At 67.4% G+C, this 110,103-nt stretch carries 121 protein-coding genes and 1 tRNA gene (2 of these 122 running past the window's edge); 72 read left to right on the top strand and 50 right to left on the bottom strand.

The features are described 5' to 3' along the window. A protein-coding gene (locus tag LHU95_RS15135) for a DsbA family oxidoreductase (RefSeq protein WP_248707791.1) crosses the window boundary here: on the bottom strand, positions 1-259 show its start. Its footprint begins 401 nt before the window's first position; the window shows 259 of its 660 coding nt (coding positions 1-259); it begins with the start codon at positions 257-259; the stop codon falls past the left edge of the window. A 43-nt stretch (positions 260-302) separates the two neighbouring features. Here LHU95_RS15135 and LHU95_RS15130 point away from each other — a divergent pair, with 43 nt between their 5' ends. The 9 genes from LHU95_RS15130 to LHU95_RS15090 all read left to right on the top strand — a co-directional run bounded on the left by LHU95_RS15130 (position 303) and on the right by LHU95_RS15090 (position 9,508). Then, entirely contained in the window at positions 303-1,382 is a 1,080-nt protein-coding gene (locus LHU95_RS15130; RefSeq protein ID WP_248707790.1) for an AI-2E family transporter, read from the top strand. Between the two features lie 44 nt (positions 1,383-1,426). After that, complete coding sequence (locus tag LHU95_RS15125; RefSeq protein ID WP_248707789.1) at positions 1,427-3,007, top strand: ABC transporter substrate-binding protein; 1,581 nt, start codon at positions 1,427-1,429, stop codon at positions 3,005-3,007. Positions 3,008-3,040: 33 nt separating this feature from the next. Continuing rightward, complete coding sequence (locus LHU95_RS15120) at positions 3,041-4,021, top strand: ABC transporter permease (RefSeq protein WP_248707788.1); 981 nt, start codon at positions 3,041-3,043, stop codon at positions 4,019-4,021. A 1-nt stretch (position 4,022) separates the two neighbouring features. After that, on the top strand, positions 4,023-4,925 hold the full coding sequence (locus tag LHU95_RS15115; protein WP_248707787.1) for an ABC transporter permease: 903 nt from the start codon (positions 4,023-4,025) through the stop codon (positions 4,923-4,925). Positions 4,926-4,981: 56 nt separating this feature from the next. Then, positions 4,982-5,953 carry an ABC transporter ATP-binding protein gene (locus tag LHU95_RS15110; protein ID WP_248707786.1) on the top strand — a complete coding sequence of 324 codons (972 nt, stop codon included), beginning with the start codon at positions 4,982-4,984 and terminating at the stop codon, positions 5,951-5,953. After that, complete coding sequence (locus tag LHU95_RS15105) at positions 5,950-7,014, top strand: oligopeptide/dipeptide ABC transporter ATP-binding protein (RefSeq protein WP_248707785.1); 1,065 nt, start codon at positions 5,950-5,952, stop codon at positions 7,012-7,014. Before LHU95_RS15110 ends, LHU95_RS15105 begins: the two co-directional genes overlap by 4 nt. Positions 7,015-7,068: 54 nt before the next feature. After that, positions 7,069-8,040, top strand: a complete 972-nt coding sequence (locus LHU95_RS15100; RefSeq protein WP_248707784.1) for a tripartite tricarboxylate transporter substrate-binding protein — start codon at positions 7,069-7,071, stop codon at positions 8,038-8,040. A 100-nt stretch (positions 8,041-8,140) separates the two neighbouring features. After that, the gene (locus LHU95_RS15095) at positions 8,141-8,635 is read left to right on the top strand and encodes a VOC family protein (protein WP_248707783.1); all 495 of its coding nucleotides are present in this window, start codon (positions 8,141-8,143) and stop codon (positions 8,633-8,635) included. Positions 8,636-8,644: 9 nt separating this feature from the next. Continuing rightward, a complete protein-coding gene (locus tag LHU95_RS15090) occupies positions 8,645-9,508 on the top strand; it encodes an SDR family oxidoreductase (protein WP_248707782.1) in 864 nt (287 codons plus the stop codon). Here LHU95_RS15090 and LHU95_RS15085 read toward each other — a convergent pair. Further along, a complete protein-coding gene (locus LHU95_RS15085) occupies positions 9,449-10,204 on the bottom strand; it encodes an alpha/beta hydrolase (protein ID WP_248707781.1) in 756 nt (251 codons plus the stop codon). The two genes, LHU95_RS15090 and LHU95_RS15085, sit on opposite strands and share 60 nt — an antisense overlap. Positions 10,205-10,263: 59 nt before the next feature. Between LHU95_RS15085 and LHU95_RS15080 the strand changes: the two genes are divergently transcribed. Both LHU95_RS15080 and LHU95_RS15075 read left to right on the top strand, forming a co-directional pair. Next, positions 10,264-11,373, top strand: a complete 1,110-nt coding sequence (locus LHU95_RS15080; RefSeq protein ID WP_248707780.1) for a glycosyltransferase family 4 protein — start codon at positions 10,264-10,266, stop codon at positions 11,371-11,373. Continuing rightward, the gene (locus LHU95_RS15075) at positions 11,370-12,281 is read left to right on the top strand and encodes a glycosyltransferase family 9 protein (protein ID WP_248707779.1); all 912 of its coding nucleotides are present in this window, start codon (positions 11,370-11,372) and stop codon (positions 12,279-12,281) included. Before LHU95_RS15080 ends, LHU95_RS15075 begins: the two co-directional genes overlap by 4 nt. Here the strand turns inward: LHU95_RS15075 and LHU95_RS15070 are convergent. After that, positions 12,251-13,075, bottom strand: a complete 825-nt coding sequence (locus LHU95_RS15070; RefSeq protein ID WP_248707778.1) for an NYN domain-containing protein — start codon at positions 13,073-13,075, stop codon at positions 12,251-12,253. The two genes, LHU95_RS15075 and LHU95_RS15070, sit on opposite strands and share 31 nt — an antisense overlap. Before the next feature lie 106 nt (positions 13,076-13,181). Here LHU95_RS15070 and thrS point away from each other — a divergent pair, with 106 nt between their 5' ends. From thrS to LHU95_RS15015, 11 genes are all read left to right on the top strand, one after another. Beyond that, the gene (gene thrS, locus LHU95_RS15065; protein ID WP_248707777.1) at positions 13,182-15,140 is read left to right on the top strand and encodes a threonine--tRNA ligase; all 1,959 of its coding nucleotides are present in this window, start codon (positions 13,182-13,184) and stop codon (positions 15,138-15,140) included. Positions 15,141-15,213: 73 nt separating this feature from the next. Next, a complete protein-coding gene (gene infC / locus LHU95_RS15060; protein WP_248707776.1) occupies positions 15,214-15,738 on the top strand; it encodes a translation initiation factor IF-3 in 525 nt (174 codons plus the stop codon). A gap of 274 nt (positions 15,739-16,012) precedes the next feature. Beyond that, complete coding sequence (gene ffh / locus LHU95_RS15055) at positions 16,013-17,386, top strand: signal recognition particle protein (protein ID WP_248707775.1); 1,374 nt, start codon at positions 16,013-16,015, stop codon at positions 17,384-17,386. Positions 17,387-17,416: 30 nt separating this feature from the next. Beyond that, on the top strand, positions 17,417-17,752 hold the full coding sequence (gene rpsP, locus LHU95_RS15050; RefSeq protein WP_248707774.1) for a 30S ribosomal protein S16: 336 nt from the start codon (positions 17,417-17,419) through the stop codon (positions 17,750-17,752). Positions 17,753-17,759: 7 nt separating this feature from the next. Further along, the gene (gene rimM / locus LHU95_RS15045) at positions 17,760-18,287 is read left to right on the top strand and encodes a ribosome maturation factor RimM (RefSeq protein ID WP_248707773.1); all 528 of its coding nucleotides are present in this window, start codon (positions 17,760-17,762) and stop codon (positions 18,285-18,287) included. Continuing rightward, the gene (gene trmD / locus LHU95_RS15040) at positions 18,284-19,009 is read left to right on the top strand and encodes a tRNA (guanosine(37)-N1)-methyltransferase TrmD (RefSeq protein WP_248707772.1); all 726 of its coding nucleotides are present in this window, start codon (positions 18,284-18,286) and stop codon (positions 19,007-19,009) included. The genes rimM and trmD overlap by 4 nt, the downstream gene beginning before the upstream one ends. A gap of 25 nt (positions 19,010-19,034) precedes the next feature. Next, complete coding sequence (gene rplS, locus LHU95_RS15035) at positions 19,035-19,451, top strand: 50S ribosomal protein L19 (protein WP_248707771.1); 417 nt, start codon at positions 19,035-19,037, stop codon at positions 19,449-19,451. Positions 19,452-19,518: 67 nt separating this feature from the next. Continuing rightward, on the top strand, positions 19,519-20,949 hold the full coding sequence (gene leuC / locus LHU95_RS15030; RefSeq protein ID WP_248707770.1) for a 3-isopropylmalate dehydratase large subunit: 1,431 nt from the start codon (positions 19,519-19,521) through the stop codon (positions 20,947-20,949). 1 nt (position 20,950) lies between these two features. Beyond that, positions 20,951-21,565, top strand: a complete 615-nt coding sequence (gene leuD, locus LHU95_RS15025; RefSeq protein WP_248707769.1) for a 3-isopropylmalate dehydratase small subunit — start codon at positions 20,951-20,953, stop codon at positions 21,563-21,565. 54 nt (positions 21,566-21,619) lie between these two features. Further along, positions 21,620-22,732, top strand: coding sequence for a 3-isopropylmalate dehydrogenase (leuB, locus tag LHU95_RS15020; protein ID WP_248707768.1), 1,113 nt, complete (start codon positions 21,620-21,622; stop codon positions 22,730-22,732). Between the two features lie 139 nt (positions 22,733-22,871). After that, positions 22,872-22,947, top strand: a tRNA-Arg gene (locus LHU95_RS15015). A gap of 25 nt (positions 22,948-22,972) precedes the next feature. Here LHU95_RS15015 and LHU95_RS15010 read toward each other — a convergent pair. From LHU95_RS15010 to LHU95_RS15000, 3 genes are read right to left on the bottom strand one after another with little or no spacing between them, the layout of a single operon-like run. After that, entirely contained in the window at positions 22,973-24,031 is a 1,059-nt protein-coding gene (locus LHU95_RS15010) for a tyrosine-type recombinase/integrase (RefSeq protein WP_248707767.1), read from the bottom strand. Further along, positions 24,028-24,261 (bottom strand): hypothetical protein, encoded by a 234-nt coding sequence (locus LHU95_RS15005; protein WP_248707766.1) that lies wholly within the window; start codon positions 24,259-24,261, stop codon positions 24,028-24,030. The genes LHU95_RS15010 and LHU95_RS15005 overlap by 4 nt, the downstream gene beginning before the upstream one ends. Beyond that, a complete protein-coding gene (locus tag LHU95_RS15000; protein ID WP_248707765.1) occupies positions 24,254-24,571 on the bottom strand; it encodes a DUF4326 domain-containing protein in 318 nt (105 codons plus the stop codon). Before LHU95_RS15000 ends, LHU95_RS15005 begins: the two co-directional genes overlap by 8 nt. Positions 24,572-24,664: 93 nt before the next feature. Between LHU95_RS15000 and LHU95_RS14995 the strand changes: the two genes are divergently transcribed. Then, positions 24,665-24,952 (top strand): hypothetical protein, encoded by a 288-nt coding sequence (locus LHU95_RS14995; protein ID WP_248707764.1) that lies wholly within the window; start codon positions 24,665-24,667, stop codon positions 24,950-24,952. Between the two features lie 13 nt (positions 24,953-24,965). Here the strand turns inward: LHU95_RS14995 and LHU95_RS14990 are convergent, their stop codons facing one another. From LHU95_RS14990 to LHU95_RS14920, 15 genes are all read right to left on the bottom strand, one after another. Continuing rightward, positions 24,966-25,406 (bottom strand): hypothetical protein, encoded by a 441-nt coding sequence (locus LHU95_RS14990; protein WP_248707763.1) that lies wholly within the window; start codon positions 25,404-25,406, stop codon positions 24,966-24,968. Then, a complete protein-coding gene (locus tag LHU95_RS14985) occupies positions 25,399-25,623 on the bottom strand; it encodes a hypothetical protein (protein WP_248707762.1) in 225 nt (74 codons plus the stop codon). The genes LHU95_RS14990 and LHU95_RS14985 overlap by 8 nt, the downstream gene beginning before the upstream one ends. Continuing rightward, positions 25,620-26,480, bottom strand: coding sequence for a phage Gp37/Gp68 family protein (locus tag LHU95_RS14980; RefSeq protein ID WP_248707761.1), 861 nt, complete (start codon positions 26,478-26,480; stop codon positions 25,620-25,622). The genes LHU95_RS14985 and LHU95_RS14980 overlap by 4 nt, the downstream gene beginning before the upstream one ends. Positions 26,481-26,541: 61 nt before the next feature. Continuing rightward, positions 26,542-27,483 carry a DUF2303 family protein gene (locus LHU95_RS14975; RefSeq protein WP_248707760.1) on the bottom strand — a complete coding sequence of 314 codons (942 nt, stop codon included), beginning with the start codon at positions 27,481-27,483 and terminating at the stop codon, positions 26,542-26,544. 18 nt (positions 27,484-27,501) lie between these two features. Next, positions 27,502-27,858: a hypothetical protein gene (locus tag LHU95_RS14970; RefSeq protein ID WP_248707759.1), complete on the bottom strand. Its 357-nt coding sequence runs from the start codon at positions 27,856-27,858 to the stop codon at positions 27,502-27,504. 49 nt (positions 27,859-27,907) lie between these two features. Beyond that, positions 27,908-28,117: a TraR/DksA C4-type zinc finger protein gene (locus LHU95_RS14965; protein ID WP_248707758.1), complete on the bottom strand. Its 210-nt coding sequence runs from the start codon at positions 28,115-28,117 to the stop codon at positions 27,908-27,910. After that, the gene (locus LHU95_RS14960; RefSeq protein WP_248707757.1) at positions 28,117-28,329 is read right to left on the bottom strand and encodes a hypothetical protein; all 213 of its coding nucleotides are present in this window, start codon (positions 28,327-28,329) and stop codon (positions 28,117-28,119) included. Before LHU95_RS14960 ends, LHU95_RS14965 begins: the two co-directional genes overlap by 1 nt. Further along, on the bottom strand, positions 28,326-29,537 hold the full coding sequence (locus LHU95_RS14955) for a hypothetical protein (RefSeq protein ID WP_248707756.1): 1,212 nt from the start codon (positions 29,535-29,537) through the stop codon (positions 28,326-28,328). The genes LHU95_RS14960 and LHU95_RS14955 overlap by 4 nt, the downstream gene beginning before the upstream one ends. After that, complete coding sequence (locus LHU95_RS14950) at positions 29,534-29,704, bottom strand: hypothetical protein (RefSeq protein WP_248707755.1); 171 nt, start codon at positions 29,702-29,704, stop codon at positions 29,534-29,536. Before LHU95_RS14950 ends, LHU95_RS14955 begins: the two co-directional genes overlap by 4 nt. Continuing rightward, positions 29,701-30,144 carry a hypothetical protein gene (locus LHU95_RS14945; RefSeq protein ID WP_248707754.1) on the bottom strand — a complete coding sequence of 148 codons (444 nt, stop codon included), beginning with the start codon at positions 30,142-30,144 and terminating at the stop codon, positions 29,701-29,703. Before LHU95_RS14945 ends, LHU95_RS14950 begins: the two co-directional genes overlap by 4 nt. Then, entirely contained in the window at positions 30,144-30,329 is a 186-nt protein-coding gene (locus LHU95_RS14940; protein ID WP_248707753.1) for a hypothetical protein, read from the bottom strand. Before LHU95_RS14940 ends, LHU95_RS14945 begins: the two co-directional genes overlap by 1 nt. A gap of 809 nt (positions 30,330-31,138) precedes the next feature. Beyond that, positions 31,139-31,627 carry a hypothetical protein gene (locus LHU95_RS14935; RefSeq protein WP_248707752.1) on the bottom strand — a complete coding sequence of 163 codons (489 nt, stop codon included), beginning with the start codon at positions 31,625-31,627 and terminating at the stop codon, positions 31,139-31,141. Continuing rightward, positions 31,603-32,037, bottom strand: coding sequence for a hypothetical protein (locus tag LHU95_RS14930; RefSeq protein WP_248707751.1), 435 nt, complete (start codon positions 32,035-32,037; stop codon positions 31,603-31,605). Before LHU95_RS14930 ends, LHU95_RS14935 begins: the two co-directional genes overlap by 25 nt. A 3-nt stretch (positions 32,038-32,040) precedes the next feature. Beyond that, positions 32,041-32,241: a hypothetical protein gene (locus tag LHU95_RS14925; protein ID WP_248707750.1), complete on the bottom strand. Its 201-nt coding sequence runs from the start codon at positions 32,239-32,241 to the stop codon at positions 32,041-32,043. After that, positions 32,238-32,915 carry a LexA family transcriptional regulator gene (locus tag LHU95_RS14920; protein WP_248707749.1) on the bottom strand — a complete coding sequence of 226 codons (678 nt, stop codon included), beginning with the start codon at positions 32,913-32,915 and terminating at the stop codon, positions 32,238-32,240. Before LHU95_RS14920 ends, LHU95_RS14925 begins: the two co-directional genes overlap by 4 nt. 144 nt (positions 32,916-33,059) lie before the next feature. On the opposite strand from LHU95_RS14920, the gene LHU95_RS14915 reads away from it, so the two are divergent. Then, positions 33,060-33,245 (top strand): hypothetical protein, encoded by a 186-nt coding sequence (locus tag LHU95_RS14915; protein WP_248707748.1) that lies wholly within the window; start codon positions 33,060-33,062, stop codon positions 33,243-33,245. After that, positions 33,245-33,409: a hypothetical protein gene (locus LHU95_RS14910; protein WP_248707747.1), complete on the top strand. Its 165-nt coding sequence runs from the start codon at positions 33,245-33,247 to the stop codon at positions 33,407-33,409. The genes LHU95_RS14915 and LHU95_RS14910 overlap by 1 nt, the downstream gene beginning before the upstream one ends. On the opposite strand, the gene LHU95_RS14905 is transcribed toward LHU95_RS14910, so the two are convergent. Next, positions 33,397-33,699, bottom strand: a complete 303-nt coding sequence (locus LHU95_RS14905; protein WP_248707746.1) for a hypothetical protein — start codon at positions 33,697-33,699, stop codon at positions 33,397-33,399. The two genes, LHU95_RS14910 and LHU95_RS14905, sit on opposite strands and share 13 nt — an antisense overlap. A 273-nt stretch (positions 33,700-33,972) precedes the next feature. Here LHU95_RS14905 and LHU95_RS14900 point away from each other — a divergent pair, with 273 nt between their 5' ends. The 29 genes from LHU95_RS14900 to LHU95_RS14765 all read left to right on the top strand — a co-directional run bounded on the left by LHU95_RS14900 (position 33,973) and on the right by LHU95_RS14765 (position 55,374). Further along, complete coding sequence (locus LHU95_RS14900; RefSeq protein WP_248707745.1) at positions 33,973-34,353, top strand: hypothetical protein; 381 nt, start codon at positions 33,973-33,975, stop codon at positions 34,351-34,353. 107 nt (positions 34,354-34,460) lie between these two features. Next, entirely contained in the window at positions 34,461-34,589 is a 129-nt protein-coding gene (locus LHU95_RS23395) for a hypothetical protein (RefSeq protein ID WP_283094263.1), read from the top strand. Then, complete coding sequence (locus LHU95_RS14895) at positions 34,586-34,756, top strand: hypothetical protein (RefSeq protein WP_248707744.1); 171 nt, start codon at positions 34,586-34,588, stop codon at positions 34,754-34,756. Before LHU95_RS23395 ends, LHU95_RS14895 begins: the two co-directional genes overlap by 4 nt. Beyond that, on the top strand, positions 34,753-34,896 hold the full coding sequence (locus LHU95_RS14890) for a hypothetical protein (protein WP_248707743.1): 144 nt from the start codon (positions 34,753-34,755) through the stop codon (positions 34,894-34,896). Before LHU95_RS14895 ends, LHU95_RS14890 begins: the two co-directional genes overlap by 4 nt. Further along, complete coding sequence (locus LHU95_RS14885) at positions 34,893-35,069, top strand: hypothetical protein (protein WP_248707742.1); 177 nt, start codon at positions 34,893-34,895, stop codon at positions 35,067-35,069. Before LHU95_RS14890 ends, LHU95_RS14885 begins: the two co-directional genes overlap by 4 nt. Continuing rightward, positions 35,066-36,121, top strand: coding sequence for a CHC2 zinc finger domain-containing protein (locus LHU95_RS14880; RefSeq protein WP_248707741.1), 1,056 nt, complete (start codon positions 35,066-35,068; stop codon positions 36,119-36,121). Before LHU95_RS14885 ends, LHU95_RS14880 begins: the two co-directional genes overlap by 4 nt. A gap of 8 nt (positions 36,122-36,129) precedes the next feature. Further along, positions 36,130-37,467: a hypothetical protein gene (locus LHU95_RS14875; RefSeq protein WP_248707740.1), complete on the top strand. Its 1,338-nt coding sequence runs from the start codon at positions 36,130-36,132 to the stop codon at positions 37,465-37,467. Next, a complete protein-coding gene (locus LHU95_RS14870) occupies positions 37,457-37,708 on the top strand; it encodes a hypothetical protein (protein WP_248707739.1) in 252 nt (83 codons plus the stop codon). The genes LHU95_RS14875 and LHU95_RS14870 overlap by 11 nt, the downstream gene beginning before the upstream one ends. After that, complete coding sequence (locus LHU95_RS14865) at positions 37,708-38,859, top strand: hypothetical protein (RefSeq protein ID WP_248707738.1); 1,152 nt, start codon at positions 37,708-37,710, stop codon at positions 38,857-38,859. Before LHU95_RS14870 ends, LHU95_RS14865 begins: the two co-directional genes overlap by 1 nt. 10 nt (positions 38,860-38,869) lie before the next feature. Further along, positions 38,870-39,394 (top strand): hypothetical protein, encoded by a 525-nt coding sequence (locus LHU95_RS14860; protein ID WP_248707737.1) that lies wholly within the window; start codon positions 38,870-38,872, stop codon positions 39,392-39,394. Beyond that, complete coding sequence (locus tag LHU95_RS14855; RefSeq protein ID WP_248707736.1) at positions 39,391-40,020, top strand: hypothetical protein; 630 nt, start codon at positions 39,391-39,393, stop codon at positions 40,018-40,020. The genes LHU95_RS14860 and LHU95_RS14855 overlap by 4 nt, the downstream gene beginning before the upstream one ends. Further along, positions 40,017-40,349 carry a hypothetical protein gene (locus LHU95_RS14850; RefSeq protein WP_248707735.1) on the top strand — a complete coding sequence of 111 codons (333 nt, stop codon included), beginning with the start codon at positions 40,017-40,019 and terminating at the stop codon, positions 40,347-40,349. The genes LHU95_RS14855 and LHU95_RS14850 overlap by 4 nt, the downstream gene beginning before the upstream one ends. Next, positions 40,346-40,765 carry a phage tail terminator-like protein gene (locus LHU95_RS14845; RefSeq protein ID WP_248707734.1) on the top strand — a complete coding sequence of 140 codons (420 nt, stop codon included), beginning with the start codon at positions 40,346-40,348 and terminating at the stop codon, positions 40,763-40,765. Before LHU95_RS14850 ends, LHU95_RS14845 begins: the two co-directional genes overlap by 4 nt. A gap of 5 nt (positions 40,766-40,770) precedes the next feature. Next, complete coding sequence (locus LHU95_RS14840; protein ID WP_248707733.1) at positions 40,771-40,986, top strand: hypothetical protein; 216 nt, start codon at positions 40,771-40,773, stop codon at positions 40,984-40,986. A 97-nt stretch (positions 40,987-41,083) separates the two neighbouring features. Further along, positions 41,084-42,547, top strand: a complete 1,464-nt coding sequence (locus tag LHU95_RS14835) for a phage tail tube protein (protein ID WP_248707732.1) — start codon at positions 41,084-41,086, stop codon at positions 42,545-42,547. Between the two features lie 138 nt (positions 42,548-42,685). Then, entirely contained in the window at positions 42,686-43,126 is a 441-nt protein-coding gene (locus LHU95_RS14830) for a hypothetical protein (protein ID WP_248707731.1), read from the top strand. A 179-nt stretch (positions 43,127-43,305) separates the two neighbouring features. Then, positions 43,306-43,482, top strand: a complete 177-nt coding sequence (locus tag LHU95_RS14825; protein ID WP_248707730.1) for a hypothetical protein — start codon at positions 43,306-43,308, stop codon at positions 43,480-43,482. Next, the gene (locus LHU95_RS14820; RefSeq protein ID WP_248707729.1) at positions 43,479-44,120 is read left to right on the top strand and encodes a hypothetical protein; all 642 of its coding nucleotides are present in this window, start codon (positions 43,479-43,481) and stop codon (positions 44,118-44,120) included. The genes LHU95_RS14825 and LHU95_RS14820 overlap by 4 nt, the downstream gene beginning before the upstream one ends. Then, positions 44,120-48,580, top strand: a complete 4,461-nt coding sequence (locus LHU95_RS14815; RefSeq protein ID WP_248707728.1) for a phage tail length tape measure family protein — start codon at positions 44,120-44,122, stop codon at positions 48,578-48,580. The genes LHU95_RS14820 and LHU95_RS14815 overlap by 1 nt, the downstream gene beginning before the upstream one ends. Beyond that, a complete protein-coding gene (locus tag LHU95_RS14810; protein ID WP_248707727.1) occupies positions 48,577-50,301 on the top strand; it encodes a hypothetical protein in 1,725 nt (574 codons plus the stop codon). Before LHU95_RS14815 ends, LHU95_RS14810 begins: the two co-directional genes overlap by 4 nt. 7 nt (positions 50,302-50,308) lie before the next feature. Next, positions 50,309-51,073, top strand: a complete 765-nt coding sequence (locus LHU95_RS14805; protein WP_248707726.1) for a hypothetical protein — start codon at positions 50,309-50,311, stop codon at positions 51,071-51,073. A 3-nt stretch (positions 51,074-51,076) separates the two neighbouring features. Then, complete coding sequence (locus LHU95_RS14800) at positions 51,077-52,162, top strand: hypothetical protein (protein ID WP_248707725.1); 1,086 nt, start codon at positions 51,077-51,079, stop codon at positions 52,160-52,162. Between the two features lie 3 nt (positions 52,163-52,165). Beyond that, on the top strand, positions 52,166-52,339 hold the full coding sequence (locus tag LHU95_RS14795) for a hypothetical protein (RefSeq protein ID WP_248707724.1): 174 nt from the start codon (positions 52,166-52,168) through the stop codon (positions 52,337-52,339). After that, the gene (locus LHU95_RS14790; RefSeq protein WP_248707723.1) at positions 52,339-52,641 is read left to right on the top strand and encodes a phage holin family protein; all 303 of its coding nucleotides are present in this window, start codon (positions 52,339-52,341) and stop codon (positions 52,639-52,641) included. The genes LHU95_RS14795 and LHU95_RS14790 overlap by 1 nt, the downstream gene beginning before the upstream one ends. A 72-nt stretch (positions 52,642-52,713) precedes the next feature. Continuing rightward, a complete protein-coding gene (locus LHU95_RS14785; protein ID WP_248707722.1) occupies positions 52,714-53,010 on the top strand; it encodes a hypothetical protein in 297 nt (98 codons plus the stop codon). Then, positions 53,007-54,023, top strand: coding sequence for a peptidoglycan-binding protein (locus LHU95_RS14780; protein WP_248707721.1), 1,017 nt, complete (start codon positions 53,007-53,009; stop codon positions 54,021-54,023). Before LHU95_RS14785 ends, LHU95_RS14780 begins: the two co-directional genes overlap by 4 nt. 294 nt (positions 54,024-54,317) lie before the next feature. After that, entirely contained in the window at positions 54,318-54,914 is a 597-nt protein-coding gene (locus LHU95_RS14775) for a recombinase family protein (RefSeq protein WP_248707720.1), read from the top strand. After that, complete coding sequence (locus LHU95_RS14770; protein WP_248707719.1) at positions 54,911-55,141, top strand: hypothetical protein; 231 nt, start codon at positions 54,911-54,913, stop codon at positions 55,139-55,141. Before LHU95_RS14775 ends, LHU95_RS14770 begins: the two co-directional genes overlap by 4 nt. Further along, a complete protein-coding gene (locus tag LHU95_RS14765; RefSeq protein ID WP_248707718.1) occupies positions 55,138-55,374 on the top strand; it encodes a hypothetical protein in 237 nt (78 codons plus the stop codon). Before LHU95_RS14770 ends, LHU95_RS14765 begins: the two co-directional genes overlap by 4 nt. Before the next feature lie 423 nt (positions 55,375-55,797). Here LHU95_RS14765 and metC read toward each other — a convergent pair whose 3' ends face one another. The 4 genes from metC to LHU95_RS14745 are packed head-to-tail and all read right to left on the bottom strand — an operon-like array spanning position 55,798 to position 59,205. Next, positions 55,798-56,988 carry a cystathionine beta-lyase gene (gene metC / locus LHU95_RS14760; protein WP_248707717.1) on the bottom strand — a complete coding sequence of 397 codons (1,191 nt, stop codon included), beginning with the start codon at positions 56,986-56,988 and terminating at the stop codon, positions 55,798-55,800. After that, positions 56,988-57,833, bottom strand: coding sequence for a rhodanese-like domain-containing protein (locus LHU95_RS14755; protein ID WP_349292623.1), 846 nt, complete (start codon positions 57,831-57,833; stop codon positions 56,988-56,990). Before LHU95_RS14755 ends, metC begins: the two co-directional genes overlap by 1 nt. Beyond that, positions 57,830-58,549 (bottom strand): alanyl-tRNA editing protein, encoded by a 720-nt coding sequence (locus LHU95_RS14750; protein WP_248707715.1) that lies wholly within the window; start codon positions 58,547-58,549, stop codon positions 57,830-57,832. Before LHU95_RS14750 ends, LHU95_RS14755 begins: the two co-directional genes overlap by 4 nt. Beyond that, the gene (locus LHU95_RS14745; RefSeq protein ID WP_248707714.1) at positions 58,546-59,205 is read right to left on the bottom strand and encodes an NUDIX domain-containing protein; all 660 of its coding nucleotides are present in this window, start codon (positions 59,203-59,205) and stop codon (positions 58,546-58,548) included. The genes LHU95_RS14750 and LHU95_RS14745 overlap by 4 nt, the downstream gene beginning before the upstream one ends. Before the next feature lie 49 nt (positions 59,206-59,254). Here LHU95_RS14745 and LHU95_RS14740 point away from each other — a divergent pair, with 49 nt between their 5' ends. From LHU95_RS14740 to LHU95_RS14730, 3 genes are read left to right on the top strand one after another with little or no spacing between them, the layout of a single operon-like run. After that, entirely contained in the window at positions 59,255-60,166 is a 912-nt protein-coding gene (locus LHU95_RS14740; protein WP_248707713.1) for a DMT family transporter, read from the top strand. Positions 60,167-60,214: 48 nt separating this feature from the next. Beyond that, entirely contained in the window at positions 60,215-61,711 is a 1,497-nt protein-coding gene (locus LHU95_RS14735) for a glycosyltransferase family 39 protein (protein WP_248707712.1), read from the top strand. Next, on the top strand, positions 61,708-62,505 hold the full coding sequence (locus LHU95_RS14730) for a YdcF family protein (RefSeq protein WP_248707711.1): 798 nt from the start codon (positions 61,708-61,710) through the stop codon (positions 62,503-62,505). Before LHU95_RS14735 ends, LHU95_RS14730 begins: the two co-directional genes overlap by 4 nt. 6 nt (positions 62,506-62,511) lie before the next feature. Here the strand turns inward: LHU95_RS14730 and LHU95_RS14725 are convergent, their stop codons facing one another. From LHU95_RS14725 to LHU95_RS14695, 7 genes are read right to left on the bottom strand one after another with little or no spacing between them, the layout of a single operon-like run. Next, positions 62,512-62,982: a GNAT family N-acetyltransferase gene (locus tag LHU95_RS14725; protein ID WP_248707710.1), complete on the bottom strand. Its 471-nt coding sequence runs from the start codon at positions 62,980-62,982 to the stop codon at positions 62,512-62,514. After that, positions 62,979-63,851: a glycosyltransferase gene (locus LHU95_RS14720; protein WP_248707709.1), complete on the bottom strand. Its 873-nt coding sequence runs from the start codon at positions 63,849-63,851 to the stop codon at positions 62,979-62,981. Before LHU95_RS14720 ends, LHU95_RS14725 begins: the two co-directional genes overlap by 4 nt. Next, a complete protein-coding gene (locus LHU95_RS14715; protein WP_248707708.1) occupies positions 63,848-64,720 on the bottom strand; it encodes a glycosyltransferase family A protein in 873 nt (290 codons plus the stop codon). Before LHU95_RS14715 ends, LHU95_RS14720 begins: the two co-directional genes overlap by 4 nt. Further along, positions 64,717-65,841, bottom strand: coding sequence for a glycosyltransferase (locus LHU95_RS14710; protein ID WP_248707707.1), 1,125 nt, complete (start codon positions 65,839-65,841; stop codon positions 64,717-64,719). The genes LHU95_RS14715 and LHU95_RS14710 overlap by 4 nt, the downstream gene beginning before the upstream one ends. Next, positions 65,838-66,902 (bottom strand): glycosyltransferase family 1 protein, encoded by a 1,065-nt coding sequence (locus LHU95_RS14705; protein ID WP_248707706.1) that lies wholly within the window; start codon positions 66,900-66,902, stop codon positions 65,838-65,840. Before LHU95_RS14705 ends, LHU95_RS14710 begins: the two co-directional genes overlap by 4 nt. Continuing rightward, complete coding sequence (locus LHU95_RS14700) at positions 66,899-68,425, bottom strand: flippase (RefSeq protein ID WP_248707705.1); 1,527 nt, start codon at positions 68,423-68,425, stop codon at positions 66,899-66,901. The genes LHU95_RS14705 and LHU95_RS14700 overlap by 4 nt, the downstream gene beginning before the upstream one ends. Before the next feature lie 38 nt (positions 68,426-68,463). Next, positions 68,464-69,192 carry a sugar transferase gene (locus tag LHU95_RS14695; protein WP_248707704.1) on the bottom strand — a complete coding sequence of 243 codons (729 nt, stop codon included), beginning with the start codon at positions 69,190-69,192 and terminating at the stop codon, positions 68,464-68,466. Between the two features lie 270 nt (positions 69,193-69,462). On the opposite strand from LHU95_RS14695, the gene LHU95_RS14690 reads away from it, so the two are divergent. Beyond that, positions 69,463-70,935: a DUF6311 domain-containing protein gene (locus tag LHU95_RS14690; RefSeq protein ID WP_248707703.1), complete on the top strand. Its 1,473-nt coding sequence runs from the start codon at positions 69,463-69,465 to the stop codon at positions 70,933-70,935. Here LHU95_RS14690 and LHU95_RS14685 read toward each other — a convergent pair. Further along, entirely contained in the window at positions 70,894-71,865 is a 972-nt protein-coding gene (locus tag LHU95_RS14685) for a glycosyltransferase family 2 protein (protein WP_248707702.1), read from the bottom strand. The two genes, LHU95_RS14690 and LHU95_RS14685, sit on opposite strands and share 42 nt — an antisense overlap. A gap of 20 nt (positions 71,866-71,885) precedes the next feature. Further along, positions 71,886-72,821: a polysaccharide deacetylase family protein gene (locus LHU95_RS14680; protein ID WP_248707701.1), complete on the bottom strand. Its 936-nt coding sequence runs from the start codon at positions 72,819-72,821 to the stop codon at positions 71,886-71,888. Between the two features lie 64 nt (positions 72,822-72,885). Here LHU95_RS14680 and LHU95_RS14675 point away from each other — a divergent pair, with 64 nt between their 5' ends. The 5 genes from LHU95_RS14675 (at position 72,886) to LHU95_RS14655 (ending at position 77,338) form a co-directional block, all read left to right on the top strand. Continuing rightward, positions 72,886-73,818 (top strand): dihydrodipicolinate synthase family protein, encoded by a 933-nt coding sequence (locus tag LHU95_RS14675; RefSeq protein ID WP_248707700.1) that lies wholly within the window; start codon positions 72,886-72,888, stop codon positions 73,816-73,818. A gap of 136 nt (positions 73,819-73,954) precedes the next feature. After that, on the top strand, positions 73,955-74,689 hold the full coding sequence (locus LHU95_RS14670) for an SDR family oxidoreductase (protein WP_248707699.1): 735 nt from the start codon (positions 73,955-73,957) through the stop codon (positions 74,687-74,689). Beyond that, on the top strand, positions 74,686-75,243 hold the full coding sequence (greB, locus tag LHU95_RS14665; RefSeq protein ID WP_248707698.1) for a transcription elongation factor GreB: 558 nt from the start codon (positions 74,686-74,688) through the stop codon (positions 75,241-75,243). The genes LHU95_RS14670 and greB overlap by 4 nt, the downstream gene beginning before the upstream one ends. After that, a complete protein-coding gene (locus tag LHU95_RS14660) occupies positions 75,240-76,166 on the top strand; it encodes a 3-hydroxyacyl-CoA dehydrogenase NAD-binding domain-containing protein (protein WP_248707697.1) in 927 nt (308 codons plus the stop codon). The genes greB and LHU95_RS14660 overlap by 4 nt, the downstream gene beginning before the upstream one ends. Then, positions 76,163-77,338: an MFS transporter gene (locus LHU95_RS14655; RefSeq protein ID WP_248707696.1), complete on the top strand. Its 1,176-nt coding sequence runs from the start codon at positions 76,163-76,165 to the stop codon at positions 77,336-77,338. Before LHU95_RS14660 ends, LHU95_RS14655 begins: the two co-directional genes overlap by 4 nt. Here the strand turns inward: LHU95_RS14655 and LHU95_RS14650 are convergent. Together LHU95_RS14650 and LHU95_RS14645 are read right to left on the bottom strand one after the other, a co-directional pair. Then, the gene (locus LHU95_RS14650; protein ID WP_248707695.1) at positions 77,295-78,125 is read right to left on the bottom strand and encodes an alpha/beta fold hydrolase; all 831 of its coding nucleotides are present in this window, start codon (positions 78,123-78,125) and stop codon (positions 77,295-77,297) included. The two genes, LHU95_RS14655 and LHU95_RS14650, sit on opposite strands and share 44 nt — an antisense overlap. After that, complete coding sequence (locus LHU95_RS14645) at positions 78,125-79,006, bottom strand: DMT family transporter (RefSeq protein ID WP_248707694.1); 882 nt, start codon at positions 79,004-79,006, stop codon at positions 78,125-78,127. Before LHU95_RS14645 ends, LHU95_RS14650 begins: the two co-directional genes overlap by 1 nt. A gap of 80 nt (positions 79,007-79,086) precedes the next feature. Here LHU95_RS14645 and LHU95_RS14640 point away from each other — a divergent pair, with 80 nt between their 5' ends. After that, positions 79,087-81,423 carry a xanthine dehydrogenase family protein molybdopterin-binding subunit gene (locus tag LHU95_RS14640; protein WP_248707693.1) on the top strand — a complete coding sequence of 779 codons (2,337 nt, stop codon included), beginning with the start codon at positions 79,087-79,089 and terminating at the stop codon, positions 81,421-81,423. A gap of 44 nt (positions 81,424-81,467) precedes the next feature. On the opposite strand, the gene LHU95_RS14635 is transcribed toward LHU95_RS14640, so the two are convergent. The 8 genes from LHU95_RS14635 to LHU95_RS14600 form a co-directional block, all read right to left on the bottom strand. Then, complete coding sequence (locus tag LHU95_RS14635) at positions 81,468-82,634, bottom strand: Bcr/CflA family multidrug efflux MFS transporter (RefSeq protein WP_248707692.1); 1,167 nt, start codon at positions 82,632-82,634, stop codon at positions 81,468-81,470. A gap of 9 nt (positions 82,635-82,643) precedes the next feature. After that, a complete protein-coding gene (locus LHU95_RS14630; protein WP_248707691.1) occupies positions 82,644-83,084 on the bottom strand; it encodes a cupin domain-containing protein in 441 nt (146 codons plus the stop codon). 141 nt (positions 83,085-83,225) lie between these two features. Further along, complete coding sequence (locus tag LHU95_RS14625; protein WP_248707690.1) at positions 83,226-83,927, bottom strand: ABC transporter ATP-binding protein; 702 nt, start codon at positions 83,925-83,927, stop codon at positions 83,226-83,228. Between the two features lie 115 nt (positions 83,928-84,042). After that, a complete protein-coding gene (locus LHU95_RS14620) occupies positions 84,043-84,795 on the bottom strand; it encodes an ABC transporter ATP-binding protein (protein ID WP_248707689.1) in 753 nt (250 codons plus the stop codon). A gap of 40 nt (positions 84,796-84,835) precedes the next feature. Then, a complete protein-coding gene (locus LHU95_RS14615) occupies positions 84,836-85,759 on the bottom strand; it encodes a branched-chain amino acid ABC transporter permease (protein WP_248707688.1) in 924 nt (307 codons plus the stop codon). A gap of 7 nt (positions 85,760-85,766) precedes the next feature. Continuing rightward, the gene (locus LHU95_RS14610) at positions 85,767-86,687 is read right to left on the bottom strand and encodes a branched-chain amino acid ABC transporter permease (RefSeq protein ID WP_248707687.1); all 921 of its coding nucleotides are present in this window, start codon (positions 86,685-86,687) and stop codon (positions 85,767-85,769) included. A 4-nt stretch (positions 86,688-86,691) separates the two neighbouring features. Continuing rightward, the gene (locus tag LHU95_RS14605; protein ID WP_248707686.1) at positions 86,692-87,888 is read right to left on the bottom strand and encodes an ABC transporter substrate-binding protein; all 1,197 of its coding nucleotides are present in this window, start codon (positions 87,886-87,888) and stop codon (positions 86,692-86,694) included. Between the two features lie 26 nt (positions 87,889-87,914). Beyond that, positions 87,915-88,706, bottom strand: coding sequence for an alpha/beta hydrolase (locus LHU95_RS14600; protein WP_248707685.1), 792 nt, complete (start codon positions 88,704-88,706; stop codon positions 87,915-87,917). 45 nt (positions 88,707-88,751) lie between these two features. On the opposite strand from LHU95_RS14600, the gene LHU95_RS14595 reads away from it, so the two are divergent. The 3 genes from LHU95_RS14595 (at position 88,752) to opgC (ending at position 90,970) form a co-directional block, all read left to right on the top strand. Continuing rightward, entirely contained in the window at positions 88,752-89,297 is a 546-nt protein-coding gene (locus LHU95_RS14595; RefSeq protein ID WP_248707684.1) for a nucleoside 2-deoxyribosyltransferase, read from the top strand. 101 nt (positions 89,298-89,398) lie between these two features. Further along, complete coding sequence (locus tag LHU95_RS14590) at positions 89,399-89,842, top strand: hypothetical protein (RefSeq protein WP_248707683.1); 444 nt, start codon at positions 89,399-89,401, stop codon at positions 89,840-89,842. Between the two features lie 3 nt (positions 89,843-89,845). Beyond that, positions 89,846-90,970, top strand: coding sequence for an OpgC domain-containing protein (gene opgC, locus LHU95_RS14585; RefSeq protein WP_248707682.1), 1,125 nt, complete (start codon positions 89,846-89,848; stop codon positions 90,968-90,970). 31 nt (positions 90,971-91,001) lie between these two features. Here opgC and LHU95_RS14580 read toward each other — a convergent pair whose 3' ends face one another. Further along, positions 91,002-91,691: a DUF1194 domain-containing protein gene (locus LHU95_RS14580; protein WP_248707681.1), complete on the bottom strand. Its 690-nt coding sequence runs from the start codon at positions 91,689-91,691 to the stop codon at positions 91,002-91,004. 75 nt (positions 91,692-91,766) lie between these two features. Continuing rightward, positions 91,767-92,117: a DUF393 domain-containing protein gene (locus tag LHU95_RS14575; protein ID WP_248707680.1), complete on the bottom strand. Its 351-nt coding sequence runs from the start codon at positions 92,115-92,117 to the stop codon at positions 91,767-91,769. A gap of 53 nt (positions 92,118-92,170) precedes the next feature. Between LHU95_RS14575 and LHU95_RS14570 the strand changes: the two genes are divergently transcribed. The 3 genes from LHU95_RS14570 to LHU95_RS14560 all read left to right on the top strand — a co-directional run bounded on the left by LHU95_RS14570 (position 92,171) and on the right by LHU95_RS14560 (position 94,790). Beyond that, positions 92,171-92,692 (top strand): demethoxyubiquinone hydroxylase family protein, encoded by a 522-nt coding sequence (locus LHU95_RS14570; RefSeq protein WP_248707679.1) that lies wholly within the window; start codon positions 92,171-92,173, stop codon positions 92,690-92,692. A 98-nt stretch (positions 92,693-92,790) separates the two neighbouring features. Further along, positions 92,791-93,228 (top strand): YqaA family protein, encoded by a 438-nt coding sequence (locus tag LHU95_RS14565; protein ID WP_248707678.1) that lies wholly within the window; start codon positions 92,791-92,793, stop codon positions 93,226-93,228. Positions 93,229-93,269: 41 nt separating this feature from the next. Then, positions 93,270-94,790 carry a phytoene desaturase gene (locus LHU95_RS14560; RefSeq protein WP_248707677.1) on the top strand — a complete coding sequence of 507 codons (1,521 nt, stop codon included), beginning with the start codon at positions 93,270-93,272 and terminating at the stop codon, positions 94,788-94,790. A 2-nt stretch (positions 94,791-94,792) separates the two neighbouring features. Here the strand turns inward: LHU95_RS14560 and LHU95_RS14555 are convergent, their stop codons facing one another. Continuing rightward, positions 94,793-95,542: an SDR family oxidoreductase gene (locus LHU95_RS14555; RefSeq protein WP_248707676.1), complete on the bottom strand. Its 750-nt coding sequence runs from the start codon at positions 95,540-95,542 to the stop codon at positions 94,793-94,795. A 65-nt stretch (positions 95,543-95,607) separates the two neighbouring features. Between LHU95_RS14555 and LHU95_RS14550 the strand changes: the two genes are divergently transcribed. Then, positions 95,608-96,474 (top strand): amidohydrolase family protein, encoded by an 867-nt coding sequence (locus LHU95_RS14550; RefSeq protein ID WP_248707675.1) that lies wholly within the window; start codon positions 95,608-95,610, stop codon positions 96,472-96,474. A gap of 24 nt (positions 96,475-96,498) precedes the next feature. Here the strand turns inward: LHU95_RS14550 and LHU95_RS14545 are convergent, their stop codons facing one another. Beyond that, a complete protein-coding gene (locus LHU95_RS14545; RefSeq protein WP_248707674.1) occupies positions 96,499-108,030 on the bottom strand; it encodes a Calx-beta domain-containing protein in 11,532 nt (3,843 codons plus the stop codon). A gap of 381 nt (positions 108,031-108,411) precedes the next feature. Then, positions 108,412-109,155, bottom strand: a complete 744-nt coding sequence (locus tag LHU95_RS14540) for a hypothetical protein (protein WP_248707673.1) — start codon at positions 109,153-109,155, stop codon at positions 108,412-108,414. Positions 109,156-109,255: 100 nt separating this feature from the next. Here LHU95_RS14540 and LHU95_RS14535 point away from each other — a divergent pair, with 100 nt between their 5' ends. Next, positions 109,256-110,103, top strand: the 5' portion of a protein-coding gene (locus LHU95_RS14535) for a cytochrome P450 (RefSeq protein WP_248707672.1). It continues 520 nt past the right edge of the window; 848 of the gene's 1,368 nt are visible here — the first part of the coding sequence; its start codon is at positions 109,256-109,258; its stop codon lies beyond the right edge, outside the window.

The raw sequence follows: 110,103 nt of genomic DNA, 5'->3' as shown, positions 1-110,103 counted from the left end.
GATCGGTGATGGTGCCATGCAGCCGCCGCGCCCGATCCTCTCCGCCGAACTTGCGCGCAAGCCAATCCTGCCGCGGGATTCCGCCGGGTGCGATTTCGGGGTTCAGCAGGAAGGGGCGCCAATGCAGGTCGGGCTGGAGGTCGTGCCGCTCGGTCAGCACGCGCATCAGCCGCCGGATGCCCAGATAGCACCAAGGGCAGACGAGATCGAAGACGATCTCGACGGAAAGCCGCGGCTGGGGTGGTGCAAGGATATTCACCTGACCATGCTACAGTCTTCCTGCGGATCTGGGCAAAGGGTGGATGATGGAGACGAAGGAACAACTGGCGCGGCTGGTCGGCCTGCTGGCGGCGTTCGCCCTGGCGGCGGGGTGTTTCCTGGTACTGAGGCCCTTCATCTCGGCCTTGCTCTGGGCGGTGATCCTGGTCTTCTGCACCTGGCCGGCTTATCGCGCCCTGACGGACCGGATGAAGCTTGGCCGCAGTTCGGCGGCGGGCGTCATGGTCACCGCCGAATTCCTGCTGATCGGCCTGCCGCTGATCTTCGCGACGCCGGTGCAGCGCGAGGATATTGATGGCATCCGCAACTGGATCGAGCGGATTTTCAGCGAGGGCCTGCCCGATCTCTCGGCCACGTTCCTGCTAATTCCGGTGGTTGGCAGCTATCTGAATGAATGGTGGCAGGCCTTCGCCGGCGATACCTCGCATCTGATCCAGGCGCTGCGGCCCTATGCAGGTACCATCGCGCAATTGGGGCTTTCGGTTCTGCTGGCGCTGCTCTCGGGCATTGCGGAGATGCTGGTCGCGATCCTGCTTGCCTTCTTTATCTACAAGGACGGCCCGGCGCTGGCACGCCACACCTACGCCCTGCTGGAGCGGCTGGCGGGCGCGCGCGCGGCGCATCTGTGGGAACTGACAGGCAATGTGACGCGCGGCGTCGTCTATGGCCTGCTCGGCACGGCGGTGGTGCAGGGCTTCATGACGGCTTTTGGCCTCTGGATCGCGGGCGTTCCGCAGCCAGCGTTGCTCGGCGTCATCGCGGGGGTGATTTCCATCCTCCCGGTCGGTGCGCCCCTTGTCTGGCTGCCAGCGGCGATCTGGCTGTTTGCCACGGGCAGCCTGGGCTGGGGCGTCTTCATGCTGGCCTATGGGGCGCTGGGCATTTCGTCGGTGGATAATTTCATCCGGCCCTGGCTGATTTCCCGTGGCGCCGACCTGCCACTGCTGCTGACCATCCTGGGTGCGCTGGGCGGCGTCCTCGCCTTCGGCTTCCTCGGACTTTTCCTGGGGCCGGTGATGCTGGCGCTGGGCTATACCCTCATGAAGGAATGGGCCACCGGCACCGCAGAAGAGGCTTCCCCCGAGGCGCATCCGCCCGTATAGCGGGCGCTTCGGGCCGAACAGGCCGGGGGTTCGGGAGACATCAAATGATCGCTTTGTGGCGGGCCGCGACCATTGTCGCGGCGCTGATTATGGGTGTTGCCGAGGCACGGACCGTGCGCTGGGCCGCGAGTGGCGATCCGAACACGATGGACCCGCACAGCCAGAATGTCGGCACCGTCACCATGGTGCTGCAACAGATCTATGACAGCCTGATCAGCCGCAACGCGCAGCTTGGCCTCGAACCCGGGCTCGCCACCGCCTGGACGCTGGAGGAGCCGACGCGCTGGCGCTTCACGCTCCGCCCCAATGTCCGCTTCCATGAGGGCGAGGCCTTCACCAGCGATGACGTGGTGTTCAGCATCACCCGCGCCCTGGCGCCCACCAGCAATTTCGGCATCTTCGTGGATACGATCGAGCGCGCCGTCGCGGTGGATGCGCTGACGGTGGACATCATCACCAAGGCACCGGACCCGATCCTGCCCAACAAGCTCGCTTCCGTCTTCATGATGTCCCGCTCCTGGAGCGAGCGGAACAATGCCGCCCGTCCGCAGAACACCCGCCAGCGTGAGGAGATGCACACCACCCGCAACACCAACGGCACGGGCGCTTTCCGGCTCGCCTCGCGCGAGCCCGATGTGCGGACCGTCCTGGCGCGCAACGCCGATTGGTGGGGCTGGCAGGTGCCGGCCAATGCCGGCAACGTGACCGAGATCGTCTTCCGCCCCATCGCGAGCGATGCGACGCGCGTTGCGGCGCTGCTGTCGAACGAAATTGACTTCGTGATGGACCCGCCGCTGCAGGATCTGGCGCGGCTGCGCAATTCGCAGGGATTGCGCGTGCTCGAAGGCCCGGAAGTGCGCACCATCTTCCTCGCCATGGATGTGGCGCGGGATGAGCTGCTCTATTCCGACGTGCGCGGCCGCAATCCGCTGCGCGATGTCCGCGTGCGGCGGGCGCTCTATCACGCGATTGATATCCAGGCGATCCATCGCACCACCATGCGCAACCAGAGCGTCGTCACCGGCACGCTCTTTCCCGAGCAGGTGAATGGCTTTGCACGTGAGGAGGATGTGCGCCTGCCCTTCGATGCGGCGCGCGCCCGCGCCTTGCTGGCCGAGGCCGGCTATCCGAACGGCTTTGAGATCACGCTCGACTGCTCCAACAACCGCTACATCAATGACGAGCAGATCTGCCAGGCCATCGTGGCGATGTGGGCGCGGGTCGGCGTGCGGGCACGGTTGAATTCCATGCCGCTTGCTCCCTTTTTCGCGAAAATCCAGCGCGACGACACCAGCATCTACATGCTGGGCTGGGGCGTGCCGACGCTGGATGCGCTGTATTCCTTCCAGTCGCTGCTGGCCACGCGCAATGGCGCCCAGGGCGATGGCATCTGGAATTACGGCCGCTATTCCAACCCGGCCATGGATGCGCTGATCCAGCGCATGAAGGTCGAAACGGGCGAGGCCCGCCAGGCCACGATCCGCGAGGCGCTGCGGCTGTACCGGGAGGATGTCCCGCATATCCCGCTGCACCACCAGATGATCCCCTGGGCGATGCGCAGCACGCTCACCATCCCGCACATGGCCAATAACCAGCCCTATTTCCGCTGGGCTGTGGTGAATTGAGGCGCATGGCGGTCAGGGCCAGGGGATAGCCACATGTTTTCCTTCATCATCTCCCGCATTCTCCAGGCCCTGCCGGTGATGTTCGTCGTCTCGCTCATCAGCTTCGCCATGTTCGCCTATGTGGGCGATCCCGTGGCGATCATGCTCGGGCAGGACTTCACCGAGGCGCAGCGAGATGCGCTGGTCCGTGACCTTGGGCTCGACAAGCCCTTCTTCGTCCAGTTCGCCACCTTTGTCGGCAATGCGGTGCAGGGCGAATTCGGGCTGTCCTACCGCCTCTCCCGCCCCGTTGCGGAACTCATCGCCGAGCGTGCGCCGGCCACCCTGGAACTGGCGCTGAGTGCTGCGATCCTGGCCTTGCTGATCGGCGTGCCGATGGGCGTCTATACCGGCCTTTATCGCAATTCCTGGCTGAGCCGCTTTTTCCTGACCTTCAGCCTGGTCGGCGTTTCACTGCCGACCTTCCTCATCGGGATTCTGCTGATCCTGACGTTTTCCGTCTGGCTCGGCTGGCTGCCCAGTTTCGGGCGTGGCGATGTGACGCGCTTCGGCTGGTGGTCCTCGGGCTTTTTCACCTGGTCCGGGCTGAAGGCCTTGATCCTGCCGGCTATCACACTCGGGCTATTCCAGCTCACCCTCATCATGCGCTTGGTGCGCAGCGAGATGATGGAGGTGCTGCGGACCGACTACATCAAATTCGCGCGCGCCCGCGGCCTGCCCAACCGGGCCGTGAATTTCGGCCATGCGCTGAAGAATACGCTGGTGCCCGTCATCACCATTGCCGGGCTGCAATTGGGTGGCATCATCGCCTTCGCCATCGTGACCGAGACGGTGTTCCAGTGGCCCGGCATGGGGCTGCTGTTCATCCAGAGCGTAGGGGCTGCCGACATTCCCGTGATGGCGGCCTATCTCATGCTGATCGCGCTGGTCTTCGTGACCATCAACCTCATTGTGGACCTGCTCTATTACGCGGTGGACCCCAGGTTGCGCGTGGGCCGGGGGAAGGGACACTGAGATGAAAGCCTTCTTCGACTCAGACATCTGGTGGAGCTTCACGCGCTCTCCCATCACGGTGATCTCGGCCATCGTGGCCTTCATCTGCATCGCGGGCGCGGTGCTGGCGCCACTCCTGGCGCCACACAACCCCTTTGATCTTGCTTCGCTGCAACTCATGGACGCCTTCAAGCCACCGGCCTGGCAGTCGGAAGGCGAACGCAGCTATCCCCTCGGCACCGATGACCAGGGGCGGGACATGCTCTCCGCCATCATGTATGGCGCCCGCGTCTCGCTGCTGGTGGGCTTCGCCGCGGTGATCTTCTCGACGCTGGTGGGCGTCACGGTCGGGCTGTTGGCCGGCTATCTGGGCGGCAAGGTGGATGCGCTGCTGATGCGCATTGCCGATATCCAGCTGACCTTTCCCTCCATCCTGGTCGCGCTGCTGATTGATGGCGTTGTGCGCGCCGTCCTCCCGCGCGAGACGCATAGCGAGGTCGCGCTGTTCGTCGTGATCTTCGCCATCGGCATTTCCAACTGGCCGCAATTCGCCCGCACCGTGCGCGGCTCGACGCTGGTGGAGCGCAACAAGGAATATGTGCAGGCGGCGCGCGTCATCGGGCTCTCGCCCTTGCGCATCATGCGCAGCCATGTGCTGCCCAATGTGATGTCCCCCGTGCTGGTCATCGCCACGCTGAACCTGGGCTTTGCCATCCTGGCAGAGGCCACACTGAGCTTCCTGGGCGTCGGCGTGCCACCGACCCAGCCCTCGCTCGGCACGCTCATCCGCATCGGCAATGACTTCCTGTTTTCTGGCGAATGGTGGATCACGATCTTCCCCGGCATCGCCCTGATCGTGATGGTCCTCTCAGTGAATCTCCTGGGCGACTGGCTGCGCGACGCATTGAACCCGAGGCTGCGATAGATGGTGTCGATCAACTTGCCCCTGTTCGTCGCTTCGCTCCCGCATGGGGATGTGCGATGACGCCGCTTCTTCAGGTCAAAAATCTCCGCGTCGAATTCCCGACGCGGCGCGGGACGTTGGTCGCCCTCGATGACGTTTCCTTCGACATCGCCCCTGGCGAGGTGCTGGGCGTGGTCGGCGAATCGGGGGCCGGCAAATCCATGACGGGGGCCGCCATCATCGGCCTGCTGGAGCCACCGGGGCGCATCGCCTCGGGCCAGATTCTCCTGGAAGGCCGGCGCATTGATAACCTGCCCTATGAACAGATGCGCCAGATCCGCGGCCGCCAGATCGGCGCCATCTTCCAGGACCCGCTGACCACGCTGAACCCGCTGTACACCATCGGCCGCCAGCTGGTGGAGACGATGACGACGCATCTGCCCATCGGCCCGGGCGAGGCGCGGGAGAAGGCGATCGGCTGGCTCGAACTCGTTGGAATCCCCGCCGCGCGGGAGCGCATTGACAGCTACCCGCACGAATTTTCCGGCGGCATGCGGCAGCGCGTGGTGATCGCACTCGCCCTCTGCGCCGAGCCCAAGCTGATCGTGGCGGATGAGCCCACCACCGCGCTCGATGTCTCGATCCAGGCGCAGGTCATCGCCATGCTGAAGACCCTGGCGCGCGAGAAGGGGACGGCGATGATGCTCGTCACGCATGATATGGGCGTGATCGCCGAAACCGCGGACCGCGTGGCCGTCATGTATGCTGGCCGCATCGGTGAAATCGGGCCCGTGCGGGAGGTGGTGCGCCACGCGCGCCACCCCTATTCGCAGGGGCTGATGGGCAGCATTCCGCCGTTGGATCGCCGCGTCGAACGCTTGCAGCAGATTGACGGCGCCATGCCGCGTCTGACCGCCATCCCGAAGGGCTGCGCCTACAACCCACGCTGCCCGCAGGTCTTTGACCGCTGCCGTGAGGAGCGGCCCGAGTTGCTGGATGCGGGCACCACCCGCGCCGCCTGCTGGCTCTACGGGGAGGGCGCCCGATGAGCAGCGCGTCTGATCACTCGGGCGGCCACGCCTCTGGAACGCCGATGCTCGCCGCGCAGGATGTGGCGCGGTATTTCGATGTCTCGAAGCCGCTGCTCCAGCGCCTGATCGCGCGTGAGGGCAAGCGCACCTTGCGCGCGGTGGATGGGCTTTCGTTTGATATTCCGAAGGGCACGACGCTGTCGCTCGTCGGCGAAAGCGGCTGCGGCAAATCAACCGTCGCGCGTCTGGTGGTGGGGCTGTATCCGACCACGCGCGGCCGCGTGATGTTCGATGGGCAGGATCTCTCTCTGGCGCGTGCCGATTCCAAGCAGCGCAGCCGCATGCAGATGATCTTCCAGGACCCCTATGCCTCGCTCAATCCGCGCTGGCGGGTGGTGGATATTGTGGCCGAGCCGATTCGCGCCTTTGGCCTGATGCAGGACAAGCAGGCCATCCTGGCCCGTGTGGGCGAATTGCTGACGCAGGTCGGGCTCTCTCCCCTGGATGGGCAGAAATACCCGCATGAGTTCTCCGGCGGGCAGCGCCAGCGCATTTCCATTGCGCGCGCTCTTTCCTCCAACCCGGAATTCCTGGTCTGCGATGAGCCGACCTCCGCACTCGATGTCAGCGTGCAGGCGCAAATCCTGAACCTGATGAAGGAACTGCAGACGCGGCTTGGGCTGACCTATCTCTTCATCAGCCACAACCTCGCGGTCGTGCGCCAGGTGAGTGACCGCATCGGCGTGATGTATCTGGGCAAGCTGGTGGAGCTTTCGCCGGCGGAGACGCTCTTCGAGGCGCCGCGCCACCCCTATACGCGGGCCTTGATGGAAGCGATCCCCGATCTGGAGATGACCGGGCGGCAGCGCATTCCCGTGGGGGGTGAGGTGCCTTCGCCGATTTCGCCACCTTCGGGCTGCACCTTCCATCCGCGCTGCGCGCTGGCGAATGCGCGATGCAAGGCGGAAGTGCCGGTGATGAAGCCGGTGGTGACATCGCCCCGGGCTGGGTCTGCGCTGCCGCTGGGTGACGCGATGGTCGCCTGCCATGCCGTCGAGGAGGGCCGCGCCACGGCCTGATGGGCCTGGCGTGGATTTTGCAGGTTTCCGGCGTCATATTCGCCAGGAGACGAGATGCGCCTGCCCCTGATCCTTGCCTGCATGGCCTTGCTCGGCCTGCCGGCCCAGGCTGATCCGGCCTATCCGTCACGCCCCGTCACGCTGATCGTCGCCTTCGCACCTGGCGGGCCGTCCGATACCACGGGCCGCCTCGTCGCCGAGGCGCTCTCCGCCCGGCTTGGGCAGCGGTTCCTCGTGGAAAATGTCTCGGGCGCGGGCAGCACCATCGGCTCGGCCCGCGTGGCGCGCAGCGCGCCGGATGGCTACACGCTGCTGCTCAATCATTTGGCATTGCCGGGCGGTGCGGCGCTCTACGCCTCTTTGCCCTATGACACGGCGACGGCCTTCGCGCCCATCGGCTTGATCAATTATGGCCCCCTGGTGCTGATCGGGCGGCGGGACCTGCCGGTGGGCGATACGGCCGGGTTGCTGGCCTGGATGCGCAGCCAGGGCGAGCGCCTGAACATGGGTCATTCGGGCATCGGCTCGGCGGTGCATCTCTGCAGCCTGATGATCCAGCATCGGCTGGGCGTGAAGTTCAACGATATCGGCTATCGCGGCAGTGCCCCGGCCCTGCAGGACATGCTGGCGGGCCGGGTGGACACGATCTGCGATCTTTCCACCACCGCGCTGGCGCAGGTCCAGGGGGGCACCGCGCGGCCCTTCGCCGTCACCACGCGCGGACGGCTGGCCGCCCTGCCTGAGACGCCCGCCTTTGCCGAGGTCGGGTTCGCGGGCTTTGAATTGCTGCTCTGGAACGCCATTTATGCGCCCGCCGCGACACCACGCCTGATCATCGAGCGGTTGAACGGCGCGCTGCGGGACGCCCTGGCCGAGCCTGCCCTGCGCACCCGCTTCGCCAGCTTCGGCACCGAGGTTTTCCCGCCCGCGGAGCAAACGCCCGAGGCGGCCCAGGCGCGGCTTCAGGCTGAGATCATCGCCATTCGCGATACGGTCCGCGCCATGGGCGTCGAACCCGAGCGCTGACGCGCAGGGGGCGAGCAGGCGTGGGACGAAAGCCCCAATGATGCCCCTCATTCACGATGATGATTGGCGCGCCACCCGCGCCAGGTGCCACCATGCCTCCATGGAACACACATCCCCCGCCTTCACGGCCCACCCGGAAACCCGCATCGGTCATGTCCATCTGAAGGTGGCCGATATCCCCCGCGCGCTGACCTTCTGGCGTGATGCCCTGGGCCTGACGCTCATGCTGGAACGGCCGGGCGCCGCCTTCCTCTCCGCGGGCGGCTACCACCACCACATCGCGCTCAACACCTGGGAGAGTGCGGGGGGCACGGCGCCACCCGCGCATCATACCGGCCTCTATCACGTGGCGCTGCTCTATCCGGACCGCGTGGCCCTGGCGACGGTCCTCAAGCGGATCCTGGCGGCCGGGGTGCAGTTGGACGGCGCCTCGGATCACGGCGTCAGTGAGGCTCTGTATCTGCGCGACCCGGATGGCAATGGCGTGGAATTGTACCGTGACCGCCCGCGCGAGGAATGGCCCAAGGATGCGGAGGGTGCCATGACGATGTTCACCCGCCGCCTGGATGTGGCGGCCTTGCTGGCGGAGGCGTAGGCTCCGCCCATGCGGAAAAACCTCCTGATCATCGGCAATGGCTATACGGGTGAGGCGATCCTGGACCTCGCTCGACGCTCGGGATGGGCGGCGCGGATCACCTCCCGCAACCCGGGGGGGGCTCCTGGTGTCATCTCCTTCGATGACCCGGCATTGCTGGCGGGCGCCACTCACCTGGTGGTCACGGCCCCCCCGGGCCCCGCCGGTGATCCGGTCTGGGCGCGGCATGCGGCGGCGCTGCGGGCCGCGCCGCTGCGCTGGGTGGGATATCTCTCCACCACGGGCGTCTATGGCGATCGTCAGGGCGCCTGGGTGGAGGAGGATACGCCGCCCTCGCCCGGGCAGGAGCGCAGCCGCCGACGCCTCGCGGCGGAGGATCAATGGCGCGATCTTGCGTCGGGCGTCGCGGTGGATCTGTTTCGCACGGGCGGCATCTACGGCCCTGGCCGGTCGCCGCTCGATGATGTCCGTGCCGGCACCGCACGATGCGTGGTCAAGCCGGGCCACAGCTTCAGCCGGATCCATCGTGATGATATCGCCCGCGCCGTGCTGGCCGCGGCAAGCCGCCCCCCGGCCCCCGGGGCGCGGGTGCTGCATCTCGTGGATGACGAGCCGAGCACCCAGGCCGATGTCACGCTCGAAGCCTGCCGCCTGCTCGGCGTGGCCCCGCCACCGCCCACGCCCTTCGCCGAGGCCTATGCGCGGATGAGCGAGATGGGGCGCAGCTTCTGGGATGAAAGCCGGCGCGTTGCCAGCCGCCGCACGCAGCAGGCGCTCGGGATCGCCTGGGCCTTCCCGAGCTATCGCGAGGGGCTAGCCGGGATTTTCGCGGCCGAGCGGGGGGAGCAGGGCGCCCAGCGTCCGGCCCAGTAGCGCCAGCTCATCCGGCTTGGACAGGCGGTGATCGCCCTGCTTGACCAGCGTCACCTCCACATCGCCGCCGGTGATCATCTCCGCGATGCGCAGGCTGAGGGCCCAGGGCACATCGGCATCCTGCTGGCCATGCAGCAGCCGCACCGGCGCCGTGATGGGCAAGGGCGCGCGCAGCACGAGATGGCGCCGCCCATCCTCGATCAGCGTGCGGGTGATGGGATAGGGCGCGCCATATTCGGAGGGGCGCAACCAGAAACCCTCACGCTCGATCTGGACGCGGACCGCCGGGGGAAACTGCGCCCACATCAGATCCTCGGTGAAATCCGGTGCGGCGGCGATGCCGACCAGCCCGGCAAGCCTCTCCGGGTGGCGCTGCGCCAGCAGGAGAGCGATCCAGCCCCCCATGGAGGAGCCGACCAGGATTTGCGGGCCCTGCGTCAGTTCCAGCAGAACGCGCTCCGCATCGCTGGCCCAGAGGCCGATGCTGCCCTCCTCGAAACGCCCGCCCGAGGTGCCGTGGCCGCTATAGTCGAAGCGCAGGAAAGCCTGGCCGCGGGCGGCGCACCAGGCGGCCAGGTATTCCGCCTTGCTGCCCGTCATGTCGCTGTTGAAGCCGCCCAGGAAGACGATGCCGGGCCCGCGGCCCGCAAGGCGCCGATAGGCCAGATGTCCGAGCGTTCCGTGTTCTTCCGTCATGGATGCGGCATGGCACGCATGGTTGCGGCCGTCCATGCGGAAGGTTAGCAGGGGAGGGCATGTCATCCCCTCCCGCCATCCTGCAGGTGCTGCCCCGGCTTGATGCCGGGGGTGTCGAGCGCGGTACGCTGGAAATCGCCGAGGCGATCCAGGCGGCCGGTTACCGCGCCCTGGTCGCCTCGGCGGGGGGGCGGCTGGTGCCGGCGCTGGAGGCACTGGGCGCGCGGCACATCTCCTTGCCGCTGGCCACCAAATCGCCGCTCGGGATCTGGCGCAATGCGGGCGCTTTGGCAGGGCTTGTTCGGGCGGAGGGCATCGCCATCCTGCATGCGCGCTCCCGTGCGCCGGCCTGGTCCGCCTGGCTTGCCGCGCGGCGGACGGGCGCGGATTTCGTGACCACCTATCACGGCACCTATGGCGAGGGATTTCCCGGCAAGCGGCTCTACAATTCCGTGATGGCGCGGGGGGATCGCGTCATCGCGATCAGCCGGCATATCGCGGCGCATATCCAAGGCACGCATGGCGTGACGCCGCGGCTCATCCCGCGCGGGGTGGATTTGCGCCAGTTTGATCCGGCAGCGGTGGACCCCGCCCGGATTGCCAAGCTGCGTGCGGCCTGGGGGCTGCCGGCCGGCGCGCCCGTCATCCTGCTGCCCGCGCGGCTGACGCGCTGGAAAGGGCAGGGGGTGCTGGTGCAGGCTCTGGCGGAGATCCCGGGGGCCGTCGCGGTCCTGGCCGGCGATGCCCAGGGCCGTGATGCCTATGTGCGGGAATTGCAGGAACTGGCCGCCGCGTGCGGCGTGGCAGGGCGCATCCGCCTGCCTGGTCACATTGCGGACATGCCGGCGGCACTGCTGGCGGCCGATCTCGTCATTCATGCCAGCATCGAGCCCGAGGCGTTTGGCCGCACGGTGATCGAGGCCCAGGCCATGGCCCGCCTGGTCATCGCGGCCGATCTCGGTGGCCCGCGCGAGACGGTGGAGGATGGCGTCACCGGCTGGCTCACTCCGCCCGGCGATGTGCCGGCGCTGGCCGCCCGGATACGCGCGGCATTGGCCCTGCCTGCCAGCACGCGCGCCGCGATGGGCGAGGCCGCAAGGCTGCGCGTGCCCAGCATGGAGGCGATGCAGTCCGCCACCATCGCCCTGTACCGGGAATTGCTCGATTGAGCCGCATCCTGGTCATCAAGCTCGCCGCGCTGGGCGATTTCGTGCAGGCCTTCGGCCCCTTCGCGGCCATCCGCGCGCATCACCCGCAGGCGCGGATCACCCTGCTCACCACCAAGCCCTTCGCCGCCCTGGCGGAGGCCTCGCCCTGGTTTGATGAGGTCTGGAGCGATGGGCGGCCCGATTGGCTTGATCTGCGCGCGGTGCTGCGGCTGGCGCTGCGGCTGCGCCAGGCTGGCTTTGCGCGGGTCTATGACTTGCAGACCTCCAGCCGCTCCTCGCGCTACCGGCTTTTTGTGGGTGGTGGCGCGGATTGGTCCGGCATCGCGCGCGGCGCCTCGCACCCTGATGCGGATCCCGGGCGCGACTCTCTGCATACGGCGGAGCGGCAGCGCGGCCAGTTGCGCGCCGCCGGGATCACGGATTTTCCAGCACCCGCCCTCGACTGGCTCGCCACCGACATTTCGGGCCTGGACCTGCCGGAGCGCTTTGCGCTGATGCTGCCCGGCGCCTCGCCCGCGCGGCCGGGCAAGCGCTGGCCCGCGGCGCATTTCGCGCAGCTCGCGGCCCGGCTGGGCCGGCCCGTGGTGCTGTGCGGCGGCGCGGCCGAAATCCCCCTCGCGCGTGAGATCATGGCCATGACGCCGGGCCTGCTGGACCTGACCGGCCGGACCGATCTGCGCCAACTCGCGGCCGTGGCGCGGCGGGCTTCGCTGGCCATCGGCAATGACAGCGGCCCGACGCATCTGGCCGCCGCCGCGGGCTGCCCGACGCTCGCTCTGTTCGGCGGCGAGAGCGATCCCGCCCTATGCGCCCCGCGCGGCAATGTTGTGGTCCTGCGCCGCCTGCCACTGGCGGGCTTGAGCGTGGAGGAGGTGCTTCAGGCTGCTTCGGGGCTTTCCGGCACCTGATCCGCCCATTCGGGCCGCAAGACATGGCCTCCACCTGGCCCGTCACGCCGGATGAAGCCGCCGGCGGCCTCCAGCATGGCATCCAGCGAGCCCTGGCCGGCGAAATCGCTGCCGCGCAGCGTGGCGCCGGTGCGGCCACGCAGCATTTGGCCGAGGTGCGGGACATGCACGGGCCCCTCGGCCTCCTGCATGATATCCCGCACCACGCCCAGAAGATCGGCCGCATTCTCCACGCCGAAGGCCGGCCCCGGCTCGCGCGAGGGCTGCCAGCCGAGCCAGGAGGCCAGCAGATCGAGCCCGATCACCTCATCCGCTGCGGCGCGCACCACGCGGCCCACATCGGGGTGCGCCACGAGCCGGGTGCGCCTGTCCGCCGCCCGCAGCCGCTGCAGCAGAGGAACGAAATCGGAATCGGTGGAGAGCAGAATGAACTCGTCATAATGCACCTGGGGGGACAGCATCGCCTCCATCGCATCCAGCGCGATGCGCACATCGGCGGCGTTCTTGAGGCGGGTCAGCTTGGGGCAGTCCATCACCTCGAAACCGGCCGCCATGAAGGCCCAGCGGAATTCGGCATAGCGCACGCGGGAGCCGGCGCCGTCCTCCAGCGTCCCGGCGGGGTTCATGTAGCAGCGGCGCAGCAGGGCGCGGCGCGGCCGGTCGGCCAGCAGGCGCTCCAGCCAGGCTTCCGGCTGATCGGCGAAGCGCAGCGCGTATTCCGGGCCGGCGCCATCCCGCAGGCCGGAAATCAGATTGTCGAAATCGAGAAAGATGGCGCTGCGCAATTCGGTCATGGCCAAGCTTCGCCCGCGCCGGGCCGCCACGCAATCGCCTGCAACCCTTGACCCCGGCCGGCACCCTGCCCATGGTCCGCCTCCGTTTCAGCAGCAAGAGAATGCAATGCCCGCGATCACCCTTCCCGACGGCTCCCTTCGCCAGTTTGACGGCGCAGTGACCGGCACGGCGGTGGCCGCTTCCATCGGGCCCGGCCTCGCCAAGGCCGCCCTCGCCATGGTGGTGAATGGCGAGATGATGGACCTCGGCCGCGAAATCACGGCCGATGCGGCGCTGCGCTTCATCACCCGCAGGGATGCCGAGGCGCTGGAACTTATCCGGCACGACGCCGCCCATGTGCTGGCGGAGGCCGTGCAGGAGCTGTTCCCCGGCACGCAGGTCACCATCGGCCCGGCGATCGAGAACGGCTTCTATTACGACTTCGCCCGCAACGAGCCCTTCACGCCCGAGGATTTCCCGCGGATCGAAGCCAAGATGCGCGAGATCATCGCGCGCAACGCGGCCTTCACCCGCGAAGTCTGGCCGCGCGAACAGGCCATCGAATTCTTCGAGAAGAAGGGTGAGCGCTACAAAGCCGAACTCATCCGCGACCTGCCGGTGGATGTTCCCATCTCGATCTACCGCCAGGGCGATTGGCTGGACCTGTGCCGTGGCCCGCATATGCCGACCACGGGCGGCGTGGGCAGCGCCTTCAAGCTGATGAAGGTGGCCGGCGCCTATTGGCGGGGCGACCACCGCAACGCCATGCTCAGCCGCATCTACGCCACCGCCTGGCGCGACCAGAAGGAACTGGACGCGCATCTCCATATGCTGGAGGAGGCCGAGCGCCGGGACCACCGCCGCATCGGCCGCGAGATGCACCTGTTCCACATGCAGGAGGAGGCCCAGGGCTCCGTCTTCTGGCATCCGAACGGCTGGAAGCTCTATCGCGTCGTGGAGGATTACATGCGCCGCCGCCTGGATGCCGCCGGCTACCAGGAGGTGAAGACGCCCCAACTGGTAGACCGCAAGCTCTGGGAAGCTTCGGGGCATTGGGAGAAATTCCGCGCGGGGATGTTCCTGGCGACCGTCGAGGACCAGGACGAAGCCCACAAGATCAACGCGCTGAAGCCGATGAACTGCCCCTGCCATGTGCAGATCTTCAACCAAGGCATCCGCAGCTATCGGGACCTGCCACTGCGCATGGCCGAATTTGGCGCCTGCCACCGCTACGAGCCCTCGGGCGCGCTGCACGGCATCATGCGCGTGCGCGGCTTCACGCAGGATGACGCGCATATCTTCTGCGAGGAAAGCCAGATCGCCGCCGAGACGGTGAAGTTCGTGGCCCTGCTGTCCGACATCTACCGCGACATGGGCTTCCCCGAATTCCGCGTGAAATTCTCTGACCGTCCGGAAACCCGCGCGGGCGACGACGCCACCTGGGACCGTGCCGAGGGCGCCCTGCGCGAGGCCTGCGAGATCGCCGGCGTGGCCTATGAACTCAACCCGGGCGAGGGCGCCTTCTACGGCCCCAAGCTCGAATTCGTGCTGCGGGATGCCATCGGCCGGGATTGGCAATGCGGCACGCTGCAGGTGGATTTCGTACTGCCCGAGCGGCTGGATGCGCTCTATACGGCGGAGGACGGCACTCGCCGCCGCCCCGTCATGCTGCACCGGGCCATCCTGGGCAGCTTCGAGCGCTTCCTGGGCATGCTGATCGAGCAATATGCCGGCCGATTCCCGCTCTGGATGGCGCCGCGCCAGGTGGTGGTGGCGACCATCGTGGACGATGCGGCGCCCTATGCGGCCGAAGTCGTCGCCGCGCTGAAGGCCGCCGGCATTCGTGCCGAAGCGGATCTGCGCAACGAGAAGATCAACCGCAAGGTGGTGGATCACATCGAGACGCGGGTGCCGATTCTGGCCGTCGTCGGCCGGCGCGAGGCGGAGGAAGGCATGCTCGTCCTGCGCCGCCTGCCAGGCCGGGAGCAGGAGAGCCTGCCGCTGAAGGACGCGGTGGCGCTGCTTGCAAAAGAGGCAACCCCTCCCGACCTGAGGGCAAATTCGTCGCAGACGGTTGCGGCCTGACGCGCGCCGCCCCATAAGTCGCTTTGAAGCCGTATCGTAACTGAGACAGGAGACGACCATAGCACGAGGCCCCATGCCCCCTTCGCCCCCCTCCCGGGAGGGGCCCCGCGTGAACGAGGAAATCCGCGTTCCACAGGTTCGTCTGATTGACGAGAATGGCGAAATGCTTGGCGTATTGAGCATCCGCGACGCCCTTTACAAGGCGTTCCAGGCGGGTCTCGATCTTCTGGAAATCAGCCCGAACGCGGTGCCGCCGGTCTGCAAGATCACCGATTACGGCAAGTTCAAATACGAGCAGCAGAAAAAGGCCAACGAGGCCCGCAAGAAGCAGAAGGTCGTTGAAATCAAGGAGATCAAGGTTCGCCCGAACATTGATGACCATGATTATGACGTGAAGATGCGCCAGGCGAAGGGCTTCCTCGGCGAGGGTGACAAGGTGAAGGTCACCTTGCGCTTCCGTGGCCGCGAAATGGCCCACCAGGAGCTTGGCGTGAAGCTGCTGGAACGCATCCGCACCGAGCTGGTCGAGCTGGTGAAGGTCGAGCAGATGCCGCGGCTGGAAAACCGGCAGATGATCATGGTGCTGGCGCCCAAATAGGGAGGTTGAGGGGCTGAACCCCTCAAGCACCTCGGGCAGGGCAGCAGCTTTCCTGCTGGTCAGTTTCCTCGTCTGAAAGTTTGAGAGGGCAGCGCCCTCTCACCCCCCCTTCTTCATTGACTTCCCCTGACATGCGTCTTAGACGACGCCGGTCAGGAAATCCTGACATGGGTCCCGCGATCTGTGGGATCTCCGCCGCTCCGCGAGTTTCGCGCAGCGGCGCGTTTTTCGTTGGCCCCGCGCGCAAGCGCGGATTTTGAATTGGGATGGATTGGTGTTCGAGACGTTGGGCAACAGGTTGCAGGGAGTGTTCGACCGCCTGCGCGGCCGTGGCGCCCTGTCCGAAGCCGACGTCAATGACGCACTGCGCGAAGTCCGCGTGGCCCTGCTGGAAGCTGATGTCGCCCTCTCGGTCGTGAAGGATATCACGGCCCGCGTGCGCGAACGGGCTGTGGGCCAGGAGGTGATCCGCTCGATCCAGCCCGGCCAGCAGGTCGTGAAGATCGTCAATGACGCGCTGGTTGAAGCGCTGGGCGGCAATGATCCCGGGCCGCGCGGCATCAGCCTGGAAGCCGCCGCCCCCGTCGCCATCCTGATGGTCGGCCTGCAAGGCTCGGGCAAGACGACGACCTCGGGCAAGATCGCGCTGCGCCTGAAGGGGCGGGAGCGCAAGAAAGTGCTGCTGGCCAGCCTCGACGTGCACCGCCCCGCCGCCCAGCTCCAGCTGGCGCAGCTGGCCGAGCGGGCGGAAGTCACCAGCCTGCCGATCATCGCCGGTCAGACGCCCTTGCAGATCGCCGAGCGCGCCATGGATCTGGGCCGGCGCGAACTTTATGATGTCGTGATCCTCGATACCGCCGGCCGCCTCTCGATCGACGATGCGCTGATGGATGAGGTGGCCGCCGTGAAGGCCGCCGTCACGCCGCATGAGACGCTGCTCGTCGTAGATGCGATGACCGGCCAGGATGCCGTCAATACCGCGCGCATCTTCAATGAACGGCTGGGGATCTCCGGCATCGTGATGACGCGCGTGGATGGCGATGCGCGCGGTGGCGCGGCCCTCTCCATGCGGGCCGTCACCGGTGCGCCCATCAAGCTGCTGGGTGCGGGCGAAAAGCTCGACGCGCTCGAGGATTTCCACCCCGACCGCATCGCCAACCGCATCCTGGGCATGGGCGACATCGTCTCCCTCGTCGAGCGGGCGGTGGAGAATATTGACCAGGCCGAGGCGGAGAAGCTCGCGGCCAGGATGCAGAAGGGGCAGTTCAGCCTCGAAGACTATGCCAGCCAGTTGAAGCAGATCGGCAAGATGGGCGGGATGAGCGGCCTGATGGGCATGCTGCCGGGCATCGCCAAGGTGAAGGCGCAGCTTCAGGACGCCAATCTGGACACCGGCATGCTGCGCAGGCAGGCCGCCATCATCGGCAGCATGACGGTGGGTGAGCGCCGCAAGCCCGAGATCATCAAGGCGTCGCGCAAGCGGCGCATCGCGGCCGGTTCGGGCGCCTCCGTGCAGGAGGTGAACCGCCTGCTCAAACAATTCGAGGACATGCGCGACATGATGAAGCGCATGAACAAGATGGGCCAGAAAGGGATGATGCGCGGCGGGCTCGCCGCGCTCATGCCTCAGGGCCGCCGACCTTTTTAGCAGTCAGACTTTACCGAAGGAGAAGACCCCATGGGCCTGAAGATTCGCCTTGCCCGCGCCGGCGCCAAGAAGCGCCCCTATTATCACATCGTGGTGGCCGATAGCCGCTCGCCGCGCGATGGTCGCTTCATCGAGAAGCTGGGCAGCTACAACCCCATGCTGCCGGCCGAGCATGCCGACCGCCTGCGCCTGCAGGAGGAGCGCATCAAGGAATGGCTCGCCCAGGGCGCCCTGGCGACCGACCGCGTGGCGAAGTTCCTGGGCCGCGCCGGCCTGATGGAGATGCCCGCCATCCCGACGCAGCCGATCCAGTCGGCGCCGAAGAAGAAGGCGCAGGAACGCGCCGCAGCGAACGCCGCGCGCTGAGTCCAACATGGCAACGGCGATGATCCTGCTGGGCGAAATCGGGAGGCCGCACGGTGTGCGGGGCCTGGTGCGCGTCCGCAGCTTCACCGCCGAGCCGGAGGACCTGACCGCCTACGGCCCGCTGACGGATGAGGCGGGCTCTCGCCGCTTCGTGCTGGAGTTGCTCTCGGCTGATCTCGCGCGCATCGAGGGTGTGACGGACCGCGACCAGGCGGCCAGGCTGACCGGGACACGCCTCTATGTGCCCCGCGACGCTCTGCCGCCGCCCGAGGACCCGGAGGAATACTACCTCTCCGACCTCGAGGGCATGGCGGCCGTGACACCGGAAGGCCAGGCGCTCGGCCGCGTTCGCGCGGTCGAGGATCACGGGGCGGGGGCCTTCCTGGTGCTGGAGGGTCCGCCCGAGCGGTTGCTGCCCTTCACCCATGCGGTGGTGCCCGAGGTGAACGTCCAGGCGCGCCGCATCACCGTGGTGCTGCCCGCGGAAGTCGTCGTCGAACCGCAGCCGGGTGACTCCGAAGCGGGTGCGGCATGACCTGGCACGCCAGCATCCTCACCCTGTTCCCGGAGATGTTCCCCGGGCCGCTGGATGTGTCCCTTGCGGGGCGCGCCCTGCGGGATGGCAAGTGGCGCTGCGAGGCGATGGATATCCGCGGCTTTGCCACGGATCGCCACCGCACTGTGGATGACACGCCTTTTGGCGGTGGTGCCGGCATGGTGATGCGGCCTGATGTGGCGGATGCGGCGATCGCCGCCGCCAAGCCGGACGGCGATCTCCGCCCGCTGGTCTATCTGACGCCACGCGGCCGCCTGCTGGACCAGGCCATGGTGCGTGATTTCGCGGCAGGCCCCGGCCTCGTGCTGCTCTGTGGGCGGTATGAGGGCGTGGATCAGCGCGTGATCGAGGCGCGCGGCATGCGTGAGGTCAGCCTGGGCGACTACGTGCTCTCGGGCGGCGAAGTTGCGGCCCTGGCGCTGCTGGATGCCTGTGTCCGGTTGCTGCCCGGCGTGATGGGGGCGGCCGAAAGCGCTGTCGAGGAAAGCCATAGCGCGGGGCTTCTCGAATATCCGCATTACACGCGGCCCGCCGAATGGCAGGGCCGCGCCGTGCCGCCCGTGCTGCTCTCCGGCCATCATGCCGAAGTTGCGCGCTGGCGGCGCCACCAATCCGAGGCCGTGACGCGTGAGCGGCGGCCTGATCTTTGGACTCGCATGCAGGTTGAAGCCCCCATTGCTGACCGTGGGGCCTCAGCCTAAACCAAATCTTCGAAAGGACTTGACCATGAACCTCTTGCAGCAATTCGATGCCGACCAGAAGGCCCGCCTGATCGCGACGCGCCCCATCCCGGAATTCGCCGCTGGCGACACCGTGCGCGTGATGGTGAAGGTCGTGGAAGGCGAGCGCACGCGCGTTCAGGCCTATGAGGGTGTGGTGATCGCGCGCTCCAACCGCGGCCTGCACAGCAATTTCACCGTGCGCAAGCTCTCCTACGGTGAGGGCGTGGAGCGCGTCTTCCCGCTGCACTCCCCGGCGATTGCGGAGATCACCGTCGTGCGTCGCGGCAAGGTGCGCCGTGCGAAGCTCTATTACCTGCGTGGCCGCACCGGCAAGTCGGCGCGCATCGCGGAGAAGCTCGGCCTGCGTACGCCCGCCGGTGCCAAGGAAGCGGCCGCGGTCAAGGATACGGCCGAGGGCTGATGCCCCGGTGCGGAGGGCCGTCGCGGCCCTCCGCTGGACTGCCGATTTGTAGAGGGAGATGCCGCCAATGAGCGACGGAAAGCCGCGCACGCTGTTCGACAAGATCTGGGCCGCCCATGTGGTCGAGACGCTGCCGGATGGAACCGTGCTTCTCTACATCGACCTCCACCTCACGCATGAGGTGACCACGCCGCAGGCCTTCGAGGGCCTGCGCCTGGCTGGCCGCAAGATCCGCCGCCCCGATCTCACGCTCGGCGTGATTGACCACAACATCGCGACCGACGCCTCGCGCTACACCGGCATCGTGGATGACGAGAGCCGCCTGCAGGTCGAGACACTGGAGCGCAACGCGGTGGAGTTCGGCATGCCGCTGATCCCGCTGCTCGATGAGCGGCAGGGCATCGTGCATGTGATCGGGCCTGAGCTGGGGCGCTCGCTGCCGGGCATGACCATCGTCTGCGGTGACAGCCACACCTCCACGCATGGCGCCATGGGTGCGCTGGCCTTCGGCATCGGCACGAGCGAGGTGGAGCACGTGCTCGCCACGCAGACGCTGCTGCAGCGGCCGGCCAAGAACATGCAGGTGCTGGTCGAGGGCAATCTGGCGGTCGGCTGTTCGGGCAAGGATGTGACGCTTGCCATCATCGGCAAGATCGGCACGGCGGGCGGCACGGGCCATGTGATCGAGTATTGTGGCGACACCATTCGCGCCCTGGACATGGCGGGCCGCATGACGGTCTCCAACATGGCGATCGAGGGTGGCGCCCGCGCCGGCCTGATCGCGCCCGATGAGACGACCTTCGAGTATATTCGCGGCCGACCCATGGCCCCGAAGGGCGAGGCGCTGGAGCGCGCCATCGCCTATTGGCGCACGCTGCCGACGGACCCCGGTGCGCATTACGACAAGATCGTGAAGTTGAACGCGCATGAGATCGCGCCGCAGGTGACCTGGGGCACGAGCCCTGAGGATGTGCTGCCGATCACAGGCGTGGTGCCGAACCCGGAAGATGCCGCGGATGAGGCGCGCCGCGCCCAGCTGCGCCGCATGGTGGAGTATATGGGCCTGACGCCCGGTCAGCGCCTGACGGACCTCAAGATTGACGTCGCCTTCATCGGCAGCTGCACAAATAGCCGCATCGAGGATATCCGCGCCGCCGCCGCCATCGCCAAGGGCCGCCGCGTGGCCGATGGGGTGCGCGCCATGGTCGTGCCGGGCTCGGGCCTCGTGAAGGCTCAGGCCGAGCGGGAAGGGCTGGACCGCGTGCTGCTCGAAGCGGGCTTCGAATGGCGTGAGGCTGGCTGCTCGATGTGCCTGGGCATGAACCCGGACAAGCTCACGCCCGGCCAGCGCAGCGCCAGCACGAGCAACCGTAACTTCGAGGGCCGCCAGGGCCCGGGCGGGCGCACGCATCTGCTCTCACCCGCCATGGCGGCGGCGGCGGCGATTGCCGGGCATCTGGCCGATGTGCGCGACTACCAGCCGAAAGGGAGCCTCTGACATGGAAGCCTTCACCACGCTGACGGGCATCGCCGCACCCTTGCCCAAGGCCAATGTGGATACCGACCAGATCATCCCCGCGCGCTTCCTGAAATCCATCGCGCGCACGGGCTTTGGCAAGAACCTTTTCGCCAATTTCCGCTACCGGGAAGATGGCTCGGAGAATCCGGATTTCGTGCTCAACCAGGAGCCGTATCGCAAGGCCGAAGTGCTGATCGCCTTTGAGAATTTCGGCTGCGGTTCCTCGCGTGAGCATGCGCCGTGGGCGCTCTTGGATTTCGGCATTCGCTGCGTGATCGCGCCCGATTTCGCGGACATCTTCCACAATAACAGCTTCAAGAACGGCCTGCTGCCGATCCGCCTGCCGCGCGAGATCTGCGAGACGCTGATGGAGGATGCGAAGCTTGGCGGCAATGCGCGCATCACGGTGGATCTGGAGCGCAACGTGGTCGTGCGGCCGAATGGCGAGGAAATCCCCTTCGCGATCGACCCGTTCCGCCGCCACTGCCTGTTGAACGGCCTCGATGATATCGGCCAGACCATGCAGCACACCACCTCGATCGACAGCTACGAAGAGAAGCAGCGCGCCGCCCAGCCCTGGCTGCATGCTGGCTGATCTGCCGCGCCCGGCAGCCGCCACACCAACCCTCCCGACCGGCAGGACATTTGAATGATCGCGAACAAGAAACTCCTCGTCCTGCCGGGTGACGGCATCGGTCCCGAAGTGATGCACGAAGTGCGTCGCGTCATTGACTGGATGGAGCAGCGCCGCATGGTGCGCTTCGAGATTGGCGAAGGGCTGGTCGGTGGTGCTGCGATTGATGCGGAGGGCGTGCCCTGCCCGGACCGCACCGTGAATGCGGCGCGTGATGCTGATGCCGTGCTGTTCGGCAGTGTGGGTGGCCCGAAATGGGACAGCCTGCCCTTCGATCAGCGCCCTGAGCTTGGCATCCTGCGCCTCCGCAAGGAGCTGGGGCTGTTTGCCAATCTGCGCCCCGCCATCGTGCTGGACCCCTTGGTGGATGCCTCCTCGCTCAAGCCCGATGTGGTGCGCGGGCTGGACATCATGATCGTGCGCGAAAGCACGGGCGGCATCTACTTCGGCGAGCCGCGCGGCATCCATACCGATGCCAATGGCAAGCGCGTCGGCATTGATACCGAGGTTTATTCGGAAGATGAGATCGCACGCGTCGCACGCGTCGCCTTTGATCTCGCGCGCAAGCGCCGCAACAAGGTGACCAGTTGCGAGAAGGCCAATGTGATGCAGTCCGGCCGCCTCTGGCGCGCCGTCGTGGGCGAGATCCACAAGGCGGAATTCGCGGATGTGGAGCTGGAGCACATGTACGCGGACAACGCTGCCATGCAGCTCTGCTCGCGGCCTAAGCAGTTCGATGTGATCCTCGCCTCCAACCTGTTTGGCGATGTGCTGAGTGACCTGGCGGCTGCACTGACGGGCTCCCTGGGCATGCTGCCTTCGGCGACGCTGGGCGCTGTCGGCGCCGATGGGCGCCGCCATGCGTTGTATGAGCCGATTCATGGTTCGGCGCCGGATATCGCGGGCAAGGGAATCGCCAACCCTTCGGCGCAGATCCTTTCCTTCGCGATGCTGCTGCGGCTTTCCTTCGGCATGGAGGAGCAGGCGCGGCTGGTCGAGCAGGCCGTGGAGGGCGTGCTGGCGGGTGGCTTGCGCACGGCCGACATCATGCAGCCTGGCATGGCCCGGATCAGCTGCTCCGTGATGGGCGAGAGCGTGGTGCGGGAGCTGAACAAGCTGGCCGCGTAAGGCGCGCGTGGGGCGCGTTGTGCCCCACGCGCGGAGCGCGTTCGGCCCCATGCGCATAGCGCATCGCACCACGTCACAAAGCTGACGCCCGGGGGGTTGCGCGGTCCAGCCGCGAAGGGTATCTCCCGGCCCACGGCAAGCACCCGTAGCTCAATGGATAGAGCACCAGACTACGAATCTGGGGGTTGGAGGTTCGAGTCCTTCCGGGTGCGCCAATCGCCCCTTAACGCGTTGATTTTACTAGGGGTTGGAAATCCTGCGGCGAGGGGTTGGAAGCTGGATGCGCTTCATGCCCGCGCTGGCCAACCGCTTTTGTTCCGCCGCGCGCGTGTAAACCTCGATCTCAGAGAGCGTCTTGTGCCCGGTCACCGCACCGATCTGGTGCGTCGTGGCGCCGGCCTCGGCCAGCCGCCGAGCGCAGGCTTTGCGCAGGCCGTGAGGCGAGCGGCCAGCCGGAATTCCGGCCGCGTCGCACCATGCCCGGAAGCGCATGTAAAACCCGTTCGCGGTGAAGCCGACGCCCTGCGCAGTTTGCAGGAACAGCATCTGCCCGGCCGGCACATGCGCCAGCTCGGCCGCCAGCGCAGGGTGAATAGGGACCTCGATCTCGGCCCGCGTCTTGACCTGTCGAACGGCGATGAAGGCCCCATGGATGTGCTGGCGGCCCATCCGCACTACATCGCTCCGCCGCTGCGCAGTGTAGAGCAGCAGCGCCAGCGCCAGGCGTTCGCGCGTCCCAGATGGCCAGCGCTTTTCGTAGAGCGCGATCTCATCCTCAGACCAGCTTGTGTAGCCTTTCGTCTCGCGGCGCAGGCGCTTCACGCCGGCCGTAGGATCGGCCGCGATTAAGCCAGCCTCAATCGCCACGCCACAGAGGGAGCGCAGCACGCGCAAGCGGTGATTCGCCGCGGCGCGGTGCTCGCCCTTCTCGGCCATGAGAACCCGCACGCCGGCCGCGTCCAGCATGCGGATCGGCTTGTCGCCATGCTTCGCCCGGAGCTGCTCCACGATGCGGCGGTAATTCGCCTGGGATGATTCCCGAAGGCCGGTGAAGCTGCCGTGACTGTAGTAGGCAACGGCGAGGGCATCCAGCGTGCCAGGTGGCGGCCCCTTGACCTTGGGTGCTGCCTGGGGGGCTTGGGCGATGCCGGCGGCATAGGCGGCCATGAATTCGGGCGAGCCGGGCTCGCCGGGCAGGGACAGCTTTTTGCAGCCGGGGATGCGGAGGTAATGGCGCAGATGGCCATGCCGGTCCCGGAACCGGCTAACATGCTTGAGGCTGACGCGGGTGGGGCTCATTGATGCCAGGGGTTGTGTTCAGGGGATGCTGCAACGCGACCGGCCCGCGCGTCCAGCCAGGCGTCCAGATCCTCGCGCAGCCAGCCGCGCACGGCGGGGCTGAGGTTGATGGCCTTCAGCTCGGGCGCGATGACGGCGAGGAATTGGGACTTGCTCACGTCCAGATAGGCTGCGGCCTTCTCGGCGCGGAGAAAGCGCGGCCAGCCTGGAAGGGTGCCGCCGTCAGGCATTTGCCACCTCCAGCAGCACGGCGGCGTGGCAGTGGTCCGGCTCGCCGGGTTTGGGCAGCGGACACCAGCAGGCGAGGTTGTGGCCGCGTAGATCATCGCGGATCACGGTGGCGGTCGCGGGATATTCTCCGATCCATGCGCGGAACTTGGCCACGGCCTCGGCGCGGGTGTCGGGACCGATGCGATAGGGATTGCCCCATTTCGATGGCCGCCCCACGGAGCGCGCTGGCAGGCCGTTGATGGACCGAGACAGCAGTTGCAGATCGAAGCCCTTTGCGCGGCTGAGGCGCAGGCGGATGGGGGTAGTCATGTGCCCGCCTCTTGAATTGCGCCACATGCTTGCGAATAAATGACTCTGCGCCGAGCGGCAGGCGCTCTCGGCCGCAAGAAGGAACATGCGCCTATGTATGATGTTGTTGTTGATGGTCCGAACATGATCATCCATGACCGGAAAAAATGGCTGCGCGTGGTTGGTTGTGAGCCATCTCTGATGACCATTGTTGTATCGCGCACGGAAGCCTGGGATGCGGCCAACGCCTTCCTGACCGCCCACGGTGCTGTGAAGCCCGAGAACCTCAGCAGCGAATGGGCGCGAGCGGCGGCAACCGTTGCGGGGCCTCCGTCGATGGAAGCGCGATACTTAGTCGCTGCGCTTCGGGATGCGGGTGTCGATCTGACGGTAGAGGACTGACCGGCCAGCTTCGTCACGCTGCCCTCCTCTCGCTCTCGATCCGCGCGGCCAGCTCGCGGCGCCAGGTGGACAGGATTCGCCCGCCCTTGCCGGTGGTGATGTTCGGCAGGTTTTGCAGGAGGCCGGTGGCAGCAAGTCGGATCGCCTCCTCCCGCGTAGCGGCGCGGAAGGCGTCGATCGGCGTGCTGGTACCGTGCGCGGTCCCGTCCGGCATGTGCCAGCAGCGCCAGAAATAGCCGGCCCACCACCGGCCAGCCGCATCCTGCGACACGTCAATGCCCAGGCGGCTGTTGTGGCAGCCGGATGCGCCCAGCTCGATGGCGACCTCCATGCGGTCTCCGCAATCGAAGCGCGCCTGATCCGTGAGGCACTCGCGAAGGATGTGCCCCTGCCACCACATGCGGCCGAGGCCGAACAGGTCGAGCGGTTCTATGTGGGTGGCAGTTTCAGGCATCGGCCATGCGCTCCCTGGCTGCGTGGATGGCGCGGGCGGTTTCGCCGCGGTCGAGGGTGCCGTTCCAGCCGGGTGCGGGCGCGGCGTCGGCCCAGTCGGCGAGGCGGCGGAGGCGGGCCACATCCTCGGCCGTGACGGGGCTGCCGGATTGGGCGGCATGCATCATGCGGTCGAGGAAGGCCTCGGCCTCGGTGGGGCTGGGGTGGGTGAGCGTCATGCCGGGACCTCATTGTGCTCGCGGCCATCGAGGAGGCGGCCGGCGGCCTTCTTGCCGACGCGAACAGCTGCGATCGGGATAGCGAAGCCACCATTGACAGCCCCCGCGGCCTCGCCAGTGGCGCGCCAAGCGAAATCCCCCCACTGCTTGAAGAAGAACGGCACGCTGGCTGCCGCGCATTGGTCCCGCAGGCTGCGGGCCCAGTGGGGGTGCATAGGCCGCGCACCGCGGCCGCTCTCGCCGCCGGCGATGATCCAGTGCAGGCCGTTGGGGTGCCAGTAGGTGCTGCCGGGCGGGCTCTCCTTCCACCAAGCGGAAAGGTCCACAGGCCCCAGCAGCGGCTCGCAGCTCAGGAAGCGCTTCGCGGCGGGCACGGCCAGCAGCTGCGGGATGCGCCGATCGGCCTCGGCCTGGTTCTCGACGGTGGTGCCGAGCCAGACGTGAGGCATCGGCCATTCTGCGTGCCACTCTGCGGGCGGTAGCATGGATGCGATGTTCTGCGGCCGCTTCGTCAGCAAAAGCCAGTCGAGGTTCCGTGTCTCCCAGATCAGCGACCACAGATGGCGGCGCCATTCCTCTGGCACCTGATTGTCGAACACATCGGCCATGCTGGCGCAGAAGACGCGGGCGCGCCGGCCCTCACGCGCGACCTTGCGGTTCCAGGCCAGCGGCTGGCGCCAATAGGCCTCGCTGGTGCGGCGGCGTGGTGCGCCTGGCTGCCAGGAGCCGAAGGTCTGCGGGCTGCGCCGGGACAGCGCCTCGGCATAGCAGTGGTCACATCCTGGTGAGACGCGGGTGCAGCCCGTCCAGGGATTGAAGGTGTGATCGGTCCACTCGATGGCGCTGTTCTGGCCCATGTCTCGCCTCGCATCGTGATCAGAAGGGCGGGCCGCGCGTGTTGGCGGCCCGCGAGTGGCGTCAGGTTGCCTCGGGGGCGCCCATCAGAACGGGCAGGCTGGTTTCCTTGCGCACCTGATCCATCGCGTGGTCGAACGCGTCGGTGAAGATCAGGTCCGGGCGATAGCGGGCCAGCGTCCAGATGATGCGGGCCTCATTCTTCCGGTACCGGACGCGGATGGGCAGCTTGTAGGCCGCGCCACCATCAAAGACGGGCGTCTGCACCACGAAGAGCGTGGGCACCTTCACCTTCTGGCCCTTGCCATCCTGGTGCTCGGTGCGGAAGATCATCTCCGTCTCGCCCGTGGCCAGGTTCTGGGCGTTGGTCACGTCGCTGGTCTCGAAGATGCGCAGGCCGCGCGCGGTTTCCAGCATCGTCGTCGGGCCCGCGATTGTGCCGCCGATCATCCCCACCAGGTCCAGCGCCAGGGCGCCGGCGTCGCTCCGGCCATCGCTGGGCGGGGCCATGATGTCCATGATGTGCTCCTCCAGGAAGGTGGCGAATTCGGCCTGGGTCAGCGCCTTGCCGTCCACCAGCTTCCAGGCCTTCCAGGTCTCGCTCAGTGGAAAGGCATAGTGCGTGCGATGGCGGCCGAAGCGCGGCGCGCCCTCGGCCGTCTGGCGGTGGTAATCCAGCACGGAGGTCAGGCTCGGCGCCGTCTCATCGCGCTTCGCGAAGATGGCGCTGTCCGCATCGGCGAAGCGCTTCGTGTGGTGGATGAAGCTCGGCAGGTCCGTCATCGTGGCGGTGCCTTTGCGGTGCTTCGGCGCGTCGCGCTTCTCATCCTGCTCGGCGCGGATGAACTTCATCGGGTCGTGCAGCTCCAGCCCCTTCGGGGCCAAGATGAGCGGCACGGCGGTGCCGTCATGCGCAATGGCAAGCTGCTGGCTGCCGCCGAGTTGCTTCATCAGGTCAATCACGGCGGGCACGGCGCCGGTCTCGGTTTCAACAGGTGCGGGCATTCTGGTCACTCCTTGAGGTTACGCAAGGCCGGTGGCTGCGCGGGGGATGCTGACATCGCGGAATTCGAGGCTGGGCTGCTTCGGGTCGCTTCGCGTCAGGTTGTTGTCGGGGGTGGTGAAGAAGATGGACTTGCCCCGCGGGAGCTTCGGCGCCTTCGTCTTGAAGTCGCCGCGCACCTCAACCACGCCATCCTCGATCGCGTATTCGAGGGTGATGGTGATGCTGCCCTTGGCCTTGCGGTTCATGCTGGCCACGTTGTTCAGCTCGCCGATCAGGTCGCGCTGGGCGTCGCTGATGTCGCCGTGCAGCCGGCCATCCTCCATCGAGGAAATGAGCTGCGCGAAGTTGCGCGCGGCGGTGGGATCGTCAGGCATTGGTTGGGTTCTCCGGGGTGGGTGTTGGTGGGTGGCGTGCCGAGCGCCGCTATCGGGCGCGGCGCGTCTCCATGGCTTCCTGGCAGGGGCGGCAGCGGCGCGCGCTCGGCATTTCCTGGCGGCGGCGGGCGGGGATGGGCTCGCCGCAGATCTCGCAGTCGGGCGTGCCCGGCTGCCGCAGGCGGCGGGTGACGGCGGCGAGGCTCTCCTGGTGGTGGGCCTCGGTGAGCGCGGTGGCGCGGTCCATGTCGTCGGGCATCAAGCCTCTCCGGTGGTGGTGGGCGCTGCATGCTGGCCGAACGCACCAAGGCGATGGATGAGCCCGGGGTGGCGCTCGCTATCGGCGAAGGCGACCAAGGCCAGGCGGATCAATTCCTCCGCCTCGGCCAATCGGGCGGTGTTCCGGGCGGCGATGGCGCGCTCCAGCTCCAGGGTGGAGCGGATGGCGCGGAGTTCCAGGGGCTCGCTCATGCCGCCTTGCCCATCTTCGCGCGGTGGCGGTCCACAAGCTCCTGCGCCTCCTCCGCCGTGCAGCCGAAATAGTCCACGATATCGCGCGCGCCGCGGGATGTGCCGGTGCGCAGCCGCTCCAGCGCCTCGGCCTTGTCTTCTGTGCTCATGGGCGTGGGTGTGCCGGGAATGGCGGGCCCCACCTCCGGCGGTTGGCGGCGGCTCAGGTCGAGCTTCTTGGCATGGGCGGCCACGGCCCCGATCGTCGGCACCGCCGGTCCGGGCAGCGCGTTCACATCGGCCAGGATATCATCCAGTGGGCGCTTGCTGGGGTAGTCACGCCGCAGCAGTGCCACGCGCTCCCGCGTCCATGTGCCGGGCTTGCCGCCGTTGCTTGCCAGCCCACCGATACTGCGGGTGCGTACCGGGGCGGCCTCAGCAAATTCATCTGGAATGGGCGCGCCGCGCCGATGCAGATTCAACCGCTGAGCTTTCATCTTGACCGCATCGGCGGTGGCGATTTCAAGGCCGGGCAGCGCCATCAAGGCTTCGCGCATCGCCTCCAGCGACATGATCGTTGGGTAGATGCGGGCAAGTAGGGTGAGGCGCTCCTCCGTCCAGGGGCTGTCGCTGCGCTGGACAGGGGTGGCTGTGATGGGCTGAGGCTCTTGCGCGGCCAGCGATTCCGCGACGGCCTCGGCGAGCCCTTCCTGCGCAGTCTCGGTAGCCGTGGGTGTCGCGGGCGCGGGCTCGTTGTTCGAGGGCGGCTCAGCCTCGATGTCGTGGAGATCGGCGGCGTAAGCCATCATCTCCTCGCGCGTGTCGGCCCAGCTGATCTGCGTGTCGCCGTCCTCGCTGATGAATTCGCGGATCGCCCAGCGGGTGGTGGGCCAGGCGTTGCTGGCGATCTCGAACGGCTCCAGGACGGGCACGCTGTAGGCGGCATCCTCGGCGGTCTCGAAGTGCCCGGCGTCGGGGTCCTGCGCGAGCCAGAAGACGATGAGGTTGCCTTCCTCCGCCTCCTCCTCGGCGTCGTCCTGCGTGACCTCCAGCCCCTCCAGCCGCGCGGCGAAGCCCTCGGTCAGATCGGCCTCGCGCAGCAGATCGGCCCGCGTGCTCTGAATGTTGAAGGGGGTCGCGTGGACCAGGCGCGCGGCGCCTTCACGCAGGCCGCGCGCGTAGCCGCGCAGCTCGGCGGGCGGAAGGGTGTGGATGGGGTGCTGCGTCACGGGATCATCTCCAGCAGGATGAAGGGGGTGGCCAGCGTGGCCAGGAACAGAGCCGTCTGCGCGGCCAGCGAGAGGGCGCGCATCAGCTGTCTGGGCGACGACCTGGCGGAACTGGCTGTGGCGTCTGCGCCGAGATGGATGGTCACGCGCGGGCGCCAGGGCTTCATGCGCGCTGGCCCGGGCAGAGCTGTTCCGCGCGCTCGTTCGCCTCGGCCGCCGTGATCAAAGCGTCCAGCAGGGGCGCCCAGCCCCAGCGCTCCCGCGCGGTGGGCATTGCGGCGCGCCACATGCGCAGTGCGCAGGCCGGCACGGGGCAGGCGCGCAAGAGGGCGCGGGCCAGGGCAATGGGCTGGCCGCCGAGGAAGGGTGTGGCGGCATAGCTGGGCGAGAGGTCCCGCAGGCCGGCCGCCGTGCTGCGCAGGCGGCGATGCTCACTCAGCAGAGGCGAGGCGACGGCCGCCTCCTCCAGCCAATCGGCAAGGAGGATCAGCATGTCGCTGGTCAGGCCCGGCTGGCGGAGAACGCCGCGGACCATCTCATCAATAGCGGAGAGCGCGAGCAGGGCGGAGGGGCATGTGCTGTCCGCGAAGGGGGAGATGTCGGCCATCACGCGGCTCTCCGCAGGGCGGGCTGTGCCTCGCAGCTTTCGACCTGCCAGCCGGGTCCGCCGCCGCTCATCTCGACGGCTTCGAGGCGGGCCAGGCGGATCGCCTCGGCGCGGTTGGGTGCGCTCAGGCGCTGGACGTGGGTGCCGTCTCGCCCATGGCGCAGGGTGACGCGGTATTCTTGCATGGGGTGCCTCCATCGCGCCGGGATGGCGGCGATGGAAGTAAAATGTCCCAGTTAAATCCTGTTGGCAAGGACATTTTTATCCTATTCATGCACCCCTTCCCAAATCCATACGTGAGGTCGCATCATGTTCCGGGTTGGATGTGGGAGGCTGGTGGTGCGCTGGATCGGGATTGTGACACTGCTCTTGGGGGTTGCAGCATGCGGCCCACCGCAGCCGCTCCGTACCTATGTGCCAGCGACAATTCCGGAGCCGACTTGGCAGGCATCCTGCCAAGCGGACCGGTTTTCAGATCAAAACCGGTGCGAAGTGAGGCGTCGAATTTCATCACAGACGCTTGGTGTTGCGGAGGGCAGTCTCTGGACGACGGATGCTGGACGTAGCTGGACAATCACCGTGTCGCCGCCGCCCGTTACGTATCGTCTTCGCGTTGGGCAGAACGCCGTTATTGAGGGGCTTTGTCGCGGCCCCGCTGGCTCGTGTACCGTTGTGAATAGCCAGCAGCTCACCACCCAGATGAGAGCAGGGACGACCCTCGCCATTCAAGTTACGACGGTTCGTGGCGGCCAGATCGACCGTGACATTCCGCTGGCGGGCTTAAGCGATGCCCTTGCCGAGGCCCAGCGCCGATCACCGCCCCCGCCTAATGCTGCGAGGCAGCCTCGGTAGCCGCAAATCCCTGCGATTCGAGACGCGCGGCCTGCGCGAGGTGATCGGGCCGCTTCAGGCGGCTTGCGGCTGGCGGTAGGGCAGGCAGCCGGGAGTGCAGGTGGGCTGAAACGGCCGAGCTGGTGCCGGTCCAATAGGAGCTTTAGGCGTGTTGGGCCGAAAGCTTCCGAGCGCGGTCGGCGAAGCGCATAACATCGGGCGCGCGGCGCTTCTCCTGCATGATGCGGCGATAGATCGCAATGAACCCATAGGGGACTGCAAACGGCCCGAAGTCCGCGTCAGTGATGGCCATAAGCGGCATATCCAATCCGGGCGCGTTGTTCTCGATGCCCATGAGGCTTGCGCCCAGAACGCCCATTTCCATTTCCGGATCAATAATGAATACGTCCAGAGGGGTGACGCCTGCCGGCAACCCCTTGGCCACGAACACCTTCAGCAGCCGCTCGTAGATCCAGCCAGGCCCCTTGAGCCGCAGAAGCGGGGTTGAGACCACATAGCGCCAGCGTTGCGTATCACGAGAGAACACCCACGCCGCAGCGTACACTTCCAGGCCGACATCATCCAGCATTTGCAGGATCATGCGGCCGGCGGCTTCGCGGTCAGGCTCTAGCGCTTTTGGGACAGCAGCCATGTCAGCAGCCCTCCTTGGTCAGTGGCGGCCAGCATATCCTGGCCCGATTTGGACGGGAAACCCTTACCATTGGGGTAGCGGTGCATGACAGAGAAATCCTTGGCCACCAGCCATGCCTTGCCGAGCTTGGTCTGGGCCAGCACTTCATTGAGGAGCTTCTCCTGAAGGTCGGCAGCCTGCGCGAGTACATCAAGCTGATGCGTGTAAAGTTCAGGGGCTTCCTTGTTGGAGGGCCAGCGGTTCATTCCGCGCCGCCGCATGATCGCAGCCTTCAACCCCAGCTCAAGCGCCAAGCCCGCATGTTGATACGCCTGTTGCCACATCTGCTGCTGCGCCAGAACCTTGGCGGCACGAAGCTCGGTTCTTGACTGGCTCTCCCAATCGTCGGGCCCGCAAGCCTCAGGTGTCACGGTCTATGCCTCTCGCGGCCCTGGCGCCTCGGTCCTACGATCCGCCGCCACCATCTGCCGCGCCAGCTCCAGCAGCAGTGTCTGCTTATCGGCGTCCAGCTTGTCCCACAGAGCCAGCATCTCCGCGCGGCCCTTAAAGCCGAGAGTGCGGAAGCCTGGGGATTGCACCTGGCCGTCTTGCAGTAGGGCGAAGCGGAGCTTCATCGCCACTGCCATTTTCCGATGACGCGCGCGATGATCGTGTGCTCATCCAGGTCAACCTCGTAGGGCGTGTATCCCGGGTTGATGCTGATCAGCCGGATGCGTCGCGGCACCAAGCCGGGCACCAGCTCCACGCGCTTGAGCACTAGGCCCATCCCATCCCAGATGACGAATTCGCCTGGCGGGCTGGGCTTGCGGCGGGAGAGGTCCACCAGCACCCGCTCGCCTGGGTGATAGTCGGGCTCCATGCTGTTGCCCTCCACGCGGATTAGGGCAAGGCGGCGGCCCGGCGTGGTGTGCGCCCGTACCAGATCTTCGGGCATGCTCCATTCGGCGAGGATGGGCGTCTCGCCCTCGCCGTTCAGCACAGGCGGCTCGGCGCCATACCCAGCGCTGGCGCCGACGTCATACTCGCGGATGATGAGGCCCGGCTTCTCCCTGCCGTCAGACGGGCGGCCCGTCAAAGCCGCCTCCGGCTTCAGTAGGTCGTTGACGTCCAACCCCATGGCGTCGGCCAGCTTGGTGAGCGTGACGCCGCGGTTGCTTTGCATCTTTCCGCGCATGATTTGATTAACGAATTTCTCATGCAGACCTGCGCGGAGGGAGAGGCTTCGCTCCGACTCCCCCGTGCGGTCAAGGAATGAGCGGATCGCGGCCTGTATGGGCGTGAGTGCCATGGGGATAAATTTACCCCCTGCGGCCCCTAAATGCGCGGGGTATGTTTGTCCTTGCGTCCGGGATGAAAATATCCCATTTTCTACCATATGAGCACCCGAGACACCCTCCTTGCCCAGATCGACGCCTACTTGGTGCGGACCAAGATGAGCGCTCGATCCTTCTCGCTGCTGGTGGGCCGCGATCATAAATGGCTCTCCAGGCTGCGGCGCGGGTTGGTTACCCTCCAATCCATCGAGCGTGCCGAGGCGGTGCTGCGCGGCGAAATCACCCAGCCATTGCCACCCAAGCGCAGCCTCCAGCGCGCCACCCAGCCGAGCGAGGCCGCGTGATGGATGAGCGAGCCCTCCTGCGTGAACTTATCGAAGAGACGCGGCGGATGCGGCTGATGCTGGCCCGCGCGATGGCCATGCAAATGAGCCTGTCGCGCCCCATGACGCGCGAGCAGGCCGAGGCGATCGAGGCCCGGTTGATGAAACTGGATCAGCCGCGATGATCGGCCCGGAACTCCTGGAACCGAATATCCCGCTCCCGTGGCGTGAATGCGCAGCCCGGCGTGTCGCAGCGCAGCGTAACGTATTCCCCCATCACGCCACCATAAACACCCTCCATGTCCCGGATCGCGGTTACCTTCAGGCGCTGGCCGCAGGCTGTGCACCGCATCGGATCGCCGCCCGCGCGCTTCAATTCGTCGATCTCCTGCCGCATCCGAGGCAGTGCAGCAACGGCAGATATCCATCGCCACGGCCACTTCAGAATCTGCATCGCGGTCGCTCCGAAATCCATTCTGTTCTCCATGGTGTGGGTGGAAGCGCCCCCATGGTGGCGAAGGCCGGGGGATGCGTGCAAGCGCATCTTCCGGCCGGGCGCGCCCGCCATGCGTGAAGGCCGGCCTGTCCCCATCGCTGAGCCCATCGGCCGCATCGTCGCGGCCGTCATCGCCGCGCGCCATGCGGCTGTCATGAAGGGGGCGCGGCAGGTTGCCGCCCGCCGCGCCCGTCACTCTGAATCTGCTGAACCACGTCCTTGCCATGCCCCTGTTTCGCATGGAGCCAAGACATGAGGTTGTCAGAGTTTGCCACGAACGTGGCGCAATCCACCCAGGCCGCTGTCCTGGATTTCATCGCCGAGCACGGCCGCGCCCACGGGCTGCATGAATTCGCCCGGGCGGTGGGTGTCAGTGAGCGGCGTGCCCGCTCCCTGGCCGAGGGCAATGCCGGCCGCATTGACGCCTGTGAATACCTGGCCGCGCAGCAAGCGCGCGCGGCCCTGCTGCGCGCCCGCATCTCGCGCGCCCAGCACAACCTGAACCTGATTGAGGCGCTGCATGCTGGGGTGGATCTGGAGTTACATCAGCTCGGCGTGCTTCGCGCGGGCCCAATGGTGGACCTCGGCCGGGGAGGCTGCGGCGAAGCGCTCAGCGGCCTGGATGCGGCGTAGGGGCGGGCGGGCCGAATGATGCCCCGCATCCTCGCCACATGCCTGCCCTGGTGCGTGATCGCCTGCCTCGGCGCGCTGCTGCTCACGGTGCTGGTGGGGGCGCTGGTGTGACCCTGCTTGGCGCCACGATCCTGGCCATCCTGGCACTCTGCATCGGCCTCGCCGTGTGGATCCGCCGCGCCGCGCCGCCGGCCAAGCTGCCGCACCCGCTGCCGTTCTGGGATGAACAGCCGTGACGCTCCACGCCGCGCTCCTGTCCTTCATCATCTGCGGCACCGCCTACGGCCTCGACGGCTGCGAGGAGGGGCGCATCGAGGCCCGCTCCTGCGCCGCCGCCGAAGCGTGGCTCCGCGCCGGGCTGCGCGAGGGGCAATCGCTCCGCGTGCTGGAGTGCCGGGAATGACCCTGACCCTGCTGCTGGCCGCCTGCGTGGTGGTGCTGATCCTCGCGGTGGCGCTGGGCGTCGGCCTGACGCAATGGGTCAATCATCTGATCGAGCGTGAGCGCCAGGCCGAGGCGCGGCGCTGGCGGAATGAGCTGTGAGCGCCGCCGCGCCCCAGGCCGAGCGTGCCCCGCGCGAATTGGCGCAGGACATGCTGCTGGGCCAGCATTCCATCGGCTACGCCTCGGCCTTTACCGGCCTGCCGCTGGCGCAGGTGGAGGAGTTGGCGCGCAAGCTCCATGCCGCCAAACGCATTCCCCGGGTGCGCCCGTGAGCCGCCTGCCCGAAGCCCTGCTGGAGCAGCTCCGCCACGCCATGCCGATCTCGGCCTGGGTGTCGCGGCGCGTGCCCCTCAAGCGCGCGGGCAAGCTGCAGGCGGGCCTCTGCCCCTTCCACAATGAGCGCAGCCCGAGCTTCACGGTGGATGACAGCCGCGGCACCTTCCATTGCTTCGGCTGCGGTGCCCATGGCGATGCCTTCGGCTGGGTGATGCGCACCGAGGGCCTGAGCTTCCCGCAGGCGATCGAGCGCGTGGCGGCCGAGGCTGGCGTCAGCCTGCCGGACCGCCCGCGCCACGCCCCCCGCCCTGCGCCAGCGCCGGAGGAGCCAACCGCGCCCCGCACGCCCACCCCGCGCGAGATCGAGGCCGCCGAGCGCCGCGCCTGGCATATCGGCGCGGCCCTGCGCATCTGGCAGGCCGCCGGGCCGCTGAACGGCATCGCCCGCGCCTATCTCACGCGCCGGCACCTCTGGCCCCTGCCGCAGGAAGCGCACCAGGTGCTGCGCTCCGCCCACCTGCGCCACCCGGCCACGGGCTGCGACCATCCCGTGCTGCTGGCGCTGGTGCAGGGGCCGGACGGCGCGCCGCGCGCCGTGCACCGCACCTATCTGACGGTCGAGGGCACGAAGCTCTCCGGCCTCGATGCCGAGGGCCGGCCGATCAATGCAAAGCTGGCGCTCGGCCCGATTGACGGCTCGGCCATCCGCCTCTCGCCGCCCGTGCCGCATCTGGGCTTCGCGGAAGGGATCGAGACGGCGCTGGCGGCGTGGAAGCTGACGGGCATTCCCTGCTGGGCCTGCATTTCGGCCGGCGAGTTGCAGCGCCAGGCGCCGCCCTTCGATGTGCAGCATGCGACGATCTTCGCGGATCGGGACGATCCCAAGGGCAAGCCGGAAGGCACGGGCCTGCGCGCCGCGCGCGCCCTCCAGGCCGCGCTCAAGCCGCAAGGTGTGCAAGCCGATATCCGCCTGCCGCGCGAGCCCTGGGGCGATTACGCCGATGTGCTGGCGGATATGATCGAACAGAAAATCGGGGAGTGGGCATGAGTGCCGTGGTGAAGTTCCCATCCGGTGGATTCGATGGCCCCCCACCCCCGCCCCCGCCGGATGAGCCGCCGCCCGAACGGGAGGAGGATGGCTGCCCGGTCGGCTTCCTCGGCCAGCGGGATGATGGCTTCTACTTCTTCGACTACCTCGGGCAGATCCGCGTCCTGAATGCCCAGAAGATCGGGGAGGCGGCGCAGATCGCGGCCCTCTTCGGTGGTGCCGGGTGCGCCTGGTTGGCGGAAAAATTCCCGGCCAAGGACAAGGAGGGCAACCCCGTCCCCGGGCAATTCGCCACGCGCAAGGTGAATATCTGGATCATCGAGGAATCGGGGCGGCTGGGCCTCTTCGCGCCCGATATGCAGCGGCGCGGCATCGGCGTCTGGCGCGTCGGCGCCCGCGTGGTGCTGCATCTGGGCAATACCATCCGCTGGGGCCGCGCCAAGCCGGAGGAGCCGGATGTGTGGCGTCGCCCGGGCTTCCGGGAGGATGATGCGCTCTGGCCCGCTCTGCCGGCCGCCGCCAAGCCGGCGCGGCCCGCCTCGCCCGAGCAGGTGCGCAAGCTGGAAACCCTGCTCCGGCGGTGGAACTGGCGCGAATCCATGGGGGCCGAGGTCATGTTCGGGCTCTGGGCCGCCAGCATGATGGGCGCGGCCATCGCCTGGCGCCCGCATGCCTTCATCGTGGGGGAGCCGGGCTCCGGCAAATCCACCCTGTTCGAGCTGCTGCAGGCGGCGAGCCCGCTGTCCAGCCTGATGGATAATTACACCGAGGCCGGCATCCGCCAGACCATCACCGGCTCGGCCTGCGGCGTGCTGCTGGATGAAGCGGATCCTGATGACCAGGTGGCAGCCGAGAAACTTCAGCGCGTCATCGCTTTCATCCGGCTGATGAGTGGCGGCAAGGGCGCCACCACCGTGCGCGGCGGCGCTGGCGGCGTGGCGCAGAGCTTCCACGCGGTGGCCAGCTTCATCATGGGCGGCACGCTCTCGCCCAGCCTGCTGCCGGCCGATGCCAGCCGCATCACGAACTTCGGCCTGTTGGCCCTGCCCAAGGGGGCCACGGCACCCAGCGAGGCGCAGATGGCCGAGATCAAGTCCATGGGGCCGGCGCTGCTGGGCCGCGTGCTGGAGGCGCTGCCGCGCTTCCCTGATGCCTTCGCCGCGGCGCGCGAGCAGATCATCGCCCGAGATGGCGGGTCGCAGCGTGTGGCGGATCAGATCGGCGCCATCCTCGCCGCCCGCTGGATCGTGCTGCATGACGACCCCTTCCCGATGATCCCGGATGAGCTGGAGGAGTTGGCCTGGGCCATGCCCAGCGAGGCGGATCGCGAGGTGGATGAGCGATAACTTCCAGCAGGACGGCTTGACGGCTTCGGCCCGCAATTTCTTTGCCATCACGCCGGCTGATACCGATCTGGCCACGATCCCGAAGGCGCTGTTTATCGGCGGTGCCGGGACCGTCATTGCCACGCCGGCTTCGGGTGGCGCGGCTGTGACGTTCAACGTGCTGGCGGGGGCGATCCTGCCCATTCGGGCGCGGCGCGTGGCGTTGGCCAGCACGGCCACGGGTATCGTCGGCCTCGCCTGATGATCGGGACCGGCATCAGCTTCTGGCGCGGGAATGCCGGCCCCATCTCGCTGATGGATGTGCGGGGGCTGCATTCGGCCGCCAACTTCACGCGCGGCTCGGCGGCTTGGCAGGTGGTGGGCGGATCGCTGCTCGCCTATGGGAGCAACGTCCCGCGCTTTGACCCGACGCTGGGGCTGATGCTGGAAGGCCAGCGGACAAACCGCGTGCTTGATTCGGCGGCGGGCATTGCAAATCCAGGCCCTGCCCCCAACGCGAATGTGGCCAGCACGGATATCCCCTCTTTCGGGGCTGGGACACTGATCAGGAAGCACACGCGGGATACGGCCGCGGCCTCCAACAATGTAGGCGCGCTGGCCGGTTTCTCGGTCGTGGCGGGGCAGAAATGCGCGATGCATTGCTGGATATATCTGCCTTCGAGCCAAAACTACGGCGGGGCTCCGGCGCTGACGCTATCGCAGGACCTCCCCACATCCAGTGCCACTCTTGTGGATGCGAACCTTTCCATCCGGGATCAGTGGCAGCGAATTTCGCGGGTCTATGTCCCATCTACGACTGCGGATTACCCGATGGTGCTGAGGGCTGACATCGCCAGCGGTTCGTTCTTCTATTCCTGCCAGCCGCAATTCGAGGATGCCGCGTTTTGCAGCTCTCCCATCGTCACCACGGGCATGGCCGGCACGCGGCTGACGGACAACCTGACCTTTTCGCTCGCCGCGCTGGGCATCCCGGCATCCGGCGCCTGCACGATCTGGGGCGAGTTCATGCTGCCGCAGCCCGCGCCGGCTGGGCTGGGGCAGTGGCTGCTTCAGACGGACGATGCGTCTGACACGTTTCGGTGGTCTATGCGTAACAGCGCCGGATCAAGTCTGGTGGTCGCTAACGCGAATGGCGTGGATGCCGCGACATTTTCAATGACCCCGGGTGCATCGTTCTACGCAGCTATCGCGTCTGACGGGGCGGGGCGCATCGCAAACACTGTAAGTGGGGGCGCTGTAGTGTCTGTCTCTGGCGCCCCTACGTCCGGTATGACGACGCTGCGCATTGCCAACACGGCTGCGGGCGGCAACTCCCCGTACGGCTATTGCCGCGCCCTCCGATACCTCCCCTATGCCTTACCCGACGCGGCTCTGCCGGGCCTGCGCGCATGAGGATCATCGCATGACCGAATATTTCGACACGGCCTGGACGGGCACGCCGCTGGCCATGCGCACGGCCCTGCTGGCGCTGGGCTGGTGGCCGACACCTGATGAAGGCATCGCCCTCGGCTGGATGCCCGATGCCTCGGCCGAGCCGCCGCCGCGCCATCCCAGCGTCGCCGGCATGCACGTCCGCGCCACGGTGGATGTGACCGGCCAGCCCGCCTGGGTGGCGCTGATCCGCGCGACAGAGGCGATCACGCGCCCGGCTGGTGTGCATGAGGCGCCGGCCTGGGTGGCGGATGCCCTGGTGGGGCGCATCGCGGCGCTCGGCCCGCGCGTGATCTCGGCCAAGGCGTTCTTCGACCGCTTCGCGCGGGCCGAGCGCATCGCGATGCGGGACAATCCCATCCTGGACGATGCCGAGCGCGGGGCGGGCTTTCAGGGCACGGTGAACCTCGACAGCCCCGAAGCCGCGCAGCTCCTCGGCTATGCCGTGACGCTGGGCATCCTGGCGCCGACGCGCGTGGCGGAAATCCTGGCGTGAGCGGTTCCATCCTCACCGTCACCGTGCCAGCCACGGAGCGCGATCTCTGCACTCTCGCGGCGGTGAAGATGGAGCTTGGCCTCACGGTCACCACCTATGACGCCGAGCTTGCCGTGCGCATCGCCCAGGCGAGCACCGCAATCGAAAGCTACTGCCAGCGGGTCTTCGTCCGGGAGACGATCCAAGAACTCTTCCGGCCCGAGGCTCCGCTGCGCAACCTCATCCTCTCACGCCGCCCCATCGCCTCCATCACCAGCATCGTCGCCGATGGCACAACCCTGGTTTCTGGCACGGACTTTGAGGTGGACCAGCGCGCGGCCCTGATCCATCGCCTCGTCAGCGACCAGAGGACCTACTGGTCCGAGCGCAAGATCACCGTCGTCTATATCAGCGGATACATCCTGCCTGATGTCGGCTCTGGCGTGGACCTGCCTGCCGATATCCAGCGGGCTTGCATCCTCGCCGTCGCCTCCGCGCATCTGGGGCGCGGCCGGGATGCCATGGTGCGCAGCGAGAGCGCGCAGGACGTGGGCCTCGTGTCCTACCTCGACCCGCGCGCCGAGGCGCTCGGCCTTCCGCCGCAGGTCGCCGGCATGCTCCAGCCCTATGTCCAGGTGACGATATGAGCTTGCCCGACGCCGTGCCCCGCATGCTGGCCCGCAACGGGCGGCCCATGGCACTGCGTCGCCGCACGGGAACCGCGCTTTCGACGTTCACCGAGACGGCCGTGACCGGCTTCGTCGTGGCCTTCAACCCGTCGGAGATCATCGGGCTCATCCAGCAGGGCGACAGCCGCGCCACCATCGGCGCCGATGTCGGCACCCTGACCGCGCCCGCGGCAAACGACCTGCTTCAGGTGGACGGCACCGCCTGGCGCGTGATGGGCTCGCACCCCCTGGTCGTGGGCAGCACGGTCGTTGGCTACCGGCTCTGGCTGCGAGGCGGCGCGAAATGAGCACACTCGACGCCTTCACCAAAATCCGCGACCACCTCACAACCATGTGGACGACCACGCCCCTCTCGTGGGACAACGAGGCCTTCACCACGCCGGCCGACGCCAGCGGCAACGATCTGCCCTTCGTTCATGTGCAGATCATCGGCGACCTTTTCGACCAGGCATCCATCGGCGCGGGCAACCGCCTCGCCAATCGCTGGGAGGAGGAGGGCGACCTTCTCCTGACCGTCATAGTGCCAGAGGGCATCGGCAGCGTTCTGGCCCGCACCTATGCCTCCGCGCTGGCCGAAATCTACCGCGGCCTCCAGCTGGCCGATATCGAGTTCCGCGACATCAGCATCGGCCTGGGCGTCGCGGCAGAGGATCGGGGCGCATGGTGGGCGCTGCCCGTCCGCATCAACTGGATCAAAGGATAATCCCCATGCGCGTCCTGAAGGACATCACCACACCGACCAGCCATTTCCCGGCCGGCGCCGAGATCGAGCCCGAGCAGCTGGACGGCCCCATGACAGTCGCCGATTGGCAGCGCATCGGCCATCTGGAGGCGCCCCCGGCACCGGCCGAGGCGGTGGCCGAGCTTCCCACCCGAGCCACGAAGCCGCTCCGCACGCCCGACGCCCCGCGCGACGGCGACTGACCCTTCCCGCCACCAGGCGGCGCCTAATCCGGCCCTTCGGCAAGGCCTGACCGCAGCGTCGTGATGACGCCGCATTCCCTTTGAAGGAGCCCACCCAGTGACCGACACAAATCGCGTAAGGTTGAGCGGCGTTCGCGAAACGACGCTGGGCACCACGCCTGCATCCCCTCGCATGCGCGGCTTTCGGATGCAGGGCGAAAGCCTCGCCTATCAGCCGCAGATGGAGGAGAGCGAGGAAATCCGCGACGACCGCCAGACGGTCGATCCCTTCAAGGTGGGCGAGAAGAACGACGGCGGGATCAACTTCGAGCTGATCTATCCCATGCCGAGCACGCTGCTTTCGACCGTCTTGGAGAGCGCGTTCCAGAGCAGCTTCGTGCAGACCCCCGAACGGGACAACGATGGCACCGCGGATTCGGTGATCACCGATATCGGCACCACCGCCAACACCCTGACCTGCACCACGGGCGCTGCCTTCGTCGTCGGCCACCTGGTGCGCCTCACCGGCAACGCGCAGGCTGCGAACAACGGCTTGTTCCCCGTCACCACCGGCGGCGCGACCAGCTTCGTCAGCACAGCCTCGGGCTTCGTCGCGGAGGCCGTGCCGCCCGCCGCGTCGCGCGCTAAGGTGGTGGGCTGCCAGGGCGTCAGCGGCGACATCACCGCGACGGCAACCGGGCTTGCCAGCACCACGCTCAACTTCACGACGCTCGGCCTGGCGGTCGGCCAGTGGATCAAGGTCGGCGGCACGGGCGCAGCATTCCAGTTCGCCACCGCCGCGCGCAATGATTGGGCCCGCATCACCGCGATCAGCGCCACCGCTCTGACCTTGGACAACATGCCCAGCGCCGCGGTGGACGCAGGTGCTGGCAAGACCATCCGCATCTTCTTCGGCGATCGGCTGCGCAACGGCACGACCGAGATCGGCATATCGCTGGAGCGCAGCTTCCTTGGCCAAGCCGCACCCACGCATATCATCCAGCGCGGGATGACCGTGGATAGCCTCTCGCTGCCCTTCGAGAAGAAGAAGAAGATCGGCGGCAGCTTGTCCTTCATGGGCATGGGTGGCGGCCAGGGCACGGTCGCCAACGGCTCGACATACGACGCGGCTCCGGACCCGGCCATCTTCCAGGTCCTGGCCGGCAGCGCGAACGTCGGACGCCTCGCCGAAAACGGCGTGCAGATCACCACGTCGAATTGGGCCAGCTCCATTACCCTCAATATCCGCAACAACATGCGGATGATTGAAGCGGTGGACGCCATCGCCGCGGTTGACCTGGGCTCGGGATCGCTCGACGTGACGGCCGACCTGGAGGTCTATTTCGGCGACAACGTCATCTTCACGAAGGTCATGGGCGGCACGCCGACCAACCTGTCCTGGCGCGTGTTCAAGAACAGCCAGGCTCTCGTCTGGGGCCTGCCCCGGGTGACGCCGATGAGCGGCAATCCGAACGCCGGCTCGCGCAACAGCGACGTGATGCTGAAGGCGATGATGAAGGCCAGCCGCGACACGCTGACGGGCGTGATGATCACGCTGGATCGCCTGGAATACTTTGAATAAGGCTCCGGGTGCGCGTGCGCCTCGGAGGCACCGCGCGCTGGTGAGGGGGTGGACGTTCTGCGGGGGGCGTCCACCCCCATTTCCCGCACCCCGCAACGCATCGCCGTGATGGCGACGCAACCCCGAGAAGGATCGACTATGGCGAAATTCAGCAGCTTTCGACAGAACAGCACGCTCATCCGCAACGGCGAGTGGATTCGCGTCGGCGACGAATACGACGACCTGGAAATCAACACCCGCGGCTTCACGGACGCCTACTACGATGCCCAGGCCGCGCGGCAGCGGCGCGCGGCACAGAAGTATGGCGGCGACGAGCGCAAGCTCCTGACCGCCGAGCGGCGCGAGATCAATATCGAGTGCCTCATCGAGCATGTGCTGCTCGAGCCCCCCGTGCGGAACCTGACCGACGACGCCGGGGTGCCCGTCACCGCTGACCAGTTCTTCGACCTTCTCCGCGACCCCGATTACCCCGAGCTGTTCCTCGCATGCTTCAAGGCGGCCGCGCAGGTCGGCCAGCAGCGCGCGGGGGTGCTCGATGAGGCCAAGGGAAACTCTGCGCCGCCCTTGGCTGGCAACTGAGCCAGGCGCGCACCGACGCAGTCAACCTCCAGGAGATCGCGGAAGAGACTGGCGACGAAATCGCAGCCGCACTCGCCGCCGACAAAATGCGGGACCAGGTGATTCCTGATCCCGCTCTGCTCTGGGTCTGGCGCTGCTGGTGGCGCCTGCATCGGGGCGACCGGCCATGGATCGGCGGCATGGGCGCATCGCCCATGCACCTGCCCTGGACAACCGTGATGCGCTGGGCCTCGGCGCATCGCTACAGCGAGGCAGAGACGATGTTCCTCGACGCATGCATCTGCGCCATGGACGACCAGTTCATGGATATCCACAACGAACAGGAGCGCCTCCGCAGGGCGGCGAAGCCTCAATGAGCGGGACGGCATTCCAGCGCAGCGTAGATGTCTTCCTGAGCCGCTCGCTCTCGCCGGCGGCGATGTCGGCGGCGCTCGCCGATGTGGCGGAGCGCGGCACGCGGGATCTGATCGCATCACGCCGGGCCGCGCCCCGCTTCACTCGCATCGTGGACGGCGTGAAGAACGCACCGGCCTCCAGCGTGAAGCCCACCGGCCTGATCGTGGACGAATTCTACTACCTGGGCGACGTGGCCGCCTTCGCGCTGGCGTTCCTCCAGGCTCGATCGCCCGTGCTGTCGGGCGACTTCAAGAAGGGCTTCTTCCTGGGCATCGCCATGACGAAGGGCGGCGCGGGCAAGTTCGTGCGGGCCGCCAACTTCAACCCGGAGGCGGTGACACCGGATGTCGCAGAGATCACGATCGGCAACGTCGAGCCCTACAACCGCCTCGTGGATGTCCAGAAGGTCGGCGGTCGCCGGCTGCGATTCAAGGTTCCGCCCGACCTCTACGGCGACGCGGCTAAGGCCCTGCGAGGCCGCTTCGGCAACGCGGTGGACGCCTATCGCCGGTATGACGTGAACTTCCCCGGCAAGTATCGCACCGGCGACGGGAAGACCGTCCAGAGCCCGGCCCTCGTGATCTCGGCGAGGATCTGATGGCGACGATCGAACAGGTCACGCGCGCCGCCTACCGTGGCGTCTTTGACGACCAGATGAGCGCCGGCGCGGATGCTGCCGCGGCCTCGATGAAAAAGCTTGGCGTGGCGGTGGTCGAGACGGACGAGAAGGTCACGCGCTCCACCCGATCGGCCGAATCCTGGCTTCGCTCGGCCGACCCCATGACGGCAGCGTCGCAGCGCGTCACCCGGGCGCAGCAACAGCAGGCGGCGGCGCAGAAGGCCCTCAACGTCGATCTGGCGGCTGGCGGCGAACGCCAGGCGGCGGCAGAGCGCGCCCTGGCTGCCATGGGCCTGCGCGTCCAGAAGGCACGCGAAGACCTGGCCGCCCTGGAGAAGGCGAACGCGGGCGCGGGCGCTGCCATCAGCGGCGTCGGCTCATCCGCCCGCCTCACGGCGCGCGAGCTTCAGCAGCTCTCGCCTCAGATCGCCGACGTGGGCGTGACGCTGCTCGGCGGGATGAACCCGCTGATGGTGCTGGTGCAGCAGGGACCGCAGATCACCGATGCCGTGGGTGGCATCGGCCGGGCCTTCGGCTTGCTTCGCGCGGCGGCCTTCAGCACCATCGGCGCGACCGTGGCGGCTGGCGCCTCCATCGCGGCTGTCACCATAATTGCGGAATCGCAGGGTCGCGCGCTGGCCGAGCTTTCGAACCGGCTGCGCATCACGCGCGACGACTATGAGGCGCTTGCCCAGACCACAGAGAACGCGGCCAGGCGCGCGGCGGCGAGCGGGCCGATCAGCACCAATGATGCCCGTACGGCCGGGCGCATCATCGCATCATCGCGCAACTTCACGGGTGGCGGGGATGAGCAGGAGCGTTTGATTTCGCAAGCCAAGCGACTCGCGGTTGCGATGGGCACTGATGTCGCAACGGCGGCAACGAAAATGGCCGAGGCCCTCGACCGCCCGCGCCAGGCGGCCGAGGCACTGGCGACCAGCGGCCTGCGCACAATGGACGAGGGGCTCGTCCGCACGATCCGCAGCCTGGAGAACCAGGGCCGCGTCGCCGATGCCGCGCGCCTCACGCTGGACGCCTATAACCGAGCAATCGGCGAGATCGCCAAGACGCCGCTCCAGCGCGCGACCGAGGAACTGTCGAACGCCTTTACCCGGCTCTGGCAGGGCATCCAGCCCGTCGTCGTCGGCGTCGGCACGTTCCTCGTCACGGGCCTCTCGCTGGCGGTGCGCGCGATCGCCGCGCTCGTCGGCGGGATCAACGACCTCGCCGCGGCGCTCCGCGACAGCAACGTCGCGCGCTTCTTCTTCGGCGACCCCGCAGGCCCGGCAGCCACCTCCAGCAACTCCGGCCAGACGGCGCTGCAACGGCAGCTTCAACTGGCCCGTGAAGCCAACCCGCGCTTCCTCCAGCAGCGGGACAACCGGGAGCTTGCCGGCGCGACGCGCGATGCCCTCCCAGGCGCCACGGGCGATGACGCGCGCTTGCTGCGCTCCAGGCTCCAGGAGCTGAACGAGGCCTATCGCGGGATGCAGGGCCCGGTCGCGGATTACCTGAAGGGGCTGCGCGAACAGATCACGCTCGCCCAGCACGCCGACGGCGCCGATCGGGAGATGGCCCAGGCGCTGATCGCCGTCGAGAATGCCAGCGGCGGGGCCGCGGCGGCGGGCGAGGCCATGCGGCTGGTGCGGCAGCGTCTGGCGCAGGAATTCGCCAACGACAACCGCATCATCCAGCGCAACATCACGGGCATCGAGGCGCAGGCCGAGGCCCAGGCGCTGGGCACGCGGGCCGCCAACGAAGCGCGCATCGCGATCCAAGCCTACAACGAAACCCTGCTCAAATATCAGGCGAGCGATCCTCGCTTCGAGCAGGCGCTCGACAATCGCGTCGGGCTGCTGCTGCGCACGCGCGATGCCCAAGAAGCCCTCAACCGCGCGACGACGGTGTCGAGCCAGGAAGATCAGCTTGCCTTCATCCAGCGCGAGACGGAACTGGTCGGCGCCGGCGTCGTGGTGCGGGAGCGCGAGCTTGCGGTTCTGCGAGAGCGCCAGCGCATCATGGGCACGGGCGAGGCTGCGCCCGGCGCGGAAGACCCACGCTTGCTCAATGCCGCCCGCATCGCCGAAGCGACGCAGGCGCTCCAGCGGCAGCAATCGGCCTTCACCGAGATTCAGCGCGTCGGCGAGCAGGCCTTCGATCGGATCGGCAGCGCGATCACGACCGCCTTCGCCAACGGCACGCTCCAGAGCCTGAAATTCGGTAATATTGCGAAGGCGGTCTTCAGCGAAGTCGCGCAGGCGATGCTGCGCCTGGCGGTCATCAACCCGCTGAAGAACGCGCTGGGCGGCACGAATTCACCGACGATCTACGGCGCCGGCGGCATTGGCTCCATCCTTGGCCCGGGTGGCAACGCGCAGGCGGTGGTGAGCAATGGCGGCAGCCTCACGGGCGCAACGCAGCAGGCCGGGCAACTCGCTGGGCTGCGGCAGGCGGGCAGCTATGGCAACCTGGGCAACGCCTTCACCGGCAACGGCCTGGCCAATACCGGATGGGGTAGCGTGGATGGGCTGCTGAACACGCAGCTTACGTCGCCTACCCTGACTGCGACGGGCTATGTGGGCGCGGGCGGCGTTCCGATTGTGGATGGCTCTGCCTCGCTCTCGGCGGCCGGTGCCATCGGCGGCGCTGCGGGCATCGCGGGCGGCGCTTACGGCATCTACAGCGGAATCCAGAAGGGCGGCCTGGGTGGTGGCGCGCAGGTTGCGGGCGGTGCGCTGACGGCGGGCCTGAGCGCGGCCATCATCGCGGGGCTTTCCGTGCCGGTCTATGGCTGGATTGCAGCTGCGGTGCTGTCCATCGCAGGCGCTCTCCTCCCTGGCCAGAAGCCCAGCTCGCGCGGCCAGGAAACCCGCGTGGATTTCAACTCCGGCGCGCAAACCTATGCGGGCTTGAGCGGGGATCGCTACAGCCAGGCCAACCGCGATCAGAGCGCATCGGCCGCGCAGTCCATCGTCAACCTCGCCACGCAGCTGGGCGATGCGCTGGGCGGCGCGCGCATCAATGGCAATGCGGCCGTGGGTGTGACGGAGCGCACGCTTTACCTCGATGTGGCCGGCCGCAAGGCGCAGTTCGGCAATGATGAGGAGGGCAGCAAGGCCCTAGCCGATCAGGCCGCGCAGTTCGTGCTGGAGGCGTTCCGCAGCGTCGCCGTCGGCGATTACAATAAGCTGGTCAACAATTCCGGCAGCCTGGACGCGCTGAAAAGCAACCTCGAATTCTATGAGGGCACCTATAAGGCGCTGGCCAAGACGGCCGAGGCGACGAACGAATTCCAGACGCAGCTCGACGCGCTGGCCAAGCCCTACAACGATGCCATTGACCGCGCCCGGACGCTTTCGCTGGCGGAAGATCAGTTGACCGCGCGGCGCGAGGAAGCCATCGCCAAGGCCACGGCGCAGCGTGACGCGCAGGTGGCCAATATCCGCGATGGCATCGCGCTGCGGCTCGTGAATTCCGGCGCGCTGGCGGGCGATGGCCAGGGCCTGGCCGACAGTATCAACGCGCGGATCGAGGCCGCCCAGACCACGCAGGCCATCGAGGAGATGCGCACGCAGTTGCAGGCGCTGGGCCTCACGGCGGGTGAAGTCGGCGCCGATGTGTATCAGTTCACGGGAGCACTCCAGGCCGAGGCGTATGGCCGGCTCGCGGCGCGGCAGGCGGCCGAGGCGCAGCGCGCGGCCGATCTGGAAGCCGCCAGCCAAGCCCGCGCGCTGGGCTTCGGTGCTGCGAACGACAGCCTTCTGAGCCGCGCCATGCGGGCTGGGCTGGTGTCAGGTGATGCCGACGCCTTCGATGCGGCGCGCCGCGCGCGGGAGGAAATCCGGGCACTCAGCGATGAGCTGACGCAGCTCGGCATCAACTCTGATGGCGTCGCGGCGGCGGTGGCCAGTCTGACGGCGATCCAGGCGGCCGAGGCTGAACAGACGCGCAAGGCGGCGATTGCAACCGGCGTCGTGGGCCTCACGCCCCAGGCGCTGCAAGCTGCCGCCGGCGGCGCGCTCTCGACCATCATCAGCCTGCGGGACTATGTCGGCGCGCTCTCCTCCACCCAGGCCGGCGCGGGCACGGCGATTGATCGCCTGTCGGGCTCGCAGCGGCAGTTCGATGCCATCTTCGGTGCGGCCAGCGCGGGCGACGCCAACTCCATCGCCGGCCTGCAATCGGCGGCCGAGACGTATCGGCTGGCGGCGCGCGAGGTCTATGGCGGCGGCCAGGGCTTTGCGGATGCCATCTCCCTGATCGAGCAGCGCATCGGCGCCATCAGCGGGCTCGGCAGCGAGGCGCTCACGCAAGCCTGGGTGCGCGAGAACGACCGCCAGAACACGGATCGCGTCGTGGATAGCGTCGCTGATCTCAAAGCCGAAGTCGCTGCCCTGCGCGCCACGATGACGATGCTACTGATGCGGCCGGCAGCATGACGGTCTGGGCAGAAGACGCATGGGCGGCAGAGCCCAGCATCCCGGTGCCGCCGTCCAGCAGCATTCCATCTCTGCCGGCCGCCGCCTTTGACCCGCGCTATTCCGGCGCGCTGGTCTGGATCGCCGAGATCGAGGCGGCGCTGGACGGCGGCACTTTGCCGGAAGGCGGGCCTGCTTGGGCTGACGGCTCGTGGGGGGATATCCCGCCAGCTTTTGCAGGCGCGGGCGGCGGGACCATCATCCGCGTCAGCGATCTGGGATGGCGATCCAAAGACAGCGATGTTGGGGGCGCGCAGCCTTATCCGCCGATCCTGTCGGGAGGTCCGAACATCGAGCGCCGCGTCGCGCTGGCGCCATCCGCAAACGATACCTTCGCCTGGGGCTCGCTCACGCTGGCGCGGCCGGGCGTGCTGCCGAATACCTCGCTCGCCTCCCGCGACACGGCGATGCGCCGCGTGCGGCTCCGCGCCGGCATGCAGACCTTTGATAGCGACCGGGGCATCATCCTCGATCCGACCAGCGCCGCTCTGGTCGAGGCATTCGCCGGCATGGCGATGACGTGGCTGCCGATCACGGACGGCGCGGAGATCCCACTTCGCGATCCATCGGCCTGGCTGGATGCGCCCATCCAGGCGCGGAAGTTCCTCGGCACGGGCGGCGCGGAAGGCCCGGCTGATCTCGCCGGCACGCCTTTCCCCATGGTGCGCGGTGGCTCGGCGGCCAGCCCTGTGCGCAACTGCCCGGTGGTGCTGGTCAATGCGGCCAGCCGCATCTACCGCTGGAACGACAGCGGCGGCGCGCTGGTGGCGCTCTATGAGGCTGGGAAGCAGACCTACACGAACGCTGGCCTTGTGGCCGATGTCTTCGCGGCCTCGCCTGGCGCTGGCACCTTCGTCTATGACGCGACCGGGCATCTTCGCCTGGGCTCCGACCCGGCCGGCGAGATCACGGTGGATGGCGCAGGGCAGGCCGGCTTTGTGACCGCCGCCGCCGTGATCCGCGAATTGGTGATGACGACCACGGGCCTCCCAGCGGGCTTTCTGGATGAATCCTCCATCACCACCACGGCGGCGGTGGCGCCCTGGCCCGGCGGCTGGGCCTGGACGGGCCGTGAGACGGCGCGGGAGGCTATCAGGCCGCTCCTGGCGGCGCTGAATGCCCGGCTGGTGTCCTCTCGCTCTGGCGGGCTTCGGCTGTGGCCTCTCCGCGCCATCTCGGGCGATGCCGTGCCCGTCGCCAGCTTTGACCCGGGCAATGCAGTCTCTGTGACGCCCGTTCAGCTTGGCGCGCCGCTGACGCCGCCGACTGCGGTATGGAGCGTGGGCTATGGCAAGACGCAGGCGCTCATCACCGCGCCGAACAGCACCATCACGGCGGCTGAGCGGGAGCGGCTGACGAAACCCTGGCGCACGGCTACCTGGGCCGACCTGAACAACCTGACCCGCTATGCGCAGTCGTCCCGGCCCGATCTGGTTGAGACGGCGCTGCTGGCCCCAGCGGACGCCACGTCTTTGGCCCATGTGCTCGGCGCGCTCTGGGGCGTGCCGCGTCAGCTCTACCAGGTGACGATGCCGACTGGCGCGGTCCTGCTCCGCGACATTGGCGACGTGGTGCGGCTGACATGGCCCGCCGATGGGCTGCGTTCCGGCGCGCGCGGGCAGGTGGTGGGTGACAGCGTGCGCGGCGGGCAATCCACCGCGTCTCTCCTCGTGCTGGTCTGAGGGTTAAATGGCACTTTTCGGCTATCAGAATGCGCTGGACAACACGGCAACCACGCTGGCGCCGTCCAGCGCAGCGGATGGGTTCAGCGCGGAAAACCTGCGCATTCCGCAAGGCTCGGCCATTGGGGCATCCTCAGTCGCCTGGCAGACGCCTTTCGGCGTGACGGCGGCATCGCTGCTGATTGCCGCGCCGGCGGCGGTGTCATGGCGGGCGGCGTGCCTGTCCCGCACCAATCTGACCACCAGCGCCACCATGCGCGTGCGGGTGGGCGCTTACGACAGCGGCACCATCTCGGCCGGTGTCGCTTTCGGCATCGGCCAGGCGCTGCACCTCATGCCGGCCGCCGTCTCCGCGCTCGCCATGCAGATTGATATCGCGGACCCCACGAACCCCGATGGCCTGCTGAATATCCCGCTTTGCTACGCTGGCCCGTGCATCGAGGCAGCAATCTCGATGGGCACGGATTACGGGCTTGAGCCGAAGCGGGATGACGCGGAGATGCGCGGCGGGACCGTCTTCGCCACATATCTCGCAAAGCGGCGCGGATGGGCGCTGCGCCTCGACGTGATCCGCGACGCGGATATCGGCTGGCTTGACGCCCTGGAAACCATCGCGGCGCAGGGAGGGAACATTCTGTTTGTCCCGCTTCCCAACAGCGCACGCGCATCATCCGAAGCCGTCCTGGGCATGCTGACGCCCGGCCGGCGCGGCTTCGTGGATCGGGTCGCCGCTTTCCGATCCTGGTCCGCTTCCATTCTCGAAAGGCTCTGATCCATGCTCGCTGATCGCGTCAAATGCACGGTCGCCAACCCTGGGCCGGTGGCTGTCAGTAGCACCATCACGCTTGGTGCAGTGCCGACCGGCTACCGCTCCTGGCTGGCTGCATTCGGGGCCACCAGCCCTGCGTATTTCGTGCTGTCCGATGGCCTCGGCCGCACCATCACGGGCGTCTGGACGGTCAACTCCGGCGGCACAGCGACCATCACGGAAATCATCTGGAACGACCGCCTTGAGAGCACGGCAGGTGAGACGTTCTCCTCGACCTGCACGGCCTGGAACGCCTATCCGGCGCGCGAGTTGCCGCTTCAGCGCAGCGGGCCGCTGGCGGGCTTCAGGAACTTGCTCATCAACGGCAATCCCACGATCAACCAGCGCGCCTATGTCTCTGGCGCTGCCACCAGCGGCGCGAATCAATACACGCTCGACCGTTGGCGCGTCGTGACCTCGGGGCAGAACGCATCCTGGACCGACAGCGGGGGCGTCCGCACCGTTACCGCGCCGGCCGGCGGCATTGAGCAGGTCATCGAGACCGCGAACAACCTGGGCGGCATCCACACGCTGTCCTGGACCGGCACGGCAACCGCGACAGTCAATGGCTCGGCGATCTCGAACAAGGGCACCGTCAACCTTACCGCCAACACGAACACGACGATCCGGTTCACAGGCGGCACTTTCACACTCGCGCAGCTGGAACCGGGGCCCATCGCCACGCCCTTTGAGCGCCGGGCTTACGCTGCGGAACTGGCGCTGTGCCAGTGGTATTTCGAGCGGCGAAACTACGCCAATGGCTCCTATCTCGGGGCCGGGGCGCTCACGACCAACATCAACCCGATGGTGGTGACAGGGCTGCCCATCCCGTTCCGCCCGAAGCGCGCCGCCCCTTCCATTTTGACATCCTCCGCGTCGGGATTTTCGCTCAACGGCGTCGCCTGCAACAGCCTTACGGCCGGCTCCGATACAGGCGGGAATGTCTGGATTTTGACCCTCGGCGTCGCGGCCGGGAGCGTCGCCACGCAATACACATGCGTGCCGGTCAGCGCCAACACCAGCGCCTGGATTCAGGCCGATGCGGAGTTCTGATCCATGATCCAATCCGTCGCGTATTTCGAGGCCTCGCCATCCACGCGCATCCGCGTGGTGATGGAGGATGGCAGCACATATTTCGACGATCTCAGCCATCCGCCCGACACCTGGCTTCGCGGGCTGCTCGTCGCGTGGATGGCAGAGAATACCGTCACGCCGTTTGAGGCGCCCTGATGTCGAGCTGGATGGAGCAATGGCCCGACGCAGCCAGCGCGGCGGCGGCGGCGGTGGCCGTGGCCGTGCGCGCCAGTATTGCCGATCAGCCGCGCTCCCTGCGCCTGGTGCTGCTGGACGCCATCGCCACGGGCGGGCTGTCGTTCCTGGCCTTCCACGCGCTGGTGGGCCTGCCGCCTGCGCTGGGCGGGCCAGTCAGCGCCCAATTTGCGGCTGGCCTGAGCGGGTTCATCGGCGTTCTCGGCTGGGCCACGATCACGCGGCTGGCCTGGTCCCGCTGGGGTGGCGGCGCGGGCAAGTGATCCGCCCGCCGCGCTCCACATCCATCTGGCGCATCTGGCGCCGCTGATTTCCACACATCGAAGGAGGTTCCCATGCAATGGCTTGCCGCGCGTCTGCGCGAGGATTCCACGCGTTCCGGCATCGGGCAGTTGAGCGTGCTGGTGGTGCTGATCGCGCTGCTGCTGGGCGTGGATGTGAACGCGCTGCTGACCCAGGCCGAAGCGTCGGCCGGGCGCATCCTGGCGCTGATGGCGGCTGTGGCCGGGCCTGCGGCCGCACTGGCGCGGATCCTGACGCCACAGCCGCCGCCGGAGCCGCTTGGGCTGCCCGAGGCGGCGGTGAAGGGGTTGGAGCGCCTCGGCGCGCTGGTGGGCGAGGTGAAGCCATGAGCATCGCTGCTTGGTGGCGGCGGGTGACGGGGGCGGCTGTCAATAGCGCGGATGCGCGGGCAAGCGCGGATGATGCGCGGCCGATGGCTTCGCCCGCGCTCGCCGTCCCCCATGACGCGGTGGTGATCCCGCCCGCGCCGGCCCCGCGCGCCCTGGGCGACCGCGTTCTGCGCCTCGGCGTGCCGCGCGGGCAGGATGTCGCGTGGGTGCAAGCCCGCGTCGGTGCTGCCCCGGCCGATGGCTGGTATGGCCCCCAGACGGCCGCCGCAGTGGCCGCGTGGCAGGACGATCAGCCGGGCCTCCTGGCCGATGGCGTGGTGGGGCCGAGCACCTGGCGCGCGCTGGGCGTGGGCGAGGTGACGGCCCCGGCGGTGTTCGTGCCGCCTCTGGCCGTGGATGCGTTCACCGCCCGGGTAGAGCGTGCCTTGCGGGCGGTTGGGGCTCAGGACCCGGCCGCGTGGGCCGCTGTGCTCTCGGGCGAGATGCAGCGCCACAGCATCATCACCGACGCGCGGATGGCGGCGTTCCTGGCCAACATCACGCATGAGACTGGCAACCTGACCCGGCTGGTCGAGGTGCTGCACTACAGCGCGCAGCGCATGACCGAGGTGTGGCCCAGCCGCTTCCCGACGCTGGCCAGCGCCCAGCCCTATGCCGCGAATGGCCCCGCGCTGGCCGAGCGCGTCTATGGCAACAGGATGGGCAATACCCAGCCGGGCGATGGGTGGCGGTTCAGGGGGCGCGGCTGCTACCAGACCACGGGGCGCGACAATTACACCGCGCTGGCACGCGTGACGGGCGAGGCGCTTGAGGCGCTATCCGGGGATGCCTCTCCGCTGGAAACCCGGGCCGGGGCCGCGCGGTCGGCCTGCATTTTCTGGGCGTCAATGTCCGGCAACAAGTTGGCTGATGCCGGCGATAGCCGAGAGATCAGGCGACGGGGGAACGGCGGCTACATCGGCCTGGAGGATGTCCTGGCGCGTGAGGCCAAGATCAAGGCCGCGCTGGGGTGAACCTTTAAGTGTCGCTTGAGAGTTGCCGCCCGGCCGGGGAAACCCGCGCCGGGTTTTTTGCGTTCGATGGACCGGGTTACTTGGACGTGAACAGGTAGGCGACGGCACCGACAGCCAACGCGAAAAAAGCGAGCGACCCGATCAGGTCAATAAGCTGGGCGTCAGTCGGCATGTCGGCCTCCGGGGTTTGGAACAGGGAAGGCGGCCAATCCGTCGCCCCTGGTATTCTGTGCGCTTGATTTCTGCCACACTCTCTGTCAGGTTGTCAAACAGATAGAGTTTGGAAGAATGAGATTGGGCTACATCAGGATCGACAAAGCCGGCCCGACCCGCGAACAGCAGGAAGCGGCCCTGCGCGCGGCAGGGGTGGATGACTTCACCGCGATGGGGCCGGTCTATGTGGATGAGGCCCCACCGCGCCGCGCCAAGCCGGGCGCCGATGTCACCCCGGCTCGCACCGATGCCCTGCGGGCGCTGCGCGAGGGTGATGAGCTTGCCATCCACTCGCCCGCCCGCCTGGGCTCCACCCGCGCCGATGTGCTGCTGGCGCTCCAGGCCATCGGAGAGGCCGGGGCCAGCATCTATGACTGCGCCAGCGGCCAGGTGGTGACGGTGCATCCCGACGCGGCCAAGGCCATCGGCTTCGCGGCCGAGGCCGAAAGCCAAGGGCAGAAGGAGCGCGCGGCCAAGGCGCGGCGCGGTGTCACGCGCCATGCCGGGCCACCCGCTGCGCTCAAGGGTGCGGCCCTGGCGCGGGCCGGTGACGCCTGGGCCAATCCCGAATTGAGCGCGGAACAGGTGGCCGAACAGGTCAAGGCCAGCGTCAGCACGCTCTACAGGCGGTTTGGCAACCGCGAAGCCTACATGCTCAAGCGAGGAGTGAAGCCATGAACGAGAAGACTGAAACCACCGAGCCCGATGGCGGCAAGTCGGACGGCTATGCCGAATGCCCTCCGCTGGCGCTGTGCAGCGTCCAGATTGACGGGCTGCGTCATGCCCTGGATGCGCTGGCGGCGCTTCAAAGTGCCCAGCTTTGCACGCGGGACGACTTCGCCAGTGACTGCCTCCAGAACGCGGCTGATGAGGTCCGAAAGGCGATGAGGGGAATGGGCGCATGAGCGACCAACAAACCACCAAGCTGGCCGCAATCAAGGCCGGCGACACGCTGCGCTGCGACACGGGGTTCACCGTAGCGGACGGGATGTGCCTTGATCACGGGGCGCGATGCGTCGTGAAGCAGGACGCAGAGGGTCTTTACGTCGAGTGCGCCGAGGGGGCGCATTACCTGATGGATGACGATGATGGGGTTCTTTACGACTTCGTTGCCGAGGAGCCTGCCAATGTCGAATGACCAGTCTGGAACCACCATCGAAGCCCCGCCCATGCGAATTGTGATGAGGGGCTGGCTTGGGCCACGCGAGCTATCGCACGCCGAGGCGGAGGCATACCACCTCCGCGAGGGAAACCACGACGAAGCCCGCCGCAATCGGGTTTGGGCCAAAATCATGGAGGCCGCCCGTGGCAAGCAAGTCTGAAACCGCCCTCTGAGGGTTGGAAAACGGCTCCTAAGTCATTGATTCGGATGGGCCATCAAAGCGGGGTTGGAAGTCTCAAGAGCCTGAAAAGAAACGCAAATTGCAGTCCTTCCGGGTGCGCCAACTCCATATCACCCATCAGACGTAGGCTCAGCCGGCCAGCTTGCGCTGTGCCGGCTTCCTTCATGCCGGGGCTGCCCTGCTTCCGGCTCGCAGGGCAGCCCTGTCAGGTCTTTCGATCAGCCCAGAACCCGCAATCCCTGCGCCAGGTCGGCGATCAGGTCCTTCACATCCTCAAGCCCGATATGGATGCGCACCATCTGCCCGCCGAAATCGCCTGTCCCGGCGGTGCGGTTGATGAAGCCGGTGGTCGGCAGCGCCAGGCTTTCATAGCCGCCCCAGCTCGCGCCGATGCCATAGAGCGTCAGGGCGTTGATGAAGCGGAACATGTCCTCCTGCGTGTATTTCGCATCGAGCACGATGCCGAACAGGCTGCATCCGCCGTTGAAATCGCGCTTGAACAGGGCGTGCTGCGGATGGGAGGGCAGGGCCGGATGCATCACCTGCTTCACCTGCGGCTGCGCCTCCAGCCACTTCGCCACCTCGATGCTGGCGGCCTCCTGGACCTTGAGGCGCATGGCCATGGTGCGCACGCCGCGCAGCGCCAGCCAGACATCATCCGGGCTGGCATAATGACCCATGGTGGAGGCGGCGGCACGGACGATCAGGTGATCCTCCTCGCTGTTCACGGTCACGCTGCCCAGCAGGATATCGGAATGCCCGCCGACATATTTGGTGAGGGCCTGGATCGAGATATCCACGCCATGCACGAAGGGCTGGAAGGTATGGATGCCCCAGGTGTTGTCCATCATCACCTTGCAGCCGCGTGCATGTGCGGCGCGGGCGATGGCCGGGATGTCCTGGATTTCGAAGGTGTGGGAGCCGGGGCTCTCGGTATAGACGACCTTGGTGTTGGGCTTGATCAGCGCGGCCATGCCGGCTTCATCCACGCAGGGGTCGTAGAAGGTCGTCTCGATGCCCCAGCCCTTCATCATGGTGTTGGCGATGTTGCGCGCCGGGCCATAGACGCTGTCGGGCATCAGGCAGTGATCACCCGCCTTGAGATAGGCGAGCAGGGGCACCACCACGGCGGCCAGGCCGGTGCCGACGATGGTGCAGCGCGTGCCGCCCTCGATCTCGGCGATCACATCCTCCAGCGCGTAATGGGTGGGGCCACCCTGCGTACCGTAGGTCATGAATTGTTCGTAGCGCTTGGCCGCGCCGTCCCGACGCGCTTCGCAATTGGGGAACAGCACGGTCGAGCCGCGATGCACGCCGGGATTCACGAAGCCGTGGATGCGCACGCCCTCGCGGCCCGCATGGCTCATGCGGGTGGAGAAGCCGAAGGTGTTGGAGTGGGTGTCTGGCATCAGGAGGTCGCTTTCACGGTTTCGGGGCGGCTCGCCCATTCGGTCCAGGAGCCGTCATAGACGGCGGGTTCGGGCAGCCCGGCGCGGACCGCGCCGAGGGTGAGGATGCAGGCGGTGACACCCGTGCCGCAGCTGGTCACCAGGGCGGGTGAGGCGTCGGCCCCGGCCGCGGCGAAGCGTGCGCGCAGCGCCTCGGGCGGCAGCATGGTGCCGTCAGCGGCAAAGAGCTCATTGAACGGGATATTCGAAGCCCCGGGCATGTGGCCGGAGGGCAGGCCGGCGCGGGGCTCCGGTGCGGTGCCGTGGAAGCGGCCGGCGGCGCGGGCGTCCAGCACCAGCGCCGATTTATCGGCCAGCACGCGCTTGATATCGCCGATGCCGAACACACGGCCCGCCACGAAATCAGCGACGTAGCGCGCGGGCTGTGGCGCAACCGGCGTGCCCGAGGCGACGGGCCGCCCCTCGCGCAGCCATTTGGGCAGGCCACCATCCAGCACGGCCGCCTTCTCATGGCCAAACAACCGCATGAGCCACCAACCCCGCGCCGAGGATTGCAGCCCCTTCTGGTCGTAGAACACCACGCGGGTGGCGTTGGTGACGCCCATGGCGCCCATGAGCTTCTCAAAGCGCGCCGCACTCGGGATCATATGCGGCAGCGTCGCGTCCGGGTCCGCCACGACATCGAGGTCGAAGAAATGCGCGCCGGGGATATGCGCCTCGGCGAATTTCGTCGCACCGTCATGCGGCTCGTTCGGCAGGTATTTCGTGGTGTCGAACACCAGCAGATCGGCCGCGCCAAGCTGTGCGGCGAGCCAATCCGTGCTGACCAGATGTTCCAAGATCATTCCTCCACCAGGGCGATGCTGATGCGGCGATTTTGCCGCCCCTTGTTTTCGAGCTTGAGCACTTCCACGCGGCCGATTTCGCCTGTGGCGGCCACATGCGTGCCGCCACAGGGCTGCAAATCCACCGGTGCTTCCAGGGGGCCGATCCGCACCAGGCGCACCCGCCCCGCACCACGCGGCGGCTGGACCGACAGCGTGCGCACCAGCCCAGGATTGGCGTCGAGTTCGGCTTCCGTGATCCAGGTCTCGCTGATCGCGTGGTTCCCGGCGATCAGGGCGTTCAGCCGCTCCGTCAGCGATTCCTTCGTGGGTGGCTCGGCCAGGTCGAAATCGAGGCGCGATTTGTCGGCGCCGATCTGCCCGCCGGTCACGCCGGCGCCGGGGATCAGGCTGCACAGCAGGTGCAGCGTGGTGTGCATGCGCATGTGGCGGTGGCGGCGCTCCCAATCGAGCGTGAGTGTCACCTCGCTGCCAGGCGGGGGCAGGGCGCTGCCCTCCGGCAGGCGGTGCAGGATGGCGTCCGCCTCGGCCTTGGCGGCTTCGATGATCACGGCCTCGCCGCTTGGCCAGCGAAGCATGCCGGAATCTCCTGGCTGGCCGCCGGCGCGCGGGTAGAAATTGCTGCGGTCGGTGATCACGCCAGCGCCATCGGCGCTGAGGACGCGCGCGGTCACTTCGCGCAGATAGGCATCGTCACGGAACAAGGTCTCGGTCATTCGCGGGTCCATTCGGTGCGCAGGCGGGCGCGGTGCTGGCGCAGCCAGAAAAGAGTGAGGGCGCAGGTGGCGTTCTGGATGGCGTTGCGGTCCAGCATGGCGAAGGCGTCCTCGGCCGGCATGATGAGCAGGCGGATATCCTCGCCCTCATGCATCAGACCATGCGTGCCGGGGGCGGGCTGCTCCGGCAGGCGGGCGCGGCCGCAATAGAGCTGCATCAGCTCGTCGCAGCCGCCCTGCATCAGCATATAGCGGCCGATATGCTCGACGAGGTCGGGCGTGACGCCCGCTTCCTCCAGCGCTTCCCGGCGGGCGGCGGCTTCGGGCTCCTCGCCGGGCTCCAGCAGGCCCGCCACGCATTCGGTGTGGATGGGCGGCAGGCCGGCCGCATGCACGGGCAGGCGGAACTGCTCGATCAATGCCAGCCGGTCCGACCAGGGGTCGTAGGGCAGCATGGCCACCCCGCCGCTGCGCCGCCACAACTCCCAAATGAGTTCAGACGAGCGCGCGCCATCGAAACGCTCATAGGTGAAGCGCACGCGCTGCAAGGGAAAGCGGCCGGCCCAGACCACCTCATCGGCGCGGATTTCGAGGCCGGGATAAGGCGGGATGGGCGGAGCCTTGGGTGGCCGATCCTTGGGAGGTATGGCGCTCATGTCGCGGGGACCGTAACCTCGCGCCTCACGCGCGTCCATGAGCCAGAGCTTGCAAATTTCTCAGAAGGCGGCGCTGCCCGCTGCCACGCGGGCCAATCGCCGCCGCGCGGTATTCTCCATCCTGGCGGCGGCCATCCTCTTTGCCCTGGCCGCCTCCTGCGTGAAGGCGCTGGATGGCGCGGTGCCGCTGGCGCAGCTCGTGCTGTTCCGCAGCCTCTTTGCCTTCCCGGTGCTGCTGCCTCTGCTGCGCCAGGCAGGGGGCTGGGGCGCGCTGCGGACCACCAACCCCATGGGGCACGCCTGGCGCACTCTGTTTGGCCTGGTCGGGATGGGGGGCGCCTTCTACGGCTATTCCACCATGCCGCTCGCCACCGTCACGGCGCTGGGCTTCACCATGCCGCTATTCCTGACACTGCTGGCCGTGCCGTTGCTGGGCGAGCGCGTGGGCTGGCGGCGGGGCAGCGCCGTGGTGATCGGTTTCCTGGGTGTTCTGATGATGGTGCGCCCCTTTGGCGCGGGCGCCGCCGAAGTGGTGCCGAGCCTGATCGTGCTGGTGGCGGCCCTGGCCTGGGCGCTGGCCATGATCACCATCCGCCGCATGGGCGAGGCGGGGGAGAGTGGCGTTTCCATCGTGCTCTGGTTCGCCGTCGGCTCCTCCTTCGTTGCGTTTTCCGCCAGCTTGCCGGTCTGGATCTGGCCGAGTGCGTGGCAGTGGCTGCTCCTGCTGGGGATCGGCATCGTCTCGGCCCTGGCGCAATTGCTGATGACCGATGCCTACCGCTCGGGCGAGCCCACCCTGGTGGCGCCCTTCGAATACTCAGGCATCATCTGGACCACATTGCTGGGCGCGCTGATCTGGGCGGAGGCGCCGGATGGATGGGACGGCATGGGCATCCTGATCCTGGTCGGGTCGGGTCTCTACATCTGGTGGCGGGAAGTCCAGCTGGGACTGAAGCGGTGAGCCGCCGCCGAGGTTGCGGCCCGGCGCGCTTGGGGCCAATGGGAACCCATGTCCGCTGAATTTTCCACGCGCCTGCCGCATCACCGCTGGCTCATCGCCTTGGCGTTGCTTCCGCTGGCCGTGGCCGTCATCCGCTGGGCCTCTTTCCTGCCTTCGGTGATTGACTGGGACGAGACGCTCTACATCCTCCAGGCGCGGGAGTGGTTGCGCGGGAACTGGCCCTTCTCCGGCGTTTGGGACATGCATCCGCCCGGCGCGCCAGCGGTCATCGCCGGTGCCTTCCTGCTGCTGGGCGAGAGCCTGTTCACGGTGCGGTTGCTGGGCGTGTTCTGCGTGGCAGCCACGGGATATGCGCTGATCGCGCTGACCCGGGTCGTTGGTGCCCCGCGCCGGCTAGGCTATGCGGCGGCCATTTTCTATGCGGCGCATACCGTGCTGATGGGTGGGCTCGCCTCCAACACCGAGATCATCTTCGCGCCGCTCGTCGTCTCCAGCATGGCGCTGGCTCTGGCGCGCGGGCCGGTCTGGCCGCGCTTGGTCGGCATGGGGCTGCTGGTGGGGTGTGCCCTGCTGATCAAGCAGGTCGTGACGCCGGAGGGTTGCCTCGCCTACGCCATCTTCGCCTGGCCTTTGCTGCGGCAAAGGCGCTGGGGCCTGCTGCTCGCGACGGCCGCCGTCTATGCCCTGCTTTGCCTGATGCCGACCTTGCTGGTGGCCGGCCTCTATTGGCTGCGCGGCGAGTTCGACATCTGGTTCGAGAGTACGGTGCTCGCGCCGCTGCAATATGCCTCCGGCCGCATTCCGTTGGAGCAGATGTTCTGGCGCATCACCCTCTCCGCGATCGCGCTGCGCTGGCTGCTGGTGCTGAGCCTGGGGGCGCTGTTCCTGCCCTGGCGGGACCCCGCGCTGCGCCGGCTGACGCTGTTTGCCCTGGCGTGGCTGGGTGCCGCCAGCCTGGCCGTGGCGGTGCCCGGCTTCTTCTTTCCGCACTACTTCCTGATCTTGCTGCCGCCGCTGGCGCTGCTCGCGGCCATCGGCATCTACGCCTTCGCCGAACGCATCGCGGGGGCCCGGGGCCGGTGGCTGCTGGCGGCGGTGGCCGGCTTCGTGGCGATTGACCTCGTCTCCATCGATGTGGCGCCGCGGCTGTCGCGCGGCTTCGCCGTCGGCGCGCCCGATACGCCCCGGCGCATGGCGGCCCTGATGAATGATGAGCTCCAACCGGGCGACACCATCTTCGTGCCGAATTATCAGCCGGTCGTTTACTTCCTCACCAATGCGCGGCTGCCCACCCGCTTTCCCTTCCCGGTGCATCTGACCGGCGGCTTCGCCAATCTTGCCGGGGTGGATACGGATGCCGAAGTCGCGCGCATCCTGGCTTCCCGTCCGCGCTTCATCGTGCTGGACCGGACCGAGTGGTTCGCGATGCGCCCCTCCGCCATGTCCATGCTGACGGAAGCCCTGGAAGAGGGCTATGAACTGGCGGCGAGCTTCGCTGAGGTGCGCGGCTCGGTGGAACTCTGGCGGCGGGTGGAAGCGGAATGATCGAGGATACCCTCTTCGTCGTCTCCAAAGTCTTCTGGCTGTTTGCCCGGCCCAATACCTTCGCCCTTTTCCTGGCATGCGTCGGTGCGGGTGCCCTGCTGGCCCGGCGCCGCTGGGGCCGCTGGCCGTTGCTGCTGGGGCTGGGCTGGTTCGTGACCGTGATGGTGACGCCCTTATCCGCCTGGCTCACCCTGCCGCTGGAGGATCGCTTTCCGCGCCCCGAGGCACCGGCGCGCGTAGATGGCATCATCATCCTGGGCGGCGCCGTGGAGCAATTGCTGACCGAGCGCCGCGGCATGCCCGCCCTGAATGGCGCGGCCGAGCGCATGACCGAGGCCGTCACGCTCGCACGGCTGTACCCTGAGGCGAGGATCGTCTTCAGCGGCGGCCAGGGCACGCTGCTGCCCGGAGCCAAGACCGAGGCCGATGTGGCGCGCGAACTCTGGGCGGGGATGGGGCTGGAGGGCCCGCGCGTCATCCTGGAGGACCAGGCGCGCAACACCTGGGAAAACGCGACCATCACCCACGCCCTGCTGCAACCCAAGCCTGGCGAGCGCTGGTTGCTGGTCACCTCGGCCAGCCACATGCCGCGCTCCATGGGCTGCTTTCGCCGGGCGGGCTGGGAAATCACGGCCTGGCCGGTGAATTACTCGACGGCGCCGGGCGGGCAGGGCTGGTTCGACCCGCCATTTTCCTTCCGGCTGGGCCAGGCCGAATGGGCCATCCGGGAATTTACCGGCCTCGTGATCTATCGCCTGCTCGGGCGCACCAGCGCACTCCTGCCAGCCCCCTGAGGCGGGCTACAGGTCCCGCCGCATGATGCTCACCGGCCGGTGCGCATCCACCGTCTCCTCGATCACATACCAGCCCAGGGCCGCGTAAAGCTTCTGCGCGTCATGCGTGTAGAGGAACAAGGCATTGTGCCCGGCGTCCCGGGCAGCATCCTCGACCGTCTCGATCAGGCGTTGCGCGCAGCCCTGGCCGCGCGCCTCCGGCACGACATAGACGCCAGCGAGCCAGGGGCCGATTTCGTTGCGGATTTCGAGATCGGCGGCAACGAAGCTGGCCGTGCCGCAGGGCACTTCGCCCGCCATCAGCACGAAGGATTGGGGGGTGCCCACTTCCGCGGTGCATTCGCGCAAGATCTCGCGCACTTCTTCCAGCGGGTGGCCATTGGGGTGCCAGAAGGCATCCCAGAGCCAATTGGCGACGAGGGGAACAAGGTCCGGCCGCTCGCGGATGGTGACGATGCGCCAGGCGGCGCGATTCACAGGGAGAGGATCCGTTCCGGATCAGCCCGCCCGGTCAGCAGGTCCAGCAGGCCGCGCAGATTGCCCTTGAAGCGCCCCCAGCGATCCACTTCCGGCTCGGGATTGAAGGAGCGCAGCAGGTTGATCAGGCAATGCCGCGCCGCCGATGGAATGGCGTGGGACCAGGGGAAGCTGCCCTTGCGGGCCAGGTAGATGGGATTCACCACCTGCGAATAGCCCAGCCGCAGCCCCGGCACACGCCCCTGCTTCACGCCCAGATGCACGCCGCGCGCGGCTTCCAGGCGAAGGATCCTGCCGTGCGGGAGCAGGCGGCGCGTCAGGTCAATATCCTCATACCAGGCATAGAGCGGCAGCTTCTCATCGAAGCGCAGCCCGTATTCCCGCATGGGGGCCAGGCGCAACGCCATGTTGCAGCCATAGCCGTTGAAATGCTCATGCGCCGCGGTGAGGCTGGCGGGCGGAGTGTCGCCAGCCAGGATCGCGCGGGCTTCCTCCGGCGTGATCCCCGGCCCCTTGGCGCCATCGGCGATGACGGTGCCGGTGGCCACCGCGCAATCAGGGTGCGCTGTCAGCACGGCTTGCAGCGCCTGGAGCCAAAGAGGGGCCGCGATGAAATCATCATCCAGGAACAGCACGGCGTCGCAATCACCCAGGGCATCCAGAATGCGGTTGCGCTGGCGCGGCAGCCCGGCCTCGCCCGTCAGGAATTCGACGCCCGGAAAATCACGCGGCAGATCGGCCACATCGGCAGGCGTCACGTGGCAGACCAGGATGCGGTCCGGCGGGCGGGTCTGGCGGTCGAGTTCGCGCAGCACCTCGGCCAGGATGGCCGGGCGGCCGCGCGTCGCGATGCCGATGGCGATCCTCACGGGATGGGCTCCAGTGCGGCGGGGTGGGGCAGGGACGTCGCCTCTCCCGCAAGAAAACCCTCAAGGCGCCCCTGCAACGTCGCCCAATAATAGCGCGCATGCAGCCACCGCCCACGCAGCAGCGAGACGCCAATGCCGCCCAGCGGGCGATAGAGCAGCGGCGCCCAGGTGCTGGCGGGCACGGCATGGCGCCGCAGCGCGAAGCCGAGGCCCAGCCCATAGCGTCCGGCGCGGGCCACGGCCTCCGGCGTCAGGCGCTTGTCGGGGTGGATGATGCGCAAGCCTGGCGCGTAGCGGGCGAAATGGCCGGCCGCCATGGCGCGGCAAACCAGATCATTGCCCTCCGCCGAACCGAAGCGGGCACCCGGCCCCATGGCTTCGTCAAAGCCACCCATGGCCAGTGCCACATCCCGCCGCAGCCAGAGGTTGAACTCGATCACGCTGGTCCAGACATTCGCCAGGGTGATGGGGCCGCCCGCTTCATTCCAGCGGCCCGAGCCAAGCCCGCCTTCCGGGGCGGCGGCAGGCCCGGTGAGGATCGCGAGCCTCGGATCAGCGTCAAAAGCCGCACGCACCTGCGCAAGCGCGCCGGGGGGGAAGACGCAATCATCATCGGGAAAGCCCACCAGATCGCCGCGCGCATGCCGCAGCCCCAGGTTGCGCCCGGCATTGGCATGGGCGCGCGGGCTGCGCAGATGGCGCAGCGGCATGAGGGGGGCGTATCGCGTGGCCAGGGCAGCCAGGCGGTCATCCTCATTCTGGTCCACGAGGATCACCTCGAAAGCCGCCGTCGCATCGCCGAGCAGGCTGTCGAACAGCGCCCCGATCTCGGCCACGCGGCCCTTGGTGGAGACGATGAGGGAGATCATGGGGCCAGCCCCGACGCGCCCGACGGTGCCGCCACGATCTCCATCAGCTTGCGGCGGAATTCGGCGATGCTGAATTGCTGGGCCTGCGCCGCGCAGGCTTGCGGCGTGAAATCCGCTTCGTGCGCCACGAAACGCCGCACGGCGGCGATGATGGCATCAGGGGTCTGCGCGTCGAAAAACAGGCCGGTGCGGCCTTCGTCCACGATATCGCGCGCGCCGCCCCGGTCATAGACAATGAGGGGCGTGCCGCAGGATTGCGCTTCCACCATGGCGATGCCGAAATCCTCCTCGGCGGCGAAGACGAAGGCGCGGGCGGTCTGCAGCAGGCTGACCAACTCGGGCTGCGGCACGCGGCCACGGATGGTGATGTTGGGCGCGCCGGCCGCGGCCGCCGCCACGAGGGGGGCTGCCGGACCATCGCCCACAATGGTCAGCTTCAGCTCTGGCATGCGGGCAAACGCCTCGGCCACCAGCTCGATCCGCTTATAGGGGACCTGGCGGGAGGCGACGAGGAAATGGCCGCGCGGCCCGGAGCCCAAGGGGAAGCCCGCGAGGTCCACCGGCGGATGCAGCACCGAGGCTTCTCGCCGCCAGACCTTGCGGATGCGCTCTACGATGTAGCGCGAATTGCCGAGGATCACATCCGGCCGGGCAGCGCTCATCTGGTCCCAGGCGCGCATGCGGCCGAGCAGCCAGCGCGTGTAGAGCCCCTTCAATCCGCGCGTCAGCCCGGCCTGGCGCAGATACTGGTGCTGCAAATCCCAGGCGTAGCGCATCGGGCTGTGGACATAGCTGACATGGCGCGTGCCGGGCCCGGTGATCACCCCCTTGGCGACCGCGTGGGAGGAGGAGAGCACCATGTCATAGCCCTGCAAGTCGAACTGCTCGACGGCCAGCGGCATGAGTTGCAGGTAGTTGCGGAACATCCGCCGTGCCAGGGGCAGGCGCTGGATGAAGCTGGTGGTGGGAATTTTTCCACCCAGGAAGCCGCGCTGATTCTCCGGCAGGAAATCACAGAGCGCGTAGAGATCGGCCTCGGGGAAGCAGGCCAGCAACTGCTCCAACACGCGCTCGGATCCGGCGTAGCTGTCGAGCCATTCATGGATGATGGCGATCTTCATCGCGGCAGGAATCCCAAGAGGCGGCGCGCCGCCAAATCCCATGAAAACGCGCTGGTGCGCGCATGGCCCGCCGCCACCAGCGCGGCGCGCTCGGCTGGTGCATCGGCCAGGGCTGCCACGGCTTCGCCCAGGGTTTCGGGTCTCGCCGCATCGAACCACAGCGCCGCATCGGCGCAAACTTCGGGCACGGCGCCGGCGCGCGAGGCGATGACGGGGCAGCCGCACCACATGGCCTCCACCGGCGGCAGGCCAAACCCCTCATAGCGTGAGGGAAACACCAGGCAGAGCGCGGATTCGTATAGTGCCCGAAGCTCCGCATCGGACACGCGCCCCAGCGGCTTCACATTCTCGCTGGGCGGGGCGCCATCCTGGCGGAACACCGCCGCGTCCTTGGCGCCCGCCACCGCCAGCACCAGCCCCCGCGCGGCCAGGGCGCCGATGGCGTGCTGGAGGGCCGCGAGATTCTTGTGCGCTGCCCCCGTGCCGATCACCAGGGCATAGCCGCGCGGCGTGAGGCCGTGGCGGGCCAGGATGCCGCCATCGGCCACCTCGCGCAGGATATGTTCTCCGCCTTCCAGCGTCACGCCGATGCGCGTCGCATCGAGGCCGAGATGCGTGGCGATGCGGCCCGCTGAAAACGCCGAGACGGACAGGATTTGCGTGTGGCGAAAGACCAGCATGCGCTGCAGGCCGCGATACCAGTTGCGGAACTTCCAGGAATAGCTCTCCGGCGTATCGAAGACGCCGGCATCATGGATCACAACGGCCTGGTTGCGGCCCTGGGCCACGGGGGCGGTGTTGCCCAGGTTGAGCAGGAAATCGCCGGCCGCGGCGCGCGGCAGGTCAAGCTGTTCCCAAAGCTGCCCGCCCCGCGTGCCGGTGATGGCGGCGGCGAGATTGGGGAAATCAGCGAGGCCCTCAGCACCCGGCGGTGCGATCAGGCGCATGGCCGGTGCCTCACCCGCCGCGACCAGAGCGTCCAGCGCGCGCGTCATTTCACGTGCGTAGCGTTGCACGCCAGTCAGGCCCTGGGTCAGGAATCGGCCGTTGATCGCGATCATGTCGCGCCTGATTGCAGCAGGCGCTTCGCCTGCCAAGGCCGGCGCAGCAGCGGCTTGAGGGCGGCGCGCTCCGCCGGCGTCAGCACGCGCAACATGGCGGCGACAACCAGCAGGAAGCCCGGCAGCGCCATGCCCGCCGCCCAGCGCGCATCGGGGGCCAGGACCATGGCGATGAGCGCGATGCCAGAAAGGCACAGCGCCGGGGCGAATTGCCGCGCGCTGTCGCGTGCCGCCGGGTAAAGCCGGCCCGCCATCCAGAACTTGGCCGCGCAATCGCCGACCGCGCGCAGCGCCCAGGCCACCGCCGCGCCCTCGATTCCCCAAAGCCACAGCATCAGCGCCGAAAGCGGCAGGAAGATCACCACCTGCGCCAGGATGAGCTTGGCCGTGGCATCCGGCCGCCCGATGGCCTCCAGCAGGGCATTGGGCGCGAAGTTGAGGCAGGAGAAGAAGATACCCGCCGCCAGGATGCGCAGAACCATGCCGCCGCCCGCCGCGAAATCAGCCCCGAGCCAGAGCGCCAGCACCCAATCCCCCACGCCGGCCAGGACGAGGCAGGGCGGCAGCGATGCCAGCAGCATCAGCAGCGCCCCGCGCCGCAGCAACCCGGCCGTCACCTCCGGCAGCAAGCGGAAGGCCGAGGCCATGGCTGGCAGCAGCGCCTGCGCGATGGCCAGGGGCAGGATCCACATGCGCAGCACAAGATCGAGCGGTGTGGCGTAGTAAGCGACCGCCGCCAGCGTCAGCAGCGCGCCGATCAGGAAGCGGTCCGCGTAGAGCAACGCCTGGTTCAGCACCGAGGCGAAGGTCATCCAGCCGCCGATGCGCAGCAGGGGCAGCACCATCAACGGGCTGCCGACCGAGAGCCGCGGCAGCACCGGGCGCGCCAGCCACAGATAGGACAGCGTATTGGCCAGCCGGCACAGCACCAGCACGATCATCACGCCGATGAGGCTTTGCCAGAAGATGAGCAGGATCACCGGCCCGACATAATACATGACGGCCACCGGAATGGTGGCGAGGTTGGCCGCGGCAAATTTCTGATGCGCTGCCAGAACGCCCCACAATGCGGCATTGAGCACGATCAGCGGTGCGGCGCAGGCCAGGATGCGGAAGGCGATCAACGCCTCCTCCTGCAAGGCGGGCGGCACGTTCAGCGCGCTTTGCATCAGCCAGGGCAGCAGCATCCAGAGTGCTGCGGCCCCCAGCGTCGCGAAGCCGCCCAGCGCCAGCATGGCCGTGCCGACCAGCTTGCCGGCTTCCGCATCCTCCGCGCCATCCGTCATCCGTTCGGAGAGGCCGCGGGTGAGGGCAGGGCCGATGCCCAGGTCGAAAACGCCGAAGACACCCGCAAGGGCCAGGGCGAGGGTGAAGAGCCCCCAACGCTCCAGGCCCATCTGCTGCAACAGCAGTGGCGTGAGAGCCAGCGCCAGAAGAAGGGGAAGGCCGCGCCCCATCGCGTTCCAGAACATGCCGGAGATCAGGCGCCTTGGCCGGGCACGCGCCTGGGCGGTCTCGCTCATTGGGGGGACCTCCGGGCCTGCACGGCCCGGAGCTTAGCTCAGCATGCGCCGCGGCGCGACAGCACGGCCACGGGCGTGCGCAGCAGGATCCGGATGTCCTGCCAGACGGAGAGGCTCGACACATAGGCCATGTCGAGTGCGACGCGCTGGGCGTAGCTGGTGTCGGAGCGGCCGGAAACCTGCCACAGGCCCGTGATGCCGGGGCGCACGCTCATGTAGTGCATGGAGGCGGCGCCATAGAAACGATCCAGCTCGGACTGGATCACCGGGCGGGGGCCGACCAGGCTCATCTCGCCGCGCAGCACGTTCAGCAGTTGCGGCAGCTCATCGAGCGAGGTGGCGCGCAGGAAGCGGCCGATCCGCGTCACGCGCGGATCATTCTTCAGCTTGCGCGTGGCATCCCATTCGGCGCGCGCCGCCGGGTCGCTGGCGAGGAGGGCTTCCAGCCGCGCCTGGCTGTCCGTCACCATGGAGCGGAACTTGAGGCAGCCGAAGCCTTCGCCATCGCGGCCGACGCGGCGATGCGCGAAGAAGGCCGGGCCGCCATCGGCGCGCACGATCAGCGCAAGGAGCAGGAACACCGGGGCGAGGATGAGCAGCATGGCGCCCGCACCCAGGATATCCATCGCGCGCTTCAGCGTGGGCTGCAGCGACGCGCCTTGCGTCGGCGCCAGCACGGCCTGCGGGGCCGCATAGCGACCGCCGATCCGCGTCTCGCGGATGGCGGTCTCACGTTGCAGGGACGTAAAAGCGTCCAGGCCGGGCATCTGTGCCTCATTCACGGAACACCCGGCGAAAACCGGCAGCCCCGATCTTGGTGTGGCGGGGAAACAGGTCATCCGCTCCTGGCCACGCCGCTGATATGACCCCCATCCCGGGCGGCAATTGGACCCGGTTGAGGCAAGAATGTGGCAGCGCAACAAATCCTGCCCTTGCGGGCTTGGGCCTGGGATGGCAGGGCTTTGACCCCTCTCGCGGAGCGCGCTGTGTCCCGTCTTGCGTATCCGGCTTCAGCCCTGCTGGGAGCTTTGCTCGCCATGCAGTTGTTTGGACTGGACTTCATCTGGCCGCGTGCCGGTCTGGATTGGCGGCCCGTGGGGGATGCGGCGCAGCATGCCATCGCGCAGCGGCATTTCCTGGCCGATGCGTGGCGATGGCCCCTCCTGAATGTGGGCACGCTGCAGGGCGTCAATCTCGCCTTTCTGGACGGTATTCCGGCCCTCGCCCTGCCGCTGAAGATTCTGGCGCCAGTCCTGCCCGAGGGCTTCCACGGAATCGGGCTGTTCTACGCCCTGGCCTGGGTGCTGCAGCCGGTCGCCGCCGTCTGGGCGCTGCGCGGGGCGGGGGTGCGCGGCCTGCTGCCGGGCATTGCCGTCGCGGTGATGGCCAGCGCCATGCCGGCCTTCATCATGCGCTATGGCCATGCGGCGCTGTGCGGGCATTTCGTGATCCTGGCAGCACTCGGGTTGTATTTCCGCGCCCTGGGTGACGCGCGCTGGTGGCGGCTCGCCGTGCCATTCCAGGCGCTGGCGCTGCTGGTGCATCCCTATCTGGCGCTGATGTCCCTGGCCCTTCTGGCTGCCGTTCCGCTGAGCCTGCTGCTGCGCGGCGCGCCCTTCATGCGCGCGGCACTCGGCGTGGCCGCATCCGCCGGGGCGATGCTCGGCACCATGGCCTTGCTCGGCTATTTCGGCGCTTCGGGTGATGGCGGTTACGGCCAATATGCGCTGAACCTTCTCTCCCCCATCTGGCCCTTCCGTTCAGCGACGCTGGGCTGGCTGGTGGCGCGCGAGGTGGACGCCACGGGCCATGGCGGCTGGGAGGGCTATAATTGGCTGGGCCTGGGCCTTTGGGCCGCGCTGGTGGCCGGCGCCGCGCTCGGGCGGGGCTTCATCGCACCCGGGCTGCGGGCGCATCTCGGCCTGGTGCTGGCCCTGCTGGGGCTGACGGCGATCGCGGTGTCCTTCCGCATCGGGCTGGGCGGTGTGGTGCTGCTTGATCTTGGCCCGGCGCCTGGTTTTCTCGAACAATTCCGAGCCTCGGGCCGCTTCTTCTGGCCGGTGGGCTATGCGCTGATGATCGGCGCCGCCGTGCTGCTCCAGCGCCGGCCCGTGATCTTCGCGGCCTGCGCGCTGCTGCAATTCACCGATGCCGCGCCGATGCGCCAGGCCCTCGCCGCCTGGGCGCATGAGCGCGCCCCCTGGAGCATCGAAGCCGCGGCGCTGCGCCCGATGCTGCGGGAGGCGGGCCAGATCACCCTCATTCCCTCCTGGCCCTGCATCCCGCCGGAGGATTCGGCGGCGCGCGTGCTTTCGCTGGAAATCCTGCTGCTGGCCAGCGAAACGCCGCGCCCGGTCAACACCATGTATGCGGCACGCTGGCGGGAGCCGCCGCGCTGCACCGATGCTGAAACCCTGGCCCGCCCCCTCGCACCTGGCGAGCTGCGCATCGGGTCAGGCCTTTCGGGTTCAGGCTGCGTTGCGCTGGGTGGCCTCGGCCTGTGCCGATGAGGGGATGTGCCGCTCGACAATATAGAGGGGCCGTCCCTTGGTCTCATTGAAGATGCGGCCGAGATATTCGCCGATGATGCCCAGTGTCATGAGCTGCACGCCGCCCAGGAAGAGCACCACGGCCATCAGGCTGGGATAGCCGGGCGTGGGGTTGCCGAAGAAGACGGTGCGGATGACCAGCTGAAAGATATAGAGCCCGGCAAAGAAGGCGGTGGCGAGGCCCAGATAGCTCGCGATCTTCAAGGGCCCCACGGTGAAGCTGGTGATGCCCTCCAGCGAGAGGTTCCAGAGCTTCCAGTAGTTCCACTTGGTCTCGCCCGCGGCGCGCGGCGCGCGCTCATAGGGGACGGCGATGGCCGGGAAGCCCACCCAGGCAAACAGCCCCTTCATGAAGCGATGCTGCTCCCGCAGTTGCAGCAGCGCATCGAGCGAACGGCGGGACATGTAGCGGAAGTCGCCGGTATCGGGCGGCAATTGCACCTTGCCGCCCAGGCGTTGCATCACCCGGTAGAAGGCGGAGGCGGTGAAGCGTTTCAGCGCGCCTTCGCCATGCCGGGCGCTGCGCTGGGCATAGGCGATGTCGTAGCCCTGGCGCGCGGCGGCCAGGAGTTCGGGGATCACCTCCGGCGGGTCCTGGAGGTCGGCGTCAATCACCACGACCCCGGCATGGCCGCGTGCATGATCCAGGCCGGCCGTGAGCGCGATCTCCTTGCCGAAATTGCGCGAGAGGTTGACCAGCGCCACGCGCGAATCCGCGGTCGCCAGGCTGCTCATCACGGTCAGCGTAGCATCGCGTGAGCCGTCATTGACGTAGACGACCTCCCAATCGAGGCCGATTCCCTCCATCGCGGCCACGAGGCGGCGGTGGAATTCGGGCAGCACCTCCTGCTCATTGTAGCAGGGGACAACGATGGAGAGCGCGGGATGCATAGGTCCTTATAGCGCAATCATCATGGCAGGTCCTGGGCGCGATTGCGCCAATGCGCCGCAATGTCCCGCCGGGGCGCCACCCAGATGCCCGGGGTTTTCGCCACATGCGCCAGAAGTGCCGCCAGCCCCGGCATGCGGCCAGGCCGGCCGATGATGCGCAGATGCAGGCCGATGGAGAGCATCTTGGGGGCGGTCTTGCCCTCGCGCAGCAGCCAATCCACCGCGCCGATGGCATAGCGGGAAAAATCCTCGGCCTGGACGAAGCCGCCGCCGGGCGAAAAGCGCATGTCGTTCACATCGAAGCCATAGGGCAGTATGACGTGGCCCCCCGCGGTGGTGGGCCGAGATGGATCGGTGTGCATCCGCGGCAGGTCGTCATCGTAGACATCGCTGTCGTAGAGAAAGCCGCCCTCCTCCAGCAGCAGGCGCCGCGTGTTCATCGAGGGGGCGGAGCGTGTGTGCCAGCCCACCGGCCGCTCGCCCGTCGCGTCGCGGATGGCGGCGACGGTGCGGGCGATGACGGCGCGCTCCGTGGACTCCGGCATATTCGCGTGGCTTTCCCAGCGCCAGCCATGCGCGCTGATTTCGTGGCCGGCGGCGTGCGGCGCCTGGGCCAGATGCGGTGAATGCGCCACGGCCCGGCCGCAGGCTGAGAAGGTGGCGCGCATGCGGTGTTCCGCGAAGCCATCCAGGATTCGCCACAGCCCGGCGCGGGCGCCGTAGGCATAATGGGTTTCCATGCAGGGGTCGGGCTGGCCCGTCACTTCCTCGCGGATTTCATGCACGCTTTCATTGCGCGCATCGCCGCTGGCCAGCGACAATTCGGCGCCTTCCTCCACATTGACCACGAAAGAGAGGGCCAGCCGCGCCCCATCGGGCCAGCGTGGATCGGGCGGGTGGCGGCCATAGCCGCGCAGGTCCCGGCCGGCCGGCGGCATTCCCCCAGGGAGATCCATGGTCCATCCTTCGCAGCTTGGTGGAACGGGTTTAGTTTCGCCCGCAATTCAGGAGAAGTCCCCCATGCTCACCGCTGCAGCCACTGGCGTCTGCGTGATCTGCCCCACCCCCTTCACGCCCGATGGCGCGCTCGATGAACGCAGCGCCGCCACCATGACCGAGGCCTATGTCGCGGCCGGGGCCACCGGCCTCACCATCCTCGGCATCATGGGCGAGGCGCCCAAGCTGGACGCCGAGGAGGCGATGCGCCTGACGCGGATCGTGCTGAAGCATGCGCATGGCCTGCCCGTGATCGTCGGCGTCTCGGCGCCCGGCTACGCGCCAATGAAGGCCCTGTCCGCGCGTGCCATGGAGGCAGGGGCTGCCGGCGTCATGATCGCGCCCCCCACGGGGCTGCGCGGCGATGAGGCGACGCTCAGCTGGCTGCAGGGGGCTGCCGAGGCCGTCTCGCCCGCCCCCTGGGTGCTGCAGGATTTCCCGCAGGCCAACGGCGTCCACCTCTCGCCCCGCGTGATCGCCGCCCTGGCCGCCGATGAGCGCTGCGTGATGCTGAAGGCCGAGGATTGGCCCGGCCTCGACAAGATCACCACCCTCAAGGCCATGATGGCCAAGGGCGAGATGCGCCGCATCGCGGTCTATGGCGGCAATGGCGGGCTGTTCCTGCCCGAGGAAATCCAGCGCGGCAATGATGGCGTGATGACGGGCTATGCCTTCCCGGAGATGCTGGTGCGGGTGATCGCCCTGGTGAAGGCGGGCAACCACGACGCGGCGATGGACCTGTTCGAGGCGCATCTGCCTTTGATCCGCACCGAGCACCAGCCGGGCCTGGGCCTGGCGGTGCGCAAATACGTGCTGACGCGGCGCGGCATCATCGCGCATGCGACCATCCGCGCACCTGGGCCGAAGCTCTCCGATGCGACGCGGGGGGAGGTGGATGCCATGCTGGCGCGCCTGGCGCGGCGGGATCCGGTGGCGATGAAGCTGGCGGCGGAATGAGGGTGCAGGCAGGGCGAGGGGCGCTGCCCCTCGAGCTCCCCGGCAAGAACCTGAGGTTCTTGCATCTCCCTCTCGGCGCCGCGCTGTTTTGCGGCTGGGTTTCGAAGCGGCCGCGCCGCTCCGTGGAGAACCCCCCATGCGCCTGAGCAATCGCATCGCCATCGTCACCGGCGCCCAGCAGGGCATCGGCGCCGCCATCTGCGAGGCCTTCGGCCGCGAGGGTGCGCGCGTCGCGGTGAATTGGCTGGATGATGCCGAGGCAGGTGCGCGCGTGGCGGCGTCCTGCGGCGGTGTCGCCATCCAGGCCGATATCCGCACCTCCGCCGGCCGCGCGCATCTCCAGGCTGAGACCGAACGGCTGCTTGGCCTGCCGGATATCCTGGTGTGCAACGCGGGCATTTTCCCGCGCGCGGAATTCCTCGAACTCACCGAGGACACCTGGGACGCCGTGCAGGATGTGAACCTGAAATCCACGGCTTTCCAGACGCAGCTCTTTGCCCGCGCGCTGGTCGCGGCGGGCCGGCCTGGGGTGGCGATCACCATGTCCTCCTCGGCTGTGCGGGGTGATCCGCGCGGGGCGCATTATTCGGCGAGCAAGGCGGGGCTCCTGGGGCTGACGCGCGCCATGGCGCTGGCCCTGGCGCCGCATGGCATCCGGGTCAACGCCATCGCGCCTGGCCTGACGGATACCGCGCAACCGCGCTACGGCAACACCGAGGACGAGCTGGCCGAGCGGGTGAAGACCATCCCCATCGCGCGGCTCGGCCAGCCTTCCGACATCGCGGAGCTGGCCTGCTTCCTGGCCTCGGAGCAATCCTCCTGGATCACGGGCCAGGTGCATCACATCAATGGCGGGTTGTGGATGCCTTGAGCGGCCCGGATGAGGATGATGATGACGATGAAGGGCCGCCCGGCGTTCCCCCCGGCACCCCCTTCTACATGACGCCCGAGGGCCAGGCCGCGCTCCAGGCCGAGCTGCACGCGCTGTGGCATGGCGAACGGCCCAAGGTGACGCAGATCGTCTCCTGGGCGGCCGCCCTGGGGGATCGCAGCGAGAATGCCGATTACCAGTACGGCAAGCGCCGCCTGCGCGAGATTGACCGCCGCGTCCGCTTCATCCAGCGCCGCCTGCACCGGGCCGAGGTGGTGGATGCGCGCGACCAGAAGCGCCGCGACCAGGTGTTTTTCGGCGCGACCGTGACCTATGCCCGCGAAGATGATTCCGAGACGACAGTCACCATCGTCGGCATGGAGGAGGCGGTGGCCGAGCAGGGCCGCATCTCCTGGGTCTCGCCCATCGCGCGCACATTGCTGGGCAAGCGCGTGGGTGATGTGATGAAGCTGCGCACGCCAGCCGGCGTGGAGGAGATCGAAGTGGTGAAGATTTTCTATCCCGAACGCCCGGCTTCGGACGACGGGGCATGAGCGAGCAAGCCGCCATCATCGGCATGGGGCTGATGGGCTGCGACATCGCGGCTATTTTCCTGGCCGGCGGCTGGCGCGTCGCGGCACAGGAACCGGATGAGGCCGCCTGGTCCGAGAAGCGCGCCCGGGTGCGCACGGCCCTTGGCCAGCTGGGCGCCGACCCGGCTCTGGATGCCGGGCTGACGCTTTATGCCTCGCTGGCGGCCATGCCCTTCGCGGAAAGCGCCTGCGTCGTCGAAGCAGCCCCTGAAAACCTGGCGCTGAAACGCGCGCTCTTTGCCGAGCTGGATGGTCTGGTGCCGGACAGCATCCCCATCGGCTCCAACGCCTCGGGCTATCGCATCACCGAGATTGCACGCGAATGCGCCACGAAATCACGCATGTGCAACCTGCATTTCTTCCTGCCGGCGCATCTGGTCCCCGGTGTGGAGGTGGTGAAGGGCGAGGCGACCGAGGCGTGGGTGGTGGACCGCTTCTTCACGATCATGGAAGCGCTGGGCCGCATGCCCATCCGTGTCGCGCGGGATGAGCCTGGCTTCCTCGCCAACCGCATCCAGCATGCGCTGATGCGCGAGGCCTTTTCCTGCATCGATTCCGGCCTCGCCAGCGCCGAGGATGTGGACCGCGCGGTGCGGTATTGCTTCGGCTTCCGCTACCTCGCGGCCGGGCCGATCCTGCAGAAGGAACTGGCCGGGCTGGAGACGCAGCTGGCCGCCGCGGCCACCATCTACCCCAGCCTGAACACCAGCCCCGAGCCCTCACCCGGCCTGGCCCGGCTGGTTGCGGAAGGCCGGCTTGGGCCCAAGACCGGGCGCGGCTACCGCGACTGGCCGGCAGAACGCGCGGCCGAGGAGCGCGCGCGCTACGAGCGCGTGCTGGCCGCGGCACAGCCGCTGCTTCGCGACAGGACGGACAAGCCGTGAGCAAGCGCGGCGTCGTCCTGCTGCTGGGCACGACGCAAACCCTGGCCTGGGCCAGCAGCTACTACATCCCCGCCATCCTGGCCGGCGCCATGGCGCGGGACCTGGGTATCGAGAGCTCCACCGTCTTTATCGCGTTTTCCTGCGCCATGTTGTTGACGGCTTTTCTCGGGCCGCGCGTGGGCCGCGCGATTGATCAATATGGCGGGCGGGTCGTGCTGATCCTCTCCAACCTCGTCTTCATCCTGGGCCTGGCCATGCTGGCACTGGCGCAGGGCCCCGCGATGCTGTTCGCCGCCTGGCTGGTGCTGGGCCTGGCGATGGCGATGGGGCTTTATGATGCGGGCTTTGCCACCCTGGCCGGGCTCTATGGCAAGGAAGCGCGCAGCGCCATCACCGGCATCACGCTGATCGCCGGTTTCGCCAGTACGGTGGGTTGGCCGCTGAGCGGGATCATGCTGGCCGAATTCGGCTGGCGCGGTGCCTGCTGGGGCTGGGCGTTGATCCATCTGGCCCTGGCCATGCCGCTCAATCTGCTGCTGCCGCGTGGCGAGGCGCGCGCGCCGCTCGTTGCCGCGCCGGCCGCGCCACCCACCGCCACCGCCGTGCGCGAGACGCGGCGCACGGCGATCCTGCTGGCCTTCATCTTCGCGGCGGGCGGGTTTTCCGCGGCCGCCCTGGGCGCGCATCTGCCGGCATTGCTGGTGGCGGCCGGGGCCACGCCGGCCGCGGCCATCGCCGCCGGCGCCTTGATGGGGCCGGCGCAGGTGGCGGCGCGGGTGCTGGAATTCACCGTGTTGCGGCGCGCGCATCCCCTGCTTTCGGCCAAGCTCGCGCAGGTGGCCCATCCCGTGGGTGCGGCGATCCTCCTGCTGTTCGGCGCGCCCTTCGCGGCTGTTTTTGTGCTGCTGCATGGCGCGGGCAATGGCATCAACACCATCGTGCGCGGCACCCTGCCGCTCGCGCTGTTCGGCGCCGCCGGATATGGCGCGCGGCAGGGGCTGATCGTGGCCCCGGCGCGGTTCCTCGGGGCCTTGGCCCCGGCTTTGTTTGGCTTTGTGGTGGCGGGATTCGGTGCTCAGGCCCTGTGGTTCACCGCCACCTTGTCACTGGCCGCCTTTGTGGCCCTGTTCACGCTGCGCGTTGCGCCAGAATCCCCAGGAGTGCAGCGTTGAAGGCCTCGGGCGCTTCATAGGCGACCCAGTGGCCCGCGTTCGGGATCACCGCCTCCAGCAGGTCAGGGTCCAGGCTGCGCAACACATCCAGCCGTGCCGAGACATCGGGCCAGGCCACGGCATCGCGCTCGCCCCAGATGCCGGCCAGCGGCGCCTTCGCTTCGGCCAGCGCGTCGCGCAGCATGGCGCTGCCGGCAAAGCCGCGGGAGCGGAGGCGGGCGTGCTGTGTGTTGAATTCCTGGATATCCAGCGCCGTGTCATCAATCAGCGCGCGGTCATGGATCATCAGGCGGGCGAGGTTCTCCCGATGCGCTTCACGCCGCGCATCCCCCTGCTTGTCGCGCACCTTCAAAAGATCGAGCGGCGGGCGTGGCAGCCCGAGCGAGGCCGCGCCGATGGCGGTGTAGCTGCGGATATGGGCCCCCTCCATCGCCGCCAATTGCCCGCCCACATTGGCGCCGAAGGAAAAGCCGGCCAGATGATAGCGGCGCGTGGCGCCCAGCAGCGCCTCCAGCCCCCAGCGCAGCACCAGGGCGGCGCCGGCCGGCGTCTCCTCCTCCGGAAGGGCGGATTCGCCGAGGCCCGGCATGTCGGGCACCAGCAGGCGATAATGCTGCGAAAGCGCCGCGATGTTGCGCAGCCAATGCCGCCAGGAGCCTGAGCCACCATGCAGCAGGACCAGTGGCGCGGCCTCGCGGTCGCTTGGCCCCCATTCGCGCCAGACCAGATGGCCGGCCGTGCGGTGGTGGGTGGCGCTGGCGTCCAGGGCGGCGATCTCAGGGTTCATCAGGAGGGGCTCCTCACGCGGCGTGCCTCGACGCGCGCGATCCAGGTGGTGGAGACGAAGATGACCAGCGCGCCGAGAAAGGTCGAGGTCGTGGGCGTCTCGGCGAAGATCAGGTAGCCCAGGCTCGCGGCCCAGATCAGATCCAGGAACTTGACGGGCTGGGCGCTGGAGATATCGGCCAGGCGGAAGGCGTGGGTCAGCATCCAATGGCCGAAGCTGCCCAGGCACCCGCAGACCAGCACCAGCCCCCATTGCCGCGCATCAGGCCATTCCCAGACCAGCAGCGCCATGGGCAGCGTGAACAGCGAGACGGTGATGGATTGCCAGGCGACGATCACCTCGGGCGTGTCGCGCCTGGTCAGCGCCTTGGTGATCAGGAAGGAGGCCGCGAAGAGCGGTGCGGAGGCCAGCATCAACAGGGAATAATGCCCGCCCGCCCCACTGAGCTGCGGCCCCACCACCACCAGAACCCCGGCAAAGCCCAACAACCCCGCAACCCAGCGCTGCCAGAACATCTTCTCGCGCAGGAAGATCACGGCACCGATCATCACGAACAGGGGGCTCGTGAAGCCGATGGCGGTGAGATCGGCGAAGGGGATGTTCGGCAGGGCGGCGAACCAGAGATAGAGCGCGGTGGAATGCACCATGCCGCGCCACAGCTGCCCACGGATGCCACGGGGGCGGTAGGCCGCGAGGCCCTGCCGCAGGATCCAGGGCAGCAGCACGACGAGGCCGCTGGCATAGCGCAGGAACTGCACCTGGAAGGGCGGCAATTCGGTCGCCAGGATGCGAAGCAGCACGTTGAGCACGCAAAAAGTGAGGCCCGCCATCGCGGCCAGGGCCATGCCGGCCGGTGTGGGATTGAGGCGGGGAAACACCATCCATGCAGCCTGACCGGCCCCAGCCCCTTGCGGAAGCCCCAGCGCTGCCTACCATCCATGCATCTCCGGAGAAGCCACGCATGCCTGATACGAACCTGCCCTTCGATCCCTCGCGCCTCAAATTCGGCGTGGGCCAGCCCGTGCCGCGGCAGGAGGATCCGAAGCTGTTGCAAGGGCAGGGGCGCTACACGGATGATCTGGCGCTGCCGGGCCAGCTTTATGCCTATGTGGTCCGCAGCCCCTATGCCCATGCCGTGCTGAACGGCGTGGATGTGAGCGAGGCGCTGGCCGCCCCGGGTGTGCATGCCGTGATCACCGCCGCCGACCTTACCGAATATGGCGACATGACCTGCCCGATGCCGCTGAAGAATGCCGATGGCAGCCCGATGCGCACCACCCGCCGCCCGGCCCTTGCCACCGGCAAGCTGCGCTTCGTGGGCGACCCGGTGGCCGTGGTGGTGGCTGAAACCAAGGCCCAGGCCAAGGATGCCGGAGAGCTTGTGGCCCTGGATGTCGAGGCGCTGGACGCCGTGACGGAGGCTTCCGCAGCCGCCGCCGCGCCGTTGCTGTATGACGATATCGCGGAAAACTGCGTGCTGGACTTCGCCTTTGGCGATGCGGCCAAGGTCAACGCGGCCTTCGCCTCGGCCGCGCATGTCCAGAAGCTCTCCATCCGCAACAGCCGCATCGTCGTGGCGGCGATGGAGCCGCGCAGCGCCATCGGCGAATTCGCGGATGGCCGCTTCACCCTGCATGTCGGCTGCCAGGGCGTGTTCGGCCTGCGCAACCAGCTGGCCGATGACATCCTGAAATTGCCCAAGAGCCAGGTGCGCGTGCTGACCGGCAATGTGGGCGGCAGCTTTGGCATGAAGGCCAATGCCTATCCGGAATACCTGCCGCTGCTGCATGCGGCCAAAATGCTGGGCCGCCCGGTGAAATGGACCGATGAGCGAAGCGGCTCCTTCATGTCGGACCAGCATGGGCGGGACCATGAGGTGGAGGCCGAGCTTGCGCTGGATGCCGAGGGGAAATTCCTCGCCGTGCGGCTCGTCAGCTTTGCCAATATGGGGGCCTATCTCTCGACCGTGGCGCCGCTGATGGGCACTGGCAATTTCGTGAAGAATGTCCAGTCCAACTACACGCTGCCGCTGATCGAGGTCCGCACCCGCTGCATGCTGACCAACACCACGCCCGTCTCGGCCTATCGCGGCGCCGGCCGGCCGGAGGGCAATTACTTCATGGAGCGCCTGATCGAAGAGGCGGCGCGCGCCATGGGCAAATCCTCCGTGGCGCTGCGCAAGCTGAACCACATCAAGCCGGATGAATTTCCCTACGCGGCGCCTTCGGGCAGCGTCTATGACGGGGGCGATTTCTCCGCGATCCTGGAGGAGGCGCTGAGTGCCTCCGATCATGCGGGCTTTGAGGCGCGGCGTGCGGAAGCAAAGTCCCGCGGGAAGCTGCGCGGCATCGGTATCGGCAATTTCCTGGAATGCACGGCCCCCCCCGCCAAGGAGCAGGGCGGCATCCGCTTCGAGAAGAATGGCACCGTCACCATCATCACCGGCACGCTGGATTACGGGCAGGGCCATTGGTCGGCCTTCGCGCAGGTCCTGCATCAGTATCTCGGCGTGCCGTTTGAGAGCGTCCGCCTGCTGCAGGGTGATTCTGACGAACTCGTCGCCGGTGGTGGCACGGGTGGGTCGAAATCGCTCATGGCCTCGGGTGCCGCCATCATCGAGGCTTCGGCCCTGGTGATCGAGAAGGGCAAGCTCGCGGCGTCCTATATCCTGGAAAGCTCGGTGGCGGATATCGAGTTCGAAGCCGGCCAATTCACCATCGCCGGCACGGATCGCGGTGTTGGCATCATGGAACTGGCCGCGAAGCTGCGTGAGAGCCATTCCCTCCCTTCCGAAGTGCCGGCTTCGCTCGATGTGCAGCATGTCTTTGACCAGGCGCCCATGGCCTATCCCAATGGCTGCCATGTCTGCGAGCTGGAGATTGACCCGGATACGGGCCTGACCAAGATCGTGAACTACACCTCGGTCAATGATTTCGGCGTGGTGGTGAACCCGCTTCTGGTCGCGGGCCAGGCGCATGGCGGCATCGTCCAGGGCATCGGGCAGATCCTGCACGAGCAGGTCTCCTACTCCGAGGAAGGCCAGCTTCTCTCCGGCAGCTTCATGGATTACGGCCTACCCCGCGCGGATGACCTGCCGGACTTCGCCGTGCGAAGCCACCCGGTGCCCTGCACGACCAATCCCCTCGGCGCCAAGGGCTGCGGCGAGGCTGGTTGCGCGGGCAGCCTGCCGGCAGTGATGAATGCGCTGGTGGATGCGCTGCGCCCGCTCGGCGTCAACCATCTGGACATGCCGGTCACGCCGGAGAAGCTCTGGCGGGCGATCCACGCGGCGGGTTAGGGCAGCCAGGCCTCTCCGGGCAGGGAGGGACAGCGTCCCTCCCGCTATTCCCGCAGCAGAACCCGCGCCACCAGGGCCGCGCTGCCGGCCAGGCCGATGGTCAGGGCCATCGGCAGCGCGGTGCCGTCATGCAGGACGGAGATGATCGTCCCCGCGACCGCGCCCATGCCGAATTGCAGCGTCCCGACCAGGGCTGAGGCCGTGCCGGCCATATGCGGAAATGGCGTGATGGTGATGATGGTGCCGAGCGGAAGCGCGATCCCCAGCAGCGAGACGTAGAGGAAGATCATCGCGTATTGCGCGAGGAAGGGTGCGCCAAGCGCCGTCAGCGCAACCAGCCCGATGCCGGAGGCCGCAATGATGGCGATGGTGAGGTTGAACAGCCTCTCTCGCCCCAGGCGCGCGGCGAGGCGCGCGGAGAGCTGCGAAAACACGATGAAGCCCGCCGCGGCACCACCAAAAAGCCAGCCATAATGCTCGGCTGCCACACCGTTCAGCGTGATGAAGACAAAGGGCGAGCCGGCGATATAGGCGAACATGCCGGCGATGGCGAAGCCCGAGGCCAGCGCGGCACCCATGAAGCGCCGATTGACCAGCAGGCTGGCATAGCTGCGCAGGATTTCGAGGAAGGAGACGCGCCGGCGGCGAGCGTCCGGCAAAGTCTCCGGGAGGAAGAACGTGCAGAGGATCAACGTGCCGAGGCCGACCAGCGCCAGGAACCAGAAAATCGCCCGCCAACCGAACCAGGCCGAAATATAACCTCCCATCAGCGGCGCCAGGATGGGGGCGACCCCCATGACCAGCATCAGGCGCCCCATCAGGCGAACGGGGTCCAGCACATCGGAGACGTCGCGCACCACGGCGCGGGAGATGACCATTCCAGCGCAACCCGCCAGCGCCTGGAGCAGCCGCAGCGCGACCAGCGCTTCCATGCTGGTGGCCAGGGCGCAAAGTGCCGAGACGACGACATAGACGATGAGCCCGGCGAAAAGCGGCCGGCGCCGGCCCAGCCGGTCAGAGAGGGGCCCATGCAGCAGCTGCCCGCCAGCCATGCCTACGAAATAGGCGGCGAGGGTGAGCTGCACGCCTTCCACGCTGCCGCCCAGGCTCGCCCCGATATCGGGGAAGGCCGGGAGATACATGTCAATGGAAAGCGGGCCGAAGGCTGCAAGCAGACCGAGCAGCGCAGCCAATCGGCCCGTGGAGATCATCCGCGGGTGTTAGCCCGGCGGCGGCAGGAAATCCACCTCATGCAGGGCGGAGAGGCGCATCACCTCCGCCGGGTCCGGCACGTTGTGGATGGCCTTGAACAGATCGAGCAGGCGGCGCGCCGGGCTGACCCAGAAGAAAGCGCGGCCGGGCGCGCCACTCTCGTTGAAATAGCCATGCATGATGCCGCGCGGCATGCGCACCAGATCCCCGGGCTTGGCGATGTGCGACTGGCCATCGAGCATGACGCGCCACTCGCCCTCCAGCATGAGGATGTATTCATCCTGCATGGGGTGGATATGCGGCGGCACGAAGGTGCCGGGCGGGGAGAAAGCCTCGAAGGCGAAGCAGTCATCGGTGGTCTGCTTGGGATGATAGGTCTGGCCGAGGATGTTCCAGGTGGTGCCGTCCAGGCCGGTTCCGGCCCGCGTGATGCCTGCGGTTTCGATCATGCTGGTCTCCTCTTGGTGGTCGGTCTGGAAAATGGCGGCTTGGCCTCAAGGCTTCCGCCGGGGCGCCTCACCGGCGGCAAAGCGCACCATATCTCGGCCGCGAAGCCAAGCGAGCGGCCGGCGCCCGGCGCGCAAAAAACCTCAGACATGGAGGTATTGCTCCCGCAGCTGAGGTGCCGCGGCCAGCGCCGCGCTGTCACCGGTCCAGACTGTGCGGCCGCGCTCGATGATGACGTGCCGGTCCGCGAGGCGCATGACGGCCGAGAGGTTCTTGTCGATCAGCAGGATTGCCTGGCCCTCGGCTTTCAGCGTGCCGAGCACGGCCCAGATCTCCGCGCGGATCAGCGGCGCCAGGCCTTCGGTGGCTTCGTCCAGGATGAGCAGGCGCGGATTGGTCATCAGGGCGCGCCCGACCGCGAGCATCTGCTGCTCACCGCCCGAGAGGTTGCGGCCGGAATTGCCCCGCCGCTCCCGCAGGCGCGGAAAGAGCGCGTAGATGCCCGCCAGATCCCAGCGGCCGGGACGCGCCGTGGCGATCAGGTTTTCCTCGACGCTGAGGGTGGGAAACACCTGGCGCCCCTCCGGCACCAGCCCGATGCCGCGCCGGGCGATGACATGGGAGGCAAGGCCGTTGAGTTCCGCCTGGTCCAGCGCAATGCGCCCGCCCGTAACGCGCCCGCCCAGCGCCCCCAGCATGCCCATGATGGCGCGCACGGTGGTGGTCTTGCCCATGCCGTTGCGGCCGAGCAGCGTCACCACCTCACCGGTTTCGACGCTGAGGGAAATGTCATGCAGGGCCTGGCTCTGCCCATAGGCGACGGCGAGGCTTTCGATCCAGAGCATCACGCCTCCGATCGCTGAAGGGCGAATGCCCGGAAGCGTGAATCGGTGGCGCAGCGGGCTGGTTTCTCCGATCGCTGAAGGGCGAATGCCTGCGGGTGCGGCGCGGTGGCATGCCTCATGCTTCGTCCTCGCCGAGATACGCGTCCCGCACGGCGGCATTGGCGCGGATGTCGTCGGGCGTGCCGGCAGCGATGACGCGCCCCTGCGCCAGGACGGAAATGCGGTCGGCCAGGGCGAAGACGGCGGGCATGTCATGCTCGATGAGCAGGATGGCGTAGCGCGCGCGCAAGCTGCCCAGGATGCGCATCAGGCGCTCGGCTTCCTCGGCGCCGGTCCCGGCGAGGGGCTCGTCCAACAGCAGGACACGCGGCCGCATGGCCAGGGCGATGGCCAGTTCCAGCTGTCGCTTTTCGCCATGGCTGAGCACCGCCGCCGGGACATCGGCGCGCCGTTCGAGGCCGACTTCGGTCAGTGCCGCCATCGCTTCGGCGTTCAATTCGGCCTCGGCATTGGCGGCGCGGAAAAAGCGAAAGGAGGAACCGCTGCGCGCCTGCACGGCCAGCGCTGCATTCTCGAGCGCGGTGAAGGGCAGGATGACGCTGGTGATCTGGAAACTGCGCGCGAGGCCGGCGCGGGCGCGCCTGGCCATGGGCAGCCGCGTCACATCCTCGCCCGCGAAAAAAATCTCACCGGAATCGGGGGCGAGCGTGCCGCTGATCTGATGGATCAGCGTGGTCTTGCCCGCGCCATTGGGGCCGATCAGCGCATGGATTTCGCCGCGACGAAGATCAAGCGAGACGTCATCCGTCACCGTCAGGCCACCGAAACGCTTCCTGAGATGGCGGAGTTCGAGGAGCGTCTCAGCCACGTTTTCGCCCGCGCGGTCACCCACGTTTTCCCTCGCGCGGTCACCCACGACGCAACAGCCCGGCGATGCCGCCACGCATGAAGAACACGCAGAAGATCAGCATCGGCCCGAAGATCAGCCGCCAATGCTCGGTCAGCTTGGCGAGCCATTCCTCGATCAGCACGAAGGCCAGCGCACCCATCAGCGCGCCATGCGGCCCGGCAAGTCCGCCCAGGATCACCATGAACAGAAGATCTCCGCTGCGCTGCCAGGCGAGATAGGCAGGGGCCACGAATTCCGCCGCATTGGCCAGCAGGACGCCAGAGAGTCCGCCAATGGCCCCGGCGATGACATAGGCGACCAGCCGATAGGCATAGGGCTCGAAGCCGACCGCCCGCGCGCGGGTCTCGTTGTCGCGCGCGGCCTGCAGCACGCGGCCGAAGCGGCTGTTGAGCAGCGCCTGCACCAGCGCCCAGACGGCGATCAGCAGGCCCAGGCAGACGAAGTGAAACACCAACCCGCCCTCCAGCACGCGCGAGCCGAACACCTCCAGCCGGTTATAGAGCGTGTAGCCGTCATCGCCGCCATACAGCGCGAAGAAGGAGGTGGTGAAGAAGGCCATCTGCCCGAAGGCCAGCGTGATCATGATGAAATGTACGCCCGAGGTGCGAATGGCGATGGCCCCCGTCAGCAGCGCGAAGGCGGCGGCGGCGGCGATGCCGATGGGCACCACCATCCAGGCCTCGGTGATGCGGCCATGATCCAGCACGACCACGGCATAGGCGCCCACACCCATCATCGCGGCCTGGCCCAGGCTGACCAGGCCGGCGCCACCCACCAGCAGCGAGAGCGAGATCGCCGCCATGCCAAAGATCATCGCGCGCGCCAGCAGCGTCAGCGAATAGCCCTGGCCGAAGCCGATGAAGGGTGCCAGCGCCAGGGCTGCGAAAATGGCCAGCGCGATGGCAATATCCTGCCGCTTCATGAGCATCTCATCGGCGCACCGGAAACAGGCCGGCCGGCCGGAAGGCGAGGATTGCCGCCATCACCACATAGATCAGCATGGAGGCCATCGCCGCCCCAGCCTGGCGCGCGGCGGAAGGGTCGAGAAACAGGCGCATCAGATCGGGCATCATCCCGCGCCCGATGGTCTCCACCAGCCCCACCAGCAGGGCCGCGATGAAGGCGCCGCGCACCGAGCCGATCCCGCCGATCACGATCACCACGAAGGCGAGGATGAGCAGGTTGTCGCCCATCCCCGGTTCGACCGAGAGGATGGGGGCCGCCATGGCGCCGGCAAAGCCCGCGAGCATGGCGCCGAAGCCAAAGACCAGCATGAAAAGGCGCCGGATATCCACGCCGAGTGCCGAGACCATGGCCGCGTTGGATGCACCGGCGCGGACCAGCATGCCCACACGCGTACGCTCCACCAGGAACCAGAGCAGCCCGGCAATGGCGAGGCCGGCCACCAGGATGGCAATGCGGTAGGTGGGGTAGAGCAGCCCATCCATGACCGGCACGCCACCGCTGAGCAATTCGGGCAGGGGCATCTGCATGGGGGCGGTGCCGAAGACCGCCTTCACGCCCTGGTTGAGGAACAGGATGACGCCGAAGGTGGCGAGCACCTGGGAGAGGTGGTCCCGCTCATACAAATGGCGAAAGACCAGGAATTCCAGCAGCAGGCCGAAGCCGAGTGTGGCCGGCAGCGTCAGCAGCAGCCCCCACCAGAAGCTGCCGGTGAGGGCCGCCAGCGTGGCACCCATATAGGCGCCCAGCATGTACTGCACGCCATGGGCCAGATTGATGAAATCCATCACGCCAAAGACCAGCGTGAGCCCCGCCGCCACCAGGAACAACAGGATGCCGAATTGCAGCCCGTTCAACGCCTGCACGAAAAGGAGCGTGGTGTTCACCGAATCAGATGCGCGCCGCCATCCGGCACTCGGCCGCCCAGGGGTCCACATTGGCTTCGAGAACCTTGCGCACCGTCTCGGTCTGGAACTTGCCGTCGGGGCGGCGCGCCACCTGGAGCTGCCAGAAATCCTGCACGGGATACTGGTTCACGCCGAAGCGGAAGGGCCCGCGCACTGACTGGAAATCAGCCGCTGCAATTGCCGCGCGAACCGCGTTCTTGTCGGACAGATTGCCACCGACGCGCCGCACCGCGGCGTTGAGCAGGTTTGCCGCGTCATAGCTCTGCGCGGCGTAGGTGGCCGGCACATAGTTGAAGGCTGCCTCGAACTCGGAGACGAAGCGGCGGTTCACCGGGTTGTCCATGTTGGGCGCCCAGCTGGCGGCGCTGAAGAAGCCCAGTGCCGCTTCGCCCTGGGCCGGCAGCGTCGCTTCATCCACGGTGAAGGTGGAGAGGAAGGGGATATTGGCCAGGCCCGCCTGGCGGTATTGCCGGACCAGATTCACGCCGAGGCCGCCCGGCATGAAGGTGAAGATGGCATCCGGCCGCATCGAGGCGATGCGCGCCAGCTCGGCCGAGAAATCGAGCTGGGTGAGGGGGACATAAACCTCATCCACCACGGTGCCCTGGAAGCGTGACTTGAAGCCGGCCACGGCATCGCGCCCGGCTTGGTAATTCGGCGTCATCACGAAGACGCGGCGGTAGCCGGCATCCTGCGCCACCTGGCCCATGACGGAATGGACCTGGTCATTGTTGTAGCTGGTGGTGAAGAAGAAGGGATTGCAGCCACGGCCGGCGAAGGTCGAGGGGCCGGCATTGGTGGAGATGAGGAAGGTGTTGCTCTCCGTCACCGGGCGCATGATGGCGGCCAGCACGTTGGAGAAGACGACGCCGACGACGAAATCAACCTTGTCCCGCTCGATCGCGGCGCGGACCTTGGTGACGGCGACATCGGGGCGCAGTTCATCGTCGATCACGATGGTCTCGACCGGGCGGCCGCCCAGCTGGTTGTTCAACTGCCGCATGCCCAGCATCCAGCCATCGCGCAGATGGGTGCCATTGGCGGCGGCGGGGCCGGTGAGCAGGGCGACGAGCCCGATCTTGATCGGGGTCGGCTGGGCCTGGACGGCGGGGGCTGCGAGCAGCCCGGCGCTGGAGGCCAGAAGGGTGCGGCGGGGCAAACCCGGAACCTGAAACGCCATCAGATGCTCTCCAATTGCTTTAAGCTTCAAACATTCGATACATCATCGCAAACCTGCCATGCAAGTGCCGCGACCCTCATCGTCAGCGGATGTTGCGCATCCGGCAAGGGGCTGAGGATGGTGAAGTGGTCCAGCCCGGGCATAGCCTCGGACCCGCCGCCCCAGAGTGCCGCGAATTCGGCGCTCTGGCGCAGGAATTCGCTGCTTTCCGCGCCACCCACCACACAATGCAGCGGCCGCCCCGGCGCGGGCAGCAAGCCGGGCGAGAGGGCGCGCGCGGCCGCCGCATCAAGCCCGAGGGCGGTGTTGATGCTGGTGGGGATCAGCGGTTCCAGCCAGAACAGCCCGGATATCGGCACCGCCGCCGCGACCAAGTGGGCCGGCAGCCGTGCCAGCAGCATCGCGGCCAGGTGCCCACCCGCCGAATGGCCGCTCACCAGCATGGGTCGGTTCAGCCGCCCATGCAGCGCCCGCGCGGCGGCTTCGGCCTGTTCCACGATCTGGGCCAGCGGGACGGCGGGGCACAGATCATAGGAAGGGCAGGCGACCGCCACCCCGTGGGCCAGCAGCCCCGCCGCGCAATGGCTGACGGCCGAGCGGTCCATCGCCTGCCAATAGCCACCATGGAAGAACATCGCGACGCCGCGAACCTCCCGGGGCAGGAACAGGTCCATCACTTCGCGCGGGCCGGGGCCGTAGGCGATCTGCTGGGGGGGATGGGCCGTTCGCAGGGCGGCGGATTGGCGCATCCATTCCGCGATGATGGCGGGGTGGCCGGGCACGCGGGCGCGGTTGTTGTATTCGATTTCGAGGTCCATGCCGCGATGATAGGCCAGCCGGCGCTTTTTTGGCACAATGGGGGGATGCGCATCTACCTTGCCGGCCCCGAAGTCTTTCTGCCTGAACCCCTGGCCGCGGGGGCTGCGAAGAAGGCGATCTGCGCGCGGCATGGGATGGTGGGCGTCTTCCCGCTGGATGCGCCGGCCCCCATGCCCTCCGGCCCGCCCGATTGGCGGCGGATTCATGCGGCGAACGAGGCGCATATCCAGGGCTGTGACGTGCTGGTGGCCAATCTGACGCCGTTTCGTGGGGTCGCGGCGGATCCGGGGACGGTGTTCGAGCTGGGCTATATGCGCGGGCTCGGTCGGCCGGTCTTCGGCTATACCCACGCGCCGGCGGATTACCGCGCGCGGGTGCCCGGCGCGCGGCGCGACGGCGCCATGTGGCGGGATGCGGATGGGCTGGAGATCGAGGATTTCGGCCTGGCGGAGAATTTGATGCTGGAGGGCGCCATCGCCGCCTCGGGGGGCGTGCTGCTGCGGGCGGAACAGCCCTTGCCTTGGGCGGATGTCACGCTGTTCGAGGCCTGCCTCCTCGCCGTCAGGGCGCGCATTGTAAGAAAATTGTAATTGTTGCCCGTGCTAACCCTTCCTCATCTCCCGGCGAATTGACCTCAACGCTCGCTAAAAGCCCGCCAATCCAGGGGGCCTGATGAAGCGCTGAGGTTGTCATGGATCACGCCGCTTCGCCGAACTGGAAGACCATCCTGCTCAACCTCGCCGCCTGGGCTGCGGCCATCTGGATTGCCTATGAGCTGCTCTACTACGAGCAGTACAAGCTCACCGGCCCGACGCTGATCTTTGACCGTCTGTCCGACTGGTCGGGCATCCCGGAGAAGCCCTTGCGCCTTTTTGTGGCCGGCATGGAAATCATCGCGGCGATCCTTGTCCTGGTGCCGCGCACCCAGGGTTTGGGCGGGTTGTTCGCGGCTGGCATCATGGGCGGCGCCATCTTCTTTCACCTCTTTACCCCGCTCGGCGTGGACCCCTATGAGGATGGCGGTGCCCTCTTCAAGGAGGCCTGCTTCACCTTCACCATGGGGCTTTTGGTGGCCTGGTTGCGGCGCGATCAACTCCTGGCGCTGTTGCCGCGCCGCGCCGCCCTGGCGGCCTGAGCCGTGTCGCCCGTTGCCCTGCCGGCCCGCCCGCCGCGCGATCTGCGCCTTGATGTGCTGCGTGGCTGGATGCAGATCTCGATCTTCATCTCGCATGTCGTCGGCACCTCCCTGGCCTGGGGAATCCACGCGGCCTGGGGGCTTTCCGACAGTTCGGAGATGTTCATCCTGCTTTCGGGCCTCACGCTGGGCTCGGTGTTCGGGCTCAAGCTGGCGCGGCAGGGGGCGGGGCTGGCGCAGCAGGATCTGCTGATGCGCGCCTGGCGGCTTTACCGCACCCATCTCCGGGTATTCTTCATGTTCGCGGCGATGGTCCTGGTGGCTGATCTGCTGTTTCACGTGCCGGATGCCGTGGATCGCTTTGGCTGGCGCTTCCTGGTGGAGCAGCCTTTCGCCGCGGTGGCGCTCTCGGCCACCACGCTCTACCAGCCGGATTTCATGGGCACTTTGCCTGTTTTCGTCGTGGGGATGCTGGTGCTTGGGCCGTTTCTGCTTCTGGTGCGGCGCATCGGCGCCTGGGCCTTGTTGCCGAGCTTCCTGCTCTATGCCGCTACAAATCTTGGCTGGGTGGAAACGCCGGGGCTTGGCGGCTCGCTGATCGGGTTTGATCCGCTCGCCTGGCAATTCCTGTATCTGCTGGGCGGCTTGCTCGGCTGGCGGGCGCTGCATGGCGTGGCCCTGCCGCGCGCTGGCTGGATGACGGGGGCGGCTGCGCTGATCGTCCTGGCGGGTTTTGCCGCCCGCCTGGTGGAGCATGGTTTCCTGGATGGCCCGGCCTTCGCCGCCTCCGCCCTGCAACACAAGGAAGTGCTGGCACCGACGCGGCTCGCCCATGCGCTGGCGCTGGCCTACCTGGTGGCGGTGCTGGTGCCGCGCGAGGCCGGCTGGATGGATGGCATGCTGGGCCGTGCCTTGGCTGCCATTGGCCGGCACAGCCTGCGGGTGTTTTGCGTGGGGCTGTTCTTCGCCTGGATCATCTCGCGCGTGATGGAAGCCATGCCCGATCAGGCGGGCATGCTCGGCGTGGTGCTGGTTCTGACAGGGATCGCGGCACTCTGGACCATCGCGGTGTTTTCCGAGCGCACGCGGCCCAGCCACGCCATGGCGCAAAAAACCTCATCGGGGTGATGCGCTCGCGGGGGGTGCCGTCCCGCGGCCGTCAGGCCATTTCGCGGATCAGCTTGGCCCGCAATGCGCGCGCGATATCCCGCCGGCTTTCGGCCGTGATGACGAAAGCCCCGGGCCCGCCCATCACATCGCGGCGGTAATGCTCCTCCAGCGTCTCGCCGGCGCGGGTCACCTGGCCGGAGCCTGAGATGGCGAGCGCATTCACCACCATTCCCCGCCGCACGACGATGTCCCGCGCAACCGGGGCAGGCCGCATGCTGCGCATGTCCGGCCCATCGCCCGAGACGTCAATCACCATCTGCTCGGCGTGGAAGGGCCCCTCGCGCAGCAAGTGGCTGGCGTGATGGATGGCATCGCCGATCGCATTATAGGTCTGCTGGGTGCGTGGGGCCCCCAGCAGCGCATCGGCGATGGCCTGGGCGGAGCCAAGGTCATGCACGCGCTGCCAGTCCACGATGGTCTGCGAACCGCCGGGGCTGCCCCACTCGATCATGGCGATGGCCATGGCGCCGCGCGGCTTGCTGCGAATGGCGGCCACCACCTGGGGGTGGGTCAGCGCCTCGGCATAGCCTTCGCGCTGCAGGCGGAATTCATCCTCCCCGATGGAGCCCGAGGCATCCATGGCCAGCACCAGCAGCATGTCCACCGCTTCGCGCGCGGCGGCGCGACGGGCGGTGAGGGCGGCGGGTGCCGCCAGCAACAGGCGGCGCGGAACGGTCATCTCGGGAAACCTTCCAAAGGCATGGAGCCATCTTGGAAGTGCCGGGCCAGGGCTGGCAAGCGAAATGGCGAAGCGTCAGCGCCAGGCGCGGCGAAGCCGCAGGAAGCCGAGATAGCCAAGCTCCAGTACCGGCGCCACGACGGGAAGTGCGGAGATGCGACCGAGCCAGGCCCAGCGCGGCAAGGCGCTCCAGAGGGCGGCGAAGGCGGCCGCGCCGCTCGCCATGCTGCCATCGGCACGCCGGACATGCATCCGCGCCAATGCGGCCTCGCGCGTCAGCCCGGGCGCCAGCGGGGCGTCGGGCAGGGAGACATCCACAAAGCACAGCGCCGCCGCCCCTTCGGCCCGCCGATAGGTCGCGATTTCGCGGGAGCAGACGGGGCAGCCGCCATCAAAATACACCTGGGTGCGCGGATCTTCGGCCATGACAGGCAGATGGTGGGCTTGCCGTATGGCGCAACCGGGCGATATGCCGCTCCATGCAAAGCTTCCCCGACTGGCTCATCGCCGAACTCCGCTCCGACCATGCGGGCGAGACGGGCGCCGTGATGATTTACCGCGGGATCCTGGCCTTCTGCCGGGATGCCACCCTGCGCGATTTCGCCCAGCGCCACATGGAGACGGAGCAAGGGCATCTGCGCCTGATCGAGGAGGTGCTGCCGAAGGCGCAGCATTCGCGCTTGTTGCCCATCTGGCGCGTGGCCGGCTGGATCACCGGCGCCGTGCCCGCGCTGTTCGGCCCGCGCGCCGTCTATGCGACGATTGATGCGGTGGAGACCTTCGTGGACCATCACTACCAGCAGCAGCTCGACCGGCTCGACGCCGAGCGCATCTTCCCGGACCTGCGCGACATGCTGGCCCGCTGCCAGGAGGAGGAGGTGCACCACCGCGATGAAGCACGGCAGATGCATGCCGGTGTGGTGGGCGCAGCGCTGCGCGGCTGGGGCCGGCTGGTCGGCTTCGGCAGCGAAGCCGCCGTCCATGCCGCCCGGCGCATCTGAAGGCGTTGCAGGTCCCTGACGGACAGAAGGTGGAGGAAACCCGTTTTCCTCCCGGGGTGGTCAAGGGGCGGCGCCCCTTGATCCCTTCCGCCTAGATCGTGTCCACGCTCACCGCCTACATCACCCTGGCCCTCTCCGCCTTCGTGGCCGCGACGATTTTTCCGCTCCAATCCGAGGCTGTCCTGGTCGGCCTCATGGTCACCGGCGATCATGCCGTCTGGGCGTTGGTTCTGGTGGCCAGCGTGGCGAATACCCTGGGTTCGGTGGTGAACTGGGCCCTGGGCCGGCTGATCCACCGCTACCGGGACCGGCGCTGGTTCCCGGCCTCGCCCGAGGCGCTGGCGCGGGCCGAGCGGTGGTACGGGCGCTGGGGCCATTGGTCCCTCATGCTGAGCTGGGCGCCCATCATCGGCGATCCGCTGACCATCGTGGCCGGCGTGCTGCGTGAGCCGCTTTGGCGCTTTGTGCTGCTGGTCGCCTTGGCCAAGACGGGTCGTTACGTGACCCTCGCGCTGATCACCCTTGGCCTCATGTGACGCGGTTGCCATTCGCTGATTCAGTGTCACATGATGTGGACATGCTCGAACGCGCCCCTGATCTCCGTCCCCACGCCATCGTGATTGGCTCCGGCTTTGGCGGCCTTGCTGCCGCCGTCAGGCTGGGGGTGCGCGGCTATCGCGTGACGGTGCTGGAGAAGCTCGATGGGCCAGGCGGGCGCGCCTATGTCTATCGGCAGGATGGCTACACCTTTGATGCGGGGCCGACCATCATCACGGCGCCCTATCTCCTGGAAGAACTCTGGGCACTCTGTGGCCGCAAGCTCTCGGATGATGTCGAGCTTCGGGCGATTGATCCCTTCTACAAGATCCGATTCGATGATGGCGAAACCTTCTCCTGCACGGCGGACCTGCCGGCGATGCGCGCCGAGGTGGCGCGGATTTCGCCCGGCGATGTGGAGGGCTTCGATCGCTTCATCCGGGACAGCGAGGCGATCTACAAGGTCGCCTTCGTGGAACTGGCCGACCAGCCCTTTCACCGCTTCACGACCATGCTGCGCGCCATTCCGAACATGCTGCGCCTGGGCGGCTATCTCACGGTGCACCAGAAGGTCGCCACCTATTTCAAGAATGAGAAGCTGCGCATCGCCTTCAGCTTCCATCCGCTGCTGATCGGCGGAAACCCGTTCACCACCACGGCCTATTACTGCCTGATCGCGCATCTGGAGCGGCTGCACCGGGTGCATTACGCGATGGGCGGCACGGGTGCCCTGGTGCGCGGCCTGGTCGGGCTGATCGAAGGTGTCGGTGGTGCGATGCGCTACAACACCGAGGTCTCCCAGATCACCGTCGAAGGCGGCCGCGCGACGGGCGTGCGGCTGGCCTCGGGCGAGCACCTCGAAGCGGGGGTCGTTGTCTCCAACGCCGATGTCGCCTGGACCTACAGCAAGCTGCTGTCGGAGACGCCGCGCAAGCGCTGGACCGACCGCAAGCTGGGCCGCGCGCGCTACTCCATGTCGCTGTTCGTCTGGTATTTCGGGACGAGCAAGCGCTTCGAGGATGTGTATCACCACACCATGGTGCTGGGGCCGCGTTACCGCGAATTGCTGAAGGACATCTTCACCACCAAGCGTCTGGCCAAGGATTTCAGCCTCTACCTGCACCGCCCTACAGCCAATGACCCGTCACTGGCGCCGCCCGGTTGCGATGCCTTCTATGTGCTGGCCCCGGTGCCGCATCTGGGCAGTGGCACGGATTGGCGCGAGCGCGCCGAACCCTATCGCGCCGCCATCCAGAAGCGGCTGGAGGAGACGGTGATGCCCGGGCTGGGCGATGTGATCGCCACGTCGCATATGCTCACGCCGCAGGACTTCCAGGACCGGCTTTCCTCGGTCAATGGCGCGGCGTTTTCCCTGGAGCCGCAACTCTTCCAGAGCGCCTGGTTCCGCCCGCACAACAAGAGCGAGGAGGTGGAAGGCCTGTATCTGGTGGGGGCGGGGACGCATCCGGGGGCAGGGGTGCCGGGGGTGATTTCCTCGGCCCAGGTGCTGGACGAGATCGTGCCCGATCCCGTCCCCTTGGCTTCTGCCCAGCTTCGTTAAGGTCAGCCGCGCCCCTCCCAGGGCATGAGCGAGGCCTTCACGGTCAGGAAGGGAACATTCGCCTCGGGCGTCACGCTGTCCATGAACAGCACGGCCTTGGCCACGTTCTGCACATCCATGGTGGCTTCCACCATCATCTCGCCATTGGGCTGCTTTACGCCCTTCTGCATGCGTGCCGTCATGTTCGTCGCGGCATTGCCGATATCCACCTGGCCCGCGGCGATGTTGTATTTCCGCCCGTCCAGGATCAGCGACTTGGTCAGCCCCGTGATGGCATGCTTGGTCGCCGTATAGGCCACGCTGTCTGGGCGGGGCGTATGGGCGCTGATCGAGCCGTTATTGATGATGCGGCCGCCCTGGGGCGTCTGCTCCTTCATCATGCGAAACGCCTGCTGCGCGCAAAGGAAGCTGCCGGTGAGGTTCACACTCACCATTTCCAGCCATTTTTCCACGGGCAGGTCTTCCAGCAGAAAGCCCTGCACGCCCATGCCCGCATTGTTGAACAGCAGGTCACACCGGCCCCACTTGGCCTTCACCGCCGCGAACAGCGCGTTCACGCTGTCGGGCGAGGCGACGTTGGTCGCCATGGGCAGCGCGTTTGCGCTGTTGGCGCCCGCCATCTGCGCCGTTTCGTCCAGTGCGTCCTGCCGGCGGGCGGCCAGCGCCACGCGATACCCCGCGGCCAGAAGGCCCAAACCGACGGCGCGCCCGATTCCCGTGCTGGCGCCCGTGACCACTGCAACCTTGTTCATCGCGTTTCTCCCGCATGCTGTGCCGCAAGATTGCGCCGGGCCGGCGATGCAAGCAATCTCACCCCATGGAGCTGACCTTCACCTGTGCCCCCGCCCATGCGGTGACAAACCCGCCCCGCCAGCGCGCGCCCGAGGGCAGCTGCGACAGCCATTTCCATATCTTCGGACCCTATGATCGCTTCCCCTTGAGTGCGACGCGCCCCTACACCCCGCCCCCCGCATTGATCGCCCATTACCTGGATATGGCGCGGACACTCGGCCTGACGCGGCGCGTGGTGGTGCAGGCCAGCGTCTACGGCACGGATAATGCCGTCACGATGGATGCCGTCGCGCAATTCGGCCATGACAATGCGCGCGCCATCGTGGTGGTGGATGACGCAGCGACCGGGGCGGAGCTGCGGCGCCTGGCCGATGCCGGAGCGGTGGGCGTGCGTTTCAACGCGGTCAGCGGCAATGGCACGCCGGTGGAGCAACTGGAATCCCTGGCCCGACGCGTCGCGGATCTCGGCTGGCATATCCAGCTCTACATGAAGGGCGATGTGCTGATGGCGCTCGCCCCGCGGCTTGCCACGCTGCCGGTGCCCCTGGTGCTGGACCATATGGCGGGGGTGAATGCGGCGCATGGGCCGGATGGCGCGGCGCTTTCGGCCGCCCTGCGATTGATCGAGGCGGGGCGCGCCCATGTGAAACTGTGTGGATATCGCGCGAGTGTGGCGCCCTATGCCGACCTCACGCCCATCGCGCGGCGCTTTGTGGCTGCCGCGCCGGAGCGCTGCGTCTGGGGCACGGATTGGCCGCACACGCAATTCCAGACGCCCGCACAGATGCTCGATGACGGGATGCTGCTGGATTGGCTCAGTGAATGGGTGCCGGATGCGGCAACCCGCCGCCGGATCCTGGTGGAGAATCCGGCGGCGCTTTACGGCTTCTGAGGCGGCGGGGCGGCCGCCCCGCCCCTACAGCCAGAAATTCGTGGATGCGAGGCTGGCGACGCCGGTGATCTGCACCTGGAAATCGGCGATGCCGTTGCCGTCCACATCGCCTTCCAGGATGCCCGCATCGAAGCGCAACTCACCGGCCAGGCCCGTGAGGGCGCCCGCACCGATGAAGGCGAAGGCTTCGTCGCCCAGCGTATTGGAGTCGGCGTCCATCAACTGGAGGTCCACCTTGTCGCCCTGGGCGACGGTGAAGTCGGTGATGACATCGCCATCGGCGTCGAACACATCGTCGAAGCGGAAGGTATCGGCATTCGCCCCGCCGGTCAGGCGATCCTTCCCGGCCCCGCCGATCAGCGTGTCATTGCCGTTGCCGCCATCCAGCACGTCATCGCCGCCGGCGCCATCCAGCAGGTCATTGCCGCCCTGGCCGAAGATGGCCTCGCCGAAGGCCGTGCCGGTCAGCGTATTGGCCGCGTTGCTGCCGACAATGGCCGCGGCATCCTCATTGAGGATGCTGCCGAGCGCCACGGCGGTTGCAATGGCCAGCCCCGGGGTCGCGGTGGAAATGACCACCGCGAAGCCCTCATTGGCCTCGGCCGAGGTATCGCCCTGGACGTTGATGGTGAGCAGCTTGCTGGTCTCGCCCGCGGCGAAATCCACCGTGCCGCCCGGCATGGCGCCGCCCACGAAATCCGTCCCGTTGGCCTTGCTCGGGCCATTGCCGACGACGCCGTAGGTGATGCTGTGCGCGACGGAGGTATCGCCATCGCGAGTCACGGTGAAGGTGAAGGGCGTGCTGCCCGCCTGGCCTTCGGACTTGGCGGCATCGGCGGCCGCTATGGCAAAGCGTGTCGGGTCGTCATTGCGCAGGACGCCCTGGGCGGTGCTGGTGCCCAGCACGGAGCCAACCGGGCTGGAGAGCGTCAGGGTGAAGCTCTCATCCGCTTCCCAGACTGTGTCGCCGGCGGCATTGACGTTGATGACCCTGGAGGTCTGGCCCGCGGCGAAGGAGACGATGCCGGAGGGCAGGACGCCGCCGACGAAATCCGCCGCATCCGTGGGGTTGAGGCCGGAGCCTGCGATGGCCCATGCGGCGCTGGAGGCACCGCTGACATCGCCTGTGCGCGTGACGGTGAAGGTCAGCAAGGTGCTGCCGGGCAGGCCCTCAGGCCGGTCCGCCAGGGTGGCGGCCACGCTGAGGGTGGCGGGCGGGGCCGCATCATCATTGCGGATGGTCGCGCTGGCCGTGGCGGTGCCGAGCGAGGCACCGGAGGGCGCTGAGAGGGTGACCGCGAAGGCCTCATTCACCTCGAAATCAGTATCTCCGGCGACATTGATGGTGATGGTCTGGGTGGTCTGGCCCGCGGCGAAGTTGACGGTGCCGCTGGGCAGCACGCCACCCACGAAATCATCCGCATTGGCCGTCCCGCTGACAGCATAGCTGGCAGATGCCGCACCGGTGGTATCGCCCAGGCGTGTCACGGTGAAGGTGAAGGCCGTGCTGCCGGCATCGCCTTCGTTGATCAGGCCGACGGGGCCGCTGATGTTCAGCAATGCATCATCATTCACGATCACGCGCGACGCGATGGCAGTGCCGAGCGAGGCACCAGCCGATGGGCTGGAGAGGGTCAGGCTGAACTGCTCGTTCAGCTCCAGGGTGGTGTCGCCCAGGACATCCACCGTGATGGTCTGGGTGGTTTGGCCGGCGGCGAAGCTCACCACGCCACTGGGCAGCACGCCGCCCAGGAAATCGGCGGCGGTGGCCGGCTGGCCGCTGCTTCCCGTCACAGCCCAATTCGCGCTGACGGCACTCGTCGTGTCACCGCTGCGGGTGACGGTGAAGGTGAAGGCCGTCGTGCCGGAATTGCCCTCGGCCAATGGTGCGCCGCCGGTGAGGGCGAGCAGCGCATCATCCGTGAGGATGCTGGCAAAAGCCGTGGAAGCGGCAATGGCCAGGCCGGGCGTTGCGGTGGAGATCTGCACGGCGAAGCCCTCATTGGCCTCGATCGCGGTATCGCCCTGGACGTTGATGGTGAGGGTCTTGCTGGTCTCGCCCACGGCGAAATCCACCGTGCCGGTCGGGAAGGCGCCGCCCACGAAATCCGCCGCATTGGCCTTGCTCGCGCCATTGGGAACGACGCCGTAGGTGATGCTGTGCGCGACGGAGGTATCGCCATCGCGCGTCACGGTGAAGGTGAAGGGCGTGCTGCCCGCCTGGCCTTCGGACTTGACGGCATCGGTGGCGGTGATGGCGAAGCGCGTCGGGTCGTCATTGCGCAGGATGCCCTGGGCGGTGCTGGTGCCGAGCACGGTTCCGACCGGGCTGGAAAGTGTCAGGGTGAAGCTCTCATCCGCTTCCCAGGCGGTATCGCCGGCGGCATTGACGTTGATGACCCTGGAGGTCTGGCCCGCGGCAAAGGAAACAATGCCGGAGGGTAGGACGCCGCCGACGAAATCCGCCGCATCGGTGGGGTTGAGGCCGGAGCCCGCGATGGCCCATGCGGCGCTGGAGGCGCCGCTGACATCGCCCGTGCGCGTGACGGTGAAGGTCAGCAAGGTGCTGCCGGGCGCGCCTTCGGCGCGGTCAGCGAGGGTGGCGGCGACGCTGAGGCTCGTGGGAATGACCACATCCTCATTGAGGATGCTGGCAAAAGCCGTGGAGGTGGCAATGGCCAGGCCGGGCGTTGCGGTGGAGATCTGCACGGCGAAGCCCTCATCGGCCTCAACCGTGGTATCGCCCTGGACGTTGATGGTGAGGGTCTTGCTGGTCTCGCCCACGGCGAAATCCACTGTGCCGCTCGGGAAGGCGCCGCCCACGAAATCCGCCGCATTGGCCTTGCTCGCGCCATTGGGAACGACGCCGTAGGTGATGCTGTGCGCGACGGAGGTATCGCCATCGCGTGTCACGGTGAAGGTGAAGGGCGTGCTGCCCGCCTGGCCTTCGGACTTGACGGCATCGGTGGCGGTGATGGCGAAGCGCGTCGGGTCGTCATTGCGCAGGATGCCCTGGGCGGTGCTGGTGCCGAGCACGGTTCCGACCGGGCTGGAAAGTGTCAGGGTGAAGCTCTCATCCGCTTCCCAGGCGGTATCGCCGGCGGCATTGACGTTGATGACCCTGGAGGTCTGGCCCGCGGCAAAGGAAACAATGCCGGAGGGTAGGACGCCGCCGACGAAATCCGCCGCATCGGTGGGGTTGAGGCCGGAGCCCGCGATGGCCCATGCGGCGCTGGAGGCGCCGCTGACATCGCCCGTGCGCGTGACGGTGAAGGTCAGCAAGGTGCTGCCGGGCTGGCCTTCCGGCCGGTCCGCCAGGGTGGCGGCCACGCTGAGGGTGGTGGGGACGAACGAATCATCATTGAGGATGGTCGCATCGGCCGTGGCGGTGCCAAGAGACGCACCGGAGGGCGCCGAGAGGGAGAGGGTAAAGACCTCATCCGGCTCGATGATGCCGTCCCCCGCCACATTGATGGTGATGGTCTGAGTCGCATCGCCGGCGGCAAAGAGAACGGTGCCGAAGGGCAGAACCCCGCCCACGAAATCCGCCGCATTCGCCGCCCCGGTGACCGCGTAGCTGGCCGAGGCCGCACCACTGAGATCGCCCGTCCGGGTGACGGTGAAGGTGAAGGCGGTGCTGCCGGCATTGCCCTCATCGATGGGGCTTCCCGGGCCGCTGAGGCTCAGGATCGCGTCATCATTGCGGATCGTGCCATCGGCGGAGGCGGTGCCGAGCGTGGCGCCGGTGGGGGCCGAGAGCGTGACGGCAAAGCCCTCGTTCAGTTCCACTCCGATGTCGCCCGTCACGAGGATCGTGATGGTCTGGCTTGCCTCACCGGCCGCGAAGGCGACCGTACCGGAGGGCAGCACGCCACCCTGGAAATCAGCCGCATTGGCGCCGGTCCCGGTCACCGCCCAGGTTGCGCTGGACGTGCCCGTGATGTCACCGGTGCGGGTCACGGTGAAGGTGAAGGGGGTGGTGCCGGCATTGCCCTCGGCCTTGTCGGCCGAAAGGGGAGCGAGGGAGAGCGTGGTCCCCGTGAAGCCGCTGGCCAGGAAATCGCCATCGCTGAAGCGCAGGGTTTCGACATCGGCGTTGACCGTATCCGTGCCGTCGCGCGCCGCGGTGTTGTCCACCACGGTCACCACCCCGGTGCCGGGATCGCGCGTCACGGTGTAGCCGGCACGTGCGCCCGTGAAGACGGCGATATCGGTGCCGGTGCCGCCGATGATCAGATCATTGCCGCCAGCGCCGGTGAAGGTGTCGTTGCCGATGCCGCCATCGAGCGTGTCATTGCCATTGCCGCCGGTCAGGCTGTCACCGAGGCCCGAGCCGATGACGTATTCGAAGTTCGAGAAGCTGTCCGTGCCGCCCTCGCCGTCATTGGCGATGCCGGTGGCCATGTTCACCGTGACGCCACTGGTCGCCTGCGAATAATCCAGCAGGTCGCTCGTGCCGCCGGCGCCATCCATCGTGTCATTGCCGCCGCGCCCGGCGATGCGGTCGCTGAAGCCAGAGCCCGTGATGCTGTCGGCGTTCAGGCTGCCGCGCACGGCCCGCATGTTCACCAGCGTATCGGTGCCGCCCTGGCCATCATTGGCCGTGCCCGTCCCCAGATTGACCGTCACGGCCTGGCCTGCGCCGTTGATGAGGTAATCCGCGAAGACGGTGTTGCTGCCGGGCCCGGTGATGGTGTCGTTGCCGCCACCGCCCGCGATCCGCGCAAAGCTGCCCACGATCGGCGCTGTCACGGTGATGGTGTCGCCCAGGGCGCTGCCCAGGATACGCTCGATGCTGACCAGCGTGTCGGTCCCGGCCGAGGCGGAGACGGCGGTGCCGTTGCCCGAGGCATCCAGCGTGACGGTCACGGCCTGGCCGAGTGCCGCGAAATTAGCACGGTCCGAGCCGGCATTGCCGGTCAGCGAGTCGTTGCCGGGGCCGCCCACCAGTTCATCGTCGTCATTGCCGCCGAACAGGCTGTCATTGCCTTCATTGCCGAACAGCGCGTCCATGCCGTCGCCGCCCTCGATGACGTCATCGCCGCCCGCACCGGTCAGGCTGTCATTGCCGGCAAAGCCGCGAATGATGTCATTATTGGACGTGCCGGCGATCGTATCGGCGTTTGCCGTGCCCTCCAGCGGTTCATCATTGCGGATGACGCCATTGGCGGCCGCCGTCAGCAGCACGCCGCCCGTGGGTGCGGAGAGCGTGACCGTGAAGCCCTCATCCGGCTCCGAGGTCACATCGCCGGCCACCTGCACGGTGATGGTCTTGCTCATCTCGTTGAAGGCGAAGTTGACCGTGCCGGAGGGCAGGGCCCCGCCCGCAAAATCATTGGCATCGGCCGGGTTGGCGCCGCTGCCGGTCACCGCCCAGGCCACCGAGGAATTGCCGCTGCGGTCGCCCGAGCGGGTCACGGTGAAGGTGTAGTCCGTCAGGCCGGCCTGGCCCTCCACCTTGTCGGCGGAGAGGGCAGCGACGGAAAGGCCGGTATCATCCGTGATGATCGTGCCCTGGTTCGTCGCGGTGCCGAGCGTGGCCCCACCCGTCGGGTTGCTGAGGGTGACGAAGAAGACCTCGGTTTCTTCCACCAGCGTATCGCCGGCGACCTGCACGGCGATGGTGCCGGCCGTCTGGCCGATGGCGAAGGTGACGGTGCCGCTGGGCAGCACGCCGCCGACGAAATCCGCACCGGTGATGCCGCCACCCATGCCCGCGCTGACCACCCAATCGGCGGTCACGGCGGCCGAGGTATCGCCACCACGAATGACGCCGAAATTCAGCGTCGTGCTGCCGGCATTGCCTTCAATTCCGGCCACGAAGTTCGACGCCATCGCGATGACGGGGGCCGGCGGGGCTGGGTCGTCATTGAGGATCGTGGCGTTGAACGCGGCGGTGCCGAGCGTGGCGCCGGCCGAGGGGGCGGAGAGCGTGGCGGTGAAGATCTCATCCGCCTCGAAGGTCGTGTCGCCCGCCACATTGATGGTGATGGTCTGGCTGGCCTGGTTGGCGGCGAAGTTGACGGTGCCGCTGGGCAGCACGCCACCCACGAAATCCGCCCCGTTGGCCGCCCCCGTGACGGCATAGTTGACCGATGCCGCGCCGGTGAGGTCGCCCACGCGGGTGACCGTGAAGCTGAAGGCGGTGCTGCCGGCATCGCCCTCGCTGATCGGACCCACAGGGCCGCTGATGTTCAGCAGCGCGTCATCATTGACGATGATGCGCGAGGCAGTGGCGTTGCCGAGCGAAGCGCCGGGGGAGGGGGCCGAAAGGGTCAGGAGCATCCCGTCATTCGACTCGACCGCGGTATCCCCCGCGACATTGACGGTGACGATCTGGCTCGTTTCACCCCCAGCGAAGCTGACCGTGCCGGAGGGCAGGACGCCGCCCACGAAATCCGCCCCATCAACGGGGGAGGCGCCGGTGCCCGAAATGGTCCATGTGGCGCTCGAGGTTCCCGAAACATCGCCCGAGCGTGCAACGGTGAAGGTCACCGGCGTGGTGCCGGCATTGCCCTCGGTGACGGTGCCACCGCCGCTGGTGGAGAGCAGCGCGTCATCATTCCGGATGGTGCCCCCCGCGCTTGCGGTGCCGAGCGTGGCGCCCGTGGGAGAGTTCAAGGAGACCGTGAAGCCCTCATCCGCTTCGACGACGCTGTCCGTGAGGACATTGACCGTGACGAGCTTGCTTGTCTCGCCGGCGGCGAAGTCCACCGTGCCGGAGGGCAGGACCCCGCCCGCGAAATCGGCCGCGGTGGCGCCCGCGCCCGTGACGGCCCAGGCGACACTGGACGGAGCTGTGGTGTCGCCCGTGCGGGTGACGGTGAAGGTGAAGGGCACCGAGCCGGCATGGCCCTCGGCCTTGTCGGCGGAGAGGGCGGCGATGCTGAGCACTGGCGGGGGCGCGCCGGAGAAACTGGTGGCCAGGTAATCAGCATCGCTGAAGCGCAGGGTCTCGACGCTGCTGCGAACCAGATCGGTACCATCACCGGAGACGAGGGTGTCGAGCACCGTCAGATCGCCGGTCACACCATCACGCGTGATAGTGTAGCGAGCGCGCGCGCCGGAGAAGACGGCCGTGTCATTGCCGACATCGCCAGTCAGGATATCATTGCCGCCGCGGCCTTCCAGAAGGTCATCACCGCCATAGCCGTTCAGGCTGTTGGCATTGGCATCGCCTCGCAGCGTGTCATTCGCGGTGGTGCTGCCGACGGCGTTCTCGATGCCGCTCAGGCTATCCACGCCACCCAGACCGTCCTGGACAACGCCCGAGGCCAGATCGAGAATGACACTGCTGGTGGAACTGCGATAACTGACGACATCCAGGCCAAGTCCGCCCTCGATGGTGTCGCTGCCAGCCTCGCCACGGAACCAGTTGTCGCTGTCATTGCCGACCAGGCTGTCATTGAAGGCGCTGCCACGGGCGGCACCGATGTTGAACAGCGTGTCCGTGTTGCCCCAGCCATCCGTGGCCGTCTGGGTGACGAGGTTCACGGTGACGCCAAAGCCGTCGGCATTGCTGTCGGGGTCGGTGAGATACTCGGCGGTGATGTAGCGCGCATCGGCCAGGACGCCGCGCAGGCTATCGGCACCATTGCCGCCGCGCAGATAGGTCTGCTGCGACTCGCCGAACTGGCCGGTCCAATCAACGCGTGCGCCGGTCAGATCGTCGTTGAAATTGGTGCCCACCAATTGCTCGATGTCATTGGCGCCGCCTGCAAAGACCTCGGCGTTGCCGTAGCCATCATTGGCAATCGTGAGCGTAATGAGGTTGGCGACCACACCCTGCGTGGGCTGAACGTCGCTGCTGTTGTAAGGTGTGAAAAATACGACGTCGAATCCCGCGCCGCCTGTGTAGCTGTCCACGCCCGCTCCGCCCGAGAGCGTGTCATCGCCTGCGCCACCAACCAGCACGTCATTACCCGACATGCCATAGAGGCGATCCGCGCGATCCGTGCCGATGATGGTGTCGTTGAAGTTAGAGCCGAGCACGGCCTGGATCTTGTCGAAACTATCCGTGCCGCCATAGCCATCCTTGCCGGTGCCGGCTGCGACATTCACGCCACCCAGTACCGTATCCGTGCCGGAGAGATTGATTCGGATGGCGCCCGGATCACCGCGATAGTCGGCGAAGACGCGCGTATCATTTTGCGGTGCGCGCAAGGTGTCGTTGCCGCCCAGGCCGCGGAGTTGCGTGTCGGACCCGCCGCCTGACGTCGTGGTGTCGGTGATGATCTTCCCGGTCAGGTCATCGGCAAAACCCGTGCCGGTCAGCGCCTCGATGCTGATCAGCGTGTCGGTGCCGCCCCAGGAATCCGTTGCAGTGCCGGTGGTCAGGTTGGCGATGATGCCGGCGGGTAAGCCCTGGTTCGAGTTGAAACCATAATCCGCGGTATCGAAGCCGCCTCGACCGTCGAGCGTGTCATTACCGACATCTCCGGCAAGGGTGTTGTTCTGTGCATTGCCGGAGACGCTGTCATTGCCGCCGCTGCCGGCGGCGTTCTCGATCGAGGTCAGGCTGTCCGTGCCGCCACCCGACTTCACTGCTGTGCCAAGGACAAGGTCAATGGTGATCGCGCTGTTGACCCCGTAGCGATAGATATCCGTACCAGCGCCCCCGTTGACGATCTTGTTGCCGCCAGCCGAGGAGATATAGAAAGTGTCGTCTGCCCCCCCACCGGTCAGGGTGTCGTCAAAGCCGTTGGAGGCAGTGACGCGGGCCACGTTGATCAGCGTATCCTGGCTGTCGAAGCCATCCTGGCTGACGACGCCTGTGCCGAGGTTGACGTTCACCGCCTTGGTTGCGTCAAAGTAGTCAGCGACGGTCAGTCGGGTGTTGTTGCCGGTGATCGTGTCGTTGCCGGCGCTGCCGCGGAAGACCACTGTGAACGAAGCACTGGTCGAGACTGCGGAGCCGTTGAAGCTGTCGTTGCCGGCGGTGCCGTTGATCTGGTTGATGTTGACGAAGTTATCGACGCCGCCGGCCGACTTCGTGACCGTCCCCACGCCTCTGGTGTCGCCCGTGAATACGGCGCTGATGCTGCCCGAAAGCGTGGAGTAACTGATGGTGTTGCGGGTTCCCGATTCGCTGCCATCGACTGAATCGTTGCCGGTCCCGGTGCGGAAGAAATCGCTCCCTGTGCCGCCGATCAGGGTGTCGTTGCCGTCGCCGCCGATCAGGGTATCGTTGCCGTCACCGCCTTCGATCCTGTCGTCGCCGGCACCGCCATCAACGGAGTCGTTCCCGCCGCCAGCTTGAATCGTCTCGTTCCCGCTGCCAGGCTGGCCACCTGTGACCCCGGCACTGACGCCAGCGGGTGTGATCGTATCGTTCCCGTTGGTGCCCAGGATTCCTGTCTGCACGCCATCGAAGATGGTGCCGAGGATGCTGGTGAAGGAGCCAAGTGTCGCGTTGCCGGAGGGGCTGCTGAGCTGAATATTGACCGTCTCATTGGCCTCGACGATCGCGTCGCCGGCGATGTTCACCGTGATGAGCTTCGACGTCTCGCCGATGCCAAAATTCAAGGTGCCGGAGGGGAGCACGCCCCCCACGAAATCAGCGGCCGTGGCGGTGCCGAAGGCGGTGGCGGCCCAATTCACGGAGGCGGCGACGCTGGCATCCCCGTTGCGCTGGACGGTGAAGCTCATCGGCGTGCTGGCGCCGACAGCGCCCTCGAAGACCGAGGGGTTCGGCTGCCCGGCAAACACGATCACCACGCCGTCATCATTGGTGATGTTGTAGGAGACGGAATTGCCAATCGCCGCCCCGGATGACGGGTTGGTCAGGTTGACAATAAAGGTTTCGTTCTGCTCGAAAACCGTATCACCGGCGAAGTTCACCGTGATGATCTTGCTGGTTTCGCCGATGCCGAAGGTCACTGTGCCTGAGGGAAAGACCCCACCGGCGAAGTCCGCGGCGTTGGGCACATTCGCGCCGGGGAACGGGGCTGGCGCCACAGCCCAGTTCGCCGTGGCTTCGATCGTCAGGTCACCCGAGCGCGTGATGGTGATGTTGAACGGCGTATTGCCGGAATTCCCCTCATTGGCGTTGAAGCCGGAGGTGTTGGTGGTGGCGAGGATCGCGCCATCATCATTGTTGATGTTGCCAAAGCTGGTCGTGATCGTGCCGAGCTGGGCGCCCGGACCGGCGCTGGTCAGGCTGACGCCGAAGCCTTCATTCGGCTCCAACACCGCATCGGCCGCCACGCTGAAGGTGATCATCGCCTGCGTCACGCCGGTCGGGAAAAGCACCGTGCCGGAGGGCAGGACGCCACCCACGAAATCCGCCGCATTCGCCGAACCGGAATTCACCGCCCAGTTGGCAAAGACCGAGGTGGCCGTATCTCCGCTGCGCAGGACTGTGATGTTCACCGGCGTGGAGAATAGAGTTCCCTCCGTGACGCTTGCGGAAATCGGATTGGAGAACTGCATCGAGATGATGGCAGGGTTGCCGTCATCATTCACGACAGTGCCGGTCATGAGATTGCCAGCACCGACGGTGGCATTGGCGGAAGCTGAGGTCAGACCCAGGCGAACCGTCTCATTCGGCTCCACCGCCGTATCGCCCGCGATGTTCAGCGTGATGCTGGCCGTGGTCTGGCCAGCGGCGAAATCCACTGTGCCGCTGGGTATGGTGCCGCCCAAGAAATCCGCGGCATTGACCGGATTGGGGTCGGGGAAGGCATTGGGGTTGATCGCCCAATTGACCGAGACGGCCTGCGACGTGTCGCCGCTGCGCACCAGGTTGAACACCATCGGGCTGCTGCCGATGTTTCCCTCATTCAGGGCGGGCGCGACCTGAGGAGCGAAGGCAATCACCGCGCCATCATCATTCATGATGACATGGCCGACTCCGCCGCTGCTGACCACCGTGCCGGCCGACGGGTTCGACAGAACGACCATGAACCCGTCATTCTGCTCGAAGGAAGTGTCGCCCGCGATATTCACGGTCAAGGTCGTGGTGGTCTGGTTCGGATCAAAGCTGACGGTCCCGCCAGGCAGCACGCCGCCGACGAAGTCGGATGCATCGGCCAGCGTGGTCGCGCCAAAGGAGAGGAAACCTGCCACCGACCAGGTTGCCGTCGCGGCGATGGACAGGTCGCCGGAGCGGGTAACGGTGAAAGTGGTGCCCGTCGTGCCGGCATTGCCCTCTGGCGTGTAGTATAAGCCGGCTGGGCTGACCGAAATGCGCGCGCCGTCATCGCCGGTGATCGAGCCAATGGCGCTGTTGAGGCCGATCGTGGCACCACCCGTGGGCGCCGTGAGAAGGAAGGAGAACCCCTCATCCGGCTCCGCATCTGTATCACCCTGGACAAGGATGGGCACGACCTTGCTGATCTCCCCCGGCGCGAAGGACAGCAATGCAGTCGGCAGCACACCGCCCACGAAATCCGCGGCGGTCACGGTGTTGCCGCTGAAGAACGGCAGGACCGTGTAGGTGACGGTGGCCAGGCCCGTCGTGTCCCCGGTTCGCGTCACTGTGAAGTTCAAGGCTGTCCCGCCCGCATTACCCTCCGCCACGGAGACGAAGCTGCTGCTGTTGATGGTGCTGGACATGGATGAGCTTCCTTGCGCGAGTCCCTGGCCCATGCGTTTCACGACGAACGCCCAGGGCGAGGTCGAGCATGGTTAACCAAACATGAATAGCAGAGCACAGATACATGCATGACGGAAGCGCCTACTCCCAGATTTTTATCCGGGAGGCGCCTGGCCGGGACGAGGGTCATGGGATGAGGGAGGTGCGCTGCGCGAATGCCCCAGGCGAGGGGGAAGCATGCTGGCGACTGAACCGCGTTCCGGCGACGGCGACGGCTCCCAAAAAGGAAGCTGACCGCCACGCGCGGCGATTTCACGCTCGGCGCAGACGCTGACGGAGCGCATGAAACCAGGGAAGGGGTGGTTTAGGCCGCGTCCGGCTGAAGCGCGCGCCTCGCCCCTCTAACCCGCGAAGCTTGCCACACCGCGCCGCGCGCGGAACTGCATCGCCACTTTGCGCTGATGATACACGATCAGCGAAATCCCGGTGACGAGGGGGATGGACCACAGGCCCGGATGCAGCGCCAGCTCCGGGAAGACGCGGACGGAGCCAAAGGCGAAAAAGGCCGTGTAGACCGAGATTCCGGCACCAACCAGCGCCTTGATGTGCTCATCCAGCCAATCTTTCGGACCGCGCTTGGGCTTGAACAGAAAGCGCAGATTCGTGCCCGCCGTGGCCAGGCCCACCACCGTCAGCCCGATCATCAGGAACTGCCCGATCAGCCAGCCCTGGATCGCCGAATTCACCGCTGCCACGATCAGGATGAATTGCAACGCCACGTTCAACGGCGTGAGGTTGCGCGCATGCTCGCGCCGGTTTTGCACGCAGAGCCAGCCATACCAGGCGAGGTTGATGGTCAGGATGCCCATATGCAGCATCAGCCAGCCGAAAATCCCGCGGATGAAGGGGGCCTCGAACATGCCTACCAGATGCGGATGCGTGCCCATCGGGTCGAGGATGGTCAGCACGCTCATGCAGATGGCGAAGCTGCCGGTGAACAGCATGCAGATGGTGAAGATCTTGCCCCAGCGCTTGTGATTCACGCCGCCCTTGCGGCCGATGACCGGCACCCAGAAAGCGACGGCGCCCGTGCTGCCGGTGATGATGTGCAGCGCGACCAGTGCGTGAAAGACATGCAGTTCCATGGGGGGACGACCTCACCTCTTGCAGTGACAATGCGGCTTGACATGCGGGCTTGTAAAGCAGGAACGTCCGTTGGGTCGCGCGGGGCGAGGACGGGTGGGAATGGTTTCGGAATCAATACTCTATGAGCCGCCTCGGCCCCGTCCGCTCTCGCCCGTCCTGGCCCTGATTCGCGCCGCCGCGCGGGGCGACGGCGATCTGCTGAGCCTGCTGCCGGCCGAGGCCTATCGCATGGCGATCGGCCCGCTCGGCTATTCGCGGCGCTCCATTCTCATCGTGAATGCGCCCGATCTGGTGCGCGGCATCCTGTATGACGCCAAGGATATCTTCCCGAAGAACGACCTGATGGTGGATGCGCTGGAGCCGCTGGTGGGCAATTCCATCTTTGTCTCAAGCGGCCCCGAATGGCGCCGGCAGCGCGCCATGATTGACCCGGCCTTTTCCATGATGCGCGTCAACCGGGCCTTCACGCCCATGGTCGCCGCCGTGGATGATTGCGAGGCCAAGCTGGACGCAGAAACCGGCCGCTTCTCGCTCGATCTGCTGATGAGCCATCTGACGGCGGATGTGATCTGCCGCACGGTGTTCTCCACCTCGCTCGCCACGCAAACCGCGCATGACGTGTTCGAGGCCTTCACCGTCTTCGAGCGCAGCGTGGCGCAGGTGGAATACCGCCGCCTCATCATGGACCCTGCCTTCAAGCCGGTGGTGCAGAAGCCCGAGGTCCTGGCGGCCTGCGCGAAAATCCGCGGCCATCTGGGCGATCTCGTGGATAGCCACCTGGCCGAGGGGCACAGCTTCGACGATATCGCCACCGCCGTGATCGCGGCACGCGACGCTGGCGACCAGAAGGCCTTCACGCGCAAGGAATTGCTGGACCAGCTCGGCGTGCTGTTCCTGGCCGGGCACGAGACGTCGGCCAGCGCGCTCACCTGGGTGTTCTTCCTGAT

Origin of the sequence: Sediminicoccus sp. KRV36, from assembly GCF_023243115.1 — a bacterium.
Taxonomy (GTDB): Bacteria; Pseudomonadota; Alphaproteobacteria; order Acetobacterales; family Acetobacteraceae; genus Roseococcus.
Note: the sequence above shows the minus strand (reverse complement) of the source record. Positions and strands in the feature narration are given on the sequence as shown.

Bases quoted from the DNA above. Each gene is read 5' to 3' on its own strand.
- LHU95_RS15130 (WP_248707790.1), top strand. From the start codon at position 303: ATGATGGAGACGAAGGAACAACTGGCGCGGCTGGTCGGCCTGCTGGCG.
- LHU95_RS15125 (WP_248707789.1), top strand. From the start codon at position 1,427: ATGATCGCTTTGTGGCGGGCCGCGACCATTGTCGCGGCGCTGATTATG.
- LHU95_RS15120 (WP_248707788.1), top strand. From the start codon at position 3,041: ATGTTTTCCTTCATCATCTCCCGCATTCTCCAGGCCCTGCCGGTGATG.
- LHU95_RS15115 (WP_248707787.1), top strand. From the start codon at position 4,023: ATGAAAGCCTTCTTCGACTCAGACATCTGGTGGAGCTTCACGCGCTCT.
- LHU95_RS15110 (WP_248707786.1), top strand. From the start codon at position 4,982: ATGACGCCGCTTCTTCAGGTCAAAAATCTCCGCGTCGAATTCCCGACG.
- LHU95_RS15105 (WP_248707785.1), top strand. From the start codon at position 5,950: ATGAGCAGCGCGTCTGATCACTCGGGCGGCCACGCCTCTGGAACGCCG.
- LHU95_RS15100 (WP_248707784.1), top strand. From the start codon at position 7,069: ATGCGCCTGCCCCTGATCCTTGCCTGCATGGCCTTGCTCGGCCTGCCG.
- LHU95_RS15095 (WP_248707783.1), top strand. From the start codon at position 8,141: ATGGAACACACATCCCCCGCCTTCACGGCCCACCCGGAAACCCGCATC.
- LHU95_RS15090 (WP_248707782.1), top strand. From the start codon at position 8,645: ATGCGGAAAAACCTCCTGATCATCGGCAATGGCTATACGGGTGAGGCG.
- LHU95_RS15085 (WP_248707781.1), bottom strand. From the start codon at position 10,204: ATGACGGAAGAACACGGAACGCTCGGACATCTGGCCTATCGGCGCCTT.
- LHU95_RS15080 (WP_248707780.1), top strand. From the start codon at position 10,264: ATGTCATCCCCTCCCGCCATCCTGCAGGTGCTGCCCCGGCTTGATGCC.
- LHU95_RS15070 (WP_248707778.1), bottom strand. From the start codon at position 13,075: ATGACCGAATTGCGCAGCGCCATCTTTCTCGATTTCGACAATCTGATT.
- thrS (WP_248707777.1), top strand. From the start codon at position 13,182: ATGCCCGCGATCACCCTTCCCGACGGCTCCCTTCGCCAGTTTGACGGC.
- infC (WP_248707776.1), top strand. From the start codon at position 15,214: ATGCCCCCTTCGCCCCCCTCCCGGGAGGGGCCCCGCGTGAACGAGGAA.
- rpsP (WP_248707774.1), top strand. From the start codon at position 17,417: ATGGGCCTGAAGATTCGCCTTGCCCGCGCCGGCGCCAAGAAGCGCCCC.
- rimM (WP_248707773.1), top strand. From the start codon at position 17,760: ATGGCAACGGCGATGATCCTGCTGGGCGAAATCGGGAGGCCGCACGGT.
- trmD (WP_248707772.1), top strand. From the start codon at position 18,284: ATGACCTGGCACGCCAGCATCCTCACCCTGTTCCCGGAGATGTTCCCC.
- rplS (WP_248707771.1), top strand. From the start codon at position 19,035: ATGAACCTCTTGCAGCAATTCGATGCCGACCAGAAGGCCCGCCTGATC.
- leuC (WP_248707770.1), top strand. From the start codon at position 19,519: ATGAGCGACGGAAAGCCGCGCACGCTGTTCGACAAGATCTGGGCCGCC.
- leuD (WP_248707769.1), top strand. From the start codon at position 20,951: ATGGAAGCCTTCACCACGCTGACGGGCATCGCCGCACCCTTGCCCAAG.
- leuB (WP_248707768.1), top strand. From the start codon at position 21,620: ATGATCGCGAACAAGAAACTCCTCGTCCTGCCGGGTGACGGCATCGGT.
- LHU95_RS15010 (WP_248707767.1), bottom strand. From the start codon at position 24,031: ATGAGCCCCACCCGCGTCAGCCTCAAGCATGTTAGCCGGTTCCGGGAC.
- LHU95_RS15005 (WP_248707766.1), bottom strand. From the start codon at position 24,261: ATGCCTGACGGCGGCACCCTTCCAGGCTGGCCGCGCTTTCTCCGCGCC.
- LHU95_RS15000 (WP_248707765.1), bottom strand. From the start codon at position 24,571: ATGACTACCCCCATCCGCCTGCGCCTCAGCCGCGCAAAGGGCTTCGAT.
- LHU95_RS14995 (WP_248707764.1), top strand. From the start codon at position 24,665: ATGTATGATGTTGTTGTTGATGGTCCGAACATGATCATCCATGACCGG.
- LHU95_RS14990 (WP_248707763.1), bottom strand. From the start codon at position 25,406: ATGCCTGAAACTGCCACCCACATAGAACCGCTCGACCTGTTCGGCCTC.
- LHU95_RS14985 (WP_248707762.1), bottom strand. From the start codon at position 25,623: ATGACGCTCACCCACCCCAGCCCCACCGAGGCCGAGGCCTTCCTCGAC.
- LHU95_RS14980 (WP_248707761.1), bottom strand. From the start codon at position 26,480: ATGGGCCAGAACAGCGCCATCGAGTGGACCGATCACACCTTCAATCCC.
- LHU95_RS14975 (WP_248707760.1), bottom strand. From the start codon at position 27,483: ATGCCCGCACCTGTTGAAACCGAGACCGGCGCCGTGCCCGCCGTGATT.
- LHU95_RS14970 (WP_248707759.1), bottom strand. From the start codon at position 27,858: ATGCCTGACGATCCCACCGCCGCGCGCAACTTCGCGCAGCTCATTTCC.
- LHU95_RS14965 (WP_248707758.1), bottom strand. From the start codon at position 28,117: ATGCCCGACGACATGGACCGCGCCACCGCGCTCACCGAGGCCCACCAC.
- LHU95_RS14960 (WP_248707757.1), bottom strand. From the start codon at position 28,329: ATGAGCGAGCCCCTGGAACTCCGCGCCATCCGCTCCACCCTGGAGCTG.
- LHU95_RS14950 (WP_248707755.1), bottom strand. From the start codon at position 29,704: ATGAAGCCCTGGCGCCCGCGCGTGACCATCCATCTCGGCGCAGACGCC.
- LHU95_RS14945 (WP_248707754.1), bottom strand. From the start codon at position 30,144: ATGGCCGACATCTCCCCCTTCGCGGACAGCACATGCCCCTCCGCCCTG.
- LHU95_RS14940 (WP_248707753.1), bottom strand. From the start codon at position 30,329: ATGCAAGAATACCGCGTCACCCTGCGCCATGGGCGAGACGGCACCCAC.
- LHU95_RS14935 (WP_248707752.1), bottom strand. From the start codon at position 31,627: ATGGCTGCTGTCCCAAAAGCGCTAGAGCCTGACCGCGAAGCCGCCGGC.
- LHU95_RS14925 (WP_248707750.1), bottom strand. From the start codon at position 32,241: ATGAAGCTCCGCTTCGCCCTACTGCAAGACGGCCAGGTGCAATCCCCA.
- LHU95_RS14920 (WP_248707749.1), bottom strand. From the start codon at position 32,915: ATGGCACTCACGCCCATACAGGCCGCGATCCGCTCATTCCTTGACCGC.
- LHU95_RS14915 (WP_248707748.1), top strand. From the start codon at position 33,060: ATGAGCGCTCGATCCTTCTCGCTGCTGGTGGGCCGCGATCATAAATGG.
- LHU95_RS14910 (WP_248707747.1), top strand. From the start codon at position 33,245: ATGGATGAGCGAGCCCTCCTGCGTGAACTTATCGAAGAGACGCGGCGG.
- LHU95_RS14905 (WP_248707746.1), bottom strand. From the start codon at position 33,699: ATGGATTTCGGAGCGACCGCGATGCAGATTCTGAAGTGGCCGTGGCGA.
- LHU95_RS14900 (WP_248707745.1), top strand. From the start codon at position 33,973: ATGAGGTTGTCAGAGTTTGCCACGAACGTGGCGCAATCCACCCAGGCC.
- LHU95_RS14890 (WP_248707743.1), top strand. From the start codon at position 34,753: ATGACCCTGACCCTGCTGCTGGCCGCCTGCGTGGTGGTGCTGATCCTC.
- LHU95_RS14870 (WP_248707739.1), top strand. From the start codon at position 37,457: ATGAGCGATAACTTCCAGCAGGACGGCTTGACGGCTTCGGCCCGCAAT.
- LHU95_RS14865 (WP_248707738.1), top strand. From the start codon at position 37,708: ATGATCGGGACCGGCATCAGCTTCTGGCGCGGGAATGCCGGCCCCATC.
- LHU95_RS14860 (WP_248707737.1), top strand. From the start codon at position 38,870: ATGACCGAATATTTCGACACGGCCTGGACGGGCACGCCGCTGGCCATG.
- LHU95_RS14850 (WP_248707735.1), top strand. From the start codon at position 40,017: ATGAGCTTGCCCGACGCCGTGCCCCGCATGCTGGCCCGCAACGGGCGG.
- LHU95_RS14845 (WP_248707734.1), top strand. From the start codon at position 40,346: ATGAGCACACTCGACGCCTTCACCAAAATCCGCGACCACCTCACAACC.
- LHU95_RS14840 (WP_248707733.1), top strand. From the start codon at position 40,771: ATGCGCGTCCTGAAGGACATCACCACACCGACCAGCCATTTCCCGGCC.
- LHU95_RS14830 (WP_248707731.1), top strand. From the start codon at position 42,686: ATGGCGAAATTCAGCAGCTTTCGACAGAACAGCACGCTCATCCGCAAC.
- LHU95_RS14825 (WP_248707730.1), top strand. From the start codon at position 43,306: ATGGGCGCATCGCCCATGCACCTGCCCTGGACAACCGTGATGCGCTGG.
- LHU95_RS14820 (WP_248707729.1), top strand. From the start codon at position 43,479: ATGAGCGGGACGGCATTCCAGCGCAGCGTAGATGTCTTCCTGAGCCGC.
- LHU95_RS14815 (WP_248707728.1), top strand. From the start codon at position 44,120: ATGGCGACGATCGAACAGGTCACGCGCGCCGCCTACCGTGGCGTCTTT.
- LHU95_RS14810 (WP_248707727.1), top strand. From the start codon at position 48,577: ATGACGGTCTGGGCAGAAGACGCATGGGCGGCAGAGCCCAGCATCCCG.
- LHU95_RS14805 (WP_248707726.1), top strand. From the start codon at position 50,309: ATGGCACTTTTCGGCTATCAGAATGCGCTGGACAACACGGCAACCACG.
- LHU95_RS14800 (WP_248707725.1), top strand. From the start codon at position 51,077: ATGCTCGCTGATCGCGTCAAATGCACGGTCGCCAACCCTGGGCCGGTG.
- LHU95_RS14795 (WP_248707724.1), top strand. From the start codon at position 52,166: ATGATCCAATCCGTCGCGTATTTCGAGGCCTCGCCATCCACGCGCATC.
- LHU95_RS14790 (WP_248707723.1), top strand. From the start codon at position 52,339: ATGTCGAGCTGGATGGAGCAATGGCCCGACGCAGCCAGCGCGGCGGCG.
- LHU95_RS14785 (WP_248707722.1), top strand. From the start codon at position 52,714: ATGCAATGGCTTGCCGCGCGTCTGCGCGAGGATTCCACGCGTTCCGGC.
- LHU95_RS14780 (WP_248707721.1), top strand. From the start codon at position 53,007: ATGAGCATCGCTGCTTGGTGGCGGCGGGTGACGGGGGCGGCTGTCAAT.
- LHU95_RS14770 (WP_248707719.1), top strand. From the start codon at position 54,911: ATGAACGAGAAGACTGAAACCACCGAGCCCGATGGCGGCAAGTCGGAC.
- LHU95_RS14765 (WP_248707718.1), top strand. From the start codon at position 55,138: ATGAGCGACCAACAAACCACCAAGCTGGCCGCAATCAAGGCCGGCGAC.
- metC (WP_248707717.1), bottom strand. From the start codon at position 56,988: ATGCCAGACACCCACTCCAACACCTTCGGCTTCTCCACCCGCATGAGC.
- LHU95_RS14755 (WP_349292623.1), bottom strand. From the start codon at position 57,833: ATGATCTTGGAACATCTGGTCAGCACGGATTGGCTCGCCGCACAGCTT.
- LHU95_RS14750 (WP_248707715.1), bottom strand. From the start codon at position 58,549: ATGACCGAGACCTTGTTCCGTGACGATGCCTATCTGCGCGAAGTGACC.
- LHU95_RS14745 (WP_248707714.1), bottom strand. From the start codon at position 59,205: ATGAGCGCCATACCTCCCAAGGATCGGCCACCCAAGGCTCCGCCCATC.
- LHU95_RS14735 (WP_248707712.1), top strand. From the start codon at position 60,215: ATGTCCGCTGAATTTTCCACGCGCCTGCCGCATCACCGCTGGCTCATC.
- LHU95_RS14730 (WP_248707711.1), top strand. From the start codon at position 61,708: ATGATCGAGGATACCCTCTTCGTCGTCTCCAAAGTCTTCTGGCTGTTT.
- LHU95_RS14715 (WP_248707708.1), bottom strand. From the start codon at position 64,720: ATGATCTCCCTCATCGTCTCCACCAAGGGCCGCGTGGCCGAGATCGGG.
- LHU95_RS14710 (WP_248707707.1), bottom strand. From the start codon at position 65,841: ATGAAGATCGCCATCATCCATGAATGGCTCGACAGCTACGCCGGATCC.
- LHU95_RS14705 (WP_248707706.1), bottom strand. From the start codon at position 66,902: ATGATCGCGATCAACGGCCGATTCCTGACCCAGGGCCTGACTGGCGTG.
- LHU95_RS14700 (WP_248707705.1), bottom strand. From the start codon at position 68,425: ATGAGCGAGACCGCCCAGGCGCGTGCCCGGCCAAGGCGCCTGATCTCC.
- LHU95_RS14695 (WP_248707704.1), bottom strand. From the start codon at position 69,192: ATGCCCGGCCTGGACGCTTTTACGTCCCTGCAACGTGAGACCGCCATC.
- LHU95_RS14690 (WP_248707703.1), top strand. From the start codon at position 69,463: ATGCAGTTGTTTGGACTGGACTTCATCTGGCCGCGTGCCGGTCTGGAT.
- LHU95_RS14685 (WP_248707702.1), bottom strand. From the start codon at position 71,865: ATGCATCCCGCGCTCTCCATCGTTGTCCCCTGCTACAATGAGCAGGAG.
- LHU95_RS14680 (WP_248707701.1), bottom strand. From the start codon at position 72,821: ATGGATCTCCCTGGGGGAATGCCGCCGGCCGGCCGGGACCTGCGCGGC.
- LHU95_RS14675 (WP_248707700.1), top strand. From the start codon at position 72,886: ATGCTCACCGCTGCAGCCACTGGCGTCTGCGTGATCTGCCCCACCCCC.
- LHU95_RS14670 (WP_248707699.1), top strand. From the start codon at position 73,955: ATGCGCCTGAGCAATCGCATCGCCATCGTCACCGGCGCCCAGCAGGGC.
- LHU95_RS14660 (WP_248707697.1), top strand. From the start codon at position 75,240: ATGAGCGAGCAAGCCGCCATCATCGGCATGGGGCTGATGGGCTGCGAC.
- LHU95_RS14650 (WP_248707695.1), bottom strand. From the start codon at position 78,125: ATGAACCCTGAGATCGCCGCCCTGGACGCCAGCGCCACCCACCACCGC.
- LHU95_RS14645 (WP_248707694.1), bottom strand. From the start codon at position 79,006: ATGGTGTTTCCCCGCCTCAATCCCACACCGGCCGGCATGGCCCTGGCC.
- LHU95_RS14640 (WP_248707693.1), top strand. From the start codon at position 79,087: ATGCCTGATACGAACCTGCCCTTCGATCCCTCGCGCCTCAAATTCGGC.
- LHU95_RS14635 (WP_248707692.1), bottom strand. From the start codon at position 82,634: ATGATCTCCACGGGCCGATTGGCTGCGCTGCTCGGTCTGCTTGCAGCC.
- LHU95_RS14630 (WP_248707691.1), bottom strand. From the start codon at position 83,084: ATGATCGAAACCGCAGGCATCACGCGGGCCGGAACCGGCCTGGACGGC.
- LHU95_RS14625 (WP_248707690.1), bottom strand. From the start codon at position 83,927: ATGCTCTGGATCGAAAGCCTCGCCGTCGCCTATGGGCAGAGCCAGGCC.
- LHU95_RS14615 (WP_248707688.1), bottom strand. From the start codon at position 85,759: ATGAAGCGGCAGGATATTGCCATCGCGCTGGCCATTTTCGCAGCCCTG.
- LHU95_RS14605 (WP_248707686.1), bottom strand. From the start codon at position 87,888: ATGGCGTTTCAGGTTCCGGGTTTGCCCCGCCGCACCCTTCTGGCCTCC.
- LHU95_RS14600 (WP_248707685.1), bottom strand. From the start codon at position 88,706: ATGGACCTCGAAATCGAATACAACAACCGCGCCCGCGTGCCCGGCCAC.
- LHU95_RS14595 (WP_248707684.1), top strand. From the start codon at position 88,752: ATGCGCATCTACCTTGCCGGCCCCGAAGTCTTTCTGCCTGAACCCCTG.
- LHU95_RS14590 (WP_248707683.1), top strand. From the start codon at position 89,399: ATGGATCACGCCGCTTCGCCGAACTGGAAGACCATCCTGCTCAACCTC.
- LHU95_RS14580 (WP_248707681.1), bottom strand. From the start codon at position 91,691: ATGACCGTTCCGCGCCGCCTGTTGCTGGCGGCACCCGCCGCCCTCACC.
- LHU95_RS14575 (WP_248707680.1), bottom strand. From the start codon at position 92,117: ATGGCCGAAGATCCGCGCACCCAGGTGTATTTTGATGGCGGCTGCCCC.
- LHU95_RS14570 (WP_248707679.1), top strand. From the start codon at position 92,171: ATGCAAAGCTTCCCCGACTGGCTCATCGCCGAACTCCGCTCCGACCAT.
- LHU95_RS14560 (WP_248707677.1), top strand. From the start codon at position 93,270: ATGCTCGAACGCGCCCCTGATCTCCGTCCCCACGCCATCGTGATTGGC.
- LHU95_RS14555 (WP_248707676.1), bottom strand. From the start codon at position 95,542: ATGAACAAGGTTGCAGTGGTCACGGGCGCCAGCACGGGAATCGGGCGC.
- LHU95_RS14550 (WP_248707675.1), top strand. From the start codon at position 95,608: ATGGAGCTGACCTTCACCTGTGCCCCCGCCCATGCGGTGACAAACCCG.
- LHU95_RS14545 (WP_248707674.1), bottom strand. From the start codon at position 108,030: ATGTCCAGCACCATCAACAGCAGCAGCTTCGTCTCCGTGGCGGAGGGT.
- LHU95_RS14540 (WP_248707673.1), bottom strand. From the start codon at position 109,155: ATGGAACTGCATGTCTTTCACGCACTGGTCGCGCTGCACATCATCACC.